The organism is Methanosarcina siciliae T4/M (genome assembly GCF_000970085.1).
GTDB classification, from domain to species: Archaea; Halobacteriota; Methanosarcinia; order Methanosarcinales; family Methanosarcinaceae; genus Methanosarcina; species Methanosarcina siciliae.
In genome coordinates this window covers 1,671,306-1,786,648 of record NZ_CP009506.1, presented here as the reverse complement: position 1 = coordinate 1,786,648, position 115,343 = coordinate 1,671,306, and the positions used below count along the sequence as shown (strand labels likewise).

At 43.9% G+C, this 115,343-nt stretch carries 97 protein-coding genes, 2 tRNA genes and 1 pseudogene (1 of these 100 only partly in view); 47 read left to right on the top strand and 53 right to left on the bottom strand.

All coding sequences use genetic code 11. From position 1 onward, the window contains the following. Window positions 1–655, top strand: partial view of a type III PLP-dependent enzyme gene (locus tag MSSIT_RS07645; RefSeq protein ID WP_048171362.1) — the 3' portion only. 518 nt of this gene lie to the left of the window's left edge; the window shows 655 of its 1,173 coding nt (coding positions 519–1,173); its start codon lies off the left edge, out of view; its stop codon occupies window positions 653–655. 2,225 nt (window positions 656–2,880) lie between these two features. On the opposite strand, the gene MSSIT_RS07640 is transcribed toward MSSIT_RS07645, so the two are convergent. The 5 genes from MSSIT_RS07640 to MSSIT_RS07620 form a co-directional block, all read right to left on the bottom strand. Next, the gene (locus MSSIT_RS07640) at window positions 2,881–4,326 is read right to left on the bottom strand and encodes a 2-oxoacid:acceptor oxidoreductase family protein (RefSeq protein ID WP_048171361.1); all 1,446 of its coding nucleotides are present in this window, start codon (window positions 4,324–4,326) and stop codon (window positions 2,881–2,883) included. A 2-nt stretch (window positions 4,327–4,328) separates the two neighbouring features. After that, window positions 4,329–5,384 carry a 3-methyl-2-oxobutanoate dehydrogenase subunit VorB gene (locus MSSIT_RS07635; RefSeq protein WP_048171359.1) on the bottom strand — a complete coding sequence of 352 codons (1,056 nt, stop codon included), beginning with the start codon at window positions 5,382–5,384 and terminating at the stop codon, window positions 4,329–4,331. A gap of 22 nt (window positions 5,385–5,406) precedes the next feature. After that, window positions 5,407–5,655: a 4Fe-4S dicluster domain-containing protein gene (locus tag MSSIT_RS07630; RefSeq protein ID WP_048171357.1), complete on the bottom strand. Its 249-nt coding sequence runs from the start codon at window positions 5,653–5,655 to the stop codon at window positions 5,407–5,409. A gap of 360 nt (window positions 5,656–6,015) precedes the next feature. Then, on the bottom strand, window positions 6,016–7,689 hold the full coding sequence (locus MSSIT_RS07625; protein WP_048171355.1) for an AMP-binding protein: 1,674 nt from the start codon (window positions 7,687–7,689) through the stop codon (window positions 6,016–6,018). A gap of 227 nt (window positions 7,690–7,916) precedes the next feature. Next, window positions 7,917–8,471, bottom strand: a complete 555-nt coding sequence (locus MSSIT_RS07620) for a helix-turn-helix domain-containing protein (RefSeq protein WP_048171352.1) — start codon at window positions 8,469–8,471, stop codon at window positions 7,917–7,919. 924 nt (window positions 8,472–9,395) lie between these two features. Here MSSIT_RS07620 and MSSIT_RS07615 point away from each other — a divergent pair. Continuing rightward, window positions 9,396–11,171 carry a PKD domain-containing protein gene (locus tag MSSIT_RS07615; protein ID WP_048171350.1) on the top strand — a complete coding sequence of 592 codons (1,776 nt, stop codon included), beginning with the start codon at window positions 9,396–9,398 and terminating at the stop codon, window positions 11,169–11,171. A gap of 43 nt (window positions 11,172–11,214) precedes the next feature. Here the strand turns inward: MSSIT_RS07615 and MSSIT_RS07610 are convergent, their stop codons facing one another. Then, window positions 11,215–12,030, bottom strand: a complete 816-nt coding sequence (locus MSSIT_RS07610; RefSeq protein ID WP_048171348.1) for an alkaline phosphatase family protein — start codon at window positions 12,028–12,030, stop codon at window positions 11,215–11,217. A gap of 93 nt (window positions 12,031–12,123) precedes the next feature. Between MSSIT_RS07610 and MSSIT_RS07605 the strand changes: the two genes are divergently transcribed. From MSSIT_RS07605 to MSSIT_RS07590, 4 genes are all read left to right on the top strand, one after another. After that, on the top strand, window positions 12,124–12,807 hold the full coding sequence (locus tag MSSIT_RS07605) for a hypothetical protein (protein WP_048171346.1): 684 nt from the start codon (window positions 12,124–12,126) through the stop codon (window positions 12,805–12,807). 152 nt (window positions 12,808–12,959) lie between these two features. Further along, on the top strand, window positions 12,960–13,442 hold the full coding sequence (locus tag MSSIT_RS07600; protein ID WP_048171344.1) for a PepSY domain-containing protein: 483 nt from the start codon (window positions 12,960–12,962) through the stop codon (window positions 13,440–13,442). A gap of 226 nt (window positions 13,443–13,668) precedes the next feature. Then, entirely contained in the window at window positions 13,669–13,884 is a 216-nt protein-coding gene (locus MSSIT_RS07595) for a hypothetical protein (protein ID WP_048171342.1), read from the top strand. 69 nt (window positions 13,885–13,953) lie between these two features. Continuing rightward, the gene (locus tag MSSIT_RS07590) at window positions 13,954–14,247 is read left to right on the top strand and encodes an ArsR/SmtB family transcription factor (RefSeq protein ID WP_048171340.1); all 294 of its coding nucleotides are present in this window, start codon (window positions 13,954–13,956) and stop codon (window positions 14,245–14,247) included. A 170-nt stretch (window positions 14,248–14,417) separates the two neighbouring features. Here the strand turns inward: MSSIT_RS07590 and MSSIT_RS07585 are convergent, their stop codons facing one another. Continuing rightward, window positions 14,418–15,368, bottom strand: coding sequence for a cache domain-containing protein (locus MSSIT_RS07585; RefSeq protein ID WP_048171338.1), 951 nt, complete (start codon window positions 15,366–15,368; stop codon window positions 14,418–14,420). Window positions 15,369–15,599: 231 nt separating this feature from the next. Here MSSIT_RS07585 and MSSIT_RS07580 point away from each other — a divergent pair, with 231 nt between their 5' ends. After that, the gene (locus tag MSSIT_RS07580; protein WP_048171335.1) at window positions 15,600–16,457 is read left to right on the top strand and encodes a nicotianamine synthase family protein; all 858 of its coding nucleotides are present in this window, start codon (window positions 15,600–15,602) and stop codon (window positions 16,455–16,457) included. Between the two features lie 355 nt (window positions 16,458–16,812). After that, window positions 16,813–18,018: a cytochrome-c peroxidase gene (locus MSSIT_RS07575; protein WP_231590469.1), complete on the top strand. Its 1,206-nt coding sequence runs from the start codon at window positions 16,813–16,815 to the stop codon at window positions 18,016–18,018. A 222-nt stretch (window positions 18,019–18,240) separates the two neighbouring features. On the opposite strand, the gene MSSIT_RS21155 is transcribed toward MSSIT_RS07575, so the two are convergent. Continuing rightward, the gene (locus tag MSSIT_RS21155; protein WP_052721570.1) at window positions 18,241–20,226 is read right to left on the bottom strand and encodes a YVTN family beta-propeller repeat protein; all 1,986 of its coding nucleotides are present in this window, start codon (window positions 20,224–20,226) and stop codon (window positions 18,241–18,243) included. A gap of 875 nt (window positions 20,227–21,101) precedes the next feature. On the opposite strand from MSSIT_RS21155, the gene MSSIT_RS07565 reads away from it, so the two are divergent. The 4 genes from MSSIT_RS07565 (at window position 21,102) to MSSIT_RS23030 (ending at window position 22,655) form a co-directional block, all read left to right on the top strand. Further along, entirely contained in the window at window positions 21,102–21,254 is a 153-nt protein-coding gene (locus tag MSSIT_RS07565; RefSeq protein WP_156158818.1) for a hypothetical protein, read from the top strand. A 73-nt stretch (window positions 21,255–21,327) separates the two neighbouring features. Continuing rightward, window positions 21,328–21,492, top strand: a complete 165-nt coding sequence (locus tag MSSIT_RS23035) for a hypothetical protein (RefSeq protein WP_156158817.1) — start codon at window positions 21,328–21,330, stop codon at window positions 21,490–21,492. A gap of 161 nt (window positions 21,493–21,653) precedes the next feature. Beyond that, window positions 21,654–21,983 carry a hypothetical protein gene (locus MSSIT_RS07560; RefSeq protein ID WP_156158816.1) on the top strand — a complete coding sequence of 110 codons (330 nt, stop codon included), beginning with the start codon at window positions 21,654–21,656 and terminating at the stop codon, window positions 21,981–21,983. Between the two features lie 201 nt (window positions 21,984–22,184). Continuing rightward, on the top strand, window positions 22,185–22,655 hold the full coding sequence (locus tag MSSIT_RS23030) for a hypothetical protein (RefSeq protein WP_148705154.1): 471 nt from the start codon (window positions 22,185–22,187) through the stop codon (window positions 22,653–22,655). Window positions 22,656–23,047: 392 nt separating this feature from the next. Here the strand turns inward: MSSIT_RS23030 and MSSIT_RS07550 are convergent, their stop codons facing one another. The 12 genes from MSSIT_RS07550 to atpD form a co-directional block, all read right to left on the bottom strand. Next, window positions 23,048–23,347, bottom strand: coding sequence for a hypothetical protein (locus tag MSSIT_RS07550; RefSeq protein ID WP_048171328.1), 300 nt, complete (start codon window positions 23,345–23,347; stop codon window positions 23,048–23,050). A gap of 227 nt (window positions 23,348–23,574) precedes the next feature. Beyond that, window positions 23,575–24,969: an alpha/beta hydrolase family protein gene (locus MSSIT_RS07545; protein ID WP_048171326.1), complete on the bottom strand. Its 1,395-nt coding sequence runs from the start codon at window positions 24,967–24,969 to the stop codon at window positions 23,575–23,577. A 376-nt stretch (window positions 24,970–25,345) separates the two neighbouring features. Continuing rightward, window positions 25,346–26,548: a DUF7544 domain-containing protein gene (locus MSSIT_RS07540; RefSeq protein ID WP_048171325.1), complete on the bottom strand. Its 1,203-nt coding sequence runs from the start codon at window positions 26,546–26,548 to the stop codon at window positions 25,346–25,348. 113 nt (window positions 26,549–26,661) lie between these two features. After that, on the bottom strand, window positions 26,662–27,558 hold the full coding sequence (locus tag MSSIT_RS07535; RefSeq protein ID WP_048171323.1) for a F0F1 ATP synthase subunit gamma: 897 nt from the start codon (window positions 27,556–27,558) through the stop codon (window positions 26,662–26,664). Next, a complete protein-coding gene (locus tag MSSIT_RS07530) occupies window positions 27,555–29,150 on the bottom strand; it encodes an alternate F1F0 ATPase, F1 subunit alpha (protein WP_048171322.1) in 1,596 nt (531 codons plus the stop codon). Before MSSIT_RS07530 ends, MSSIT_RS07535 begins: the two co-directional genes overlap by 4 nt. 13 nt (window positions 29,151–29,163) lie before the next feature. Continuing rightward, window positions 29,164–30,135: a F0F1 ATP synthase subunit B family protein gene (locus MSSIT_RS07525; protein ID WP_048171320.1), complete on the bottom strand. Its 972-nt coding sequence runs from the start codon at window positions 30,133–30,135 to the stop codon at window positions 29,164–29,166. Between the two features lie 20 nt (window positions 30,136–30,155). Further along, window positions 30,156–30,431 (bottom strand): F0F1 ATP synthase subunit C, encoded by a 276-nt coding sequence (locus MSSIT_RS07520; protein ID WP_048171318.1) that lies wholly within the window; start codon window positions 30,429–30,431, stop codon window positions 30,156–30,158. A gap of 24 nt (window positions 30,432–30,455) precedes the next feature. Next, window positions 30,456–31,160: a F0F1 ATP synthase subunit A gene (locus MSSIT_RS07515; protein WP_048171316.1), complete on the bottom strand. Its 705-nt coding sequence runs from the start codon at window positions 31,158–31,160 to the stop codon at window positions 30,456–30,458. Further along, the gene (locus MSSIT_RS07510; RefSeq protein ID WP_048171314.1) at window positions 31,150–31,464 is read right to left on the bottom strand and encodes an N-ATPase subunit AtpR; all 315 of its coding nucleotides are present in this window, start codon (window positions 31,462–31,464) and stop codon (window positions 31,150–31,152) included. The genes MSSIT_RS07515 and MSSIT_RS07510 overlap by 11 nt, the downstream gene beginning before the upstream one ends. Continuing rightward, on the bottom strand, window positions 31,457–31,795 hold the full coding sequence (locus tag MSSIT_RS07505; protein WP_048171311.1) for an AtpZ/AtpI family protein: 339 nt from the start codon (window positions 31,793–31,795) through the stop codon (window positions 31,457–31,459). Before MSSIT_RS07505 ends, MSSIT_RS07510 begins: the two co-directional genes overlap by 8 nt. Further along, on the bottom strand, window positions 31,788–32,192 hold the full coding sequence (locus MSSIT_RS07500) for a F0F1 ATP synthase subunit epsilon (RefSeq protein WP_048171309.1): 405 nt from the start codon (window positions 32,190–32,192) through the stop codon (window positions 31,788–31,790). Before MSSIT_RS07500 ends, MSSIT_RS07505 begins: the two co-directional genes overlap by 8 nt. Beyond that, entirely contained in the window at window positions 32,189–33,643 is a 1,455-nt protein-coding gene (atpD, locus tag MSSIT_RS07495; RefSeq protein ID WP_269430813.1) for a F0F1 ATP synthase subunit beta, read from the bottom strand. Before atpD ends, MSSIT_RS07500 begins: the two co-directional genes overlap by 4 nt. Window positions 33,644–34,464: 821 nt before the next feature. Here atpD and MSSIT_RS07490 point away from each other — a divergent pair. After that, window positions 34,465–34,953, top strand: a complete 489-nt coding sequence (locus tag MSSIT_RS07490; RefSeq protein WP_048171307.1) for a DUF1269 domain-containing protein — start codon at window positions 34,465–34,467, stop codon at window positions 34,951–34,953. Between the two features lie 161 nt (window positions 34,954–35,114). Here the strand turns inward: MSSIT_RS07490 and MSSIT_RS07485 are convergent, their stop codons facing one another. Together MSSIT_RS07485 and MSSIT_RS07480 are read right to left on the bottom strand one after the other, a co-directional pair. Continuing rightward, a complete protein-coding gene (locus MSSIT_RS07485) occupies window positions 35,115–35,624 on the bottom strand; it encodes a GNAT family N-acetyltransferase (RefSeq protein WP_048171306.1) in 510 nt (169 codons plus the stop codon). 183 nt (window positions 35,625–35,807) lie between these two features. Then, a tRNA-Arg gene (locus tag MSSIT_RS07480) sits at window positions 35,808–35,901 on the bottom strand. Window positions 35,902–36,344: 443 nt separating this feature from the next. Between MSSIT_RS07480 and MSSIT_RS07475 the strand changes: the two genes are divergently transcribed. Together MSSIT_RS07475 and MSSIT_RS07470 are read left to right on the top strand one after the other, a co-directional pair. Beyond that, complete coding sequence (locus MSSIT_RS07475) at window positions 36,345–37,067, top strand: ATPase domain-containing protein (RefSeq protein ID WP_048171304.1); 723 nt, start codon at window positions 36,345–36,347, stop codon at window positions 37,065–37,067. Beyond that, window positions 37,060–37,914, top strand: coding sequence for a response regulator (locus tag MSSIT_RS07470; protein WP_390175971.1), 855 nt, complete (start codon window positions 37,060–37,062; stop codon window positions 37,912–37,914). Before MSSIT_RS07475 ends, MSSIT_RS07470 begins: the two co-directional genes overlap by 8 nt. Window positions 37,915–38,187: 273 nt before the next feature. On the opposite strand, the gene MSSIT_RS07465 is transcribed toward MSSIT_RS07470, so the two are convergent. The 4 genes from MSSIT_RS07465 to MSSIT_RS07450 all read right to left on the bottom strand — a co-directional run bounded on the left by MSSIT_RS07465 (window position 38,188) and on the right by MSSIT_RS07450 (window position 43,714). After that, entirely contained in the window at window positions 38,188–38,910 is a 723-nt protein-coding gene (locus MSSIT_RS07465) for an RAD55 family ATPase (protein ID WP_048171300.1), read from the bottom strand. 286 nt (window positions 38,911–39,196) lie between these two features. After that, a complete protein-coding gene (locus MSSIT_RS07460) occupies window positions 39,197–39,874 on the bottom strand; it encodes a potassium channel family protein (protein WP_048171298.1) in 678 nt (225 codons plus the stop codon). A gap of 87 nt (window positions 39,875–39,961) precedes the next feature. After that, on the bottom strand, window positions 39,962–40,951 hold the full coding sequence (locus MSSIT_RS07455; RefSeq protein ID WP_231590467.1) for a potassium channel family protein: 990 nt from the start codon (window positions 40,949–40,951) through the stop codon (window positions 39,962–39,964). Between the two features lie 945 nt (window positions 40,952–41,896). Next, window positions 41,897–43,714, bottom strand: coding sequence for a site-2 protease family protein (locus tag MSSIT_RS07450; protein WP_048171293.1), 1,818 nt, complete (start codon window positions 43,712–43,714; stop codon window positions 41,897–41,899). 693 nt (window positions 43,715–44,407) lie between these two features. Here MSSIT_RS07450 and cutA point away from each other — a divergent pair. The 11 genes and pseudogenes from cutA to MSSIT_RS07395 all read left to right on the top strand — a co-directional run. Next, entirely contained in the window at window positions 44,408–44,713 is a 306-nt protein-coding gene (gene cutA / locus MSSIT_RS07445) for a divalent-cation tolerance protein CutA (protein ID WP_048171291.1), read from the top strand. Window positions 44,714–44,875: 162 nt separating this feature from the next. Further along, window positions 44,876–44,958 (top strand) — tRNA-Leu (locus MSSIT_RS07440). 361 nt (window positions 44,959–45,319) lie between these two features. After that, complete coding sequence (locus MSSIT_RS07435) at window positions 45,320–45,892, top strand: DUF1788 domain-containing protein (RefSeq protein WP_048171289.1); 573 nt, start codon at window positions 45,320–45,322, stop codon at window positions 45,890–45,892. Window positions 45,893–46,025: 133 nt separating this feature from the next. Next, window positions 46,026–49,688, top strand: coding sequence for a BREX system P-loop protein BrxC (gene brxC, locus MSSIT_RS07430; protein WP_048171288.1), 3,663 nt, complete (start codon window positions 46,026–46,028; stop codon window positions 49,686–49,688). A gap of 18 nt (window positions 49,689–49,706) precedes the next feature. After that, window positions 49,707–53,216 (top strand): BREX-1 system adenine-specific DNA-methyltransferase PglX, encoded by a 3,510-nt coding sequence (pglX, locus tag MSSIT_RS07425; protein ID WP_048171286.1) that lies wholly within the window; start codon window positions 49,707–49,709, stop codon window positions 53,214–53,216. Window positions 53,217–53,267: 51 nt separating this feature from the next. Then, window positions 53,268–53,795, top strand: a complete 528-nt coding sequence (locus MSSIT_RS07420) for an SLATT domain-containing protein (RefSeq protein ID WP_048171284.1) — start codon at window positions 53,268–53,270, stop codon at window positions 53,793–53,795. Between the two features lie 11 nt (window positions 53,796–53,806). Further along, window positions 53,807–54,796 carry a hypothetical protein gene (locus MSSIT_RS07415; RefSeq protein WP_048174589.1) on the top strand — a complete coding sequence of 330 codons (990 nt, stop codon included), beginning with the start codon at window positions 53,807–53,809 and terminating at the stop codon, window positions 54,794–54,796. A 53-nt stretch (window positions 54,797–54,849) separates the two neighbouring features. Next, a complete protein-coding gene (locus MSSIT_RS07410) occupies window positions 54,850–56,214 on the top strand; it encodes an AlbA family DNA-binding domain-containing protein (RefSeq protein ID WP_048171282.1) in 1,365 nt (454 codons plus the stop codon). A gap of 132 nt (window positions 56,215–56,346) precedes the next feature. Continuing rightward, window positions 56,347–56,508 (top strand): AlbA family DNA-binding domain-containing protein, encoded by a 162-nt coding sequence (locus MSSIT_RS07405; protein WP_048171280.1) that lies wholly within the window; start codon window positions 56,347–56,349, stop codon window positions 56,506–56,508. Next, on the top strand, window positions 56,505–58,013 hold the full coding sequence (locus tag MSSIT_RS07400; RefSeq protein WP_048171278.1) for an AlbA family DNA-binding domain-containing protein: 1,509 nt from the start codon (window positions 56,505–56,507) through the stop codon (window positions 58,011–58,013). Before MSSIT_RS07405 ends, MSSIT_RS07400 begins: the two co-directional genes overlap by 4 nt. 91 nt (window positions 58,014–58,104) lie before the next feature. Next, window positions 58,105–58,518 (top strand): annotated as a pseudogene (locus tag MSSIT_RS07395) (ATP-binding protein); the annotation flags it as partial. Between the two features lie 132 nt (window positions 58,519–58,650). On the opposite strand, the gene MSSIT_RS07390 reads toward MSSIT_RS07395, so the two are convergent. Continuing rightward, entirely contained in the window at window positions 58,651–58,878 is a 228-nt protein-coding gene (locus tag MSSIT_RS07390) for a type II toxin-antitoxin system HicA family toxin (RefSeq protein WP_048171276.1), read from the bottom strand. Then, window positions 58,847–59,092 carry a type II toxin-antitoxin system HicB family antitoxin gene (locus tag MSSIT_RS07385; protein WP_011022341.1) on the bottom strand — a complete coding sequence of 82 codons (246 nt, stop codon included), beginning with the start codon at window positions 59,090–59,092 and terminating at the stop codon, window positions 58,847–58,849. The genes MSSIT_RS07390 and MSSIT_RS07385 overlap by 32 nt, the downstream gene beginning before the upstream one ends. 259 nt (window positions 59,093–59,351) lie before the next feature. Here MSSIT_RS07385 and MSSIT_RS07380 point away from each other — a divergent pair, with 259 nt between their 5' ends. The 6 genes from MSSIT_RS07380 to MSSIT_RS07360 all read left to right on the top strand — a co-directional run bounded on the left by MSSIT_RS07380 (window position 59,352) and on the right by MSSIT_RS07360 (window position 71,476). After that, window positions 59,352–60,758, top strand: a complete 1,407-nt coding sequence (locus MSSIT_RS07380) for an ATP-binding protein (protein WP_231590466.1) — start codon at window positions 59,352–59,354, stop codon at window positions 60,756–60,758. Between the two features lie 88 nt (window positions 60,759–60,846). Continuing rightward, the gene (locus MSSIT_RS23025; protein WP_156158813.1) at window positions 60,847–60,993 is read left to right on the top strand and encodes a hypothetical protein; all 147 of its coding nucleotides are present in this window, start codon (window positions 60,847–60,849) and stop codon (window positions 60,991–60,993) included. A 286-nt stretch (window positions 60,994–61,279) separates the two neighbouring features. Then, the gene (gene pglZ, locus MSSIT_RS07375; protein ID WP_048171271.1) at window positions 61,280–63,979 is read left to right on the top strand and encodes a BREX-1 system phosphatase PglZ type A; all 2,700 of its coding nucleotides are present in this window, start codon (window positions 61,280–61,282) and stop codon (window positions 63,977–63,979) included. Window positions 63,980–64,052: 73 nt separating this feature from the next. Beyond that, a complete protein-coding gene (brxL, locus tag MSSIT_RS07370; protein WP_048171269.1) occupies window positions 64,053–66,101 on the top strand; it encodes a protease Lon-related BREX system protein BrxL in 2,049 nt (682 codons plus the stop codon). A 196-nt stretch (window positions 66,102–66,297) separates the two neighbouring features. Further along, the gene (locus MSSIT_RS07365; RefSeq protein ID WP_048171268.1) at window positions 66,298–67,611 is read left to right on the top strand and encodes a metallophosphoesterase family protein; all 1,314 of its coding nucleotides are present in this window, start codon (window positions 66,298–66,300) and stop codon (window positions 67,609–67,611) included. Beyond that, entirely contained in the window at window positions 67,601–71,476 is a 3,876-nt protein-coding gene (locus tag MSSIT_RS07360; protein ID WP_048171266.1) for an AAA family ATPase, read from the top strand. The genes MSSIT_RS07365 and MSSIT_RS07360 overlap by 11 nt, the downstream gene beginning before the upstream one ends. 422 nt (window positions 71,477–71,898) lie before the next feature. Here the strand turns inward: MSSIT_RS07360 and MSSIT_RS07355 are convergent, their stop codons facing one another. Together MSSIT_RS07355 and MSSIT_RS07350 are read right to left on the bottom strand one after the other, a co-directional pair. After that, window positions 71,899–72,567 (bottom strand): UvrD-helicase domain-containing protein, encoded by a 669-nt coding sequence (locus MSSIT_RS07355; protein ID WP_048171264.1) that lies wholly within the window; start codon window positions 72,565–72,567, stop codon window positions 71,899–71,901. A gap of 528 nt (window positions 72,568–73,095) precedes the next feature. Next, window positions 73,096–73,380 carry a type I restriction endonuclease gene (locus tag MSSIT_RS07350; RefSeq protein WP_048171262.1) on the bottom strand — a complete coding sequence of 95 codons (285 nt, stop codon included), beginning with the start codon at window positions 73,378–73,380 and terminating at the stop codon, window positions 73,096–73,098. 421 nt (window positions 73,381–73,801) lie between these two features. On the opposite strand from MSSIT_RS07350, the gene MSSIT_RS07345 reads away from it, so the two are divergent. Next, complete coding sequence (locus MSSIT_RS07345; RefSeq protein WP_048171259.1) at window positions 73,802–74,041, top strand: hypothetical protein; 240 nt, start codon at window positions 73,802–73,804, stop codon at window positions 74,039–74,041. 322 nt (window positions 74,042–74,363) lie between these two features. Here the strand turns inward: MSSIT_RS07345 and MSSIT_RS07340 are convergent, their stop codons facing one another. The 5 genes from MSSIT_RS07340 to MSSIT_RS07325 form a co-directional block, all read right to left on the bottom strand. Then, window positions 74,364–75,026, bottom strand: coding sequence for a hypothetical protein (locus MSSIT_RS07340; protein WP_048171257.1), 663 nt, complete (start codon window positions 75,024–75,026; stop codon window positions 74,364–74,366). Continuing rightward, a complete protein-coding gene (locus MSSIT_RS07335; RefSeq protein WP_048171255.1) occupies window positions 75,019–75,438 on the bottom strand; it encodes a DUF6884 domain-containing protein in 420 nt (139 codons plus the stop codon). The genes MSSIT_RS07340 and MSSIT_RS07335 overlap by 8 nt, the downstream gene beginning before the upstream one ends. 1 nt (window position 75,439) lies before the next feature. Continuing rightward, a complete protein-coding gene (locus MSSIT_RS21755) occupies window positions 75,440–75,937 on the bottom strand; it encodes a restriction endonuclease subunit S (protein ID WP_082088907.1) in 498 nt (165 codons plus the stop codon). Window positions 75,938–76,001: 64 nt separating this feature from the next. Next, entirely contained in the window at window positions 76,002–76,148 is a 147-nt protein-coding gene (locus tag MSSIT_RS23020; protein ID WP_156158812.1) for a hypothetical protein, read from the bottom strand. Window positions 76,149–76,424: 276 nt separating this feature from the next. Further along, the gene (locus tag MSSIT_RS07325; protein WP_048171253.1) at window positions 76,425–77,522 is read right to left on the bottom strand and encodes a hypothetical protein; all 1,098 of its coding nucleotides are present in this window, start codon (window positions 77,520–77,522) and stop codon (window positions 76,425–76,427) included. 467 nt (window positions 77,523–77,989) lie between these two features. On the opposite strand from MSSIT_RS07325, the gene MSSIT_RS25245 reads away from it, so the two are divergent. The 4 genes from MSSIT_RS25245 to MSSIT_RS07310 are packed head-to-tail and all read left to right on the top strand — an operon-like array spanning window position 77,990 to window position 81,714. Beyond that, complete coding sequence (locus tag MSSIT_RS25245; protein WP_156157336.1) at window positions 77,990–78,160, top strand: DegT/DnrJ/EryC1/StrS family aminotransferase; 171 nt, start codon at window positions 77,990–77,992, stop codon at window positions 78,158–78,160. Then, window positions 78,142–78,885 (top strand): hypothetical protein, encoded by a 744-nt coding sequence (locus tag MSSIT_RS07320; protein ID WP_048171251.1) that lies wholly within the window; start codon window positions 78,142–78,144, stop codon window positions 78,883–78,885. Before MSSIT_RS25245 ends, MSSIT_RS07320 begins: the two co-directional genes overlap by 19 nt. Before the next feature lie 16 nt (window positions 78,886–78,901). After that, window positions 78,902–80,557, top strand: coding sequence for a vWA domain-containing protein (locus MSSIT_RS07315; RefSeq protein ID WP_048171249.1), 1,656 nt, complete (start codon window positions 78,902–78,904; stop codon window positions 80,555–80,557). Between the two features lie 17 nt (window positions 80,558–80,574). Next, a complete protein-coding gene (locus MSSIT_RS07310) occupies window positions 80,575–81,714 on the top strand; it encodes a toxic anion resistance protein (RefSeq protein WP_048171248.1) in 1,140 nt (379 codons plus the stop codon). A gap of 227 nt (window positions 81,715–81,941) precedes the next feature. Here the strand turns inward: MSSIT_RS07310 and MSSIT_RS07305 are convergent, their stop codons facing one another. From MSSIT_RS07305 to MSSIT_RS07255, 10 genes are all read right to left on the bottom strand, one after another. Then, entirely contained in the window at window positions 81,942–82,202 is a 261-nt protein-coding gene (locus MSSIT_RS07305) for a hypothetical protein (protein WP_231590465.1), read from the bottom strand. A gap of 478 nt (window positions 82,203–82,680) precedes the next feature. Next, entirely contained in the window at window positions 82,681–84,132 is a 1,452-nt protein-coding gene (locus MSSIT_RS07295; RefSeq protein WP_231590464.1) for a NosD domain-containing protein, read from the bottom strand. Window positions 84,133–84,488: 356 nt separating this feature from the next. Beyond that, window positions 84,489–87,242: a phosphoenolpyruvate synthase gene (locus MSSIT_RS07290; RefSeq protein WP_048171246.1), complete on the bottom strand. Its 2,754-nt coding sequence runs from the start codon at window positions 87,240–87,242 to the stop codon at window positions 84,489–84,491. A 360-nt stretch (window positions 87,243–87,602) separates the two neighbouring features. Then, complete coding sequence (locus tag MSSIT_RS07285) at window positions 87,603–88,301, bottom strand: methyltransferase family protein (RefSeq protein WP_231590463.1); 699 nt, start codon at window positions 88,299–88,301, stop codon at window positions 87,603–87,605. Window positions 88,302–88,428: 127 nt separating this feature from the next. After that, window positions 88,429–89,319, bottom strand: a complete 891-nt coding sequence (locus tag MSSIT_RS07280) for a class I SAM-dependent methyltransferase (protein ID WP_048171243.1) — start codon at window positions 89,317–89,319, stop codon at window positions 88,429–88,431. A 550-nt stretch (window positions 89,320–89,869) separates the two neighbouring features. Next, window positions 89,870–90,121 carry a hypothetical protein gene (locus MSSIT_RS07275; protein ID WP_048171241.1) on the bottom strand — a complete coding sequence of 84 codons (252 nt, stop codon included), beginning with the start codon at window positions 90,119–90,121 and terminating at the stop codon, window positions 89,870–89,872. Between the two features lie 123 nt (window positions 90,122–90,244). Further along, the gene (locus MSSIT_RS07270) at window positions 90,245–90,763 is read right to left on the bottom strand and encodes an IS1096 element passenger TnpR family protein (protein ID WP_052721566.1); all 519 of its coding nucleotides are present in this window, start codon (window positions 90,761–90,763) and stop codon (window positions 90,245–90,247) included. A gap of 88 nt (window positions 90,764–90,851) precedes the next feature. Next, window positions 90,852–93,161, bottom strand: coding sequence for an EcoAI/FtnUII family type I restriction enzme subunit R (gene hsdR, locus MSSIT_RS07265; RefSeq protein ID WP_048171239.1), 2,310 nt, complete (start codon window positions 93,159–93,161; stop codon window positions 90,852–90,854). 2 nt (window positions 93,162–93,163) lie between these two features. Next, a complete protein-coding gene (locus MSSIT_RS21145; RefSeq protein WP_269430828.1) occupies window positions 93,164–94,183 on the bottom strand; it encodes a restriction endonuclease subunit S in 1,020 nt (339 codons plus the stop codon). Window positions 94,184–94,338: 155 nt separating this feature from the next. After that, on the bottom strand, window positions 94,339–95,793 hold the full coding sequence (locus tag MSSIT_RS07255; protein ID WP_048171237.1) for a class I SAM-dependent DNA methyltransferase: 1,455 nt from the start codon (window positions 95,791–95,793) through the stop codon (window positions 94,339–94,341). A 420-nt stretch (window positions 95,794–96,213) separates the two neighbouring features. On the opposite strand from MSSIT_RS07255, the gene MSSIT_RS07250 reads away from it, so the two are divergent. The 5 genes from MSSIT_RS07250 to MSSIT_RS07230 all read left to right on the top strand — a co-directional run bounded on the left by MSSIT_RS07250 (window position 96,214) and on the right by MSSIT_RS07230 (window position 100,422). After that, window positions 96,214–96,759, top strand: coding sequence for a hypothetical protein (locus MSSIT_RS07250; protein ID WP_148705117.1), 546 nt, complete (start codon window positions 96,214–96,216; stop codon window positions 96,757–96,759). A 467-nt stretch (window positions 96,760–97,226) separates the two neighbouring features. Further along, the gene (locus MSSIT_RS07245; protein WP_048171233.1) at window positions 97,227–97,898 is read left to right on the top strand and encodes a flavodoxin family protein; all 672 of its coding nucleotides are present in this window, start codon (window positions 97,227–97,229) and stop codon (window positions 97,896–97,898) included. A 94-nt stretch (window positions 97,899–97,992) separates the two neighbouring features. Beyond that, window positions 97,993–98,784 carry a DUF169 domain-containing protein gene (locus MSSIT_RS07240; RefSeq protein ID WP_048171231.1) on the top strand — a complete coding sequence of 264 codons (792 nt, stop codon included), beginning with the start codon at window positions 97,993–97,995 and terminating at the stop codon, window positions 98,782–98,784. A 205-nt stretch (window positions 98,785–98,989) separates the two neighbouring features. Beyond that, window positions 98,990–99,832 (top strand): fumarate hydratase, encoded by an 843-nt coding sequence (locus MSSIT_RS07235; RefSeq protein ID WP_048171229.1) that lies wholly within the window; start codon window positions 98,990–98,992, stop codon window positions 99,830–99,832. Then, on the top strand, window positions 99,832–100,422 hold the full coding sequence (locus MSSIT_RS07230) for a FumA C-terminus/TtdB family hydratase beta subunit (protein WP_048171228.1): 591 nt from the start codon (window positions 99,832–99,834) through the stop codon (window positions 100,420–100,422). Before MSSIT_RS07235 ends, MSSIT_RS07230 begins: the two co-directional genes overlap by 1 nt. A 433-nt stretch (window positions 100,423–100,855) precedes the next feature. Here MSSIT_RS07230 and MSSIT_RS07225 read toward each other — a convergent pair whose 3' ends face one another. The 8 genes from MSSIT_RS07225 to MSSIT_RS07190 form a co-directional block, all read right to left on the bottom strand. Beyond that, on the bottom strand, window positions 100,856–101,722 hold the full coding sequence (locus MSSIT_RS07225) for a helix-turn-helix transcriptional regulator (RefSeq protein WP_048171226.1): 867 nt from the start codon (window positions 101,720–101,722) through the stop codon (window positions 100,856–100,858). Between the two features lie 297 nt (window positions 101,723–102,019). Further along, entirely contained in the window at window positions 102,020–102,583 is a 564-nt protein-coding gene (locus MSSIT_RS07220; RefSeq protein WP_048171224.1) for a rhodanese-like domain-containing protein, read from the bottom strand. A 127-nt stretch (window positions 102,584–102,710) separates the two neighbouring features. Further along, complete coding sequence (locus MSSIT_RS07215) at window positions 102,711–105,554, bottom strand: cation-translocating P-type ATPase (RefSeq protein ID WP_052721564.1); 2,844 nt, start codon at window positions 105,552–105,554, stop codon at window positions 102,711–102,713. A 79-nt stretch (window positions 105,555–105,633) separates the two neighbouring features. Then, window positions 105,634–106,686, bottom strand: coding sequence for a polyphosphate kinase 2 family protein (locus tag MSSIT_RS07210; protein WP_231590461.1), 1,053 nt, complete (start codon window positions 106,684–106,686; stop codon window positions 105,634–105,636). An 81-nt stretch (window positions 106,687–106,767) separates the two neighbouring features. Next, window positions 106,768–108,369: an MFS transporter gene (locus MSSIT_RS07205; RefSeq protein ID WP_048171222.1), complete on the bottom strand. Its 1,602-nt coding sequence runs from the start codon at window positions 108,367–108,369 to the stop codon at window positions 106,768–106,770. Between the two features lie 255 nt (window positions 108,370–108,624). Continuing rightward, window positions 108,625–109,005, bottom strand: a complete 381-nt coding sequence (locus tag MSSIT_RS07200; protein ID WP_048171220.1) for a hypothetical protein — start codon at window positions 109,003–109,005, stop codon at window positions 108,625–108,627. A gap of 196 nt (window positions 109,006–109,201) precedes the next feature. Continuing rightward, a complete protein-coding gene (locus MSSIT_RS07195) occupies window positions 109,202–109,582 on the bottom strand; it encodes a hypothetical protein (RefSeq protein ID WP_048171217.1) in 381 nt (126 codons plus the stop codon). A 54-nt stretch (window positions 109,583–109,636) separates the two neighbouring features. Next, a complete protein-coding gene (locus tag MSSIT_RS07190; protein WP_231590460.1) occupies window positions 109,637–110,206 on the bottom strand; it encodes a DUF308 domain-containing protein in 570 nt (189 codons plus the stop codon). 279 nt (window positions 110,207–110,485) lie between these two features. Here MSSIT_RS07190 and MSSIT_RS07185 point away from each other — a divergent pair, with 279 nt between their 5' ends. The 5 genes from MSSIT_RS07185 (at window position 110,486) to MSSIT_RS23005 (ending at window position 115,210) form a co-directional block, all read left to right on the top strand. Further along, window positions 110,486–110,686, top strand: a complete 201-nt coding sequence (locus MSSIT_RS07185; RefSeq protein ID WP_048171215.1) for a hypothetical protein — start codon at window positions 110,486–110,488, stop codon at window positions 110,684–110,686. A 464-nt stretch (window positions 110,687–111,150) separates the two neighbouring features. Then, window positions 111,151–111,672, top strand: a complete 522-nt coding sequence (locus tag MSSIT_RS07180; RefSeq protein WP_048171213.1) for a DUF367 family protein — start codon at window positions 111,151–111,153, stop codon at window positions 111,670–111,672. 61 nt (window positions 111,673–111,733) lie between these two features. Continuing rightward, the gene (locus MSSIT_RS07175) at window positions 111,734–112,231 is read left to right on the top strand and encodes a TIGR00725 family protein (protein WP_048171210.1); all 498 of its coding nucleotides are present in this window, start codon (window positions 111,734–111,736) and stop codon (window positions 112,229–112,231) included. A 287-nt stretch (window positions 112,232–112,518) separates the two neighbouring features. Further along, complete coding sequence (locus MSSIT_RS07170) at window positions 112,519–114,777, top strand: DNA topoisomerase I (RefSeq protein WP_048171208.1); 2,259 nt, start codon at window positions 112,519–112,521, stop codon at window positions 114,775–114,777. A 136-nt stretch (window positions 114,778–114,913) separates the two neighbouring features. Next, window positions 114,914–115,210 (top strand): hypothetical protein, encoded by a 297-nt coding sequence (locus tag MSSIT_RS23005; protein ID WP_156158810.1) that lies wholly within the window; start codon window positions 114,914–114,916, stop codon window positions 115,208–115,210. Window positions 115,211–115,343 lie beyond the last annotated feature (133 nt).

The window sequence follows — 115,343 nt, the reverse complement described above, 5'->3', positions numbered from 1 at the left end:
GATTCTGAAAGCTGAAAAACTCGGGCTTGAACCCTACGGACTCTCTTTCCATGTAGGTTCCCAGCAAAGAGATATCGGACAGTGGGATAATGCAATCTCCAAGTGCAAATACCTTTTTGAAGCAGTAGCCGAAAAAGGGATTCAGCTGAAAATGATTAACCTCGGGGGAGGCTTCCCCGCAAAATACCAGGCTCAGGCAAATGACCTTGAGACCTATGCCAGGGAAATCCGCCGCTTTTTACACGACGACTTCGGAGAAGAGCTTCCCGAAATCCTTATCGAACCCGGAAGATCTCTGGTTGCCGATGCCGGCATAATTGTAAGTGAAGTCGTTATGATCTCTAAAAAAGCCAGGTTCAACCAGTACAAATGGGTTTATCTTGATATCGGAAAGTTTGGCGGCCTTATTGAGACCCTTGACGAATGCATCAAATACCCGATTTTTTGTGACAAAAAAGGTTGTGCAGAAGAGGTCATCCTTGCAGGTCCAACCTGCGATAGCATGGACATCCTCTATGAGCAACATAAATATTCCTTTCCCCATACTATGAGAGAAGGAAACCGCGTCTACATATTCACAACAGGAGCCTATACCCAGAGTTACTCTTCTATAAATTTTAACGGCTTTCCCCCTCTCGAAGCTCATCTTATCTGAAGGGCAGCCGCCCTCATATTTTAAGCAACCTGCTGTGCTCCTGATTAAGCAAAGGAAAATTGTAAGTCAGAAAAGTCCCGATATCTTTTAAAAAATCCTCTTATTCAAGAGATTGCAAAAGGTTTATCAAGTGAGTAATACTATATAATTAATCGTTATAATAGATCGTAGATTGAGAGTAATAGGGTTTCCTCTCAATCCAGGGTTGGATCGCAGGAAAGGACATCGAGGATAGGGACTCGAATCCTACCTGCGCTAAACTAAGAATTAATTATAACTAAGATTTTTTTAGGCTATTATAATTAAATTACGGATTTTCAAGCAAAATTCCCAGATGAAATATACTTCTAAATTAAATTTTATACTGGCTTACTCTTTTTTAGGATGTATTTATTTTAAATAAACCTTATAACCGTTCCTAAATTTCTAAATTTATTATGTCTTTAATTTAGCTGACATAGACAAGAGAAACATAAATAATTTTTTAGAAGTTATTAAAAATCACTTTTTTGATGTATACAATATTTACTTTTATCCATCAGAATTGAAAAATCAGCTAGCTCTAACAGGCTGTGAGACCAACAAGATAAATTTCTACACTCAATTATTGTAGTTATTGTTAGAGTAGGAATAAATCAATATGATAGAATAAGTATCAATAAGATAGAATATTGTATCTTTAGCATGAGATTCTTATCCATATTTAGTGGCATTGAAAATTTGTTTGCTGTAATAATTTTTAATAGCCTCAAAAAAAAAGATATTCATTGGTTTTTTTAAGCGGTTATGATATATATGTCCACATGATTATAAAATAGATGTAGATTGAGGGTTAAAGGGTTTCCTCTCAATCTAGGGTTGGATCGCAGGTAGGGACCCCGAGAATAGGGACTCGGCCCCTACCATCTACTTCTAAGCTAATAGCCATCTTTTAAATCTTTATACTGAAGCTTATTTTAAATGAGATCCATGCAAGCAAATATAATTACTTTCAATTACTTTCATATTATTTTTTACAGTACTTTTTTCTTTTTCATAATGTTGTTACCATAAATAAGCTTTATGATTGTTCTCATTATTATTGATCCTTATTATTTAATTAGTGAGAGGAAATACGACTGGAAAAATGAAAAATAATTAGATAGTTTAAAATAATTAGATAGTTTAGACAGTAGATAGTTTAGACAGCTGGATTAATAAGATTATTATAATTATATTAAAACTTTCATAAAACTTTCAATGGCATTAAAAGTTCAAGTCAGACAAAAAAATATATCCAATTTAAAAATTTGAATTAAAAAAAGTTTTTTGGAGCGGTTATGATATATATTACAGGATCGTTATAAAATATAGGAGATTGAGAGTAAGGGTTTCCTCTCAATCCAGGGTTGGATCGCAGGTAGGGACCCCGAGAATAGGGACTCGGCCCCTACCATCTACTTCTAAACTACTATTTAATGGTACTACGATTTCTATGATAGCTAATTTTCAGTCAAATTCCTGGTTTCAACTTAGTTTATTAAATTCATTTACTTTCAAAGTAATTTTTATGAACGCTTACTCTTTTTTATAATGTGTTTATTTTTAATAAACCTTATGACCGTTCCTAAATTTTTAAGATTCTTTCGTCAGTATGCCTACAGGCTGTGAACATTTCATTTCTTCAGCTACGTTCCGTTGAGTATAGACCCTAAATAAAAATCTTGAAAAAAAGTGTGCTATAATAAGGAATTTAAAGAACGGCAAAATAAAGCTGGAGAGGTGATGAATTTGGTTTTGCCGTTCTATATTAACTACGACTTCCCTCAACTATTTTAATGTTTCCTTTAGTCCTGTTGCCGCGAGGAAGATTAAAAGCAAAAGAGAAAATCGAAATTTTCAATTTTAATGACCAAACCTCTTTATAAGGACAAACAGGAAATACAGGGGGTAACAGAGAAAATTAAACAACAATGTATTTTAAATCAACAAGGCTTTTTTCCTGTTAGATGTATTTTGCCTGAAAGTGCTTCAATTACTTTCAAAGAGAAATGATAAAGAGTCACCGTGAGTGAAACTCTCCACCTCACTAGCAAATTAGAGACCCGAGATTAATAAAAATAAGAATTAGCCTAAAAAGAGTGTTTACAGGCGGATCTGGCTCTTTTCTCCGCCTGCTTGGTTGTAAGACATTTTCTTATATCAACGTATTTTACCTTCACATACACCTGAACCTTATACTTTTTTTATACTTTAACAGACTCTCTTACCCATGCTGCACCGGCTTCGAGCATCTGCTGGTTAAACTCGATAACTTTGGGTTTGCCTGCGAAGTTTTCGGCAAGGGCTTCTTTGAAGGCATCTTCTTCAAGGCCGGTTGCGTTCAGGCCCATAAGGACTCCGAGCATGAAGGAGTTTGCAGCTCTCTCATCGCCTGCTCCCTTAGCTTTTTCGGTTGCAGGGACTGCAATTGCTTTTACGCCTGTAGGGGTCGCGGCTTCCCCGATTGTTGAGTCATAGAGGATAAAGCCTCCTTCTTTTACTGCCCCTTCGAATCTCTCGAGGGAGGGACGGTTCATGGCTATAAGGATATCAGGGGTGTAGACCGTAGGCGAGCCTATATCCTGGCCAGAAATCACGACCGAGCAGTTTGAGGTTCCTCCGCGCTGTTCAGGGCCATAAGAAGGGAACCAGGAAGCATTGAGATTCGCTTTGACTCCTGCCTGGGCAAGGATAAGTCCCATGCTAAGGACACCCTGTCCTCCGAAACCTGCAATCTTGGTCTGGATCGGGGAAAAGTCAGCCCTTGAGGGTTTTTCTCCGGCTTCCGCTTCAATTCCGTAAAGCTTCTCAAGGGACTCTGTTGTAAAATCGCTGATCCCGCGGTGAAGGGGTTCGGCAGATTCGAAATTGTCCCTGAAGTTCCTGAGCGGGAATTCCTTTTCCATCTGCTCATTAATGAACTGGATAGCCTGCTCCGCATCCATCCTAAGATTGGTCGGGCAGGCTGCAAGGACTTCCACAAAAGCATAGCCTTTGCCATCACGCTGAACTTCAAGCGCCTTTCGAACGGCTTTTCGGGCCTTCCGGATATGAGAAATATCGGAAACCGAGACTCTTTCGATAAAGACCGGAGCCTTCAGGTTGTCCAGGAGCTCACACATATGAAGCGGGTAGCCTGCAAAGCGGGGATCGCGGCCCTGAGGAGTTGTAGTTGTCTTTTCCCCGATAAGGGTTGTTGGAGCCATCTGTCCGCCAGTCATGCCATACACGGTGTTGTTTACGAAAAAGACTGCAAGCTTTTCCCCTCTGTTTGCCGCTTGCAGTGTCTCGTTAAGACCGATCGAAGCAAGGTCTCCGTCACCCTGGTAGGAGACAACCACCGCATTTTCTTCAGCCCTTGAGACGCCTGTCCCAACAGCAGGAGCCCGGCCGTGGGCAACCTGGATATTGCCTGTGTCAAAGTAATAGTAAGCAAAAACTGCACAGCCCACAGGGCTGATCATAACTGTCCGGTCCTGGATTCCCAGGTCATCAATTGCCTCGGCGATGAGTTTATGCAAAACCCCATGTCCGCATCCAGGGCAATAGTGAGTGGCTGTCGGAGCTGCTCCTCCCTTGCGGGGATATTCCGCGTACAGAGCTTTCGGCTTTCTAATAACCTTTTCTCCATCAATGATTTCTGCTGCCATATTCATGCCTCCCCTGCAACCTTTCTTATTTTATCCATAATCTGGTCCAGGGTCATCAGGTTTCCTCCCATGCGGTTTACCAGCTCCACAGGCTGCGAGCAGCCGATTGCAAGTCTGATATCGTCTATCATCTGCCCATTGCTCATTTCCACTGAGATGAAAGAAGCTCCCTTATCTGCAAGGGCTTTTAACTGCGCTTCCGGGAACGGGAAGAGGGTTTTTGGCCTGAAAAGCCCTACTTTTATTCCTTCCTTTCTGGCAAGGTCTACGGCAGACCTGCAGATCCTGCTGCTTATGCCGTAAGAAACGAGTACGATTGAGGCGTTTTCGGTCATGTATTCATCGTAGTCAACCTCATTCTGTTTAATCAGCTCGTACTTTGCCTGCAGCTTCTCGTTGAACTGCCCGAGTTCATTGAAGTCAAGGAAGATAGAGGTTATCAGGTTAGGCCTGGTTTCGGCTGTGCCGTTGACTGCCCAGCTTGTATTGATTTCAGGAGCAAGCGCTTTTTTCGGAAACTCAAGGGACTCAATCATCTGCCCGAGCACTCCGTCAGCAAGTACGACTGCAGGGTTCCCGTATTTGAACGCCAGCTCAAAAGCTTTCATGGTAAAGTCACACATCTCCTGCACGGAGTTGGGAGCAAGTACGATATTCTTGTAGTTCCCGTGCCCCCCGCCTTTTACTACCTGGTTGTAATCTCCCTGTTCAGGTCCGATGTTCCCGAGTCCGGGGCCTGCCCTCATGATGTCGACAATCACACAGGGAAGTTCTGCGCCTGCAAGATAAGAAATTCCTTCCTGCATCAGGCTGATTCCGGGGCCTGACGAGGATGTCATTACCCTGTGTCCGGCTGATGCTCCCCCGAAGACCATGTTAATTGCAGCTTCTTCGGACTCGGCCTGCACGAATTTCCTTCCTATCATGGGTAAGTATTTGGAGGCATCATGCAGAATTTCACTTGCCGGAGTAATGGGATATCCGAAGAAACAGTCACATCCGGCATAAAGTGCACCAATGACTATTGCGGAGTTGCCTTTTACGAGTTGTGTTGCCATCTTTTTCCCTCCTGACCCTGCCTTATTCGGCTTCCTCCTTTTTAAGGGGAATATGGATTTCCAGTGCAAGGGGTTCAGGGCAGGTATAATAGCAGCTCGCACAGCCTGAACAGCCTTCTCCTTTATACTCTACGTAGTGGTAACCCCGGGCGTTCAGGTTATCACTCATGAAAAGCACGTTCTTCGGGCAGGCAAGAAGGCAGCGCCCACAGGCCTTGCACTCCAGAATGTTGATAACAGGGTACGGTTCTTTTTCATCATTTTTTGCCATATAGAATCCTCACGCTATTCTTCCAGTCCCTGTTTTTCTCCAGCCGGTATTATGGCAGACAGGAGAGGCTATCATTTTTAAGGGGCTTTCTGAATTCTAATCTTCTTGAATCTCTTTTATTCGTAAATTATAATCCTATTGAATTACAGCATCTATTAAAAAGTAAATCCGAATTATCTCTTCCTTGAGCAAACTTTTCAGGAAAAGTTTAAAGTACTTATTTCTTTTCTTTCTTTTCCTTTTTCTGATTTGATCAGGATTCCCTCCTTATACGAAGGAAAAAGAAAAACTGTAGCTTTGTTATTCACTTTTCAACAAAGCTCACGGCCATAACTGCAAATTAGCCCTTCTGCACGGAGCTCATAGGCTCTGGTCCTTATCACGGATTTCAACCCTGCGGATTTTTCCGCTGATGGTCTTCGGGAGTTCGGGGACGAATTCCACAATCCGGGGATACTTATAAGGAGCCGTGACATTTTTTACGTGATTCTGAAGCTCTTTCTTAAGAGCATCACTCGGAGTGTAATCCTTTGTAAGCACAATAGTCGCCTTGATGACCTGACCTCTGATAAGGTCCGGAACTCCCGTGATTGCACACTCGAGTACAGCCGGGTGCTGGATAAGAGCACTTTCTACTTCAAAGGGCCCGACTTTATATCCCGAGGTCTTGATTATGTCGTCGGCCCTTCCCACAAACCACAGGTATCCGTCTTCATCCATCCAGGCCATATCTCCGGTATGGTAGTAGCCGTCATGCCAGGCTTCCGCTGTCCTTTTAGGATCCTTTCCATAGTGGGCAAAGAGCCCTATCGGTTTTCTTTTTGTCGTGTTGATGACGATTTCCCCTTCTTCTCCAACCTCGCAGAGCCTTCCGTCCCTGTCCATAAGCTCAATCTTATATCCGGGAGTGGGCTTTCCGATAGACCCGGGTTTTGGTTCCATCCACGGGAAGGTCGCAATCGTGACAACGGTTTCAGTCTGCCCGAAACCTTCCATGAGTTTGATTCCGGTGAACTCAAGGAAGCGGTTAAATACTTCAGGGTTGAGGGGTTCACCTGCAACGACTGCATATTTCAGCGTACTGAAGTTGTAGTGGGACAGGTCTTCTTTAATCAGAAAACGATAGATCGTGGGCGGAGCGCAGAAGGTGGTGACCCCATATTTTGTGGCTTTCTCAAGCATGTTTCTGGCTTCGAACCGATCATAATCATAGACAAAAACCGCACAGCCGGCTATCCACTGCCCGTAGAGCTTGCCCCAGACACATTTACCCCAGCCGCTGTCCGCAACGGTATAGTGCAGCCCGTCTTCCTCCACGTTCTGCCAGTATTTTGCGGTCAGGATATGGCCAAGGGGATAGGTGTTGTCATGTTCTACCATTTTCGGGAAACCGGCGGTTCCGGAAGAGAAGTAGACAAGGCAGATGTCTTCGTTCTTTGTCGCAGCCTCACCTGCAGGACGTTCGAAGACCGGAGAACTTTCCTCAAGTTCTTTTCTGAAATCAATCCAGCCTTCCCGGGCTTCTCCTCCTACCTTGGCTTTTTTAAGAGGCACATCCCCACATTCGGCATGGGCTTCGTCTACCTGTTCCGGGACATCATCTTCGGCGATGCAGACGATCATTTTCAGCCCGGCTCTTTCGATTCTGTATACAATATCCCTGGTTTTTAGCATGTGGGTTGCAGGCACGGCTATTGCTCCGAGCTTGTGAAGCCCCAGGATGCAGAACCAGAAATCGTAGCGGCTCTTTAAGGTAAGCATTACATAGTCGCCTTTGCCTATGCCGTGCTTTACAAAGAAATTTGCAGCTTTGTCACTGTAATACTTCAGGTCTTTGAAAGTAAAAATTCTCTCATTTCCGAAATCGTCACACCAGATCATGGCAAGCTTCTCAGGAAAATTTCTTGCATAGGCATCGACCACATCATAGGCAAAGTTGAAGTTTTCAGGAACCAGTATTTTGAAGTTTTCCTGGAAATCCTCATAGGATTCGAAATCGGTTTTGGAAACAAATTGGCTCAGCAAGGAAGTCATTCTGGACACCCGTTTTAATTGATATTCTCTACAAATTTTATAGTTATCAGGCTTCTGGAGGCTGTATTTATATTTCAAAAAAACTCCAGGACTTTTCCCTTTATCTTGAAATTCTGCAGATCTTATAAAGTATTTATAAAGTATTCAGAGCTTTGAAACATGGTTACATTATGAGTAAGGTTATATTGTGAGTACAGTCCCCTTTTAAATGAAGTTACATTATACGGTTACATTATAACGGCCAGGAACCTGGCGGGTTCTCCTCCGATAGCTTCCATAGCGTGTTCAAAGTTGGAATCGAAATAAATAGAGTCCCCTTCATTAAGAATTATCTCATTATGGTGGATGTAGACCTTCAGGCTTCCCTCAAGCACATAATTGAATTCCTGTCCCGGATGGGAATTGGTTTCAGGTTTTGTTCCCTGGGGTTTGGGCTCGACCGTCACAATGAAGAACTCCGCTTTTTTGTGGATGAATTTTTCAGCCAGGTTCTGATATTTGTACTGTTTTCTCCTCTCGACACTTACCCCTTTTCCGTTCCTTGTGACGGTAAAAATATTCATGCGAGGCTCTTCTCCTGTCAGAAGAGTAGCCATGTCCACCTGCAACCTGTGTGCAATTTCAAAAAGTATGCTTGCCGGAATGTCCTCTGTTCCGCTTTCGTATTTCTCGTAGGTCTCAACTGAGACCTGAAGATACTCTGCCATTTTTTCGACAGAAATTTCAGACAGTTCCCGCAGTTCACGGACTCGAGCTGCAATTTCTTTTATTTTTTCCTGCATAGTGAAATCTTCTCCGGCTGGATTTTTTAAGAAACCTAACTTGAATATTTACATAAAAACCTTTGCGCTCTACCCAGGTTTACCTGAACCTTTCGGAAAAAATTCTTCCAGAACCATTGAAAATTATCATTAATATACATTACCATTTGTGATTGCAGTTCAAGAACTTTGAATTATTTTTGCCTGGAAAAGAAAAAAAAGTTTATAACGGAAACGGGGATGCGTACAAAGAATTAGGGAAGAGTTGAAAATAAAACGATGCGAGTGAGCTGCTGAGTAGACAGTGGATCTAAGTAGATAGTGGATAACTGACCATTTAGTTGATAGTGGGTTACTTAGCGGACGAATGCTCTGCCCAATAAATAAAACAATAAATAAAACCATCAACCACGTGTGGAACTATTAACCACCAAGGAAACTTTGATCCCGGGAAGATAAGAACCAATAGTCTACGAAGCCATATACATACAGTTTGCAGCCCATGACACATTTGTATAAAACACAATAGCCTAACAAATATATAATTAACAAATATATAATATATAACCTGCAACCCTAACAAATTTATGCATATACAATCTGTAACCTAACAAATCTATGCTTATACAACCGTAGTCAAATAATCAATTAACCTGTCCAATCATTTAATCAATAGAGTTTTCCAGCCCAATAACTCCGCAACTTATACAACCAGTAGTCTGAATAACCCTGCAACCTGTACAACAGCATAGTCAAAAAACAGGTTATTCTTTTCATACTTTATTGATTACTATTTTTCACCCTATTTAATTTTTAATTCTGTTTAATTTTTTATTAATTTAAATTTTAATATCTTTTTATTAATATTTATTTAAACCAACAATTTTATATCCTTTCCTTATAAAAACTTGTTAAGTAAATTTCCGGATATTTGTGGGGGCTAAAATGGCACAAACACAAACTTTCAGACGAACCTGCTTTTTAATGGCAATTTTTATTTTGATTTCAGTTTCAGAGATTGGAACGGCGTCAGAATTTCGTGTTTGGCCTGGAGAATCTATTCAGGATGCAGTAGATTCAGCATCTCCTGGGGATATCATCTTCATAGAGTCCGGAAAATATAACGAAAGTGTCCACGTTAACAAGAAAAATTTAACTATTGAGTCAGCTTCCGGAAATCCCGATGATACCTTTATTGCGGGAGATACTCCCGTAAGTTACGTTTTTGAAGTTGTTGCCAATGATGTAAAGATAAACTTTTTTTCAATAACTGATGGTCGCTGTGGAATTTTCCTGAACAATGTTGAAAACTGTGTAATAAACGGCAACAAAATTTCAAATCAGGAAGCGGGGATTTATCTGCTCAATTCCAGAAATAATCTGTTAACCAATAATATGGTATATGCAAACGAGGACTGTGGGCTCAAACTGCTGGCTTCTTCTGAGAACATCATATACGGCAACTACTTCGACAACGCAGAAAATGCCAGGGATAATAAGTTCAATATCTGGAATAAGAGCAAAGGCAACTACTGGAGTGATTATGGAAGTAAGGATGAAAACGAAGACGGGATAGGAGATACTCCATATGCTATTAACCCTAAAGACGGAAGTATGGACTACAGACCTTTAATAGAATATAGTCAGGAAACTCCGGTACTTCCCAAAGCCCTTTTCACATCAGATGTGACCGAAGGTTATACCCCCCTCGTAGTCAGGTTCAAGGATTTTTCGGAAAATGCTGCCTCACGGCTTTGGGACTTTGGAGACGGAAATTCCTCAAGTTATCCGAATCCTCAGCACACTTATTTAAGCGAAGGAACTTATAGTGTCACCCTTAACGCCAGCAATGAGAACGGGAGTGACTCGGCATCTGTAACGATAAATGTTCGAGATGCTTCCGAACTGGAAGGTCCCATACTTCCGAAAGCACAATTCATATATAACACCACAAGCGGACATATCCCTCTTGTTATAAAATTTGTTGATATTTCCGAGAATGCAGACTGCATTATCTGGTACTTCGGGGATGGCAAGACTTCCTGCTGCCCGGTACCCATGCATACTTTCTGCTCCCCCGGGAGTTATACGGTTTCCATTGCAGCTACAAATGAAAACGGAACATCTTCGGCATCTATAGTCGTAAACGCCCTGCCTGCCGAGAGTATAGAAAGTTCGGATGATGCTGCAAACAAGGGCAACTCTGATGAAAACGACGGATGTAGCGTCGTTAATGAAACTGGTAAGGATGCATTAGAAGACGCAGGGAACCCCGAACCTATCACAAGGTCAGAAAACACAGATAACCCGAGAAATTCTATTGCAGAATATGCCAGCGATACTGTAGATAAACTCGCCGATGCTGAGAAAATAATTAATGAAGAAGTAACTGAAAACTCCGAATCAGATTCTAACGGCGGAGGCGAGGAAACGGGAATTGCCAGAATTATCCACAGGGAAGAATTCGAAGCTATAAAAGATTCGGTTATCTCTACTGCCAGCTCGAACACTCTTACGGAAACTAAACTGGCTCTGGAAAATGAAACACTCAAAGTTCGGAAAAACGTCGAAGATTTTGTTGACGATTCCTTACCAGAATCCATAGGGGATTCCTTACCCGAGGTGGAGCAGAGAATCTCCCCCTGGATCCCTTCCTTCCTCGGGCTTGCAGGAGTAGTTTTCATTGTTTCGTTAATGAAAAGAGGCAAAAGAAGAAAGTGATATCACCGCAAAAGTGATATCATCCGGGAAAAGGATAACATTTTTAGTAACAGCCCACAATCAGGGCAACATAATTATCCTCATGGTTTTTGATTTCTTCATGCGTGGCATTTTTTAACCATTTTTTTCCCCCGTGAACAGCATGATCCCCGCAGATGAAGAAAATGGTTCCTTTTTCGGCTTTCCGAAAGATTGCTTCAAGATTTCCATCTATGGCCTTTGCGGCTTTTTTCATTTCCTTCCAGGTCTCTGCCCTGTGGGAGTAACGGTCAAGAGTCCTGAGATGGACAGCCAGGATATCGGGGTTTTCCCTGAGGGACTGCAATGCATATTCCGTTATTCGGCTGTCATAGTCAAGGATATCTTCGGAGTTAGGGACCCCGTAAAAATCCTTAATTCTGCCCCTGAAACTCTCGGCTCCTTCGGTCTCGATCACGGTTGCAACCTTCATCCCCGCCCTGTAAGCCCATTCCATGATGCTTCTAAGCTTCGGATTGTCGGAATTTTTTGCAGTCTCAGTGTAAATGTCCGCGGTCGAGTAGATGTGATGCTCCTCAGGAAGGTACCCTGTGAAGATTGAGGCGATTGCAGGAGATGTGATGTTTGCCGGGGACCTGCACCTAAACAGGAGTCCATTTACGGCAAACTCATTCAAGTTTTTCATTACAGGAGAGAGGTACCTGTAAAGGGAATATCCAAGGCTGTCAATTACGATAATTACTGCCCTCTTGCAATCTCTCTTGCTCGCATAATTTTCAACTTCAGGAATCGGTCTTCCCGAAGGAGGAACCATAGGAATTTTCAGCAATCTCGAGATTGTAGGTGCAATGTCAATGGTACTGCATTCCAGAACGTTCATGTATCTTCTCTATATGATATGACATGACATTTATATTCATTTTCCGAACTAACACTCCGAATAGAAGGAAAAGAAGTTTGAGATGGGGATTAAATGGGCGCAACAACGGAAGAGTTATCTGAAGAATCGACTAAGAAAGGACTTTCTGCTGAAGAATATCCCGAAGAGGAATTGAATGGAGAAGAATTCTCCGAACTGATAAAATATACAGTTCCGGGCTATATTTTAGGGCTTCTTGCAGGAATTTTCCTGGATTTTCAGGGTTACCAGCGGAGCGCTGCAGGGCAGTGGCTTGTCAGGACTCTTGCAGGTGAAGGAGAAAGCATTTTTGAGGGAATCTTTTCCATCCGCCAGAGGCTCAGAAAAGCTGAAGGAAGCATGGCAGAAGCCTACGGCTGGGGGAAATTATTCGGGATTTCGATCCCCTGGATAATTGACTTTGGGAGCAGGCTTGCAGGAGTGGATGTTTACGGAATCGAAGGCTTTTATATTCCGTATTTCTATGCCCTCAGCGACCAGATAGGAGCCAATATTTCAGGCATTCTCTTCCTCAAACGTACCGAAGGGTCATGGAGGGCTGGCTTTTCCAGATATATCCGTCATCCGGTAATGCTTGCAAGTCTTTTTGTAATCATAATTGTCCCCGTAGGGCTGCTTGGAGCAAGAATTACGGGATTCAGCCCGACAACCCAGACCTTCACAGCCCTTGAGACCATTGCTGCAAATCTCTGCTGGGTCCCACCCCTTGTTGGGTGGTTGAACGAACGGTACCGCTGAATTTTGAGCAAAAACAGCAGTAGTGACCAGAAGGTATATATCGCATTACCCCCACATATGTAGTATAACCACTACATATGGTGTGAAGAATTATCCATAGGAAAAAAGCAAACAAAACGTAGACAAAAAAGCAAAAATCGAAGGTGAAAAAAATGAAGAAAGGTATAACCACAATTCTCCTGGCCATACTGCTGATAGGAGCTTTCGGAGCAGCAGTTGTCAGTGCGGTTGCTTCGGATGATACAGGAGCAAACTACGGGTCCGGCTTAATGAACAGATGGGCTGCCAGAAATACGGACTCGGGATATGGTGCAGGCAATTACGCCTCCTGCCCTTACTACGATGCAGATGGGGCCGTAGAGCTTGAAGTTGAAACCATAGATGAGGCTCTTGAAATCGCCCAGGCCGAAATTGATGAAGATATCACCGAAGACGACATATATCAGATGAACCGCTGGTGGATTGTCTCCTATGAGGATGAAGACGGAGTCTACACACAGGCAAGAATCGACTCAGTCACCGGTGAAGTATATACAGGATATGATGTCCCGGCAGGATATCAGACAGGCAGCAGGTTTGGCCGAGGATCCGGATACGGGCGTGGTTCCGGATCCTGCATGGGGTATGGCAACTAATTTTGACTATAACCCATCCCCTTTTTACTTGTTTTAATTTTTCAGGTTGATTTTACAGGTTTTATTCTTATGTTTTATTCTCGTAATAGACTCCCTATACCGGGTATTTTTTATATTTATGGTTGAAATGAGTATCTAAGGAAAAATAAGAAAAAAACGGGAAAAAAACTGCAAAACAAGAAAAAAGATAAAGAAGGAAAGTCTGACTCTTTTCGAGGTGTATATTTTGAACGGTATGGGTTACAGCATGTATGGTTCGGTATGGGGTTTCTTGCTGAATATCCTCATCATCCTTATCATAGTGGGGGCTGTGGTGGTGCTTCTGAACAGGTCAGGGTACTCAGCAGCCCCGGGTAATGAAAGGCTTGTGAAAATCGAAAAGGATATTGAAGATATAAAGAAAACGGTGGAAGAAATAAAGTCCAAGCTGGAAGAAATCTAAACTTTAATACGGGAAGAGAAATTAAGGAATGTTTCAGGTCCTTACTCCTAAAATACGAAGGTATACCGGATGACAAAATCACTTCAACAGATTGTGGATATAGGCGAGGCCCTGTCCCACCCGATCCGATTAAAGCTCCTCTACCTGCTTGCCGAAAGGGAGAGGTACGTGTACGAGCTTGCCAAGGATCTGGAACTCTCAAGGCAGGTGGTTAACCTTCACCTGAAGCGCCTTGAAAAAGCCGGATTTGTTGAGAGTGATCTGCGGCTCGAAGATGATGACATGCGGGCCAAGAAATTCTATCGATTAAAAGAGTTTGAGGTCTCCCTTGGCATGGAAGACCTGGATAAGATTTTTGGATGATTGGGTTTTCCCCGGATGCCACATTTGACCTCAAGGTTACCGGCACGAAACATAGATATTTATTTCATTTTGTTGGGGAGCTGTGTCCGAAAAAAGCTGGAAGGGATTGAAACTTCCTATTCTTCACACGTGACCTCCGGCTTCAAACGAGTTCTTAAAACTCTAGCGGGTCACTCGAGGATTTCCTCGTTTTCCACTCTCCAGGCCGGCTCGTTTATTGCAAGGAAGGTAAGGTTCACGCTGCCGGTATTATGGGTAGACTGGGTTGCGTTTGCAGGGATGTATACCATCTGCCCGGGCCTGAGGTCGACAGGCAGGTCTTCAATATAGATCACTCCTTCTCCTTCAAGGAGGTAGTGGATTTCAGGGTTTTTCATCCTGTGAGGCGCAAGAGCTTCCCCAGGCGCGAGGATAGTGTGGGCGATGCTGTAATTGAGATACACATCCCTATCATACAGATCCGGGTGAAAGAGATTGGTAATGTAAATGTTTCCTTCCCGGCTGAAGTGCTCACATTCATCAAGGTTTTTTGTCAGGATGTAGTCATCGGCATAGAACCCTGAGCCTACAAGGCAGTCCTCGCCGTTCAGCGAAACACCCTTGATGAATGTGTATTTAAGGGAAAGTTCGTTTTCTCTGGGTTTTGGCCAGTAGTATGACACCCAGCCCTCTCCCTCGGCACTGAGAGCTGTCTCTATGAAGAGCTTGCCAATGGGTTTTCCCATGGAGTCCTGAAGCTCGCTCATGTTTTCTCCTTCCCCGCTCAGGTCAGGAGGATATACGAGGCGTGTGCCGTCTGTTTTCCAGACGAAAACATAAAAATCATCTATGAACCACTCACTCTCAGGTTGCCTGAATTTCGGGAAGGATTCTTCTCCCGTTTCTTCGATACGGGCAGCAGCAGCCCGGACCTTAGAAGTGATGTTTTCTTTCTGAAGCAGAACTTCACTTGGGGCATCCCGGAGGCTTCCTACCTGTTCTTCGGCAGCTTCCCCGTTTACATCCTCAGCCAGCAAGCTGTTCTCCTCATTTGCTGCAGGTTCCTCTGAAACGCATCCTGCAGATACCAGTACACAGACAAGTAAAAAAAGAACAAAAATTATTTTTTTTAGCGGATTCATGGGTACACCTCTTTAAGAACTGAAATCACTAATAGTCCAACAGTTTAATTTTTTTATATATAAACGTTAAGTGAAACGGTTTGGCTGTATATTCCAGGATCTCAAAAAAATAGGCTTTCCGAACCTCATATTATTTAACGGCCCGGGTCCCTGAAGCCTTCAAATCTCTATATATAAATAATTATTAAATAGGCATATATCATAGGATGTCCAGATATTGATGGGGTTGTTATGGTCGGTGAAGTCAGTAAGAAACTTGAGCTTTCGCCAGAGTACATTGTTAAAGAAATTCTCGGTCTGTATCGGGATATCAGGAAACTGTCCGAGGAAGAAATACTTTACGGGACCTCGGACCTGAACAGAGAACTTTTTCGGAAACTTGATTTTCTGGTTAACCTGGAAATTGAAGATGTTATTGCATGGAATATCCTTCAAAAAAAAGAACTGGAACCTGTATTTGCCGAGATCAACAGGTTCAGGAATCTCTATACCGTGAAACTCGAAACCGAGCACGCAAACGAAATCCTTGTGAGCGACTCACCCTGGGCTGTCCTGAAAAACTTTCCCTTTTACGGGAATTATCTCAAACTGGTTCGCACGGAATATGAAGGCCTCGGGCTTTCCCCGGGGGACAGGGTTTTCTTTCTCGGAAGCGGGCCGCTTCCTCTGACCCTGATCGTCTTTTTCCAGCAGCATGGAGTGAAAAGCACAGGGGTCGAACAGGACACTGTCCGGGCAAACCTGTCAAAAAAAGTGCTGGGAAAACTCAGGCTTTCCGAAGTCATCAAAATAATTAACGGAAATCATTTTTCGCTGAATGGAGAGGGCTTTGCACTGAATCCGGATGCAGAGATTAAAGCCCTGATGATAGCAGCCCAGGCTGAACCCAAGAAAGAGATTTTCGAGCACCTCCTGGAGGTCATGCCTGCAGGAAGCAGGATTTCTTGCAGGATTTACGAAAAAGGGTTACGCAGGATGCTAAATGGGGACTGCCTTTTTGACCTTCCTGAGGGTTTTGATGAACAGGCAAGAGTAGACCCCGAACCTCCGGTCTACAATACTGTTGTTTTCCTTGAGAAAGAAAGATAAAAGCTTTAGCAGCCCGCGCTTTTTACACTTTTAGTTTTTTGTATATTGTTTTCTGAACTTATTTAACAAAACCTGTGCTAAAAATGACACCAGATTTTTATATTTATATGCTCATTTTTCAATAATATTCAGAAGGCAATAACGTTTGTTTTTTCTTTGGCTAATATCTCCTATTATATATTTTAAATCATACAACAGGAATGTTTTTATTAATACAGTCCATATATAATGTACAAATTTCGCAAAAGTATCTTGTGGAATTCTTTGCCGGGGATGATGGTTGGTGGCGTCTTTACTCAACAGTTTGCATCATCTGATTTTTCCGGGATAAACCAGAATAACAAGGGGGATTTGTTTGACAAAAATAAAGTTATGGACACTTTTACTGGTTCTGATCCTGACTATTCTTGTTGAGTCAGCTTCTGCAGAATTAAATGACGAGGAACAGCTTGGGAAAGAAATATTTTTTGACAAAATTTCAGATCCTGACAGTATGGCCTGTGCCGACTGTCATGCTCCACAATACGGATATACCGGACCGATTGCCGGTATTAACGTCAAAGGTTCCGTATATCGCGGCGCTGTGCCTCAGCGCTTTGGAAACCGTAAACCGCCAAGTGCAGCCTATGCCACTTTAAGCCCTATTTTCCACTATGATGAAGCTGAAGGACTGTTCGTAGGAGGGAATTTCTGGGACGGAAGAGCCACAGGTGAAATTCTCGGCAACCCTGCCGCCGACCAGGCTATGGGTCCGTTTCTGAATCCTGTGGAACAGAACAATCCAAGTAAGGAAGCTGTCCTGGAACAGATAGCCACATCGAAATATGCCGGGCTCTGGGAAAGTGTCTGGGGTGAACCTATAAGCTATGCGACCCAGGAAGAGATAGATATGAATTATGGTAGGGCTGCTCTGGCTATTGCAGCTTATGAGAATTCGAGTGAGGTAAACCAGTTTTCCTCCAAATATGACGCCTACCTGGAAGATGAGGCCGATTTGACTGATGAGGAGCTATGGGGGCTTGAGCTGTTTAACGGTGAAGCTATGTGTAGTAACTGCCATCCAAGTGCTCCCGGGCCTAATGGGGAGTCTCCTCTGTTTACGGATTTCACCTACGATAACCTTGGTATTCCCAAGAATCCGGATAATCCTTTCTACGATATGGATACGGTCTACCTTGATGACGGTTCTCCGATCAACCCTGACGGAGCGAACTGGGTTGACCCTGGACTCGGAGGTTTCCTGGCAACAGTGCCGGAATGGGAAGAACTTGCCGATGAGAATAAGGGCAAACACAAAGTTCCAACGCTTCGGAACGTAAACCAGCAGCCTGGGAATTATTTCCCCAAAGCATACGGGCATAACGGATATTTCAAGAGCCTGGAAGACATTGTCCACTTCTATAATACGAGGGATAACGAGTCAGTGGAATGGCCAGAGCCTGAAGTTCCAGAAAATATAAATACTGAAGAAATGGGCAACCTGGGCCTGAACGATTCGGAAGAAAAGGCAATTGTTGCTTTCCTGAAAACCCTCTCGGACGGCTACTACGTCCCTGAATAAACGAAGCCTAAGTGTCGTGCTTCATAATGCATACACTTAATTTTTTGGTTTGAGGAAAAAATAATGCTGGACGGGTATTTTACCCTTCCAGCTTTCCTGTGTTCTACTCATTTTTTACTCGCACCTGAATCATCCTGAGTTCCCTCGAACCCGGAGATTGAGAATGCTGGATTCTTTTTTTACCCTGTCTTTTTTATGTTATCCTTTGTTGTTCCAATACTTTCAGGTGCAGACTTTGACTATATAAGTTTTTGAACTTGCACCGTATTTGTTGAATACTTTTAGTTTAACGGTGTATTTGCCTGCTTTTTTGTATACGTGCAGTGGGTTCTGCTTTGTTGAATATGTTCCATCTCCAAAGCTCCAGTACCATTTAGTTGCATATTTCGAGCGGTCTGTGAACTGCACAGTATAAACGACCTTGCTGGCGAAGTTTGCAACAGGGCGTGGTTTAGGTTTAATTATTGGAAGCGGACACACACATTTCCCAACCGAGACGGGGGTGCTCTCCACAGGCACCGTGTCTGTTACGATGTTTGTGGTTGTGTCAATTATGGTGACAGTATTGCTGATAACATTCGTCACATATACATTTGTTCCCACGGCTTCAATTCCAGCAGGATACTTGCCAACATCAACCGTGGATACAACGGTGTTTGTAGCTACGTTAATTATGGTGACGGTGTTGCTGATAACATTCGTCACATACACGTACTTCCCATCAGGGTGCATTGCAATTCCAGCAGGATAATCACCAACATCAACCGTGGATGCAACAGTGTTTGTAGCTGCGTTAATCACAGTGACGGTATTGCTGACAATATTAGTCACATACACGTATGTTCCAGCAGGATGCACTACAATTCCGGAAGGATTCTGGCCAACATCAACCGTGGCTGCAACAGTGTTTGTAGCTGCGTTAATCACAGTAACGGTATTGCTGACAATATTAGTCACATACACGTATGTCCCAGCAGGGTTCACGGCTATTCCGGAAGGATTCTGGCCAACATCAACCGTGGCTGCAACAGTGTTTGTAGCTGCGTTAATCACAGTGACAGTATTGCTGACAATATTAGTCACATACACGTATGTCCCAGCAGGGTTCACGGCTATTCCGGAAGGATGATCACCGACATCAACTTTGGCTTTAACTTCGTTTGTAGCTGCATCAATTACGGATACCGTGTTGTTATTAACATTCGCCACATACACATTTGTTCCCGCAGGATTTACCGCAACTCCCCCGGCATCGGGACCTACATCCACCTTGGTAGTAGTGTTTGTGGATTCATTAAGTACAGAGACCTCGTTATTGGTCCCGATTGTCGGTGATACCATGGCAACTGATATTGTTTCGTTAGTTTCGGGTTCTGTTAAATTGATTTCTGATAGCGTATTATTATCCAGTTCTGTTATGTTCTCCAGTTCTGTTATATTCTCCAGTTCTGTTATGTTGCCAAGTTCAGTTTCATTAACTTCCGGTTCAGTTTCAGCAAGTTCTGTTATGTTCTCCAGTTCTGTTCTGTTGCCAAGTTCAGTTTCATTAGCTTCCGGTGCAGTTTCAACAGCTTCTGTCTCAGTTACATCTGCTTCTGTCTCTGTTTCATCTGCTTCAGTCTCGGTTACTTCAGCTTCTGTCTCTGTTTCATCCGCTTCAGTCTCGGTTACTTCAGCTTCAGTCTCGGTCACTTCAGCTTCTGTCTCGGTTACTTCAGCTTCAGTCTCGGTCACTTCAGCTTCAGTCTCGGTCACTTCAGCTTCTGTCTCGGTTACTTCAGCTTCTGTCTCGGTTACTTCAGCTTCTGTCTCGGTTACTTCAGCTTCTGTCTCGGTTACTTCAGCTTCTGTCTCGGTTACTTCAGCTTCTGTCTCGGTTACTTCAGCTTCTGTCTCTGTTTCATCCGCTTCAGTCTCGGTTACTTCAGCTTCAGTCTCGGTTACTTCAGCTTCAGTCTCTGTTTCATCTGCTTCAGTCTCGGTTACTTCAGCTTCAGTCTCGGTCACTTCAGCTTCTGTCTCGGTTACTTCAGCTTCAGTCTCTGTTCCGTTATTTGCTGATTCAGTTAGGCTATCTGTTTCTGTTACGTTTTCACCCGGTGTATCTCCGTTAGCTGCACTTACTGCTACGGATATTGCTGAGATTACAAAAATTAATGTGAAAACACAAAGTATCTTTTGTTTTATGCCAGATGTTTGTTCTCCCATTGTATACCCCCAGACTCTTGCTTATTTCAATACGATTTAGATCTGGTTCTCGATCCATCCCGTTGACAGAGTCACTATGTAAATATTATTTTACCAATCAATCATCTGAATTAATTTTTAAAAAAGACATAATTGGCAAAATTTTGTACTCACTTTGTATGGTCAACGAAAGTGATTTCAAATTGTATCGGTAAAACACTATTATTCATACAAATATAATATTTGTAGAAATATAACTACGGATTTCATAATAATGCGAGTCTTGAATTGTATAGCCGGATTCCTGCAGATATATCTGAAATAAAAATATTCTTTACAGGCTTTCCCTCTTTACGCAAAACTAAACTAAATATCAGATATCCATTCAATCAAACAGGATACTGAAGATTCACATCAACTTGGACGAAACAAATTAGACAAATAAAAAAATAGATTCTACAAATGCGCACATTTCATGGAAACCGGGCTTTTTTTCACCAATGAATATTCTCTATTCCTTAACTTAGATACTGATTTCCTTATAACTTTGATACTTACAATACATTTTAAAAATTAGACAAAAAACTGTTCCAGAAATCTGAAGCTGCATAGGAACTATGAAAATAGGTATTGTACTACAGAAGAGTTATACTATAGGAAAAATATACTTCAGAAGAATTTATACCGAAAGGGTTTATTTTTCTCTAACTGGAATTTGAACCTCTGTCATCAGCTCTTTTTCCGGGACTCTCGCAGTTAAGGGATCTCTTTGATAACAGATTCTGTAACTGACATTTTGGATACACCAGTAACTTTTTCGCTATGTTTGCAGGCGGCCGGTCATCGGCCTTTTCCCGGAACACAGAGTGGAAAACGTTGATGCGAGAAAAGAGGTGATGACGCTTGAAGGCCTTCTTACCATGAGGTCAGGCTTTGAGTGCGTCAACGATGAAGCCTCTTTGAGCCTCTTGGAATCTCCAATGTCATCTGGCCCACCGGACCCTCAGGGAAACAACCACGGATGGGGAGATCTGCGTTTGACTCCTTAACATGGAAAAACTGGACTACCTCTATCTGAATAACGGTACATGGGAAGGAAAACAGGTCGTTCCGACTGAATGAATGGCTGCATCAACTCAAAAGCACGTCTCTCTGGAAGAGAATGATGGATACGGTTACCAGTGGTGGATTTCTGATAGTGTACCGGGAATTTACGAAGCAGTAGGGCGTGGAGGTCAACGCATAACTGTCTGGCCTGAAAAAAAATATTATACTTGTGACCACTGATGGAGGTTTTGAGCCCGATGAGCTTGCTCCCCTTCTGCTCGCATCCCGAAGTTGGAAGAAGCCCTGTCGGAAAATCCGGAAGCCTATGAACAGCTTCAGGAGAAAAATAACGGCGGCTTCAAAACCCTCCTGAACCGGAACCGGTGCCCTCTCTTCCGGATATGGCAGAGAAGATCTCAGGCAAAACATATGTTTTTGAGCCGAATCCTTACAACATCAAAAGTATCTCCCTGAGTTTTTCGGGACGGGAGGAAGCAATCCTCAACCTTAGCCTGGAAGAGGAACAGCATGTGCTGCCGGTCGGGCTTGATAATATTTATCGCATATCGCCTGGGGGGGAGTTCGGATCTCTGGCCTTTAAAGGGTTCTGGAGAACAGATAATGAATTTGTTTTCTATTACAATGAAGTCTCCAATATTAACAACTACCAGAAAAGCCGCAGACAACGAAAAAGCTGCAGCAATGGACAGGTTAAAGCCCCACCCACCTAACATTAGCATCTAGGTGGGCGATAGCCTGCTTTTGAGTAAGAGCAAACAAAACTCATTGGCTCTCACAAATACATCTGTTAAGGTGGGATTGAAAAAAACGTAACAAAAACTTAGAGAGATATCCCCTGTTAAATTATAAAAATATTTACTTAGTAGATGATCCAAAAAGATTTAACTTTAGTTTAAAACTTCATTTAATCAGTGCCAGGAAAAAAAAGTAAAATTGAGGCAGATTCCGAAAAACCCCGGATTTTATCGAAAAGTTACATGCTATTTACATGCAGGATCATGCGGGGTTTTTCGGAACTTCCAATTTTATTTTCATCAGGCTTACTCAAGACAGGTTCTATCTCTAGCGGGATCTCTAACCTGATCCTGGGCTTTATCTTTGTCCTGGTCCCGATCCTGGGTCTGGTCACAGTCACCGGTACAGGTGGAAACCGCACCGGACTGACAGGATTTATCCTGATCGCAGTCCTTAAGTTGGGTCTGATTCTTATCCTGGTCCCTATCCTGAGTCTGGTCACAGTCGCCGGCGCAGGTGGAAACAGCGCTGGATTGACAGGATTCATCTTGATCGCAGTCTTTAAGTTGGGTCTGATCTCTGTCCCTCAGCTGGTCGGCTGCAGAAGCACCTGTTGCGAACAGAGCCAACAGCATCAAGACAACTAAACCGGATACTACAATTTTTTTGCTTGACTTTTTTCTAAAATCCATATATTTTCCTCCTCTTTTTTACGTTGATATGAAAATATTCGTGACCAAAAAATATAGAGTGTCTAAAAATGTAAATATACTTATAATAAGGATTTAAGATAAGGTGGAAAAAAGGATTAAAGCTTGACCAGACTTTAGTTTCTGCCATAAAACGTTATAATACTCTAAATTCAAAATTAACGTAGATTATGTTAGAGATCATGTTATATCCCCTCCAGAAACAACAGCTATTTCATCTGTCACTTCAGGGGTTATATTTTTGAAAAAAAGAATTGATCAGGTTAGAAATTCCGGAACCTAACCCCCTGACAACCAGACTTCACAATCTATGGGCGTTTTTCATCTCCTCAGGGCATTTGTTCAAGCCTGGGCTTTCCATCTTCAATCACCACGTAGGTAAGGCTATCAATCATATCCCCGCAGTCAAAGAGTTTGCCGTCATCTCCTACAGGCTCATGAGTATGTCCCATAATCAGGTAATCCAGCCTTTCTTTGTCGATGAACTCTCTTGCTTTCTCATGGATCTTTTCAATGCGAAGGTGATAATTTTTGTCCTCTATTTTTAGTTCAAAAGGTGTTTTGATGAATTTTTGATACAGGTACGGGAAGCGGTCCACGAGCCAGCCGTACAGCCAGTGCCCGAACATCTGCTGTAAATCAAATAAAGGAAAAATGAGGAAAAATGAGGAAAAATGAGGAAAAATAAGGATAAAGGAAAGGAGAAATAAGGAAAAGGAGAGGAGAAGGAAGGATACAGGGAAAAATACTGAAAGAAAATGACATTTCGTGGCAATAAAATGTCTTCATTTCCTCCTGTACACTAATACTCTCCCACCCTCCTAAAACACTCTTTTCCCGGTGGTTACCTGTCGGATCACTTTTCCTGCGTGTGCTCCGAAATCCAGTCCCCTATCACTTCCAAAGCAGTCGGAGAGATTGTTTCTTCAATAGTCGCGTACTCGGAAGGAGACCCTGTCTGAGCGGTCTGGAATAAATGATTGAGCCCTGGCAGTTCCTTTACCGTGTAGTCCTCATTCCCTCCTGCTTTGAGGGCTTCCTCGATTGCCTTCAGATTTTCTTCAGGCGGCACCTGGAGGTCTTTTTCACCGTTTATCGCAAGAACAGGGCATTTAACCTGCATCAAGGTAGGTTTTGGGTCGTATGTCAGGAAAAAGCGCATCCAGGGCGAGATGAGAGTCTGGACCTGAGCGTTAACCCGGACATCCAAGTTAGCTTCAGAGTAGCCGGATTTCTGTTTTTCTTCTTCGCTCATGTTTGCCACTTCATCCATTATAAGCTTCCGAAGTTTTTCTGCGGCAATAGTATCATTCTGTTCCTCTTTTGCCACAGAGTACACGCTTTTCATAAACGCATAATTCCGGGCTATAGTTTCATTGTCTACACCTTCTACCCTGGAAATAAGATCGCTCTGGAGGTACAGAATCTCTTCTCCGGGAATACCCGGGCCTGCCATCAGCACTATGAATGCAACATCAGGTGACTTCACAGCCACTATCGGGGCAATCAAGCCTCCTTCGCTGTGCCCGATAAGCCCGATCCGGGAAGGGTCTATTTCTTCGCGGCTTTTCAGGTACTCAATCCCGGCGAGCACATCCCCTGCAAAATCTTCGGTAGTGGCCTGCGAGAAGCTTCCGGTTGACCCTCCGACACCCCGGTCGTCGATCCGGAGGACGGCAATACCCCGACGGGTCAGATAATCCGAAAGCACAAGGAACGGGCGGTGTCCCATAATCTCTTCATCCCGGTTCTGGGCACCTGAACCTGTTATGAGAATTACTGCCGGAAACGGCTCCTCCGAACGGGGGAGGGTTAAAGTCCCTGCCAGCGTTACTCCTGCTTCTGTATTTTCATAAAAGACTTCTTCTTCATCGTAAGGATAGGGTTTAACAGGGTCCTGGGCTCTGCGAGTGTCAGGTTTTTCCTCAATACGGGAAAGTACAAGCGGAAAAGTTGACCCTAACTGTTTCCATTCTCCTTCGAGAGTTTTTCCGTCCCCTTTAAGTTTCCCTTCAAAAACGCCTCCAACAGATTTCACTCCCAGGCGCAGATTTCTATCCTTATAGTTAACCGACTCTACAGGGATGCCGCTAACTTCCTGGTCAAGGCTGTCCATGGTGGCATTAACAGAGCCATCAGACATGGTTGAAATATTAAATAAAAGCCTTAATTCCATTCCGGCCTGAACCTGAAGTGTTCCAAGCCAGAGACCTTCAATGTCTTCGATGTTTCCGGTTTCCTCTTCAGACATGTTATCGCCCTCAGAGACGCATCCGGGACCGGTGACAGTCGCAATTACAATCAACAAAAAAAAACAAATTAAGTTTTTAAGATTCATAACAGGCTCCCTTGAATAATTTCTGTAAAATTCATTGTGGAATATGTGTGCTTATCTATCATTGAGTATAATTGACTTTAGCATTTAACAGTGTTCATTTTTATATTTTCCTTATACCTAAAAGTAGCTAATATGCTTGATGAACATGATACAAGGATTTGGCGAGTCGTAATCATGTTTATCAACTCCCGGATTTTTACGCTGCGGATACAGAGAAATCCGTCAGGTTTCTACCAGATCACAGTTAGATCAGGAAGCTATATTATTACCTGAAAATCACAGGCTTTGATTAACCGGTTTCAGATATTTCAGGTTCCAATTCACCTGACTTAGATTCATCTTGCTCCGATTTACCGGATTCAAATCCACCGGATTCCAGTTCATCTGACTTTGGTTCAGATGATATCGATTCATCCGGTCCCGGCCCGATTCCTGTTTCCGGTTCTCCGGTAACTTTGTCGAAGAAAGGAATATTTGCGTCGGCAAACCAGGCTTCAAGGAAGCTAAGCAAATGGTACTTCAGGAAAACTACAAGTGGTACGCTCAGCAACATCAGAGTTACGAAGATCAGCAGCAGTTCTACAATGGCGAGGGGGATAAGGAGTATCCAGTTAAGGGGCTCTGATATGAAAGTCGAGAGGAGGAAATACAGAATTCCGTCGATAATAAGGAAAAGAATAATCAGTCCCAGTACCAGCAGTCCGAAAATGATTACTGCCAGGATGGTTACCCCGATTCCTAGAAGGATTCTGATAAACCAGTAAACCAGGACTTGCTGCCAGCTTTTTCTGAAATTCTTGTAGACCATCTTCAAAGCCGAAAGAATACCGGTTTCCCTGTAAATGGCGAGGGGAATTGCAAGACTTATGAAGGAATTTACGACTGCTCCGAGCAGGGCAAGCAGAATAACTACAACAAAAAACCAGAATAGTCCACCTATCAAAAGAGGAAAAGAAAAGTCAGAGGACTCCTTGAGGATTATCGAAATAAAAGGCAGGAAAGCCAGTGCAAAGAGTACAAAGAAAATCAGCGCAAGGGCTAAACGTACGAGTAAAAGATTGAAACCCTTACCCATGAATTTTTTTGAATAAGCCCAGAAAAATACCTCGTTCTTTACCAGTGATTCCACAAAAACAAACTCCATGACACTGGAAATATAGGAAAAAATCAGAGCTAAAAGAAGAAAAAAAGCTATTATTGCAGCTATAATTCCCAGGAAAGAGGTTGACTCAGTATAATTAAGGCCAAGCCAGGATATGCCGGAAGGAAAGTCAACGATCCTTCCCGGATCAATGTTCAAGATATCGTTTCTGACATCTTCGGAGCTCAGCTGATAGTTGGTGCCCGAACCTCCGTAATTGTATCCCATCCCGCCAACAAAAAAGATGATGATTGCAAGCTTTACCCATTTCCAGAAATCGAAAGGCTCGAAAAGGGCTGTTCTTGTTCTTGAAACAGCCTTATCCACCGCATCTATCCCATACCAGCTCATAATATAAAGTTTATTTCGGAAAATAAATAATTATCCGAAGAGTAAAATCTGCTATTTCTCACTTTCTGCACAGATCATGTATAGATAAGGTTGTGATACCTGAAAGTTTCCCTTCAGTCGGAACTATGAGATCGGGACAGCGCTTCAAAGCCGGCGATGACTTCAAACAGTTCTTCGTCAATTCCACTCTGGCGCAGGCGGTAAAATGACCCTCTGAAATCTTCCAGTAATTCATCGATATTTTTTTCAGCGCGCTGCATCGCAGCCAGACGGCTTGCATTTTCACTCGTAAGAGACTCGGCACATGCCCGGAAAAGAGAAACGAAAAGATATTCCCGGATGAGTGCCCTCAAAGTCTCCGTGCGATCTCCCATTATCTCAGGCAGGTTCTTTGTTGGCCAGGGACTTTTAACCAGATCGCGCCGCCAGGTCTCGTCCAGGGGCAGCAGGCGCTGACTAACAGGCTCATAGGTAGCTCGGGTTTTGTGGCGGTTGTAAAACAGGTGAAGTTCAGCGTTTTCATCCTTGTTGCGGAATTTTTCGTTTTCCACAAGAATCTGTCCTATGAGCGGAGTAATACCTTTGACGGAATTCGGGACTGTAAAGAGTCCGATCAGGGGCAAACCCGCATCTGTCAACCGCGAATAAACACGTTCCCCGACAGCCCAGACCCGGGGCTTGCCCGGCAAATCCGCCAGTTTCTTGACCGCATAATCGGCTATAATGTCATTGAACTGGCCCACAAGTCCCTGATCCGAACCGAACACGACCGCAGCAACACTACCGGAATTCTTCGGCTCTGGACGCCCTGCGGGAACGGAAAGTGCAATTTCCCGAAAGCACACCTCCAATCCCAGTTCCACTGTGCGATAGTAATCAGACAGCGAACTCACCGATTTCTCGTATTGCCCTATACTTGAGGCCGCCAGGGCTTTCATCGTACGGACGACGGATTGAAGCTCGTTTGCTCTATCGATCTTTTTGCGCAGACTTTCCGTGGTTTCGCTCATAAGTTTTCCATATTTTCCTGCCTGGATTTGGCTTCGGTTTTGACTTCCGGCTTAGTAACAGGTTTGGACTCAGGCTGGAAGCGTTCTACTGCTTTGCGTGCAATCTCAAAAATTATTTCACGGTCCTTGTTGCTCAATTCTGCATCGGCATTGAATCGCTCGCGTACTTCCGCCGGGATATCCACGACAGCCTCACGCAGGGAATGTTCAGCGTCTATTATCCGGTCAAGCGGCACGCTGTCAAAGAGTCTTGCATCCAGCGCAAGCAGGATGACGATTTGTTCGGGCACGGGTACAGGAGAGAATTCCGGCTGCTTGAGAAGGGCACGGATTCTTCGCCCATGCTCGATAATCTTGCGGGTGTTTTCATCAAGCCTGGCGCCAAACCGGGTAAACGCTTCGAGTTCTTCAAACTGTGAATAGGCAAGTTTCAGGGAACCGGCCACCCCGCGGTAAACAGCAAGTTGTGCTTTGCCGCCTACACGAGAAACGGATTTGCCGACATCAACTGCAGGCAGCACCCCTAGTTCGAAAAGCGAGGGTGAAAGATAGATCTGCCCGTCAGTGATAGAAATAAGGTTAGTTGGAATATAGGCGGCAATATTCTGGGCTTCGGTTTCGATAATAGGAAGTGCGGTAAGTGAACCACCCCCGAGTTCGTCGAGCAGATGGGTTGCACGTTCCAGTAACCGTGAGTGGATATAAAAGATATCGCCCGGATATGCTTCGCGCCCCGGAGGACGTCGAAGGAGGAGGGAGAGTTCGCGATAAGCGCGTGCATGATTGGTTAAATCGTCGTAAACGATCAGCACATCCCGGCCCGCTTCCATAAAATACTCCGCAATGCTGGTCGCAGCGTAAGGAGCGATATAGGTCAGACCGGACGGATCGTTGCCTTCGGTCACGACGACAACGGTATAATCCATTGCACCCTTTTCTCGCAGGGTTGCTACTGCCCTGGCAACTGCTGATGCGCGCTGACCTATGGCGCAATAAACGCACAGGACATTGTAATCGCGCTGGTTAAGGATGGTATCGATTGCAATTGCGGTCTTGCCAGTCTGGCGGTCGCCCAGGATCAACTCTCGCTGGCCGCGTCCGACCGGTATCAATGCATCGATAACTTTGATGCCGGTCTGGAGAGGCACTTTGACTGGAGCACGATCCATAATGTGCGCGCTGGGGCGTTCGATAGGCAAGCGATTGCTGGAGACTACAGATCCTTTACCATCGAGTGGCCGACCGAGAGGGTCGATAACGCGCCCGAGCAGGCCTTCACCTACGGCCACATCCATAACCCGGCCGGTGCGTTCGACTTCATCTCCCGCATGCAGATGTGAGTATTCACCCAGTAGAATGACCCCGATTTCTTTTTCGTCCACATTAAACGCAATCCCGAACACGTCGCCCGGGAACTTGACAAGCTCCTCGTAACCCACACCGGGGAGGCCGGAGACATTGGCGATGTCTGTGGAGACTGTCAGGATAGTGCCCACTTCCCGTGGAGTGAGAGTCGGAGCGGATGATTTACGCACCTGGTTTATTTCATTAAAAGCGTTGTTAAAAACATCCTTTAGACTTTCAGGTTCCATGTTAATCGACTCGTTATTCGGACTCCGGTTCGGGATTTACTATTTTAGTCTCAGATTCCGGTCCTGTCCCAGATTCCTGTTCAGGTTCAGATTTCTGTTCAGGCTCAGATTTCTGTTCAGGCTCAGATATATCAGATGTTGACTCAGACCTGGCTCTGGCCTTGGGTTCGGTTTTCGACTCAGTTTCACCCTGTTTAAGCACAGGTTCGGTCCGGGCCTCACTCCGGGGTTGCTCTTGCAGGAGCTCATCTATGCCTTCTTCCAGCGATGAGAGATAACCTGCGATGCTCCAGGCCACTTTTTGCCCGTTTGCGGTTAACTCAATACCACTGACAAGATCCGGTACGGTCTCGAAACGGGCTTGAACCTCGATGCCAAGAGTTTCTTTAATCGTCTTTTTTACCAGGTCACGCTGCGCCTGCGGAAGATCGAATGCAGTGCGAACAAGCACCGGGCTTGAAGCCGTGGCAAGCACAGAGACCAGCTGCTCTTTCTCTTTACCTCCAAGTTCGCGCAACTTTTTGGCAAACGTGTCAACTGTGCGTTCTTCCAGCTCCCTTCCAGCCAGGTCCTGCAGTGCTTTTCGAGCAATAGCAAAGACTTCCTGCTGAGCCCGCCGGCTGATTGCTCGATTTAAGTTCCGTTTGTCATTTCTCAATGTCTCCTGCTGCTTTGCCCTCAAATCGGAGGCTTCTTTCCGGACTTTTTCGAAAAGCCGCTGACTTTCGGCTTTCGCTTCATCCTTTGCCCTGTTCAGGAGTGCAGCACGCTGCCGGTCGAACTCTTCGTTCTTACGCCTGAACTCTTCTTTTTCTTTTTGCGCCTCTGCCTCTTTCGCATCGGCATCTGCAAGTTCAGCTGCGACCCTCTTCTCACGCGCATCGATAGCGTTGAGAATAGGCCTGTAAAGGAAGCGCTTCAGCAACCACACCAGTATGAGGAAGTTAAGCACCTGAGCAATAACAGTGAACCAATCGATCAGCATGGACGGTGTTCCTCTGCAGCTCAGGCAATTGCTGTATTCCAGAATGGATTGGCGAAGATCAGAATCATCGAGACCACAAAACAATAGATAGACAGGGACTCTATCATAGCCAGGCCCACGAAAAGGGTCCTGGTAATGGTTGCGGAAGCATCGGGTTGCTGTGCCAGGGAACTTAGCGCCGTTGCAACAGCCCGCCCTTCCCCAATTGCAGGCCCGAGAACTCCAATGCCTATCGTTAAGCCGGAGGTGGCAATTGATGCCACCGCGATTACAGTCGTATAAGTATCAAGAGTCATGGTGTCTCCTCCTGTCGTCAAGAGTTATTGTTTCAATTCTTGCTCTCCGGTTTCCCGTCTGGACTTGCTTGTTCGCGTAGCGGCAGTAATGTAAACCGTAGCCAGGACACTGAAAATGTAGGCCTGGACCATGCCGATGAGCAAGCCAAGAGCGGTCATTATTATCGGAAAAATGAACGGGGCTATTGTCAGCAGGATGGCGACAAGCATAGACCCGCTCATAACGTTCCCGAACAGACGGATTGCCAGAGCCAGCGTGCGGGAAAGTTCGCTGATGATATTAAATGGCAGCATGAGGATAGTCGGTTCCGTGTACGACCTGAGATAGCTCCCAAGCCCCTGCTCTTCTATACCGAAAATTGGTACGGCCACAAATACGCATAGTGCGAGCGCAGCCGTGGTAGAGAGAGAGCCTGTTGGGGGTTCATAGCCCGGAATAATGATGCAGAGATTTGCAACGGCAATAAACAGAAAGAGCGTGCCCAGAAAGCCCAGATACTTCTGCGGCCGCTCCAGCCCCACATCTTCTATTTGTTTTAAAATACCCGTGACAATGATTTCCAGCAGATCCTGCCAGCGGGAACGTTTCAGATCAGGGGAAAGTTTGTCTGTAATAATTTTTGAACCGATTACCATTATCAGCATCAGTACCCATGTATACACAATCGTAGCGTTGAGTTTGATGAAGCCGTACTGCCAGAAAATCAGCTCATCAGGACTAAGTCGCATTCCCGGCCTCCTTTGTCAATTGGTTCGACTCTTCCTCCGGAATTCTGGTGAGCCTGGTCACTATATGGCGCATAATGAAAAATCCGAGTAAGCACATGAGCAGTCTATCCCAATGTCCGCCCGAAGCAAAGTAAAACCCAGCAACAGTAATGCCCGTCCGCAGCAGTAGACTACCGAAGAACCAGAGTACAGGTTGTCCGGATGAAAGGCCCCTCCGAACAGTCCACCAGAGACCGCCGAAGAAAAAAGCCCCGAGCAAAAAGCCAGCTCCCAGTGCGAGAATCAGATTGAAAACTTCACTCATTGTTATCCTCCTCTTCTTCCCGGATTTCCTTATGCTCCCTGGCTATCCAATGCCATGCATTCAAGCAGCCTGCAAGCAGGCCTATAATAAGCAGTGTAAGCGTCCAGGAAAAGCTCTCTGGATAGTTTTTGTCCAGCCAGAGCCCAAGGACCGCCCCAAGCAGTGTGGGAATTGCCACGGACCAGCCGATAAGCCCCATCATACCCAGACCGAGCCAGACAGTCCGATTCACTTCACGCTGCGCTTTGAGTTTGCGTTTAGCTTTTGTCCCGACATGGCGGGCCAGGGGGGGCTCAGCCTTTGAGGGTTTCTCTTTCGATCTGTCAGTCATTCCGAAACTCCGCTAAGCGGCGCATAAGCCCGATTTCTAATTTTGTCATCACTGAACGCATTTTTTTCTCGCTTTCGTCCAGGGTCAAAAACTCTCTTTCCACTGCCTCCCTTAACTGGCTGAGGTCAGTCCCGACAATGGCGCTGCGCACCGAGACCAGTACTTCCTTACCTGCCTTGACCAGTATGCCTTCATCAACAGCCACATAAACTTCTCCTTCTGCCTCGGTTTCGTAGATTAAAATCCCGGGTTCCAGAGCCGCAACACAATCAAGCCGGTGTGGCAGGAGTCCGAAAGAACCTTCACGAGTCTCTGCAACTATACGGGATACCCCTTTCTTTTCGGCAAAGACCTGGAACGGCAGAAGAATCTTGAGATTCATGAGTGGAGAATTCATGTCTGGTCCCTGCTTGATTTTTTGGCTATTGCTTCGTCAATTGTCCCGATCATGTAGAGATCGCTTTCCGGGTAGTCTTCGGATTCGTCGCGCAGGATACGTTCGCAGCCGTCAAGCGCATCTGAGAGAGTAACGAATTTGCCTTTGAAACCGGTGAACTGCTCAGTGGTGAAAAACGGCTGGGTGAGGAAACGCTCCAGGCGGCGAGCGCGATCGACAACGTTCCTGTCCTCCGGCGAGAGCTGTTCCAGGCCGAGCATGGAGATGATGTCTTTGAGTTCCGCATATTGCGCGAGCGTCTGCCGGATTTCCTGGGCCAGGCGATAATGCCTTTCGCCAATGATCCCGGGCGTGGACATTTTTGAATTTGACTGCAGGGGGTCAATAGCCGGATAAAGCCCCTCACTTGCCCTTTTGCGCGAGAGGACAATTGATGCCGAAAGATGCGAAAACGTATGCACAGCTGCAGGATCTGTGAAATCATCAGCCGGCACATATACTGCCTGAATTGACATGATGGCTCCGGCATCGGTGTTGGATATGCGCTCTTCGAGCTCCGATAACTCGGTGCCCATTGTCGGCTGGTAGCCAAGCCGCGAGGGCATCTGCCCCATCAGGCCGGATACTTCCGAGCCAGCCTGGATGAACCGAAAAATGTTGTCGATAAGCAGCAGCACATCCCGGTGTTCATCATCCCGGAAATACTCTGCCATTGTAAGTGCCACATGTCCCACCCGAAAACGAGCACCAGGTGGCTCGTTCATCTGACCGAACACCATAACAGTATTCGGAAGCACACCTGCTTCTTTCATATCACGGTAAAGTTCTTCCCCTTCACGACAACGCTCCCCTATTCCGCAAAAAATACTCGCTCCCCGTTGCTGCCTGACTACATTGTGAATCATTTCGGTTAAGAGCACCGTTTTACCAACCCCCGCCCCTCCGAACAGGCCTGCTTTGCCTCCGCGTTCAAGGGGCACCAGCACATCTATGGCTTTTATTCCGGTCTCGAAGATTTCAGATCGCGTTGACCGACGTATAAGAGGAGGCGGAGCTTGATGGATTGTGCGCCACCGGACGTTTGATGGAGGATCCCTGTGGTCTATGGGATTTCCAAACACATCGAACATGCGAGAAAGAATTCCGCTGCCTACAGGTGCCTTCAATGGGCCGCCCGTATCTTCTACCAGCGTGCCCCTGGAAAGCCCCTCCGTAGGAGTCAGTGCAATCCCCCTAACGTGATGCGAATCAAGCTGGGTCAGGACTTCAATGGCAATTCTTCCATCTTTTCCTGCGCGTAGCAATGAATATATGGGAGGCAAATACTTCTCAAACCTTATATCAACGATACTGCCACGCACCGAGACGACCGAGCCGAGGTTAGAAGAGTTATTTTTATTTTCCATATGCTCCTTGAAAGCTCCCCTCATGATTGCATCGCACCTTTTCACTTCTGGAAGTGACCACTTCTTTTTACATGGATGTTACTCACTAAATCTGAAAGTTATCGTGTAATCTGAAAGTTATCGTGTAATCTGAAAGTTATCGTGTAATCTGAAAGTTATCGTGTAATCTGAAAGTTATCGTGTAATCTGAAAGTTATCGTGTAATCTGAACATATATTTCGAGAATTCACATCCAATTTAGTTCCAACAAAAATACAATAAGCGCAAAACTAAGCGCAAAACTAAGCGCAAAACTAAGCGCAAAACTAAGCGCAAAACTAAGCGCAAAACTAAGCGCAAAACTAAGCGCAAAACTAAGCGCAAAACTAAGCGCAAAACTAAGCGCAAACTAAGAGCAAAACGCTGAAGAGAAAACAGAATGTACTCATTTTTTAATTGAATGAACTTGTGGTTCAATTGAATGAACTTGTTTTTCAATTAATACTTCTGTTAATGAAATTGACCAAACTGCCCCATAACCCTGCATCCCAATAACCTTACTGCCCAAAAACCTTACTTTTCTGTAACATCATTTTTTCTTAAGAATTGTTTTTTGCTTTGTTTTCTCTTCTCCCCATAGAACAATGCATCATCAAATTATATTAACCTGGCTTTATCCTGTTTTTCATTTTAATCTTAGCAAAGAAACTGAAGTAAGAATTTTTTTATTTTTAAGAAAGCTTCTCAAAAAAACCTTGCTCACTTGCGAAAACTTAAATATCGTTTTAACCCGTTAATTATGGGGGTCTCTTTATAAAACTCGACATTTGATTATGTTAATTTCGTATTTTGAACTGAAATCGAGTAAACAAAAGGAGATTTGGAACATGAGTGAGTTAATTGTTTTTGCATTTCCGAATGAGACCGGCGCGTCTGAAATGGATGAAACTATAAACCAGCTCAAAAAGGAAGAGTTGATAGTTCTTGATGATGCTGCCACTGTTGTTCGCAAACCTGACGGGAAAGTAAAGGTTAAACAAGCAACACACCTCGTTGGTGCGGGTGCATTAGGGGGAGCATTCTGGGGTATGCTGATAGGACTTTTTTTCTGGATGCCCTGGCTCGGGCTGGCAATTGGCGCCGTTGCCGGTGCAATCTCCAGTAAACTTTACGATTATGGAATAAACGATGACTTCATCAAAGAAGTGGGTGAAACCATTAAACCGGGTGGATCTGCCCTTTTTCTTTTGATCTCAAAATGGACGGAAGACAAAGCTCTTGAAAAACTGAACAAATTCAACGCAACAATAGTGAGGACATCCCTCTCAAAAGAAGATGAACTCAAGCTTAAAGCAGCTTTTGGTGCAGGCGAATGATCGGGTAATAATATGAAAATCGTTGTCTACTATTCTGTATTTCTGCCAGAAGAATACAGAAATAAACCGGAGGCCCTCGGAGACATCGACATTATTGAAAATATGCCCTTTTCGATTTAAGATAATAATATTATTAATTCTAATATTATTAATTTTCTTTTTCAATAATTCTCTTGCTCAACAAACTTCTTGCTCAACAAACTTCTTGCAGCCTCAGCATCAAAAATTTTTATCATTGATATATGTTCTATGTTAGCTTCAAGAAAAATTTCCCCATAGGCGATAAACCCAAACTTCTCATAAAAGCTTACAGCATGGGTCTGTGCGTTAATGTGGACGGCCCCTGTCCCAAGTCCAACAGCTTTTTCCAGAAGCTTTTCCACAACGAGTTTGCCAATCTGCTTTCCCCGGAATTCCTTCAGGACGGAAATCCTTCCGATAAGCCAGGTTCTTTCATTATTACAAAGCCTGCCTGTAGCAACCGGCCTGTCAGATGCATACACAACTACATGCCAGGAGCTAAGATCAGCTTCGTCAAGTTCCTCTGGTTCGGGAACGTTTTGTTCTTTTATGAAAACCTCCCTGCGGACATAAAAGGCATCTTCCAGCTCATCAGAGTTTTTTCCATCAATCCATTTTGTTTTCAATGAAAGGTCGGGTTTCTTTTCCATCAATGGACCTCTTTTTGTAGTCCCTGGGGCCTCTTTTTTGAAAAAAATCAAAGGATTAACACCTTTACAGGTAATTCCGGGAAGATCGTAAAACACATAGACAATTTTTCGAAAGCGAGTTTAGTCAGGAAATGATAATAAGTTCATGTCAAAATTAAAGGAATCGGGTAAAAAGTAGATTAACGGGCCCGCCGCGATTCGAACACGAGTCAATGGGTATCTTCGTAAAAATCTTACTTCGAAGCCCATTAGGATATCCTGGCTACCCCACGAGCCCGCAGTGCCGCAGTAGTGATAGTAACTATCCATATTAAAGGTTTCTCTCAGAATTAAGAAAAGAGGACAGAAAAGAGGACAGAAAAGAAAAACAGGTCCAGAAGGATATTCTTGGGAAAAATGTTTATGAAGTTAAACTGTGCAAATAAAAAAATTAGATAGAATGAAAAAAATGAGAAATTTAGGACTCAAATTAAGCCAAAGTTATAGAAATATTCCCGAAACAAAAAGGAAATATACCACATACATAACTTTTATATTACAAAAGTTCTTTTAATATGTAAAAGTAATTTTCGACATCATATCAATATAAGTATTGGTATACAGAGGCAGGACATGCCATTGTCTATATCAATAAAATTAGATAGAAAATCACTACATCTCAGGCTATAAACAAATGTGAATAACAGGGTAAAATACAAAGAAGAATGAAGGTATACAAAAATGGAGAGGATTTCAACAGGCATAGAAGAGCTTGACAGAAAATTGATAGGGGGTTATCCTGTGAACAAAGCAACCCTGATAACAGGGGTAGCCGGGAGTGGAAAAACTATCTTTGGAATCCATTTCATTTACAGGAGCTGTGTTGAGGGAAGAAAATGCCTGATGATCGCAACCGAAGAAACTCCTGAAGATATACTCTACCAAGCTCAAATGCTGGGGCATGACCTTAAACCGTATTATGAAAGCGGACAGCTCACCATAGAAAACATATTTGAGAGCCGTTCGGAAAGTATAGGGCAGACAAGGTACGGGTTTAAGCCCGAAAGCCTGGACATTGAACTTCCTAACCTTATGGAATTCATACGTGAAGGAACAGAATGCCTTGTAATAGATAACCTGGGCACTTTTGCTCTGAGAGTTTCTAAAAAAAAGCTAAGAGACCAGTTTGACGGACTGGCCTATCTCGTGAGAAAGAAAGGATGTACTACCCTCTTAATTATGGATGAATCAGCATACAACCTGACTCACCAGCTTGCCGAATACTCGGTCTACGGCTCTATTCGTCTCCTGGTAAAAGAGAACGCATATCTTGGAAAAATGGAGCGGTATCTGTGCATACCCAAGATGCGCAGCACTCCTATTTCTCCGGATATGTCTATTTTTGAGATAGCATCCGAAGGAATCAAGATTCATGAACCAGAGGGAGGAAGCTTTGTTGGATGAGAAAAAAAAACCCAAAGTCCTGATCGTAGACGACAAGAAGGAAAATGTAGAACTCATGGAAGCCTACCTTGCCGTGGAACCTTATGATGTAATCACTGCCTACGGTGGAAAAGAGGCACTACAGAAAGTCAGGTATGAAAATCCGGATATTGTCCTTCTGGATGTTATGATGCCTGAAGTCAACGGTTATGAGGTCTGTAAAATTCTCAAAGAAAATCCCGAAACCCAATTCATTCCGGTCCTGATGCTTACTGCCCTTTCGGAACTTGAAGACAGGATAAAGGGGATTGAGGTAGGAGCCGATGATTTCCTTACAAAACCCATTAACAGAATCGAACTCAAGACCAGAGTAAAATCCCTCTTAAGAGTCAAGTGCCTTCACGACAGACTGGTTGCCGAGCGCGACAGCCTCGAAGTAAAGAACCGGGTACAGAGCATCCTTACAGCTGTAATTCCGATCCTGCTCCAGTTTGTCTCAAACGAAGAAAAAAAGGTCATAATAAATCAGATGACAGGCATGGTCGAAAAAACACTTTTTGAAATGTACGATTTTAATGATCAGGAAATGGACCTGGCTTATGCAGGAAACGTCTGCGCCGAGATAATGAACCAGCTGGGAGGAAACTTTTCCGCGACTATGGGCGAAAATGAAAAATACTGGATAGTCAAAGGAACAAAATGTCCCTGGAAAGGAGAAGTAGCCCGCAAAAACCCCATTCTCTGCACGCTTACCAGAAAGATCTTTTCAAACATAACTATGAAAGTAGATTCAAGCTACAGTCTCGAAGCTCTGAAAACCATAGGAAACAGGAATGACTGCTGTGAATTTATCATAAAAGCAGCATAGATATCTTCATTTAATTCCTTTCCACCTATTCATATTCCCTCTTAATTCCATTTTTATAGGTTTTAACCTCTATTTCCAGACGTCCCTATATTTCTGACCATCATATAATGATAAGATATTAATTTTTTCTTAACTGTAAGAAATGCACTGACAAATTCCATGGTCTAAAAAAATGGAGAAAAAAGAAGAAACTCCTGCTTCCATATATCCTTATTTCCGCTGCCACAGGGTTCACTTTTCCATTTCAAAAAGCCAGTCAGAGAGTTTACCAGATCATTTGAGGAAGGGTTTCATGCCTGAAATGACTCTGAGCCCCTGGGGGGTAATGTCAAAGAGGGAATACTTGACCGGGACTGGAGTATTTCTCATCTTCTCAATGTAAAGATATTGCTTTGTCTTTCCTGAACTGTAATTTTCCTGTGTTGTGAGTCTAATCAGTCCGAAAACCATATAACCTGTAAGCCTGTGAGTCAGTTCGTAAGAGTCCTCGTCCATGACGAAAAGGCTTGTACACCCGTTTTTCAGGAGGATAATGCTTATTGAGCTGAACTCATCGGCAAACTCCCTTATATCGTGAGTTATTGCCATTACTCCGATGTTGTCAATGACCACTACATCAACTTCCGATGACATTGAGCTCAGATATTCGATAATATCCGTATCCACGGCACAGAGCCCTTTTCCGAATTTTGAGACGCTTTTGATCTTGTTCATTTTATCTTCGAAAATATTCCTTATGTGGAGCTGACCGTTTTCAAGGAAAGGCTCCAGGTTAAGCTTGAGGCTACGGGCCTGAGTGAGGATATCTGCGGTAAGTTCTCTGGTAAGAACAAGTATGCATTTTTTGCCTTCCTGGCAGCTCCTGTGGAGGAAATGAAGCCCAAGGATGGTTTTTCCCGAACCCGGAGGTCCGGTAACCAGAATACACTTTCCTTTAGGATATCCTCCCTCTGTCAGTAAATCCAATCCTTCTACTCCGGTAGACAAACTCTCCATGCTATCACATCTTTAAACGCGATAAGTTTTTAATGCGAAAATAATTTCTCATTAATTTGATTAAGTAAATCACTTACTTACTATAAAAAGTAAGCATCTATTTTAATATAGTATATTTTCTCCAATACATTTATTCCTGAAAAATTAAATTAAGTTGTCAGAAAAAATGCCTCAAAAAATTTACAGGAAAAGGTGGTTACAAAAGCAAATAGAGTTACAGGTGGTTAAAAAACAGGCCTTAGGTGGTTAAAAAACAGGCCTTTTAGTTGTGCTGATTTACCGGCAATTAATCAAGATATTTCTCCTTAAACTCCGTGATCTGCTTGCTGCTTCCTACTACCGCTACTATGTCTCCTGCCCTGAGTACGGTCTGTTTGTTTATAGCCGTGCTGACAAGCCCTCCGCGCTCAATACCTATTACAGTGCACCCGATTCTTCTTTCGAGGTCCAGTTCTTCTATTGATTTTTTGTCAAGGTAAGAGCCTTTCTCAATGTGGTGCTTTTCGATTTCTATGCCCTCGTAAAGCATTATATCCTCATCGATCCTGCAGACCTTCCCGATACAGTTTGCACTCATTTTTGCCAGCATCTGGCCTGCAACTATGGAAAGAGACCCGACATAGTCCGCCCCTGCCTTGTAAATCTTATCGATGGATTTTACAGAGTTTGCCCTCGCCACGATGGTAGCTTCAGGGTTAAGCCCCCTGCAAATAAGGGTTGCGAAAATAACATTGGTATCATCATTCAGGGCCACAAATACAAAGGATGAGGTCTTTACTCCGGCTGCGACTATGACCTCCTCATCCGCCCCGTTGCCCACGAGATGTTCGAATTCCACATTCTCAAAAACCTTCTCGTTAGAGTCCACTACTACGAAGCGAAACGGTCCCCCGGAGAGTTCGCTCACAATGCTCTTTCCAACGTCTCCGTACCCGAGTACTACAAGATGCCCTTTTGACTCCATCGTTAATCCCTGAGAGTTTTTGAATAATCCCTTAGAGTTTTTGAATAAATTTGGATTAGTATGCCATAAAAGAATATGTCATAAAATTCAATGTGTAAGTTTCTTCAGTTTTGCAAGCTCTTCCGGCGTTCCCACAGCCAGCAGAACGGAGTTGCCCCGGATGACGTCGTCTTCTTTAGGATTAAAAGAAAGAGCTCCACTTTTCCAGATTCCAACAATTCTTGCGCCAGTCAGCCGCTGACTGGATACTTCCTTAAGGGTTTTGCCTATCAGCGGGCTCTTGATGTAAATCGGAAATTCCGTGACGTGTACCCCTTTGAAAATCTCAGTCGTCCCTGTCACCCGGCTTACAAGCCTATCCATAGCCTTTCTGCCTATAAACTGCCCGAACATTGATTTGGGAGACACAACCATGTCTGCACCGGCGTATTTCAGGTATTTTGAGTTTAACCTATCCTCAACGATGGCAACAATATTAAGATGCTGGAACTCCCGGGCAGTCAGCACGATATTTGCATTTCTCTCATCAGACTTGTTGGCAATAAGGATCCTGGCTTTTTCAATACTCCCGTTCAGCAGGGTCTGCTTATCACTCGGAGTCCCGAAAATGCAGGGGATATCCCTGTAAACAAGTTCTTTAATTACGTCTTCCTCGTCCTCGATTATTATGAAAGTTATCTCCTGCTCTGCCAGTTCGTCAATCAGAGTCTCAACCAGCTGGTTGTACCCGCAGATGATGATATGCCCTTTCATACTGGAAGGGACTTTCCTGGGCAGCCTGAATTTGATAATTCTGTCCATCCAGGGAGTGATAACATAAGTTGCAAGAAAACCTGAAATCAGAATAATTCCCGTGACCTGGACGGCTATGGAAAAGACTCTTCCCGGCAACGATGTAAAGACCACATCACCGTACCCTACCGTTGCAATGGTAGTTGTAGCCCAGTAAATAGCTGTGACAGCGTTTGCATTTTCCGGCTGGTGTTCAAAAATCATAATATATTTAAAAAGTAGAATATAAATAATGAGCAGGAGCAAGGCTGCAAGCTTGTATGCCAGATTGGGCCTTTTGCGCATGATTTTTCGAAATTTTGATCTGCGACTCGGCTTTTTTTTCTCAAAAGAAAACATTTTTCGCGCCCTGCCTTATTTATTCTGCTGAACCAGGTCAAAATACCTAAGGTCAAAATACCTGTAATCTTTATTAATATCTCTATACTCTTTATTAATATCTTATGTTTTGGCCGAGTTGTGCCAGCAGAGTTGTGCCAGCAGAGTTGTGCCAGCAGAGTTGTGCCAGCAGAGTTGTGCCAGCAGAGTTGTGCCAGCAGAGTTGCGACTCTGCAGTGCGCTGTCTGTTTCGCTACGCTCAAGCAGACTACTTGATGGGTTAAGAAATAAGCTGAGCTCAAGCAGACTATTTATGGGTTAAGAAGTGAGCTGCGCTCAAGAGGACTAGCTAAAAACAATGGCAAAATAAAGAGATGCAGGAGAGCAGTCTTGCCAAAAAAAGAAGAGAAAGGTAAATGTAATTTACGTCTGCTCTTTACTGCATTTTCAAACATTCTCTACTTTCCGCCTACCCATCTCTTTTTTTTGAGAAAGCTACCAGACAGGTTGGTAGAGGTGTTTTATACTTACACATTTCAGGAACGGCTTTCAGGATATGGGATGAATTCTTTCAGCCCTGGAATGTTTTTCCAATTGCTTTGTTTCTCTTAGTCGCCAGGTCTCTCTGTAGGCCGCTTTTTATCCTGCTGGTGGCCCGGCACAGGCACAGTGCGGCGCAGGAAAGGAAAACTGAGGGATTCGATCGCTGGATATCCTGAATTAAAAGTAACTGATTGATCAAAAAACACCGGAATTAAAAAAAGAAGCGAAAAAACGGGAAAAAGACTTTAAATTCCCGATTTTCGGATTTCGGAATTACTCAACTTAATCTGCTGCCGAATTTCCTGCCGTTTTCATTCGGATTTTGTTCATTTTGACCTGTCCCGTTTTCACTGTTCCCGGTTAGACTATTCACATCCACTGCCCGATGAAAGGCCCGAATATCATGAAGAGGAACGAGAACAGGATCAGCATGGAGAAGCTTGCTGCAATGGAGTTTGAAACCCTTTCCGAAACATCTTCATTCCTGGTAAACCTGTAGATAAGGGAGTAAGTATAGTCCCTGAACACATGGCCACCGTCGAGAGGGACGGCAGGCAGGCAGTTGAACAGGCCTACGTAAAAGTTCAGCCAGCCAATCCAGAGCAGGGAGTTTGCAATCCAGAAAATTCCGACTCCCAGAGGCTCTGCCCAGCCAACGGGCTGATAGAACTGAGCGATTGTGCCTGAAAAACCGCGGAAGCCTTCCCCTGCAAACCCGTAGATAGGAAGCCCGAACAGGATGATCCAGCCCACGGCATGGTTAAGGATGGAAGGGATCTTCTTCAGTGCTTCAAGATAGTATCCGGACTGGGGCATCCAGATAGAAATCCCGAGCATCCGGCAATCAAGCACTCCGTTACTTCCGTAAATCACTCCAAGAAAACCGCTTTCACTCTCCTCCGGATTGGAAATTAGCCTGACCTCAAAGACAGCAGTGCCGTTTTCAGTAAGTTCTCCCGTATAATTTGCAGAGGGGAGCATCTCTACTTCTATGGTCTGGTTTGCCTCTGTTCCTTCCATAAAATCAACGAAGCTCGCAATGCTTCGCATTCTTGTATTGTTAATCCGGAGCATTGTCATTCCGGGCTCGATTCCTGCAGCTTCTGCAGGGCTTCCTTCCACAACCCCTCCTATAGGCACTCCACTGTAACATTTCTCCGATGATGAAGGCACCTTCAGGTCATAAACTGAAACGACTCGGTCTTTTGAGGCATGGACTTGCAGGGTGTCTCCGGGTTCGACAGTCTCGAGATAAGAGAGAAAGTCCATGCCTGTTGAGACGGGCGTGTCATCGACCTGTGTAATTATCATATCTTCCTGAAGCCCTGCAAGCTGAGCTGGAGAACTTTCGTTTATGCTTACGATCATGGCATCACTGAGCGGAGCAATCGCCCCAAGCACGGGCCCGAAGAAGAGCAGGAAAGCTATGAAAGCAACGGAGAAATTGGCCATAACACCGGCAGCAAGGATACGGGCTCTCTGGGTCCTTGTGGCAGTTACTACCGGCTCAGGTTTTGTTTCTTTGGGGGAAAGATCGGGGGATTCATTGATTATTTCTTTTAACTGTTTTTCTTCTTTTTGCTGCTGTTCCCAGGCTTCTATTTCCTCAATTGTTGCCGTTAGAGGCAGCTCTCTTTTTACTTCTTCTTTTTTGCCGAAGAGCTGCTCATCATCGGGTTCCGCAAAACCTCCTATTGGGACAAGGGCAAGCAGGATACCCATGGATTTGACCCTGATGTTTTCAACCCGGCAGAGGATTGCATGGGAAAACTCGTGCACTACAAGCGTAACTATGAGAGCTATCACACCCCAGGTAAATGGAATAAACTCGTTTACTCCGGGGATCAAAAAGATATTTCTGGCTGAATTATACTTTCCGGGCTCTGGCACGTTGTCGTTTAGAAATGAGGTATAGAGTGCAAGGTCCGAAATAGCAATGACCAGGAACATGGCAATCATGCCGACAAACATCATCAGGATCCCGATGTTTGCAAATACCCTCCAGTAACGTTTCGGGCGAGCAAGTACATCCAGTAGCTTAAGCCCCTTTGTTGTCCTGATCATAAGGATAGGAAGAGGCCCGAAAGTGCTTATGTCATACTTTTCCAGAATTCCTTTTCTGTCAAGAACAGAAATAAGGAACCAGTACATTAAAAAAATACCCAGTACAATGCTTGTGCCACTCAAGGAAATTCTCCGAAATAATTAAGCTGAACCAATTATAGGGTTTGGATTATGAGAGATTGAATGTGAGATATTAATGTGGATATATATAGAGATTAAAGGTAGGGATTTAAAGGTAGGGATTCTACCATAGACAGTAGGGATTCTACCATAGGCAGTAGGGATTCTACCATAGGCAATAGGGATTTTTACCGTCGGCATAACTGTTGATCAATTGATCGATTAAACTGTTAAGCAATTACAACTGTATATAGAAAATGCCTCCCATAAAGAGTTGGTGCCAGCAACCTTTGGACGCCATTTACAAGCTTCAAGTTGTTGTTTTAAACAGTGTATACGGGAAAGCAGGTATGCATTCAATTAATGAAAGCAGGTATGCATTCAATTAATTAATGCTGTTAATTCCGTAGTCGATCTTATTATAAAAGCATTTTAGTTCTTCTTTAGATAGCATGAGATCCAGTTTTGAATTATTTCTTTTTCGAAAACCTTTTTCTCGAAAAAGGCATTATATAATACATCATAATTATATAAAAGTTTATATGGAATTCAAGATTTCGGTTAGTCCGAAAGGCGCGGGTCTAAATGTGTATTTTTAAGAATCAAAGGCAATAGATAATAATTATGCGAATTATAATATTATGTATTATTGTGGTATATTGTTGTTATAATAACTTTGTGTGAGGTGCCTGTTTCATGCTTGGAATCGTCTACATTACAACCGGAGATACAAAAAACGCATCCGAAATCGCAAGAGAACTGGTTTCAAGAAAGCTTGCAGCCTGCGTAAACAGTTTTCCGATTTCTTCAATCTTTCGATGGAACGACCATATCGAGGAGCAAAAAGAGATAGCCCTGCTTGTTAAAACTGACTCCTCCCGCCTTGACGAAATTATCAAAGTTGTGAAATCTCTTCATACGTACGATCTGCCTGCAATTGAATTCTGGAAAATCGAGGGCGAGCCGGAGTACCTCCACTGGGTCCATGTAAACAGCTCGTGAGAAAAACTGAAGAGCCTCTACATGAGCCTGCAAATCTGAATCGGAAAAAGGGACAAAAATCCCGGCGTTCATCTCCTAACTCAAATATTAACAGGAAGAGCTTTATTTCAGGATTAGCTTTATATGCTAGTTATAACTTTACCTAATTGGATTTCAAAAGGCGCGGGAGTAACCAAGCGGTCAACGGTGGCAGACTCAAGATCTGTTCGTGCAGACGTTCAGGGGTTCGAATCCCTTCTCCCGCATTAAAATATAATAATCTTTTCTATTATTGCTATTTTACTTTTTTGTTCAATATCTTAAATCTTATTTGCGGTTTTTTCTGAGTTACGACACTTGAAGAGGCAGATTATAAGGGAAAATCAACCAATTGGGATCTGATTGACTCGTATTTAGGAATTTTGAGCATAATACAACCTTTGTTACGATTTTTCCCAAGAAACTGGCCCGATTCCAGCGATGACAACTAAGTCTTGGACCAAAGAGATTTAGCTAACAGACAAAAAATGTTTGACTTAAAAAAGCTTTGAGATTAAAGCAACCAATGATAGGCTTTACTGGCTGAAAATAATAACCGATTTATAGATAGTGCTGTATTCTAAAATTATGAAACTTGAAGAGCGTCTGGAACTCTTTAAAGAAAAAATAAAAACAAAGGATTTTCTGGAATGTAAGGGGCTGGGAAACGAGATCCCATACTGGATATTTGATTATGAGCCTGAAAAAGAACTTTTAGTCAGGGACACAATTGAAAAGATGGTCACAAACTTTGAATCCAAATATTCTGTCAAAATAATTGAGATTAACCTGTACGATCTGTGTCTCAAAATACTAAGTCAGAAGCTTAGCGATGAAAAAATAACCCAGTTTGAAATGAAAAAAGGTTCGGATGCCTTATTGGAGAAAATAAGACTAATTCTTAACCAGGAAGCCACAAAAAAAGAAATCTCCGAGAGACTTCAAGGAGACTATAACATTATTTTCCTGACAGGAGTGGGAAATGCATGGCCTATGGTCAGAGCTCATTCCGTCCTTAATAACCTTCATTCCATTACAGGCAAAAAGCCTCTTGTGATGTTTTATCCTGGGAAATTCAGTGGACTTGACCTGAGCTTATTTGGAGAATTCAAAAGCAAGAACTACTACAGAGCTTTCCGCTTAATGCCAGAGGCAATGTAAATTTTAGAAATTTGCTCGGGATTACCCTATGGGGAGTTTTAGGTTTTAAGATAACATCCAGAATATTAAATTTAATTCACACGGATTCACACAAAAACTCAATTCAAACTAATATTTATTCAGAGTGCTACACATGACAGCCACAGAAATAAAAATAGAAGATTTATTTGAAAAAGATATCAGAAGGGATATCAACGGGGTAATAAAGGTTGATCAGGAAGACGAAAGGAGCGTCTATACCGAACTTGATGAGTATGTGGTTACAGGGGAATCCCGAAAGCATTTTGATACATTTTTCAGAAATTATGCTGCAGCAATTGATGAACCCACAGACAAAATAGGGGTCTGGATCTCAGGGTTCTTCGGCTCAGGAAAATCACATTTCCTCAAAATCCTTTCATATTTACTGGCGAATAGAGAAGTCCATGGAAAGAAAGCACTCGAGTTTTTCAGAGAAAAAATAACAGACCCTGCTATTTTTGCCAATATCGAAAAAGCCGTTACTACAGGCACTAAAGATGTTATTCTTTTTAATATTGATTCCAAAGCAAACACTGCAAACAAGGGCGATGAACAGATTGTAAACATTTTCATGAGGGCTTTCAATGATATGAGAGGGTATCTGGGAGATGTTTTCTGGATCGCAGACCTTGAAGAAGACCTTGAAGAAAAAGGGCTTTATGAAGCATTTAAAACCGAATTCGAGCGCGTAAACGGAGAGCCGTGGGAAGAAAGAAGAGTCACCTATGGTTTTGAGCAGGACGATATCATAGAGGCCCTTGAAAACTGCGGCCACATGAGCAAGGAAGCTGCTACCAGGCTGTTTGAAAACGACGGAGCAGGCTATACTTTTAGTGTTGAGAAATTTGCAAAGAAACTCGATAAGTACTGCAAATCAAAGGGGAAAGACCATCAGGTTATTTTCCTGGTGGACGAAGTGGGGCAGTATATAGGAGAAAACAGCGAGCTAATGCTCAACCTCCAGACCATTGTGGAAGAACTCGGGACCAAACTCAGGGGAAAAGCCTGGGTTGCGGTCACTTCACAGGCAGATATCGATACTGTTACAAAGGAACATGTGAAAGGTTACGATTTTTCCAAGATCCAGGGACGTTTTAACACCAGGCTTGGACTTACCAGCGCTAACGTGGACGAGGTTATCAAGAAAAGGATCCTGAGTAAAAAGGAGGAATACAGGGAAGTTCTGTCTTCATACTATGCTGAAAAGCAGACAATACTCAGGAACCTGCTCGCTTTTTCAAACCGGGCTGAAATAAAGGTATACAAAAACGAAGATGACTTTGTAAACGTGTATCCTTTTATCCCCTACCAGTTCAACCTTGTGCAGAAGGTCTTTGACAGGATCAGAGAAACAGGGTTTACGGGCAAGCACCTGGCAAAAGGAGAAAGGTCGATGCTCAGCGCTTTTAAGGAGTCGACCGAGAACTACTGCGAGAATAATGTAGGGATGCTGATTCCTTTCCACGCCTTCTACGAGACTATTGAAGGCTTCCTTGACCCGATTATCGCAAGAACAATTTCCCATGCCCGAAAAAATGATTTTCTTAATGACAACGACTGCGAACTTCTGGAAATCCTGTTTATGATCAGGAGCATTCCGGAAATTGAGCCGAACCTCGACAACCTGATAGTGCTTTCCATTTCCTCGGTTGACGAAGACAAGATCAAACTGAAAGAGAGAATCGTTGAGTCCCTGCGAAAACTCGAAGACCAGACCCTGATAAACAAGTCCGAAGACAAGTACTATTTCCTGACAAATGAGGAACAAGAGATCAATAAGGATATTAAAAGGGTAGAAATCGAAGAACACCAGATCCTTGAAGAAATCCATACGATGCTTTATGAGCAGAAACAGGGGATCTGCCCGGCTTCCCATAAGGACTACAGGTTTAACAAAGCGATTGATGACAGGGCGAAGATCGTTTCGAGCGCAGACCTTACAATCAAATTCCTGACCCCTCTTTCAGACCAGTATAATAGTAAAAAAGGCAACCAGCAGTCCCTGAGTGGCGATACTTTAAGCAATATCGATTCAACGGACACCCTGCTTTTCATTCTTCCGGAAGACGAATTAATCGACCAGATCAGGTCCTACCTGAAAATAGAGAAGTATCTCAAGCAGAACTCCTCAAACAGGAACAATGTGGAAATCCAGAATATTCTTTCCACAAAGCAGCAGAATGCTAACAGCGCAAGAGCAAAAGCCCTGGAACTGATCCAGAAAGGAGTTTCGGATTCAAGGGTTTTTGTTGACAATAAGGAAGTAATCCCTGAGAAATCCAGCCCGAAAGAGCGCATAAAGGAAGGGCTCGACCTCCTTATACAGAATGTCTATAACAAAGCCGGATATGTTACAAAGGACTATGAAAACGATAGCGAAGTGCTCAGAGTCCTGCGCTCGGACGATCTTGAGAAGTTCGGAGTTGAAGGCAGCGATATAAACAGGCTTGCTTTAAAGGAAATGCTTGACTACATCCGGTTGAAGCACGGGAGAAGCGGCAGGGTTCTGTTAAGCGATTTAAAGGAACGTTTCACGAAAAAACCCTACGGCTGGAAAGAGATGACGATTTCAGGGCTTGTGGCAGTTCTTTACATTAGAGAAGAAATCAAACTCCGCTACCAGTCCGAATACCTGTTTAACGATGCGAATGCTACGGCAAAGCACCTGACAAGAAGAGATGAAGCTGACAAGCTGGTCATGGAAATCAGGGAAAAGACCGGAGAAGAAGACCTCAGAGCCGTAAAGAAGATCCTTTCCGACCTTTTTGAGAAACTGAGCCTACCGGAAAAAGAAGGCGAACTCTACGAGAAAGTAAGAGGCACATTCACGGATGAACTTTCAGTTCTACAAAAAATCGAAGGCAGATATGAAGAAGAGGCGAGCTTCCCTGGGAGAAAACAGATAGAAGCTTATAGGAAATTCCTGAAAGAACTGACAGAAAACTCTGACCCATCAGCCTTTTTCAGAACCGTTGCTTCCCGAAAAACCGAGTTTGAAGAGCTTCACTATGATGCAGAGCCTGTGAAAAACTTCTTTAGCGGCTCTCAGGTTGAGATATTCAGAAGGCTTGCCCACAAGTACAGAGATTACTCCAGAAATATCCAGTTCCTCAGTGAAGAAACAAGAGCAGATATTGAGGAAGTAAACAGAATTTTGAACCTGGAAGAACCCTACTCTCAGATCCGCCAGCTTCCCATGCTGGAAAAGAAAATAGAAGCTTCAATTCAGGAGGCCCTTTCTTCCCGGAAAAAAGAGATCAGAGAAAACCTTGATGCGGTTACGAAAGAGCTTGAGAGGGAACTTTCAGACGGAATCTTTTCTGACGACTTCAAGGAAACAGTGCTTAGACTCTTCAATGTGATCGAAAGGACGATAGAAGACGCTGAGGACTGTGCTCTTGTCCAGAGCCAGGTTCAGATTATAAATTCCCAGAGGGTAGAAGCTTACAGGCAGATAGACCTGGAAAGGCAGACTATCCGGGAAGAGAAAAAGAGGAAAGAGAGCTGGATCTCCCGGGAAGGACAGGAAAATCCCTATAAAACTAATACTGAGTCTCCAGATAATCCGGGAACAAAACATGTGGACCGGGAAAAAGAAATAGAAACGAAACCGGTTCCTCCGGCAGTCCCTTCGAGAACTACGGAAGTTATCAACAATATGTCATTTTTCAGGTCTAGAAAAACGCTGGAAAACGAGGCAGATATCGAGGAGTACGTTACAGAACTCAGAGAGAAATTATTGGAAATTCTCAAGGAAAAGAATATAAGGGTCTAAGAAAGGGTCGGATAAAAAATGGATAAATCAGCAATAATAGAATTCTCAAACAAGGTTCGCAACAAGTTAAATGAAGAAGTAAAAAGCCAGGCAGGCCACTATGGAATATTTCCCAAAGAAATCCACTCCGTAGAAGAGCACCCGGACTCAGTTGTCATCAACGGCAGCGTCTTTAATTCAAAAATCAAAAACCAGCGCTCCCAGCTTGTTAAGCAGATTAAGGAAAAAGGCTACGAGCAGGTCATGGAAGAAGTTACCTATACCTGGTTCAATCGTCTTGTAGCCCTCAAGTTCATGGAGATGAACGGCTGCCTTCCGGACCAGATCAAAGTTTTTACCTCAACAGATCCGAATAAACCCGAACCCGACCTTCTCACAAACGTTCTGAAACTTGATTTTCTCGACCTCAACCGGGATTTAGTGCTTGATCTCAAAGCCGAAAACAAAGATGAAGAGCTTTACAAATACCTGATCCTCAAACTCTGCAATTACCTGAACAAAATAATGCCTTTCCTCTTTGAGAAAATCGAAGACTATACCGAACTCCTTTTCCCTGACAAGCTTCTCCATACAGGCTCTGTCCTGCACGACCTGAATTCAATCATCCCTGAAGAGGACTGGAAAGAAGTTGAAATCATTGGCTGGATCTACCAAGATTATATTGCTCCAAAGAAGGACAAAGTCTTTGCCGACCTGAAGAAGAATATCAAAATCAGCAAGGAAAACATCCCTGCTGTTACTCAGCTTTTTACCCCTCACTGGATTGTCCGTTATCTTGTGGAAAATTCCCTGGGCCGCCTTTGGATGCTAAACCGTCCGGGATCCTGCCTTGTTGACCGGATGGATTATTACGTAAAACCGGAACAGCAGGAAACCGATTTTTTGAAAATCAATTCTCCTGAAGAGATCAAGATTTGCGACCCTGCCTGCGGTTCAGGACACATGCTTGTTTATGCTTTTGATTTACTGTATGCTATTTACGAAGAAGAAGGATACACTCCTTCCGAGATCCCGGAAATGATCCTGACCCACAACCTTTATGGGATCGAGATCGATAAGCGAGCAGGAGAACTTGCAGGCTTTGCGCTGACCATGAAGGCAAGGGGAAAAGACCGCCACTTTTTCAGAAAGCAGGTTCAGCCCAATATCTGTATGCTGGAAAATGTCGCTTTTGAGGAAGGAGAACTCAATGCTTACATAGATGCAGTCGGACGTGACCTTTTTACCAGCGCCCATAGAGCAACTCTACTCCAATTTGCTGAGGCTGGCAATTTCGGTTCACTTATCCACCCAACTTCAAAGGATGTATCAGATCTTTTGCACCTGCTGGGGGCTAAAAACCTTTCAGGTAACCTCTCCCAACTTTCAACTCATCAGAAAGTTATGCAGACTCTGAATCAGGCTGATTATCTCAACCCGAAATATCATGCGGTTATAGCCAACCCGCCTTATATGGGGAACAAGGGAATTAATTCCGATCTAAAAAATTTCCTTCAGAAATATTATACTGATACGAAATCGGATCTATTTTCAGCTTTTATTGAACGGATTATGGAAATGGCGCAAAAAGGCGGTTTCATAGGTATGATGACCCCTTTCAATTGGATGTTCCTCAGTTCGTTTGAAAAGCTTCGCCATAATATTTTTGCAAAATGTACCCTTACGACTCTAGTACGCCCTGAATTTCATGCTTTTTTCGATTCAGCCTATGTAACAATCTGTGGTTTTACTCTCTTTACAAGAGATTTAAGTAATTTTAAAGGTTCATTTATAGACCTACAGAAATTTTATGGTGCAGATTTACAGCCCTTAAAAGCATTAGAAGCCATTCAAGATCCTGACTGTGGCTGGTTCTTCCGCGCCTCCGCCGCCGACTTCCTGAAAATCCCTGGTTCGCCGATTGCTTATTGGACGAGCAAAAGTATGAGGAATGCTTTTTCGAATTTACCGCCATTAAGTGAAACCTTTTTCTCCGATGGAGCTAACAAAACAGGTGACAATGAGAAATACATGAGATTCTTATGGGAAGTATCCAAAAACACCACATTTATAGAAAATAGAGAGGATTTCAAGTGGCTCCCCTGTGCAAAGGGGGGAGAATTCCGCAGATGGTACGGAAATATTATACATCTAATTAACTGGTTGCCTGAAACACGTAATCACTATTCAAAAGACAAGGTAGCAAGGCTTTTAAATAAAAAATATTGGTACAAAGAAGGAATTACTTGGAGTAGAATCACTTCAAGTGAAAATGTTGGTTTTAGACTTTTACCTTCATCAGCAACTTATGAAACTGCTGGAACTTCGATATTTCCCAAACAAAACGACGAGAATGACATTTATTATGTATTGGGAATGTTGTCCTCCAAGATATCAAAAGAAGTATATAAAATCCTTAATCCAACCTTAGTTTTACAGGTTGGAGATGTTATCAATGTGCCTAGGGCACAAATAAAAAATGAAACTATTACAAACAATGTGAGCTATCTTGTTGATTTTAGTAAGCAAGATTGGGACTCCTACGAAATCTCCTGTGGCTTCACCACCTTTCCATTATTAAAATCGGAATACCACCAACCAACCTTGAAGGAAACTTACACCAACCTCTGCACCCACTGGCAAGAAATGACTCTTGAAATGCAGCGACTGGAAGAAGAAAATAACCGTATTTTCATCGAGGCCTATGGATTGCAGGGCGAATTAACCCCCGAGATTCCACTTTCTGAAATCACTCTAACCTGCAATCCATATTATCGATATGGCAACAACAAAACAGAAAAGGAACTTGAAGCTCTGCTACTGACAGATACAATCAAAGAATTAATTTCTTATGCTGTCGGCTGCATGTTCGGAAGATACTCACCAGAAAAAGAAGGACTGATTCTTGCAAATCAGGGAGAAAAGCTGGCTGATTTTAAAGAAAAAGTACCTGAGGCTTCTTTCCTGCCGGACGAAGACAATATCATTCCGATCCTCGATGACGAATATTACACGGACGACATCGTAGGCAGGTTCAAAGAGTTCTTGAAGTTAACTTTCGGGGCGGAGACGCTTTCAGAAAATCTTGACTTTATTGCAGGGGCACTTTCAAAGAAGGCTGAAACTCCTGAAAAAGTTATCCGAAACTATTTCCTGAAGGATTTCTACAGCGATCACCTGAAGATGTATAAGAAAAGGCCTATTTACTGGCTCTTTACTTCTTCAGAAAAAGGAAAAGTGTTCAATGCGCTCGTTTACATGCACAGGTACGAAAAAACTACCCTGGCGAAGATGAGGATCGATTATCTGCTGGACTTTGAGTCGAAGCTGGATGCTCAGAGGTCGCTTCTGGAAAAAGAAATTACTGAGAATTCCAAGAATAGTGGAAAAGCCGAGTCAGAACTTGCTAAACTTAATAAAAAGATCAATGAGCTCGTTAAGTATGATGAACTTCTAAAGAATAAAGCGGATCAGATGATTGAGATTGATCTGGATGATGGGGTTAAGGTGAATTATGAGAAATTTAAGGGATTAGTTGCAAAGATATAAACTTCAACATCTTCCGTTTTTGACCTATTAAGAAAAAATTAAGAGGAATCTATGTCACTTGAGCACACAGTAAAACAAATAAAAAAAATAAGAGTTGATGCTTTACTTGGCAAGAAAAAGCATTTTAATGCAGCAGATAGAAAAGAAAAAGTCAATAACATAGTCGGTGCCATTATAGTTATACTGAATATTTTTACTGGTTCAGTATTTTTTTATCTAATTTTTGAAAATGATACGGATTTTGCGAAATATATTGGGGCGTTTATAGCATTTACCGGAGCTTTACTTGTTGCAGTTAGAGAATATTTTAATTTATGTCCTCAAATAGACGGTCATAGAACTGTTGCTAGTAGCTATCTTGACTTGGCTAAAAAATGTGATCGAATTAACTCATACATATTGGATGGAGTGCTAAGTGAGAATCAGATAATTGAAAAAATAGAGGAATTATCTTTAGAGATTGCTGAAATCAACCTTGCTGCAAATTCTTTTCCTACAAATAAAAGCGATTATGTTAAATCTCTAAAAGGTTTCCAAGCTGGAGAGGAATTATACACTGAGGAAGAGCTAAACACTTAATGGGGAATTTTATGGCGGACATGAATAAACTTATTAATAAATTCATTAAGGATGAAATTTCATTAAGTCGGACAGATATTTCTGAATCCGCAAAGAGCAGAGATTGGTTTCTTGATAGAATCAAAAGTAAAATTGAACAAAGAGTAAATGAACCTGTTCTTTATGGACCTCAGCCATTCTTATATTTTGGAAGTTACTTCAAAGGAACAAAAGTTTCAAACGTTGATGAGTATGATGTTCTTGTTGTGATTGATTCCTATGGAGGCCAATTTACTCAAAATGGGCAAATAGTAGGAAATGGGGTAGGGAAAAATAATCCAAACCATAAATATGATGAAAAATACAAGAAATCAGATGGGAGCGGAGTTAGTCCTGCAAAAACGTTGAATTGGCTTAAAGGAATTGTGACTGAAGTTGTAGAAAGTTATGGAGGAACAGCGCCAGAGAGGAACGGTCAGGCAATAACCGCACGGATTGAAAGTAAAGATATAAACATTGACTTGGTTCCAGCTGGTATATTTGAAAGTACTTTACAGCCAGGAGTGTTTTTTTATGATATTCCAAAGGGAGACCTTAATAACGGATGGATACTTACAAATCCACAACAAGATATAAAATTAATTAATGAATTAGCACAAAAAAATTATAATTTCAAAAATATTGTAAGGATTTTGAAGTATATAAAAAAACAGTATAACTTTTCAGTTTCTTCTTTTGCGATTGAATGCTGCGCAATATCTTATGCAAACGCTAATTATTGGTATTCTTATAGTGACTACGAGAATTTAAAAGGCATGCTCAGTTATTTTGCTGCATGCCTAAAAAATAAAAACATCCAAGACACTTTTGATACTGATAATAACTTACTTTCTGATGTAGGATCCTCTGAATGGTATTCAGAACGTGTCGAAAAAATAATTAACGTATTATGTGCCCAAACGCATGAAACTGATGAGGAAAAAGCATACGGAAGAGTTCATAGTATATTAAGTAATTGTTAATTGTTTGATTTTCAATACATACATCTAATGTGTTTTAACGTGAGAAGTATAAAATGAATCTCCAAAACCTCATTAAATCCGGCGAATCCGAAACCCTCGAATTCAAAGAGAAATTCGATGACAGAACCGTAGAATCAGCTGTAGCTTTTGCCAATGCGAAAGGCGGAATGATCCTTATTGGGGTTTCTGACAAAGGAAATATCACTGGAGTAGATATTGGGAAAGAGACCCTGGCAAAATGGGCAAACCAGGTATCAGACAAAACCGAGCCACAGCTAATCTCTGAGATAGAGGTACTTGAATTTGAGGGAAAGAAGGTTGTAGCGGTAAAAATCCCAGAATATCCCATAAAACCTGTATCTGTCCGGGGCAGGTGCTTCAAACGGGTAAATAACAGCAATCGGAGTATGAATTCGCAGGAAATTGCAGAGATGCACCTGCAATCTACCGGAATGAGCTGGGATAGGTTTCCAGCGGCTGGAAAGTCTCTTGAAGATCTTGACCTTGGAAAAGTCAGCAGATATATCCGAAAGGCAAGAGTTTCCGGAAGGAAAGGATTCGGAGAAGAGGAAGACCCTGTCCAGGTGCTCGAAAAAATGGAGCTTGTAAAAGATGGGAAACCTACCTGGGCTGCAGGATTATTGTTTTGCAAGGATGGGAGGCGTTTTCTCTCCCAGGCTGTAATCCATTGTGGACGGTTCAAGGACCAGACTCTTGTAATTGATGACCGGCTGATTGAGGGTACGCTCTTTGATCAGATCGAAGAGGCAATGGGTTTTGTCAGAAAAAATACCAGCGTTAAATTCGTAATGACTGGAAAGCCAGAGAGAGAAGAGGTCTGGGACTACCCGTTAGAAGCTATCAGAGAAGCTGTTGTAAATGCGATTTGTCACAGGGACTATACAGCTCTGGCTCATATTGAGATCCGGATCTATGAAAATGAACTGATAGTATGGAGTCCTGGAGGGCTGCCTCTCGGCCTTACAATGGAAGACCTTTTCAAGCCTCATGCCTCGAAACTGAGGAACAAAGGAATAGCAGAAGTATTCTTTGACACCAGAATAATAGAGCAGTGGGGCAGCGGCATTGAAAAAATGATAAGTTACTGTAAGGAAGCAGGGGTTCAGGAGCCAGTTTTTGAAGAGTATCAGGGTTTTCGTGTGATCTTCAAAAAAGGGATTTTAAATGAAGAATATCTTAGGAATATCGGTCTTAATGAAAGGCAAATTAAGGCTGTACTCCATGTAAAAGAGAAGGGAAAGATTACCAATAAGGAATATCAGGAAATATGTGAAGTTAAAGAACGGCTTGCGACAATGGAACTCAAAGACCTCGTTGAGAAAGGAATCTTTGAAAAGATAGGGAGCAGGGGAAGGGGAACCCACTACACTATAAATCCTGAGCTCAAGCCACAATGATACCGCATTAATACCGCAAAAACCGCATTAATACCGCATTAATACCGCAAAAACCGCACTAAAGACGCACCAAAGACGCACCAAAGACGCGCAAGCCGCACTAAATTACAGAAAAATAAGGAATAGGGTGCAATGAACCTTCAATCCCCTATCAATTCCGGCGAATCCGAAACCCTTGAATTCAAAGAAAAATTCGATGACAGAACCGCAAAATCAGCTGTAGCTTTTGCCAACGCAAAAGGAGGTATGATCCTTATAAGAGTTAGTAGAGCTGACCGGATGGAGAAGAAATGACTCACTCAATTGCTCAACTGCTCTCCAGGCCCGAAGGCAAAACGCTGGAGTTCAAGCAGGACCTGTCCTCGCCCAGAAATATACTTAAAACGCTGGTAGCTTTTGCCAATACCGCAGGAGGACGCTTGTTTATAGGGGTGGAGGACGATTCAAGAGAAGTTTTGGGCGTTGAGAACCCGCTGGACGAAGAAGAGCGGGTATGCAGCCTGATTGCTGACAATATCGAGCCTCGCCTGGTGCCTAACGTGGAGCTGATCTCTTTTGAAGATAAAACATTTCTTGGGGTGGAGGTCTATCCAAGCGGCTCCAGGCCTCACTGGCTGAAAAAAGAAGGGCCGGATAATGGAGTTTATGTCCGGCTGGGTTCCACTAACAGAAAGGCGGACAGGGAACTCATTGCAGAGCTTAAGCGCACTGCTGAGGGTAAGTCTTTTGACGAACAGGTTCTTCCTGACAGGACGGTAGACGACCTTGATTTTGACGCTGCAGCGGCTTGCTTTGAACGGAAACGTAAGCTTGCGGAAAAGGACCTGGAGTCCCTGCGCCTAGTAACCAAACACCAGGGACACCTTGTCCCTACTGTGGGCGGGATGCTGCTGTTCGGCAAGGATAGGGAGCTGATCTTTCCCGATGCATGGATCCAATGCGGGCGGTTTATAGGAAAGGACAAGGCGGATATTTTCGATCATATTGAAATCCATGAGCATCTGCCAATAGCAGTTGAAAGGGTAATGGAATTTCTCAAAAAGCATGCCATGCGAGGAGCGGATTTTTCCGAACTCAGGCGCAAAGATATCTGGAGCATTCCCCTGACAATCCTGCGGGAAGCCGTGGTCAATGCCGTTGTTCACGCGGATTATTCACAAAGGGGAGCTCCTATCAGGATTGCTTTTTTTGATGACCGCATCGAAATAGAGAACCCTGGAATCCTGCTTCCGGGAATGACGGTTGAGGACATGCTGCAGGGCGTATCAAAGATACGAAACCATGTAATAGCTCGCGTTTTCCGGGAACTGAGCCTGATAGAGCAATGGGGCAGCGGGGTTAGCCGTATGTTCAAAGAAGCAGAGGCTCTCGGTCTTCCTGAACCGGAGATAATTGAAGTGGGAATGCGGGTAAGGTTCATTGTCCATCTGAAAGAATCCATTGTACTACCCAAAGAAAGCTATTCAGGTAAGGTCGAAGTCAGTGTCCGGTTACCGACTCAGTCACCGACCCAGTCACCGATCCAGTCATCGACCCAGTTACCGACCCAGTCATATGACCAAGTTCAAAGATTGTTATTGGCACTTAAAGACGGAGAAAAATCCCCCTCTGACCTCCGCAGTACTTTGAATATTAAGCATCGACCTACATTCAGAGATAATTATCTCCACCCTGCCCTCAATGCAGAATTAATTGAAATGACGATTCCGGAAAAACCCACAAGCAACAGGCAGAAATACCGCCTGACGACTAAAGGGAAGGCACTTTTAGATAAAGAAGCACTTGAAGACGCAGAATGAAACCAGATCAAAATACTGGAAAAGGTGCATTGGATGAAAACCAGCTAATTCATCACAAGCCATGTGATGAATTTGACAGCCTCACGCTTCGAAATTGAGGAACAAGGGGACAGCAGAAGTTTTCTTCGATACGAAGATAATCGAGCAGTGGGGCAGCGGAATCGAGAAAATTCAAAATTACTGTAGAGAAGCAGGGCTTCCTGAGCCGGTTTTTGAAGAGTCTCAGGGTTTCAGGGTAATTTTCAGGAAAGGGATTTTCAATGAAGAATATCTCAGAGGACTCGGAATAAACGAGAGACAGATCAAGGCTGTACTTTATGTAAAAGAGAAGGAAAAAATAACGAATAAAGAATATCAGGAAATATCAAACACAATTAAGAGAACGGCTTCTCGAGACATGGCAGAATTAGTTTCTTTAAAAATATTTGAACAAATCGGCACTACAGGGAAAGGAACAGAATATTTTTTATCGGGGGCCGTAAGTGAAAAAAGAGACCTCATCTAAAGGGGACAAAGAGGACATAAAGGGGACATAAAGGGGACAAAGACGGCATAATCACGCAAAAGACTTCACAATAAATCCGATGAAGAGGTAATTGAATTCTTAACACAAAAGTTCTAACCCTTCATTTTTTGATTACAGAAGCTTGATGAACTCGTCATCGGTCATCCCGGCTTGCCGGATTATCGATTTCAATGTCCCTGCCGCAATTTCTGGATGGTTCGGGACAATAACAACGAACGTTTTATCCGGAGCCTTCTTTTTCATTTTTATGTGGCTGCCCTTCTGAGATATGACCTGAAAACCCTGGTTGTTGAGAACCTTGATGACCTCAAGAGCTGACGGGGTGGGAAGTTTTGGCATGGGAAGAGACCTCTACCGTTGTGGTAAAAACCTGTCTGGCTGCAGGAATTTTGACATCCTCGTCTTCGAGATAGAGTTCAATTGCTTCCTTCAGGTTCTCAATGGCTTCTTCAATTGTTTCACCCTGGCTTGCGATGTCAAGTTCCGGACACCAGGAGACATACCATTTTCCTTCATTATGGACAACAGCTGAAAACCTGTACGTTTCTTCCATGATTAAGAGATTTCCTCTGTGCTATAAAAAATCTCTCTTTGGAAGATGTCCCAGTTTAAGGTTTCTGGTCGAGTGGGTACTTTTCACCACACGGATCAGTATCTAATATGAAATATAATTAATTAATAATGTAATTGAATCGTATATTCAGAAACGGACAAGGAAACCTGCAAGTACAGTCAGATTATAAACGTGCCGCATAAACGTTTTTTGTGCTTTAAACAAACCCAAAGTTCCCGCAAGAATGATTATAAATATAATGATTACAAAAGTAATCATTATGCAATTCTACAACCGGCAGAAAGAGCTTGAACTTATGGAACTGCTCGATCAGGGGAAACCATCTTTTCTCGTCATAACCGGGAAGAGAAGGGTAGGGAAAACCGAGCTGATCAAGCAGTTCACAGGGAACAGGAAAGCACTTTACCTTTTTGTTGACAGCAACAAGAGCATTGACATCCTGATGGACGAGTTCGACCGACTTTTAAAGGAGAAACTGGACCTGCCGGATTACATAAAAGTCGATGAACCGGAGAATTTCCTCAAATTCGTCACTTCTTATGACAGGGACCTGATAATAGCGATTGACGAATTCCAGAGGTTCCGGAAAGTGTACCCTTCTTTCATTACTCAACTGCAGCGGTACTGGGACATGAAGCCGGATAATTGCAGGGTCTTTCTTATCGTATCCGGGTCTTCGATTGGCATGATAAGAAAAATCTTCATTGAAGAACAGGCTCCACTCTTCAAACGTGCCGATAATATACTGACTATAAAGCCCTTTACGGTCCCTGAGACATTTGAGATGCTCGATGACATGGGCATAAAAGATCCGGAAGAAAAACTGAATCTGTACTTCCTTTTCGGAGGGACGATCTATTACTATCGCCTGTTTGAAAAGTATCAGTGCACAGGATTTGACGATGCCCTTGAGAAGCTGATATTCAGCGAGTTTGCACCCCTTAAAAATGAAGTGAGGGACATTCTGATTGAAGAATTTGGAAAGGAGCACTCCACATATTACGAGATAATTTCAGCAATATCACAGGGAAAATGCTCGATGAGCGAGATCTCGGATCTGACACATGTCTCTTCTAGCTCATTGTCATCATATTTTTACGACCTCATAGACCTGCTGGGAGTAGTGGAACACCGGATACCTGTCATGGACAGGCCTGAAAAAAGCAAGAGAGGACGGTATTTCCTGAAGGATAATTTCTTCAGGTTCTATGGCCGCTTCGTATATCCTGTGTACAGCCAGTATATGGCAGGCAATTATTCTCCCATGCTGGAAAAGGTCCGGAAGGAATGGCAGAGTTATACGGGCAAGATATTCGAAGATATTGTTCGTGAACTGCTGGTTGAAAAGCTGATAAACGATTATCCGGATATTGGGAGCTGGTGGAACCGAAAGGGGGATGAGATTGATATTCTTGGAATAGACCACGAGGGGAAAAAAGTCCTGGCAATTGAAGTCAAGAATAAAGAACTGGATGAGAGCGAGGCAAGAGAGATTCTGGAGTTAACACTCGATAAAACAAAATTAGTAAGAGGAATATCGGGTCAAAAATTGAAAGTAGGGATAGTAGCCAGAAAGGTCAAAGGCAGAAAACACCTGGAAGGTGATGGATTTCTTGTATGGGAACTGGAAGAGCTTATTCCATAATTAATAGAGTAAGGGGTAGCGGAATAGAGAAGATTCAAAATTACTGTATAATATACCCAACACAATTAAGAGAACGGCTTCCCGGGATTTGGGAAAATTAGCCTCATTAAAAATATTTAAACAGATTGGCACTATCGGAAAAGAAATAGAATATGATCTATCAGGAGTTGTAGGTAAAAAAGGAGAGATTTCCTGGGGACAAAAGGGACGTAAAAGGGATATAAAAAGAACATAAAAAGGACAAAGAATAAGCAAAACTGCCCATCTTTTATGGCCAATTAAGAAATAAATCATATGGTACTGAATTTCAAACAGTGATATAAAAAACTGGTCTCATAATTTTATTCCTTAAAACTAACAGATTATGAGAAAAGGATATATCTGAAAAGGATATTAAGCGTCCTTTCATCCATAAAATTAGCAAAATTTTTTAAAAATCAAAGAGTATTTCAGGGATAAAGTCTCTAAATCTGTAGTTCTCAATTGAGCCCTTCCAGACTAACAGCAGGATATGGATTTTCATGGTCAACGTAGAAAAAACCAGCAGTAGTATACTCAAAAAATTTTCTCCTTCAGAACTCAAAGACTATGAGAAAAGAAAAATAGTCTTCTGGTACGACAGAGACAAAACCGCCTGGGACCAGGAGAAGCAGGCTCCTGGAGAGGAGCTTGAAGAAATAATCCAGTTCCTGAAAGAAAAAGACATCAAATTCCATATCCTTGACAATAACTATTTTGAGACTAAAAAACTCCTTGAAATCAAAGACCCGGAGTCAAATTACCTTATCTATTGCCCGGACAAAGAAAGAGTACACGAAGCAAACTGGCTTTTTGATATCCAGCTTTACTCATCCAGATTCGAAAACAGCCGGATTTCAGACATCAAGAGCGAGTTTGAGATTGACGGGCATGAACTGGACGAATTCTTCACTAAATATGAGAAATTCTTTGGAAACCAGAAAGAAAGAGTCCAGCCTTTAAAGAAGCTCTATCAGAAAGACTGGCGTGAAAAAGAGTTTATTCTGGGCATGCTGGCTGTTTTTTCAAAAACGCAGGCTCCTGAATTCAAACAGATTATAAGAGACATCATGCTCAGGTCCCTGGATGAAGCTGAAAACCCGGTATGGGAGAACATCTCAAAGTTCGGACTGGAGGAGAACTTCTGGGAACTTACAGAAGAGGACTTTGGATTTTCGGCAAAAAATCCTACCCTGAAGAAACTTTTCCTTAGCTTCATGATCACACACATAAAGCGGTATTCCGGAATTTCCCTTTCAGGTTATGACCAGTATCTGAATCGAAAAGAAAATGAGTGCCAGATCTTCCTCAAGCACTGGATGGACAGCTCACGGGATTCCAAAACATTTGAGAAATATACAAGGGACATCCTTGAAGAAAACGGCCAAGACCTGGAAAAGAATCTGCAGGCAGCACTTGATAAAAGAGATGTACAGACATATCTTGAAGCCGAAGCTGTTGAGACCTTTGATAAAGCTCTAATAGTTCACATACTCAAATCCCTGAACAGTCCTGTAGATTCGACAGAAGAGGACTTCAAAAACTATCTTTCCTGGATAGATACCCGCCGGACGAAGCACTGGTTTTCTGAGTATGAGAATATATACAATGCGCTTGAGTATGCCGTTAAGCTCTTCCAGTTTGCCCAAGAACATTACGATAATCCAAAAGCAGCTGACGCACTTGAAAACATTCCCAGCTTGTATGAATTGTTCAAAGCGTATGCTAAGACTTACTATCAAATCGATTATCTCTACAGGAAATTCTACTATTACTATGATAAAGAGCAGGAAAAGGATATCCTAAAGAAAAGCCTCAGGCCCCAGGTCGAAGATCTTTACACCAACAAGCTGCTCGGAAGACTGTTATTGAAATGGAGCAGCCTTATTGATTCCAAGCTCGATGGACAGTGGAAAATTGAGCTTGCAGAAAGCCAGAAGGATTTCTACAAACATCATGTAAATAAGATCTTGCAAAAAGATGACAGGAACAGGGTTGCAGTTATTATTTCTGATGCACTTCGCTACGAAGCAGCCGCCGAACTTTTTGAAACCATTAACAAAGATACATGGGGAATTCCCGAACTCAGCTACATGGCAGGAGTTTTACCCTCATACACGAAGCTCGGAATGGCAAGTTTACTTCCCCACAATGCTCTGGAATATAGAGGAAGAGAAATTTTTGTAGACGGCATAAGTTCTGAAGGGCTTGAAAATAGGAACAAAATCCTGCAGAGTAAATACAAAGATTCGCTTGCATTTAATTATGAAGATTTCATGAGGTACAGCCGGGAAGAGGCAAGAGAACTCATCAAGGGAAAAAGAGTCCTTTACATATATCACAATAAAATAGATTCAACGGGGGATAAACAGTCTTCGGAAAATAGCGTTTTCAGTGCAGTTGAAGAAACAATTCTAGATGTCAAGAAACTTGTCAAGCATTTGAGTGATACTTTAAACACCACAAACATAATTATCACAGCAGATCACGGTTTCCTGTACAGAAGAGATGATATGGAAAATGCAGATAAAGTGGATACCTCTTTATTTGACAAATCTCGCATAATTGACACAACAAAAAGATTTATCCTGAGCGACCAGGAATTTGCAACGGATAATTCACTGGATAACATACACGGATTTGATATGCGCCATATGCTCGGGAAGGACCATACTCCCCTTTTTGCCTATGTCCCTAAAGCAGACCTCAGGTTCAAACTTCAGGGAGGTGGACTCAATTTCGTGCATGGTGGAGCCTCCCCCCAGGAGATTGTCGTTCCTGTTCTGACATATAACCATAGGCGGAATGAAAAGACTATTGATAAGAAAGGTATCAAACACGGTAAGGTCAATGTCTCAGTAATAAACGATCGGAAAAAGATTACAAGCAGCAAATTTAAAGTAAAGATTTTCCAGACCGAAAAAGTAACCGATAAAATGAAACCCCGCACCATCAAAATTTCTCTATGGGATATTGATGGTGGGCAGGAAAAAATGGTCAGCGATGAAAAAATCATTATTGCCAATAACGAATCCGATGAGCCCGAAGAAAGACAGTATAATATCATGCTCACCCTCGGAAACAATCTTGAAAACAAAACATATTACCTCAGGCTGATTGATGAAGACCCGGCTGAAATAAAAGATATTGCACTGATTCCATTCGAACTTGACCTTCTGATTGGCGATTTTGATGATTTTTAAGTTGAAAAGTAAATTATGCACAAAAATTAGGGATAAAAAAGAGTGTAAGGATATTTAATTGGGACAGGATAAAATGACCGAAGAAGCTCTTGAGACAGCAAGCCTCGAAACCGACAGAAAATTAATCCAGCATTTTCCTGGCAGAGTCGTACGAAAAGACCTAACAAAACTGCTGAAGGTCGGGCATAATGTCCCTGTCTACGTGCTGGAATACCTGCTCGGCTCTTACTGTGCTGATGAGGACGAAGAAGTAATCCAGGAAGGCATCCAGATAGTAAAAAATATCCTGTCCCAGAACTATGTCCGGCCTGATGAAGCCGAAAAGATCAAGTCGAGGATTCGTGAGACGGGCTACTATACGGTTATTGACAAAATCACGGTTATGCTCAATGAAAGGAGAGACATATACGAAGCCACATTTTCCAATCTCGGGCTCAAAAGCATTGAGATCGACTCTGATTATGTCATAAAATACGACAAGCTTCTCGGTGGCGGGATCTGGTGCATGATCAAGATGGAGTATTCAACAGAATCAGCTTCTTCACCATTCATTATATCCAGTTTAAAGCCCATCCAGATCCCGAATGTGAACATCCAGGAGATCCTGGTTGAAAGGAAGAACTTCACCAAAGATGAGTGGATCGATGTCCTTATGAGGAGCATCGGGATGGAACCAACCCAGCTCGAAGCTTCCACAAAATGGCATATGCTCGAAAGGCTCGTCCCTCTTGTAGAAAATAACTATAACCTCTGTGAGCTCGGTCCGAAAAGTACAGGAAAATCTCATGTTTACAAGGAAATATCCCCGAATACCATCCTGATGTCCGGAGGACAGACCACAGTTGCAAATCTTTTCTACAACATGGCCACCCGACAGATAGGACTTGTTGGGTACTGGGATGTTGTGGCATTTGATGAAGTCGCAGGAATCCGTTTCAAAGACAAGGACGGAATACAGATCCTCAAAGATTACATGGCCTCCGGCTCTTTTGCCAGAGGAAAAGAGCAAAAGAATGCGAATGCTTCCATTGTTTTTGTTGGAAATGTCAACCAGAGTATTGAGTCCTTATTAAAGACCTCACACCTGTTCTCTCCCTTCCCTGAAGCCATGAACAGTGATACCGCCTTTTTCGACAGGATGCACTATTACATCCCTGGTTGGGAAATCCCTAAATTCAGGCCTGAACACTTCACGGACAGGTACGGGTTCATAGTTGACTATATTGCAGAATTCTTCAGGGAAATGCGAAAGCGCTCTTACGCCGACACCATAAACAGGTTTTTTAAGCTAGGGAACAACCTGAACCAGCGGGATGTAATTGCTGTTAAAAAAACCTTCTCGGGCCTAATGAAACTTATTTATCCGGATGAAAATATCACCAGAGAACAGGCACAGGAGATTCTTGAGTACGCCCTCACAGGAAGAAGGCGTGTAAAAGAACAACTCAAGAAAATTGGGGGGATCGAGTTCTTTGATGTCAACTTCTCTTACATTGACAATGAAAACCTGAAAGAAGCTTTCGTGTCCGTTCCAGAAAGCGGTGGGAACAAAATAATCCCTTCAGGCATTACAAAACCCGGAGAAACCTATGCTGTTGCAGCTACCGACTCCGGCAAGATAGGGATTTACAAGTTTGAAGTTCAGGTAATTGCTGGTTCGGGAAAATACGAAAAATCAGGCACAGGATCAAATTCTCAGACCAAGGAATCCATAAAAACAGCTTTCAATTACTTCAAAGCCAATGCAAAATCCATAAGCCAGAGCATCTCTGTAAAAGAAAAAGATTATTTTTTGCATGTCCAGGACCTCTACGGAGTTGGCATGTCAGAAGAACTTGCTCTTCCAGCCTTCATAAGCCTTTGCTCAGGAGCATTGGAAAGATCTCTTCAGGAACAGACCGCAATTCTAGGAAGCATGACAATCGGAGGCTCTGTAGGTGTACTTGAAAACCTTGCCGGTCTTTTGCAGGTCTGCCTTGATGCAGGAGCAAAAAGAGTAATGATCCCGATTTCTTCTGCAGGCAAGATTGCTACAGTGCCGCCGGATCTTTTCAGTAAGTTCCAGATTTCGTTTTATGAGGACCCTATTGATGCTGTTTACAAATCTATGGCATTGATTTAATTTTATATCAAATCGAGACAAATTTGAGGTCATAGTAAACTCATATAGTTGAAGGTTTAAAGTTTTACAAGATAGTTGTAAAATTGATTATTAATTTTAAATATCTGCTTTAAAACCTTCAAACCAAAATATTTAATTTGTTTTAAAATATACAGCTGGAGGTATAAATTTTGTATGTATGTTAGGGGTACCTCCAATGAAAAAAAGAGAACTGTCGGCTGATACTGATAGGAATGGGACTTTGAGTTTTGTCCATACGGCTGATTTGCACCTTGACAGTCCATTTGTAGGAATTTCCGGGATTGATCAAGGGCTGGGAGAAAGGCTTGCAAAAGCTACTTTTCAGGCTTATGAAGCTATTATTGAGCTATGTATGGAAGAAGAAGTTGACTTCCTGCTCATTGCAGGGGACGTGTATGATAGTGCCGACAAGAGCCTTTATGCCCAGGTCAGATTTATAGAGGGACTCCGAAAGCTTGAAACCGCCGGAATTCAGGTTTTTATCTGCCATGGGAACCATGATCCTCTTGACGGATGGTCGGCAAGCCTGAAGTGGCCCGCAAACGTGCACACCATGGGGGGAGATAAAGCCGAAGTTGTGGAATTCAAAAAAGAAGGGGAAACGGCTGCCTTTGTTGTTGGAATGAGCTACCCGACCCGGCACATCATGAAAAACCTTGTGAAAGACTTCCCGAAAAAAGAAGATCACTGGCCGTTTACCATAGGGCTTCTCCACTGCAGCGTGGGAAGTTATCCTGAGCATGACCCTTACGCACCCTGTACCCTGCAGGATCTCAGGGAGCCTGGCTACGATTACTGGGCTCTTGGACACATCCATACTCCTTCCGTGGTTTGCAAGGAAGCTCCTGTTGTGATATATCCGGGCAACCCGCAGGGCAGGCATCCCGGTGAAACCGGAGCCAGGGGGTGCTGTCTTGTGAACGTTTCTTCCGGAGGGGCTATTTCTACAAAATTCGTCGAGACCGACTCTGTCCGCTGGCATATCAGGGAAGTTTCCATAGAAGGCCTGGAAAAAGAAGGGGAACTGGTAGAAAACCTTCAAAGCCAGCTTGACGAGATCAGGGAAAATTCAGGGGGAAGGTCTGCGATTTGCAGGCTGGTTCTCAGCGGAAGAGGACCTTTGCACCGCACTCTCAGGGAAGAGGGTTTTCTTGAAGACCTCCTCCATACTCTCAGGGAAGACGAAATCCGGAGCCGGCAGTTTGCCTGGGTAGAACGCATTGAAAATGAAACACTCTTTCCAATAGGAAGAGAACTGCTTTTGAAAAGGGAGGACTTTGTGGGAGACCTGGTTAAAATCGTGGAGGGCTTGAAGACCGATGAAGAGGCCCTGGACGAGTTTCATGAAGTTCTTGCCCCTCTCTTTAAACCCGGTAGTGGGGGAAAACAGATCTGCAAAATTGATGATGAAGAGATGAAATCCCTGCTCCAGTGCGCTGAAAATATCCTGCTTGACGCCCTGCTCACGGAGGAAGACCATGAAAATTGATGCCATTCATATCGACGGATTTGGCAAGTTTTCCAGGTTATCGGTGGAAGACCTGCCTTCCGGCATGGTCATATTAACAGGAGCAAATGAGGCAGGAAAATCAACATTATTCACTTTTATCCGGAGGATGTTTTTTGGCATCCCCAACACAAGGTGCAACCTCTATCCCCCACTTGAAGGAGGGCAGCATGGGGGAAGACTTGTTGTAATCGATTCCGAAGAGGAGCGCTGGGTCATAGAAAGGAACACAAGCCGAAAAGACGATGTAAAAGTCGTGCTTCCCGATGGGAATACCGGGAGCAAAACTGAACTTCTTAAACTCCTGGGCCATGCAGACAGGAACGTTTTTGAAAACATCTATGCTTTCGGCCTTGAAGAGCTGCAGAGTTTTGAGACCCTGAACGACCGGAGCATCAACAGCAAACTCTACAGTGCAGGCACAGGGGTCGGAGTTTCCATTCCGGAACTTGTGAAGTCCATCAACAACATGGAAAGCGACCTGTATAAACCCAGGGGCAGGAAACCCCTTATTAATGAGCTACTAAGGAAAATCAGGAAGAACAGTGAAGAAATTGCCGAATTTGAAGAGTCCCAGAAAAAATACGATACCCTTCATTTCGAACTTGAACAGAGAACCCTGGAAATTGATCAGTTAAAAGAAAAGTCCCGGAACATACGGAAAAAATTAAACCACATCCAGAACCTGCTTTCCGTCTGGGACGACTGGAGAGCCCTGCAGGAGTCAAAAACTGACCTTGGAACTTTGCCCGGGCTTGGGAGTTTCCCTGAAAAAGGGGAAGAAAAGCTTGAAAGGCTCCTGGAAAAAATTGAGGGGATAAGAGAGAACGTTTCACGGCTGGAGCAGGAACTGGATATAAATGCCGTTAACGAACGGAGCCTTTCTCCGGACGAAAGCCTGCTCGGACAGAAAGATGCGGTGCTGGAACTGGAAAGCGGGCTTGGGAAGTACAGGTCCGAAGTAAAAGCGCTCCCTTCCCTGGAAGCAAAGCTCAAGCAGGAAGAAGCCGGGCTTTCCGAGCTCCTCCTGGAACTGGGTCCGGACTGGGATGAAGAGGCTCTGGACCGCTTTGACCGTTCCATCCCTGCAAGGGAAAACGTCATCCGAATGCGAAGGGCAGTAGAAGAAATTGAGGCTAAAATAAAGGAGACTCAAAACGAGCTCAATCAGGTCCTCACCGGCATCGAGCGGGTCCTTCAGGAAAAAGACGTCTTTGAAGAAAGCCTGCTGGTGCACAGGGACCAGGTAATCGAACTTGGAAACGGAATCGAGAAATACCGGGCTGATAAGGACTCCCTCCTTTCCGAAACCCAGGAAGTCCGGGCCAGAAAAGCCGAGCTGGAGGAAAACCTTTCAGGGCTTGGGAAGGGCTGGGACGAAACTACTCTTGCCCGTTTCGAGCGTTCAACCCCTTCAAAGGAAACCGTACCTGGAAAGCGAAGGGAAATGGAAGAGGCTGAAAAAACAATCGAGAGGTGCCGCGACAGGCTCGAACTTGCCCTTGGGGAAATCGAAGAAGTCCGCGGGGAAATCGAAGCCCTGGAAGAGAAACTCGGGGCATACTCAAGGCTTCCCGACCCTGAAGAGGTAAAGCAGGGGCTTGAAGCTGTAAGCTACCTCAGGGTGAAGCAGCCTCTCCTCAGGGAAAAGGAAAGTGAACTCAAAAACCTGGAAAAAGACCTGGAAAAAGAAGAGATGCTTTTTGCAGCCTTCAGGCCCCGGGAAACCGAGCATGAGGAAGGGCTTCCCCTCTGGCCTGCAGGAATGCTCCTGCTTGCAGGTGGCATAGGCCTTGCCTACGAGTACATAAACGACGCCCTGCTCCCCGGACTTGGCATATTTTTCCTCCTTTTTGCTACTTCTGCCATATACTTCCTGAAAGCCAGGAAAAAACCGTCGAGTCAGCCTTCAAGTCCTCCTGCCGGGGAGGAGCACCTGAAAGGAACCGAAGCCCGGAAACAGAAAGCACAGGACTCAAAGGAAAAGCTGTCCGGAGAGATTGCTGTCCTGACAGCAGACATGAAAAAACGGGCAAGAAAGTGCGGCTTTGAAGACATCCCCGATCCCTCGGTACGGGAGCAGAAAGCCGATGAACTGCAGAGGGTCCTGCTTGATTTGAAAACTGCCGGGGAACTGCGCCAGGGAAAGGACAAGCTCCGGAAGAAGCTGGATAAGTTAGATGCAGCTTACAAGGAACTTGAAGGTAAGCTGAAAGCCGGAGAGGAAAGGCAGGAAGAGGTTCGCCAGGAATGGAAAGAATGGCTTCTTTCTTCAGGACTCGACCCGGAACTTTCTCCCGAGCATGTACTTGACCTCCTTTCAGCGATCAAAGCCTGTCTGGAAAAGCAAAAAAATATCAAAGAACTGGAAAAACAGGTAAAGTTCAGGGAAGCTGCTGTTAAAAAGTACGAAGAAGAAGCCCTTGGCGTTCTGGAAGCCTGCGAAAGGCCTGTTTCGGGAATCGCATTTGACAGTGAAATAGCAAAGCTCAGGGAGGACGTAAGTTTTGCATTTAACCAGGCCGAAAGGATGAGGACTCTTGAACTTGAATCCGAAAGCCTTGAGCGTAAAAAAGAAGAGCTCGAAGCCCGGCTCCTTGAGGAAAGAACGCAAAGGGACGCCCTCTCCGAAAAGTGGACCGGCTGGCTTGGAACTTACGGGCTTGATCCCTCGCTTTCCGTGGAAAGCGTGCTTGAAATATTTTCAATAATCGGAAGATGTTTTGACAGGCAGCGGACGATCCGGAACCTTGAGGAACAGATAGTTTCCGGCAAAACTTCGATAGAAGCCTATGAAGTAAAGGTGAGCGGGGTCCTGCAGGAATGCAGACGTCCGTTTTCCGGGCTTTCTTTCGATACCCAGGTTGAAAAACTCCGTTCGGACCTTGTAGAGGCATCCGATGAAGCAAGGAAACTGGAGCAGCTGAAAACAAGGTCAAAAGAACTCGAGATCGAACTTCAGGCAGCCCGGGAAAAGTCTGAAGCAGCTGAAAAAGACCTTGCAGCCCTTCTTGAGTCCGGCTCCGCAGCAACGGAAGAAAAATTCCGTGAAAATGCACGGCACTGGGCTCGGCGAACCGAGCTCGAAAACAGGATAAGGGAAGCTGAACAGCAGATCAGGAGGGTTTCCGGGGACGGGGAAAAGTATGAGCTTTTCATAGAAGAACTGCAAGCTTCCGATCCCCTGGGCCTGGAAGAAGAAAACCGCAAGCTGGAAGAATGCCTGGAAACCCTTGAACAGGAAACCTCCGAGATCATGGACAGGCGCGGAGCGATAGGAAACCAGATTGAACAGCTCGAACACGGGAGTGAAGGTTCCCTGGCAAGGGTAATGCAGGAAAGCCTGCTTGAAGACCTTCACGAAAAGTCAAGGAAATGGGCATCCCTGGTCCTTGCCCAAAAAGTCCTTGCCAGAGCCGTCGAAGTCTATGAAAAGGAAAGGCAGCCCGCAGTCATCGTGGAAGCCCAGTCCTTTTTCTCAAAGATCACCGGAGGCAGGTACACGCGGATTTATTCCCCGCTCAACTCTTCCGAAATCTACGTTGAAGACCGGGAAGGCCGCCAGAAGAGCGTCCAGGAACTCAGCCGGGGAACAGCCGAACAGCTTTATCTCTCTCTGCGTTTCGGTTTTATCAGGGAATTCGGGAGGCATTCGGAATCTCTTCCCATCGTATTTGATGACGTACTGGTAAACTTTGACCCCGAACGCTGCAAAAGTACCTGTGAAGCCATAAAGGACCTTGTCCCGGGCAACCAGCTCTTTTATTTCACCTGCCACCCCGAAACCGTACAGATGCTTGCAGGAAGGTTCCCGGAAGCCCGGGTTGTAGACCTTGATGCGGTGTAAAAAGAGCCGAAGATCAGAGAGATTAAATGGAAAAAAGTTGGACAAGAATAATTGAAACAAAAATGCTTTGCATAAATTACTGTGAAAATATTTCACAAAGGAACCGGATTCTTCCCCGGCTCCTGAATACTATCTTTTTTATTTGACAAAGAACTTCGAGAATTATACATTACGCCAGAATTTCAGGATCGTCTGTATCTGGATTGTTTTTTGCGGTTTCGAGCAGCTTTTCAATAATTTTACTTTTCAAATCAGCTGTTCCCTGAATCTGTTCAAGTGGATATGCAAATGTTTTTATTGACTTTGAGTTGTTGTACTCTCCTTTTTTGAAATAGGAAACTCTGAGTTTCGAAATATCCTCGTTCAGAACATTCTTTTTTTCGGATTCTTCAACCCAGAACCACTTTTTTGTTACCCAGCCTTCAAATCTGAATGACTTGGGATTCGCTGGGATTATTGTTCCAGCTACGAAAGGTCTGCCAGTCTTTCTTTTCAGCTTTCAGGGTTTTTTGCTCGTCCTTGTTTTTCAAATGGAAGGTGTTCAGTTTGATCCTGAATTCCGTGTAAAACTGCTCCCAGGCTTCTTCCCCAACAAACTCAAACAGCCCTGCTTTCCTTGTTTCCAGGTATTCCTTGAACTGGTCAATTGAGATATTCAGGTCCTTTGCCTTTGCAATCGTATTTGCATACAGGGCGGCAGTTCTTGAGGTGGTATTCAGCTCCTTATAAATCAGGATAGCTGCATCAATCTCTTCAAAAATAGTAAAGTGATCTGAAACCCCGCAGATCTCAGCGTTTTCCCGGATAAGTTCTGCACAGAAGGCATGAAAGGTGCTAACTTTTACGTCAACACCCTGTCCAAGGAGGTCCCGGACTTTCCGTTCCATGTTTATGGCAGCTTCCCTCGAGAATGTGAGAGCAAGAATTTTGTCAGGAGCGATTCCCTGCTTTTCGATCATGCAGGCAATTTTTGCTGTGATCGTTGTGCTCTTGCCTGTGCCTGCCCCTGCAAGGATTAAGAGGGGGCCTAAGCTGTGGGATACGGCTTCTTGTTGTCTGGGGGTGAGAGTTGTGAGAAGTTCTTCTAACATGCGGATGCCCTGAAACTATTTTGATTATCTTTTAGTACAAGGATTCCAACATATATAAAAAAACTATCTACTTTTGATACGGTAAAACTTCAAAATATGGACATATCAGACTTCAAATCCGATTATCTCAAATATGATTGGAGTTTTACAGTTATGTCTTATTACAAATATTCAATATATAAATAATAAAAATATTATTGAGATATTCATGAGTGTAAAAATATTTTGAATCTCATACGTACACTTAGAAACTAAATTCACAAAGTGTCTAGATGTACAGGCAGAAATCGCAGAAGCGTGATTTTCTACGTTAGATCAGCTCGTACAGAGGAAAAAAGAAGAAAAACGAAATTTATTCGTAGTAGCAGGAGACCTTTTTGATAAGTTCTGGCTTTTTGATTTTTCGGAGCCTCTAAAAAACGAGTTTCTTGCGGTTAACCAGTTTACCATTGTAGAGGACGAGAACCATCGACCCCGTTTACCAGCATACTGTGAAAAGCCCGGTTGTTGTGCACAAGGTCCTGACTTTCAGCCCTGAGCACCTTTTTTATTGCTTCTTCTCTTGGCTCCTGCCGGAATTTTCGGGTTCAGTCTGTCAACCGCAGTCCTGAGCCTGCGCAGCAGGATGACAATCCCGAAATCTTCCCTTTCAGCATCTTCCGTTTCGGGAGCGATGTCCGGACCATAAAGGTAATCGTATCCGAGCTCGGAGAGGATTTCAAGGGATGCGGCTTCTACTTCGGATTCGGGGATGATGGCAGGGATGGGGATTTCTCCTTTCTTTTTTGTCTGGTTTTTAATTTTTAAGGGCAAGCTCTCGCTCAAAAAAGAGCTTTAGCTATTGAAACAAGAGCATAAAATTAGAATTGTGTATTTCAGTAAATTTATTTAAGTGTAGCTATTTTGTTGTTTTTCTTTTGAGAAAACGAAAGTCATGAACTACTGTCAGTTGTGCCTGTTCCGGGTGGATAATTGGATTTTTTTCTTATTGAAATCCACAGAAGATGTCCTTTGATATTGAATTTTCAAAATACTAATCTAAAATAGTACTAATCGTGATAAGTACAGGCGACTGATAGTCCAATGCTACGTTTTTAGTGTATCTTTGATCGAGCTTCCGGTATGGCTATTGTCTATTCCTACCATTACCTATTTCTAACTTCTATTTCATGTAAGTCCAATTATCGCCTTCCTCATATCGAATATCATAAAACAAAATTTAGGGGAGCTGTTTATGAAAGATGAAGAACTTCTCAATCTTATCCGGTCGAACCCGAAGGCTGTTGTTTCCTACATCGAGGAACTCGAAGCCAAAAAAAAGAAGCTTGAAGCCAAAAAAGAGAAGCTTGAAGCCAGAAAAGAGAAGCTTGAAGCTAAAAATAGAAATCTCTTGATCGAAAAAGAAGTCCTTAAAGCTAAAAATTGGAAACTTGATCCCATAACTATAGAACTTCGGAAACGAATATTGCGATGATCTCTCCACCTCCTCCTCCAGCTTTAGATAGGGATATTGAATGAAAAGTGCGTATAGCTGTTTTAATATATTATTTCTGTCCGCGGTGCAATCTACCGCTTTCAAAAACTCATTAAATAAATCGGAGCCGGCAAAAGAACTGATTTGAATTCAAATCCGGTAGGCGGTTTTGAAGAAACGATTTTTGGAAAAACGGGGAAACCGTATTAGCTGTCTTTAACGTGTCTTGTCCGGCTCGACGAAGGAGAGCGGTCAGTCCTTGAAATTACAAAGAGAAATAGTCACGAAAATAGTCACAAGATAAAATAAGAGATTGAAATCTTCACTCTATAAATTTCTCGATTCCAGCGGCGTGTGATACTAAATTTTCGATTAGTCGCATATCCTCATCAGACAAAGGTTCTTTGAATAACTCATTTACCAACCAAAGTCCACTTTTGCGTATTTTTTCTTTTGGGGAAAACAAACCCAGCCAGTCAGATGAAGGCCCACATTCATCACACAGAGAAATTGTAGAGATTATTTTTGATTCGAGTTCAAGCCTTTTTTCCTGAGCTTCGACTTCAATTACAACAAAACTGAAATTTTTCTGGATATACTGGCTTACTCTCTTTTCCGTTTCTTCCTGCTTCTCAGAGTCAATCAAACCAGCGTTTTCTTTTTTTGCTTTCCTGCTGGTCAAATCTATTTCCCACTGATCAAGAAAAGGGTCTTTATCTCTGTTCAGTAAAGCTCGCCCTATATTTTTCCTGAAAATGCTTCGATCCTTGTTTTCTTTAATGAAATGCTGTTTTAACCTTGATCTTAACTGGTTTTTACCTGTATGAGTCCCTATGCGAACGACTCTGTCCATGCCGTGAGCAGTTTCTCCTTTTTCAAACAAAATATAGATTCCATTGCGAGGAATTTTTCTCTCATCAAACGGAAAACTTATCCTTTCCAGATTATTGAACCATTGGTGCAGTTGCTTGCATTTTTCACTCATTTGAACATCTCATTTTGAGGTACTGTAGCTGTTCCCCGATTTTCATTCCCTCAAGAGGGATTTGATATTTTGAAATATGAGGCAGCAGATATTTTCTGTATTTCTCACCTGCAAGGAAAATGAATTCATCCTCTTCCGGATTTGCTTCCTTTTTTAATTGGCCTATTACGCAATCCGCCCATTTTTTGATCTCTTCAGATGGCATATTGTTCAAAGTTTTATCATAAGGCTCAATTTCTCTTTCCAGATCGATCAAGCCATATTTTGCAGAAAGAATGAAAACTTTGTCAGGGTTCAAAGATTTCGCATATTTAAGGTTGTATTTGAAAAGAGAACTAATGTACAGATCTTTTGCCTTTGCTTTATAGGGCAATTTTTTACTCACGCAAGATATCAAAACAACTTTTGACATTTTAACATTCAACCCTAATTTTTCCTGACATGAGTTTTGGAAGAAGAGCATCACGAACTGAGCCGATATTCTCAGACTCTTCAAGATTGAACAATACTTTCCCCATAATATTATTGATAATATTCTCAAAAGACTCTATAACTGATCTTAATGGTAAAATAATCTTTATCTGTTTAAATGTTTTTGTTGTAATCGTATCAAAGACAGTACCATATGCGTTTTGTTTCATGTCCTGAATAAGATTCAAAATAGTCAAGAATAAGAAAAAGTCACCGTAATCGGATTTGCTTTTTAGCCCATAATTTGTCTGGTTAATCGCCATTTTCTGAAAAAGAATACAAACGTTGCCTACGGTTCCTCTGACAGTAACGACAGTTGTAAATTTGGGAAGCAACTTTGCATTACTTTTCTCAATTCCTTTTTGGGTGATTGTTTTCTCGGTAATTAATACAAAAGTACCATTTGAACTTGTTACATCCTTTGCTGAAACCCAAGGAATTCCACCATCTCAGTATTCACTGACTGATGTCTTAGGAGTTCCACCACTTAAAAGGTTCGCAAAATCAAGAATATTTCCTACTTCCCACCCCTCCGAAATCTTCCCCAAGTTCCACCTCGATGATTTCAACAACATTATTAAGAATGTAAACATTCCATTCTTCAGGAATCGTCCCGATCTCTGTTTCTTTGAATTTAGTTTCAGAGGCCAATTGCTCTCCTCCATATCATTTATTATTACTGTTGTGGGATTAGAATTAATCTTATTATTCAGGGTAAATCTTTACACATCGGTTTTGGCAGGCTGGCGTTTAGTTCTGTTTCTTCTTCTTTTGTGATATTATCGGCAAGGCCGCTCGCAGGCGAGCGGGAAAGAACGACCTGGTAAGGTGAATATGGTTGTATGGGTCATAGATATTAGTGATTCAGTCCTCTTGAGCGCAGCGAATCTTCTCTGCGGCAACTGTATCTTCTTATACATATGCTTTTTAAGAATTAGCTTTGTTCTCAGATTTCTTCTTTGAAGCTTTTTTTCTAGTTTTTTGTTTCATTTCGCCTTTTCTGTCTTCACTTGCTTTTTCCTCTACTTTTTCAGTAGATTCTTCAAGGAGGAGGCTTGTAAGAAGGTCCATATTTGTTTTCAGTTCCTCTAGCATTTCCGGGGGGAATTCTTCGGAATTTTCGGTGGCTTTCAGGGTTTTCTCAAAATAGGATATTGCTTGAGCAGGGTCACTGTTGAGGTAGGCAGATCCCACAATAAAATGCATGGGGAAGAAGTTTTCATGTTTTTCATTGAACTTTTTGTAAAAATCCTGGATTTTTTCAAATTCTTCTTTTTCCGCAAGTTCCATTATATAATCCTGGACAAGTTCAACATAATCCGGGCCTTTATCCAGCAGAAAATCAAATTTTTCAGCGTCGGTCATTAAAAAGAAACCGGTTTCAAGGTCATCTGCTACCCTGTCCTCTTCAAGAATATCTTCTAACGCCAGGTCTTCGAATAAGCTTCCCTCTCCAAAAGTATCGTCTTCATCAAAGAAATTTTCAGCTTCTTTTTTCATGAGGAGCATATCAACCTGAGCCCCGGATACGCCCATCTTGGATGCAAATTTTTTGAACTTGCGTTCGTATTTTTTCTCTTCTTCCTCTGAATAAAAGCCAAGCACATACGTGATCCACTTTACATAGGCCTGTTTTCCCTCCATCCAGGACCTGTTGTCAATGGACCACAAAACATAGTTAATGACAAGGGTGAATTCATGGTCATAAAGCAAGTTTTCCTCAAGAGGCTCAACCAGACTTTTTACGATTTCTTTTTCAAGGGGCTTTTCAAAGAAACTGATTGGTTTGTCGCGGTTCTCCTTTATATTCTTCAATGCCCTTATGACATCTTTGTCCGTTACTTTTCGGTTCGCGTTGTAGTAATAGTCGGCAATTGAAAACTCGATTTCACTCAGATAATCACTGTACTCGTATTCTTTCTCGTAAATGCTTTTAATTTCCTTTATCTCCGGCGTATCCGGCACGAGAAACTCGGACAGGGATAAATCTTCTTCAATCAATTCATTGTTTTCATCAGGATTCATAAATACTGTTCTCTGATTATTGGTTTATATGGATTTCTAATGGCTGGTCTGGAAATAAATTATTTTATGTGGTTAACTGGTTATTTTTTTCCCTTTAGCAAGGGCTTTTTCAACTCTGTTTTATCCCATTTAGATTTCTTTTGAGTTACAGCAGTTATAAGGAAATTTAATACCTTCAAATTTGTGAAGCAGATTGAAGGTAGTAGAAAAATAGGGATGGCTATCTTGCCCTTTCAGATTTTTATTTCATTCATCAAAGAATTAGTTTATATTTTTAAGATTTTATTCATAAATTTTTAAATTAACGACAATATTTTGTCCGATCATAGTAAAAAAGAAATAGTTATTTTATTTGTCAACTATAATTAGTATATTGAAAGTTATCTGCATTAATTTATATGTTTATTGAATTTGGTTTATGAACAACTTAGCTTGTCATGTTGAGACACAGTTGATCCGATAATGGCATGGTTTACAGGAACTCTGAAACTGCAGCCCTTCATATTGCACTTCTTGCACATAACATTGGAAAGGAAGCTGAAGGAATTACACGTTCTTTCACATTTATTGTCACCTCAAACAGTATTATATACACAGAAAAATCCGGGGGTAAGAGGACATGGAAAGAGAAAAGCTGATTAAACTATCGGGCCTGAATTTAGGCATTGCCGCAGCCAACATAATTACCTTTTCTCCAAGATTGGTCGGACTGGGGTTGTTAGGGACCAGTGCACTGGAAACAGCCCTTGGCACCACATTCATCTTCTTAAGCGGCGCCGGGTTAATCTACGGCAATTATGAGCTCCTTACCAGACCGGAGAAAGAAACTCAAACCAATAAAATCAGGACGGTGGAAGATTATATTGAAGCACTGAATATTCACAGGGGGCTCAAAACATTCGAAAAAACCGTTGATTTGCTGCTGGATCAGATTGAACGGCTGCAAAAAAAGAATAAAACTATCCGGGATATCCTTCTGAAGATCTTCAGTGCCTCAGAGATGAGCTACAAGAAATTTGATGCGGTCATCGCCGAGGTGGAGAAAATATTCCTTATGAATATCGGCAGCATCCTCAATAAATTGGATGCATTCGATGAAAAAGACTACAATTTCGTTAGAAAGGAATACAAAGAAGGGGCCTTTCCGGAGGAACTTGTGAAAGAAAAATTTAAAGTTTATAATGAATATATTAAGTTTGTGAAAGCTGCCACTGAAGATAATGAGCAGATCCTGCTAAAGCTTGATAAGCTGCTGCTGGAAATCTCAGGCTTAAACAGCATAGAGAGTGGCCAACTGGAGCAAATGGCCGGCATGATCGAGATCGATAATCTGATCAAACAGGCAAAATACTATAAGAATTGAAGAGGGGAGCATCGGCATGCTGAACGAAAGCAACAATAAAGTAATTTTGAAGATAATCGGAGCAGCAGTTGTAGTATTTGTCTTAGTTTATCTGGCGATTACTATAATCGGACCCAGTGAGGGATCACTTGATGACATCATTGAAGACATCAATGTGAATACAGTTTCGCATCCTATGGGCCATGTTGTTATCTCCCCGAACCTGGATGACTCCTTGACTGAAAACTTGCCTGAAATCTCCAATTACCCGCCGCAGGTTAATAACAGCACCCCCACCTACATCGAAATATTCTCCTCAACGGAAAAAGCTGGCAGCGGTGCTGATGGCTGGCTGACAGAAGTGGCCAGAGACTTCAATAGCGCGGCAATAACGATTGACGGAAAACAGGTATCTGTAAGGCTTAGAGGAATCCCCTCCGGGGAAGCCGCCGATTATATTACTTCCGGGAAGTATTTGCCGGATGCATATACGCCGTCCAATGAGCTCTGGGGGGAGATGCTCATCTCCAAAGGGGTTAAAGCCGAGTTAGTGCAAGAAAGGCTTGTCGGCAATGTTGCCGGGATCCTGCTCACCAAATCCAAGAAAGACGAGCTGGTAGACAAACACGGGGCAATCAATACCAAGACGATTACCGATGCTGTCGCGAACAAGGAACTGGCGATGGGCTACACCAATCCTTTTGCCAGTTCAACCGGGCTGAACTTCCTGATCTCATCTTTATACACCTTTGACAGCAGCAACTTATTGAGCGACAAAGCAAAATCAGGATTTGAGAGCTTCCAGATCAATATTCCCCTGGTTGCCTATACTACTCTGCAAATGAGGGAATCTGCCAAATCAGGTGTTCTGGACGGTTTTGTCCTGGAATACCAGACCTATGCGAATACACCGGATATCAGGTACTACGAATTTACTCCCTTTGGGTTCAGACATGACAACCCGATGTATGCGATCGGCGAATTATCGGGAGAGAAAAGGAAAACCCTGAACGAATTCGTTGAATTTTCCCAGCAGGAAAAGTACCAGACCCTGGCTACTGAGTATGGTTTTAACGGCTTTAACGAATACCAGTCCGAAACTGAACCCGTCAGCGGCGATGTGATCTTCCAGGCCCAAAAGCTCTGGAAAGAAAAGAAAAAACCTATTTGTGCAGTATTTGTTGCCGATGTCTCCGGCAGCATGATGGGCGAGCCGCTGAACAATTTGAAAGATTCATTGCTCAGAGGTCAATATTACATCGGCGAGGACAATATGATTGGCCTGGTATCATATTCCAATGATGTCAATATCGATCTGCCGATTGCCAAATTCGATCTGAACCAGAGAGCCTCGTTTGCCGGAGCGGTTAATGATTTGCAGGCTGGCGGCGGCACGGCAACCTTCGATGGGATTGCTGTCGCCATGAAGATGATTCAGGAACAGCGGGCTGCAGATCCCAATATTAGACCTGTTATCTTCGTTCTCAGCGACGGCGAGACCAATAAAGGCCATCCGCTGAATGATATTAAAGGCATCGTGGAGGATGCTGGAATACCTATATACACAATTGGCTATAATGCGAATATCCCGGCCCTGCAGGCTATCTCCAGCATCAATGAGGCTGCCAGCATTAACGCCGATACCGATGACGTTGTTTATAAGCTGGGCAATCTGTTCAATGCTGAAATGTAAATACAGGAGGGGTTAAGATGGCTTTTACTATGGAAGTGCCCGATGAAGCGGCGATTAAGAGTGAAGTAGATGAGCAAGTTAAACCGGTATCGGAGGAAATAGCCCAGCTTCAGGCTGTGGCAGAGAGAAATGTTGCGGAAATTCTGACCCTGGATATCGATGAATTTGCCAAAAAGAAGGATATCCTCCAGTCAATCGAGTCTTTTGGGGCTGCCTCGATGAAAAGCTCGGCCGCTAAAAATTCTTTGCTGCAGGTGACAGTCGGGAACCTGTCCAGAGACGGCGACGAAGGCGGTGTTGTGGCAAAAGGCTTAATGAATTTGAACCGAGAACTAAAAGACCTGGACCCCAGCCTGGTTGATTTCACCAGGACCAGGATCTTAGGCAAGCTGTTCGACCCGGTCAGGGACTATTTTGCCAGATACCAGAAAGCAGATTCGGCAATTGCGGATATCATTGTCTCTCTGGACAAAGGGAAAACAATTCTGAAAAACGATAATACTACTCTGGAGCTCGAACAGCAGGCATTGCGCAATTTGACTAAAAAGTTAATGAAAGAGGTCCAGCTCGGTACCCTGATGGACAAATCGATTGAAACGCAGATCGGAGCGGCTAAAGCCAGGAACGAAGACCCGGAAAACGTTAAATTTGTCACTGAAGAAGTCCTATTTCCCCTGCGGCAGCGGATTATGGATATGCAGCAGATGATTGTCGTCAATCAGCAGGGTGTAATGGCGACAGAGCTGGTGATAAGAAATAATAAGGAACTGATGCGCGGGGTAGAAAGGGCCAAAAATGTGACGATTACCGCCTTGCGGACCTCAGTGATGGTTGCCGGGGCCCTCTATAACCAGAAGATTGTCCTGAAGAAGATTCAAATGCTCAATGAGACCACGAATATTATCATCAGCAGCACCTCCCAAATGCTGAAGGAAAATGGGGTGGAAATCCAGAAACAATCAATGGAAAGCAATATCTCTGTCGAGACGCTGAAGACTGCCTTTGCCGATGTCATGGAAGCGCTGGATTCCATCAGCACCTATAAACAGGAAGCTCTGCCCAAAATGCGGGATACTATCAATCAGTTCAAGGAACTGGCCGCCAAAAGCGAAGAACAGATTCAGCAGCTGGAGAAGGGTCATAAACTGGAGTTATAGCTGAAGAAAGCCGATGCCTGCAGGGCTGTTCAGGCTGGGATGGGTAGATATTCAATATGTAAACTCCTTGAGGCGAGTGGAACAACTGCGAGAAAGCAAAATTTGGTACACATATTCTCTTGTTGGAGCAATAATCATGGGTGCTTAAGGTTTCCAGGTCAGTTTTTTCCATGGGGTAGTATTAACCGCCGGATAAATTCCTACCTGAGTCACCCGCTTCATAAAACTTAAACAAACTCCTTGTAATAATCGCATCTCATACAATCGGCACAATGTTCTATATTCCTGTTTCTGCGGAGTTCGGCTGCAGCCTGCACCATCTCAGAGCGGGTTTTGTCGTGAAGGTCTTCCAGTACTTTAAACCGCCTCACCTTAAGTTCATAGCAGTTCGGATTTTTAGCAATTTCAAGATCGAGATTGCGTAGTTTCAAAGCGACATCCACAATGTATTTGCTCTGGTCAATAATATGTTCGTCTATAACACTCATATAATTCATCCCTTCCTAAAACGATTCTTTGAAAAAGGGGCTCAGGAACTGGCAGTTCTTCCTTTTTTCTGTCGCTGCTCCCGGGGGTCTCAAGCTCTTTCCTACCTTCGCCTATATTTTTGCCGTGTTAGTTCTCCCATAGATAATAAATTATTCTATGAATAAAATATATAATAGTTTCGTGTCCGGGAAAGTAGGGATATTTGACGGTCTTTAGTCAGGAGAAAGAGTAAATAAAAATCCCGTATTGAATTAATATTCCTCTTCATAGCACGCCTTTTCTATTTGTTTTCTAAATCCCGGATTTAGCCAGGTGAACCCCAGAAAAAAAATGGTCCCGGAAAAAAATGGTCCCGGAAAAAAATGGTCCCGGAAACATGAGAGTCGGGAATCTCCTCCTCACCAGTCGGACTGCTTCCGGATTATTCTCCGACAAGACCGGATTTAAAAGACCGGATTTAGGGCATCCACAAGTTCATTACCCGGATTTGACTTGCCTTTCATGGAGAAGGGCGAGGTCCAGAACTTTTTCAAGCACTTCTTTATCCATTATTCCGACTAACCTGGCCTGGTCTCTGTTCTTACTGACATTCCCGTCGCTTTTCATATAAACATATTCTCCGTTTTCGACGCCCACAATTACGGAGAAATCAGGAATATGGCCTACTCCGAAATAGGTTTTAAGGTCAGGGTTTCGATCCGCATCTATTAATATGATTGTTGCTGTTTCCCCGTACTCTGACGCCAGTTCATTAACGGTAGAACTCATAGCCCTGCATAAAGAGCACCATTCGGCTCCGATTCTCAAAAAAACCGGACCTTCCTGAAGGGATGTGTTTATCTGCTCCAGCCGGGTTATTTCTACAACAGCACCTTTTTCCTGATTCCTGGAGCTTATGGAGTAACCTTTATTTAACAGAGATATTAAGGCATTAATTTTCTCGCTAGTGTTTTCAGAATTGTTGTTTGATAAAGTCTCGTTTACCTCAGGCATGTAATCCATGCTTCCGGTTGTCCGGTTGATCAGATACGGAGTATCTGCTATGCCATTTCCATCAGTGTCTTTTCCGCTATGGTCATTCCAGAAATTACCTTCCGAACTGCTGTTCCATAGGTTATTTCCTTTGTCAACTGCATTAAGAAGGTTAATAAATTCATTTCTGTAGAGTGCGTTGTCAGATGACTCGTTAAAGCATACTCCGATACCGTTCAGGTACAGGCCGTTATCGACCAGAGTATTGTGCTCTGCCGCCTGACCAAAAATCCCGTATTCGTTATTCAAAATGTGGTTATAGGCAAGCTTATTCCCGTGAGCCATTCCCAGGAAAAATCCTATCGTGTTTGAGTCTGCGGTGTTATTAACAAGGGTGTTATTAACGGAATTGTGCAGCGAAATTCCCTGCTTATTTGTTACCACAATGTTATTCGAAAGTATATTATCTTCAGAGCCGCCAAGAGTGATTCCGCAATCTCCAAGGTTTATAAAATTGCTGTCAAGATAGTTACCCTGGGAATCGTTGAGTAAAATGCCTTGGCCATTGAATATCAGTGTATTGTTACTTAACGAACAGTCCTGCACTCCTTCAAGGTGAATCCCGGCTCCTGACCCATCCGTTCCCGACTGATACCCTAAGATATGGAAACCGTCTATTGTCACACTGTTGGAGTTAACAGAAAAAACGTCATTATTCGGGACAGTACCTATGATAAGGATACGATTTGTCTGATCTCCCGAGAGAGTGGAATGCGAAATAATTGTGAGCTCTTTATCCACTATTATATTTTCTTGATATACTCCAGGGCTTACAAGGATCGTATCCCCATTTTGTGCATTATCGACAGCTTTTTGGATCGAACTATAATTTCCTCCTCCACTATCGTCTACGATGATAACTGCAGCACCTGCTTGAGTAACGGCTGGCCCAAGCATAAAAACGAAAAATATGGAAATGATTTGAATTGAGCTCCCTTTCATGAACCAATGCTCCCCTTAATCAATACCTCAGCAAAAAAGAAGCCTGCTATTATAATTTATAAGAATAATAATTCGATACGATAAAATGATTTTGAAATAAATGTTCTGAAAATAAATCTGAACCTCTGGCTCTCTTTAATTTTTTCTCGCTAATGTTTTCTCCTAATGTTTTCTCCTAATGTTTTCTCCTAATGTTTTCTCCTAATGTTTTCTCCTAATGTTTTTATTCATACTCATGGAGTTTTTTATTGAGTTTTCAGATTGCCTTCATAAGCTGGAACTCGATTTTGAATCCCGTCCAGGCCTTCGATTTAGATATCTCTCTCCAGAACCTGTACAAAGCCCCTTGTACCGTCAACACGGACATACTGGCCGTCTTTTAATATTTTGGTTACGTTTTCTATGCCGACAACGGCAGGAATACCATACTCCCGCGCGACGACCGAGCCGTGTGTCATCATACCGCCGATTTCAACTACCAGGGCTTGAGCGGAATAAAACAGGGGAGTCCAGCCCGGATCGGTAAATGGCGCAACCAAAATATCTCCTTTGTTCAGCTTCGCTTCTTCGGGTTTGAAAACAACCTTTACATATCCTTCCGCAACGCCGGTAGAGACAGGAGTACCGATTAAAGCGCCTTTCGGAGCCTCAACATCACTCCTCATCCCCGTAATAACTTCCCCTTCACTGGTCATAACACGGGGAGGAGCCATCTTCTGATATTGTTCGTGGGCCCTCTTACGGGAATCTGTAAGGTGGCTCACATTTTCACCAAAACGGTTTTCCATCAATGCAATCAGCTCATCCAGATAGAGATAAAATACATCTTCATCCCTCTCCAGGATCCCTCTTTCATGCAAAGGTCGCGCCTCTGCCAGGATAGCCTGCCGATAGATGTCAAAAAATCGAATAATGACATACTTGGGAAACTCTCGTAAGCCTATGGAATTTCGGTAAATGGAAAGGAGTCTTGACATAAGACCTGTTTTGAGCCTTCCGGCAGGAGTATTGCGAATGCGTTCCAGAAGTTTGTGCACATATTCCTGAGCTTCTTTCTGGCCCTGGATGAACCGTTCCCGGTGTTCACCCGGAGCGTTGCTTTTCATGTGGTTTATAATTGAGGGAACAAGCAATGTAGGGGCTTCTCGCCATCTAATGTTTGAGATATCGATTTCGCCCGGGCAGCGCATGCCGTACAGTTCCATGAACCTTTTCAGTTCGGTCCCGAATGCATCTCCTCCCTCTACTTTACTTAGCCCCTGATAGAAAGTGCTGTCCTCCGATCTTTCCAGATAATCTGCCACTTCAGGATATCCCCGTGCCGTATCGGCCAGATCCCCGATCATTAACCCCATCTCACCGGTTACGTTGCCAGGCTGGGATTTACTCAGCGTATCAACGTCCAGGTCCTCACCCAACCACCTTCCGGTCAGGCGGCTGGCCACGAGCAGGACGATGAATGGCATGGGTACGTACATCATGTTGTCATTTAGTTCTTGCAGTAAGTTCTCCATACTTTCCCGGACCCTTTTGACCCGTTCTGCCCCTGACACCTGCATAATGTTGTTCCTGTACTTATTAATGGTCTGTTCCGTAGGAGCTTGGGCCCGCTCAATAATACCTGAAGGGTCCAGGAAAAACAAATTGCTAATAATGATCGGGATACCCTTTAGATAAAGCGGAAGCATTGGTTTGAATAATTTAAACAGCTGCTTTGTTGTGCCTTTGTTTGCTTTAGCTTCCTGTTGAAAGGTCTCACTTGCCACTATTTTTGCCAGGGCATTTCCCATCAATTCGTCCAGAATGGTAATTTTCCAGGTAAAATATCGCCGAAGAAACTTACTGTACAAAAGAAGGGTGACATTGAAAAAAAGCCTGTCTCCGGCCTCCACTATTACTGAATAGGGAAAGGCCGTCGTATCCTTCCCTAAGGGAAATACTCCCTGAAAAACAGAAATCCCCATGGGTTTCATGGCATCCATCATCATCTGCAGGTGGGCAAAAGAAAAAAAGATGTGAAGTTTATTGTCATGGATTTCGGGGACGGGATAAAGAGAGGTAATAGGACGGCTTTGTAAGATATAGAACTTATCACCTGCCAGACACCATTCGATATCCTGTTCCAGACACTGTTCAATACCACGTCCCGGACACATTTCAGGACCACGTTCAGGAAGCTGTTCAATACCACGTTCAGGACAGTAGTGTTTTTCTATCTTTTGACCGAGCCGGGCCAGCTCCAGAATTTTTTCATCAGAGAGAGCCTGTTTGTTTTGCAGTTCGGGAGCAAGTTCCTTAATCTTCGTCCCCCCTTCTGCAGCCGGGTAAATAGCTTTCTTCTTTTCTGCAATTTGCTTTTTAACAATCCGACCCTTGAGGACCTGATAAGAGTCAGCGGAAACAATTCCTGAGACCAGCGCTTCCCCCAAACCGAAGCTGGCATCAATAGAAATAATATTCCTGTGCCCTGTAACGGGATCCGCGGTAAACATAAGCCCGGAAACATCCGGAAATACCATTTGTTGCACCACTATGGACAAATACACCGAACGGTGATCGAATCCGTTTTTCATGCGGTAAAGAATTGCCCTGTCGGTAAACAGCGAAATCCAGCACTTCCGCACGGCCTGCAGCAATTGATCCGCTCCCCTTACATTCAAATAGGTCTCCTGCTGACCGGCAAAAGAAGCAGTAGGTAAATCTTCGGCTGTGGCGCTTGACCGAACGGCATATGCCTGTTCTTCTCCCGCCATTTTCCATGCATCAATGATTGACGATTTGATTGTACGGGGTATGGGGACGGTTAGCAAGTGGTCCCTGATCCGCTGTCCCAGCCTGTTAATTTCATCCGTTTGGTTCGGTTTCAACCGGGCAAGCAAGTCCAGCAATTCGTCCATCTCACCGCTTTCTGCGATAAAGTCACGGTAGCCCGATGTTGTAACGCAAAATCCCGGAGAAACAGGAAAACCTGCCTTGCTCATTTCTCCCAGATTGGCACCTTTTCCCCCTACTTCAGGCAAATTCCTTCTATCGACTTCATTAAAGTGCATCACATAAACGTTCATGCTAAATACACCTTTGAAAAAGATGAAGTGTTTTAAAAAATATGAAATGTTTTAAAAAATGTTAAATGTTTGAGTTTTATGTTTGAATATTATTTTATATTTTATATATTATATAATATCTGACTGATTTATGGCTCTTCACTGTTTCTAATGGGTTGGAAATAATTGCTTGATTATAAAATTGCCAGACCAAAAGAGAAACTTCAAGCTTGAATGTGACTTTCAACAACAAATCTTTCTAAATAGCCGGATAAAATCACAGAACCTTCCGGTACGTGATATCCATCCTGAAAGCACTCTGGCTGGCATTCTGCCTTTTCCGCCTGTAAGAGTTTCTACTCAGGAGGCAATTTTAAAACCCTACCACAATAACGGAATCAGTCTGTAACGAACTTTTTGACAGTATTCTTTATAACCCGGCAGATTTTCGGATAGAAACTTTTCTTCCTCAAGAAGTCTCCAGATGATAACCAGCATAATGGGTACGAGTATAAGCAGTCCCCACCACGAACCAAGCGCAGGAGGAGTACCTGAAAACATGATGAGACCAGCTGCATACATAGGATGGCGGACTATGCTATAAGGCCCTGTGGTTATTACTTTCTGGTCTGCAGATACTTGAATGGTAGCAGCAGCAAAGGGGTTTTCTCTGAAAACCAGAAAAATGAGAAAATATCCCAGGACTACAAGCATATCTCCTGCAATAACAATATAAACCGGAACATCCGACCACCCGAAACGGTGGTCAAATGAGGGAATAATGAGAATAGCACAAAACAAAATTAAAAGAAATAGTTGTATAATCTTCTGAGTCTTTTCTTTCTCTGCCCCTGGCCCCCTTTCAACCCGGCGTTCCAGAAGTTTCGGGTCTTTTTTCCACAAATAAATAGTTATCATCACTACTGACCCGTAGAAAACAATCAAATAAACCCATGCCTGCCAGAAATCAAATGACCACGCAGGGCCAAAAAGACATATCCCTAACATGACAATAAGCCGCACGAAGCCAAATAGAGTTTTCATTTTCAGAGCGGAAGTACTTTTGTTAGTGATATTCATGAAATTGTTCCTCATGAAATTACTCCTCTATTTATCGTAATGGGAATAAAACATATCCGAAAAAACATGTCTCTGACATAACAACAAGCCGCACGAAACCAGACCGAATTTTTATTGTAATCCGTATTTATGCGACAGGAACAGGATCATGAGGGCATGAATTAATCTCGGTTTTACCAGTCCTTGCCGACGCAATGGCAACACCCGTGGAAATCGGGCGTCCGGCATTCGGACCGGTAAAATAGAGCCGTTTTAGCTCTCCGGTTGTTGCGTTGTGGATCTTACGGGAGCCACGCCGGATAAGGAACGGCTCTATCTGGCCTTCATCAATCCCGAAAATCAACCTCTCACCGATCACCCTTGTTATCCACCTCACGGTCTTCATGTCGTACAGAGTTTCGTTGTAAAAATAGTCAAAGATCACTGCGCTGCCCGGCCCTGAATGGTTGGCGATAAAAGCCAGCGTGCTGTCAATTCCTTCCGGAGTAAGGTACATGGTCACGCCCTGCCAGATAAACAGCGTTTTGCCCTGTTCGTCGTAGCCGCTTGCGGGCAGGCGCTCACCGAGCATCTGGGTATCGAAATCCACCTGGACGAAGGTGACATGATCAGGCAGGGGGTTGATTACCTTCTTCAACCGCTTCAGCTTGACTTCCTGCGTTGCCGGGTGATCGACTTCGAATACCTGCGTCTTCTCGATTCCCGCGATGCGGTATGCGCGCGTATCGAACCCGGCTCCAAGAATGACTACCTGATCGAGACTTTCACTCAGGCATGCCTTGAGGAAATCATCTATATACCGCTCCCTGGCTGTGATAAATTCTATCGCTCCCCCGAACATCAGGCCGTAAATACCGGAACCAATCACCAGTTTGCTGAGGACAAACCTGATACGGTTTACCAATGAAAGGGCAACGGGATCATAGCAAATCCGCACGTCTTCCGGTTTCTGCGCCTCGATTGCGCGCACAAGGGCCATTCCTTCGGCTGTTTTAATGGATTGCTGTTTACCTCTCATACACAAGCCCTTCGTTGGAGTAAGATTTCTCGTTCAGGTAATGAATAGATTTCCTAAAGTCGAGAGCAAATCACCCGTTCTCGAGCAATATTTTCTGGCCCTAAGGGAGGTGGAATTTGTAAGAACCAATGACAATTTTCTGGAACAGGTTCATTAATAAAAGTGCCTCCAAAACATGATATCTAAGCATAACTATTGCAGTTTTTGATATTCTCGGTCATGGTCGCCAATGATCATCTACCACCCTGGCTTGATGACCAGGCCGTTGAAGCGCTGCTTCTGGAAATGGAGGAGGATCTCCTGCGTATACAACAAATAAAACATAAGGAGAAGGGCAATTAACAAAATAATCCTTACATATGGGGGTATAGCCGGGTTAGCGCTGGAATTTTCGCCCAAATAATGGTTTTGAAAGTATTTTATCGTTCAACATCTAAACTACGCGATCTGCGACCTTTGATTTAGTAGCTATCCAAAAAATCATAAGGAATTAGAAAATTGCAATGGTTACAACACTTTTGAATTACTCAAATCACCTTACATGCTTCCGTTATTTATTCCTTAACTTATCCCATACATCAGAGCCCGGTGTATCGCCAGTCAGGTAAATAATAATCTGAAAGACTATCAGGATTGCAGCAAGAATGGCATAACGAGTTGCCGTTTTCTCAAAATAATCAATGCTAACAAAAATCGCAACTAAAAATACTACAGTTACCAACCAACCCTCTAAGCTGATTGGACGATAACCCCATCCAATAATTCTCTTGCCAAACCATGCTTTTTTAGTAATTCTTGTCATATTTCACATCTCTGTGTAAATTTTGGTCTTATAACCAATCTCATGAGAATCGCCGAAAATAGCGTAAATATAATCCAGCCAATAACAATCCCACATTAAAAGTTAATTCTAAGAAACCATTCCTTATTCATCGTCCTGATCAGGGTACTGTGGAGGACTTTTTCCCACTTTCGTCTCAATCTTCGGATATTTTCCTTTTCCAGAATAATCTTCAATTGCTATGACGTCTATCTGATGAAGCCAGTCATCTCCGAAATCGAAACGGTAGCCGAAAGCCAGGCCCACTTCCAGGCCCAGCGAATCAATAGTTGTGGTGCGGACGTCTCCTGCAATTTTCTCTTCCAGGTCCGGGAACCCAAAGTCCGCTGGCAGGGAGTAAACAGCAGACCTGTCATCAGGCCCCACACCAAGCAAAAATTCATAGAGATGTTCATCAAAGCGGTCGAAAGCCTTGAAAATGGCTTCGTGAAGAGCCTCTAAAGTCTGATTCCCCCGGATCTGGATGGTGCGGGAAATAGTTTTTCCGTCAAACTCGCTACCCATAGGTCCCTGAATCAGGTAAACGATGAAGGTATACAGTTTAGAAGGAGTTTTGCCTCTGGCGCCTTCATCTGGAGCCTTATTTTTCTTTCCTGAAGGCATATTCTTTGATATTCGCCGCGCGCTAGATATGTTTTACTAAGAAACCAATTTTCCTTGCAGTTAATTTTGCATTTACCCTGCCATCAGATTATGCAACAATCGGCGCGTAAAGGTATTCTTGAAATCCAACGAATAGTTCTCTTGTTTTGGTAATCCCGCCCAATACTGTCATAGCATCGCTTATTGAATGATATTTGAGTTCAAGAAGTCCTGGCAATTTATCCTGGCTGAGTTCTCCAACACCTGTTTCTATATGTTTAGAAAGGACAAAATCCAGAAACTCTTTTTGCTTCTCATTTAATCCTTCATAAATTCTTGATTGAGCCCTGTTTACCCGCATTTCTCTTGTCACTGGTTGCAAGGCAAAAGAGACGTATTCCAGTACATCAAACAAATCGCTTTTTTCAGCATCTATAAGTTTTTGTAACGTTGTAAGTTCATCCATACCGTAACCTGCTTCGGCAAGTTTTTCAAGGAATGTGCTGCGCGTCATCGGACTAGACCAGATTGTACGAAGCTCCTTTTCATCCTTAAAAAATTCAGGTAAAATGCCGAACAGGTTTTGTAAAAACTCCTGTGCTGAAATCGGTTTGCCGTCTGCACTCCAGAAAGAGGTGGAAATCATGTGTTGAATCTCGCGCTCTTTGCCGTCACGCAGCTTTATTTTCAGTTTTTTCTTTGCCTCTTTTTCGTCTTCTTTTGACGAAATGTAGGGTTCTTTCGGGTCTTTTACTTTTTTCGGCAGCTCAGGTTTAGATTCTGGTTCCAGCGGCTCGCCATCCCATTCGGGATCGGCAAAATGGTGGTATGCATCTACAAAATCGTAAATTGTGAAGTACTCTTTTCCATCGAACAGCCGCGTGCCACGTCCAACTATCTGCTTAAACTCGATGATGGAGTTTATTGGCCGCATGAGAATGATATTTCGGATATTTCGGGCATCAACACCAGTGGAAAGTTTTTGCGAAGTGGTGAGAATCGTTGGAATAGTATTTTCGTTATCCCGAAACTTGCGCAAGTACTCTTCTCCAAGGGAACCGTCATTAGCAGTAACACGGACACAGTAATTCGGCTCGTTGCTATCCTTATATTGATTGATTAGATCCCTGACTACCGCTGCGTGAGTTTGAGTGGCACAGAAAACAATACCTTTTTCCTTCTGGTCAATTTCAGAAAGAAATATCTTTACCCGCTTTGCCTCACGTTCTTTAATTTCGATGATTTTATTGAAATCGACTTCTGTATAGATCTTACCTTCCTCGACCTCACCCTCAATTACCTGGTCATCAGGAGTATAAATATAGTCGTCTAATGTGGTTTTTATACGTTTTACTTTAAAAGGAGTAAGAAAGCCATCGTTAATGCCTTCTTTAAGTGAGTAGATGTATACCGGCTCACCGAAGTATTTGTAGGTATCTACATTGTCATTGCGTTTGGGCGTTGCAGTTAAACCAAGCTGGACCGCAGGAGAGAAGTATTCCATAATGCTTCGCCAATTGCTTTCATCATTTGCACCGCCTCGATGACATTCATCAATGATAATAAAATCAAAGTAATCTGCAGGATATTCACCAAAATAAGGCGTGTTTTCCGGGCCGCTCATGAAGGTCTGAAAGATAGTAAAGAAAATGCTCCCATTAGTCGGCACACTTCCTTTTTTTGCTATCTCTTTTGGGCTGATACGCACCAGCGCGTCTTCCGGAAAGGCTGAAAAATCGTTAAAAGCCTGGTCAGCTAATATGTTTCTATCTGCTAAGAACAGAATCCTTGGCCTGCGTCGACCATCACGATTCAGGTTCCATCGCGTATGGAAAAGTTTCCATGCTATCTGAAAAGCGATGAAGGTCTTACCTGTACCGGTTGCCAGGGTGAGCAGGATACGCTGTTTTTCCTCGGCAATGGCAGCCATTGTATTGTTGACTGCAATTTCCTGATAATATCGAATGTTTTTTGTGCCGCCCAAATTTTCAAATGGGACACGAGAAAAAGTGTCCCTCCAGTGATCTTGAGTGGAAAATGTCTTGTTCCACAATTCATCAGGCGTTGGAAACCTATCTATTAATCCTTCTGCACCAGTTTTCATGCAGATCTGATAAATTTCTTTGCCGTTAGAAGAAAAAGTCGTTTCAATGTGCAGTTTTTCGGCATAATTTTTGGCCTGTGCCACGCCTTCGCCCACTTCAAGTTCGTCACTTTTGGCTTCGATAACTGCAATTTTGCGGTCTTTATACACAAGTACATAATCAGCTATGAGAGGTTTGGCGCGTTTTCCACCGGTCTGAATCCTACCTAAAGTTAGATGGTATTCCCGAAGGATTTTTGAACCTTCGACTACACCCCAACCGCTCTTAATAAGCTTCGGGTCTATGAGTTCTGCCCGGGTTTGCGCCTCATTCATAGTTATGCACCTGTAAGTTCGCCGTTGAAAGCTTTCTGTAGGACTGATTTTTTCAGTTCATCCAGTGCAGCCAGTTTTTGCTGGTAGATTGCTTCGAGTCTTTTAGTTTCAGAGGAAAGAGCGTCTAGTTTGGCGATGATGGAGCGTTGTTGTTCTTTTGGTGGAATTGGTATGAGGAGGTTGCTAAGTGTGGAAGATGAAACATTGGGAAAAGTTGCACCAGTCCCTAGTTTATATATTGTGTCTCTATTGAAATTGATATATTGGTTTATCCAGTCTTGGTACTCTGCAGAGCTTATTGATGCCACACCTCTACCTATACAGGAATCAAAACCTGCAATGTTCATTCTTCCTGTCGTTGAGCCACGAACACACAAAACTAAATCTCCTTGTTTGCACATCTTTGTTGGTTCAGTCGTAAATTTTGTCTTTAGAGTTTTTGAAAAAGGGTCATCTCCACCAAATTCAACTGGACCATTAATTAAAGGTACACCATCACCAGTTGTATTATAAGAAGACCCTTTCGGGCTCTGTCCCATATTTACAACGCTAATTTTCCCCAGCTTCTTCCTTTCCCATCCATTCCCTGTGTTTGCAAAAACACTTTTCAGATACGAATCAAAAAGCTCGCGGGCATTTTGCAGATTCCTTTCGGCGTTTTCTTTTGCCTTGTCGATGGCGGCAAAAGTTTCATCCAGAATAGAAACGATGAGCTGTTGTTCTCGGAGCGAGGGGAGAGGGATTGAAATATCTGCTAATTTTGTAGCATTGAAGCCACCTTGTGCACTGCCAGATAAGCCAGTTTCAATTTTGTCCCAATAAGTTTTTGTTTGAAAGAATAAAAACAAAAATTCCGGTGCTAGTTTATCTAAATCTAAGATTTTTAACCTTATTAAATACGAAGCAAATACTGCTAAAGGTGGATTTTTAACAAGAAAACTTTTGCCAGTAGTAGCGCCTGTTCTTGCAAATACAATGTCGCCTTCATTTAAGATATATTTAGATAATTGGTCTTTTTCTATTTTACAAAATGGTACTGTTTCCCAATCAACATTATTCTCTTAAATATCTGTTATTCTAAGAAATCTTGGTCCTATTTCTTCAAATGATGATTTTTCAGTGTAACCATAATTAATTTTGGAAATTTCCCCCAGTTTCTTTACTTCCCAATTCTCCTTCATACCAACCCTCGGATTACATTCAATATTTCTGCACTTTCCTCATCCAGTGCCTGAATTTCATCCAGAATCTCCTGTGGTTCACGCAATACTGTTTCATCCTTTTTATGAGGGTTCTTTACCGACAGTTCATAGGTGATTTTGTCCACATCAGCAATATTTACCGACCAGGAGTTTTCGGAATCAGCTTTTGTTTTCTGCAACTCCACAAACTCTGCCAGATCGTTTTCGTTCAGAGGGTTGGTTTTGCCGAGATTTCTATCAAGGTTGAGCTGGTAAAACCAGACATTTCTTGTAGGTACGCCTTTTTCAAAAAATAGGACAACTGTTTTAACTCCTGCACCCGTGAAAGTGCCGCCTGGCAAATCCAGCACGGTATGCAGATTGCAGCTTTCCAGCAACATCTTACGCAGGCTTATAGATGCGTTATCGGTATTTGATAGAAAAGTGTTCTTAATTACTATGCCAGCTCTGCCGCCTGCTTTGAGAATTTTGATGAAATGCTGGAGGAATAGAAACGCGGTTTCACTGGTTTTGATAGGAAAGTTCTGCTGCACCTCTGCTCGTTCTTTGCCACCAAACGGAGGATTGGCAACAATGATCTCGTAGCGGTCTTTTTCCTGAATATCGGAAATATTCTCTGCAAGGGTGTTGGTATGCACAATATTGGGAGCTTCGATGCCGTGCAAAATCATATTCATGATTCCGATGATGTAGGCGAGCGACTTCTTTTCTTTACCGTAGAATGTTTCCTTCTGGAGGATCTCCAAGTCTCTGGTGTTCAGATCCTTGCTCTGCCTCATATATTCAAATGATTCCACCAGAAAACCGGCTGAACCCGCAGCCCCATCATAGACTTTGTTGCCGATTGATGGTGCAACTACTTTTACGATTGTTTTAATCAGAGGACGAGGAGTGTAGTATTCGCCGCCGTTTCGGCCAGCATTGCCCATATTTTTAATTTTGTCTTCGTACAGAAACGACATTTCATGTTTTTCAGCCTGGGAACGGAAATGAAGTTCGTCTACCAGATTCAGGACTTCACGAAGAGTATATCCACTCTGAATCTTGTTTTGTAGCTCGCTGAAGATCTCCCCTATCTTGTACTCGATAGTATCTGCACTTTCAGCATCGACTTTGAATTTTTTCAGGTAGGGAAATAGCTTGAGGTTGACAAAATCTCTCAGATCATCGCCGGTAAGGGCTTTGTTATAATCAATATTTTTATCTTCACCTTTAGGAACAGCCCAGGATTCCCACTTATACTCCGAGCTGATAATGTCAGTATAAACCTTACCCTTCAGCCCTGCCTTATCCTTATTAATCTCTTCAAGGTCGTCCAAATATTTCAAGAAAAGAATCCACGAAGTCTGCTCCACATAGTCAAGTTCGCTACTGCAACCGGCATCTTTACGAAGGGCATTATCAATATTTTTAAAAGTTTGCTCAAACATCTATTATCGTTCCGTTATCTATTTTTCTGCTTAGCCGACGCTCTTGGCTTTGTTAGGAAGAATATCTTCAGTGTGTTAGGGGTCAGAGTTAATAAGCAGTTCGCTTTCTTTACATTTTCAATTATTTTGGGGCTCTGATAAATAGTTGATTAACTAACGGTCTATGAATGTAATTTTGTACATTACAACCTTTTTTACTCTTGATAAACTACGCTATTAAAATCCATCCAAAGTTTCCGGTACATAAGGAAGATAGAACACCTTTAGAATTGATTATTGAGACGAAATCGAAATATATATCAAGAGAAAATTTTGAATAAATTATACAGTTAAATTACTATGCAGGAGACGGTATAAACGAAAAAATTGGTTTTGGGTTTGTTTATTGTCCTTATGGTTCTTGTGAGTGGATGCATTACTATGTCTTTTGAATCAAAGGTAAACAGAGATGGAGAGATTGTTCAATATAATATGATAATAGATACAAATTCCTTTGTATATGGTATGCTAAATTCCCAAGATTCCGAAGACGGAGAATCTTTGCGAGAGAGTGTGACCTCAAAAGGTGGGAATTATAAGGAAGAATGGGATGGAGACAACGTCAGGATAATTATAACAGGTCTTTCTCCGGAAAAAGCATACACAGAAATAAGCGGAGATTATCTAATATATAAAGACCCTATTGGGGACCTAGCCTCAGATTATGAAAATGACGAAGAAGATCTTTTCGGCATGAATGAAGCTATGGATTCCGCCATAAAAATACATTATTATTTAGAGATGCCAAATGAGATAATTGATTCCAATGCTGACTTTATCGATGGAAATAAAGCTGAGTGGCATATGGTTAACGCAAATTCAATAAGGGATATATATGCAAAATGTGAAGTTCCTTTGTTGCCTGGAATCAGTTTATTCAGTATCCTCTGCATATTCTTTATTATTGCAACACTTATGAAAAGGTAACTACCTACTATTTTATAAATTTGGTTGGGTTTAAGGTATTGAAACGTTCAAGCTCAATCAAATTAATATTTTGAGCTTTTAATAAAATTATCTATTTTTATGTTGTATCCTGAAATGATTTCGCAAATTCAAAACCATTTGAAAGTTCAATACAAGATACAAATGCAGGAGACGTAAAAGGTTAAACTTTGCATAAATTCCAATCCCATTTTGGTACTATGGAATGATCATGTAAAATGAAACGAATTCGAAGTTGAAGTAAAATGGCGGGTCATCTGTATACAATATGTAACTGTAATAAAAGAAATTGGAAAAGTGAAATAATTTTGGGATAAAACACTGTAAAAGATCTATCTTGAAATTTCTGTAATTCCTAATTCCCCAAACCAGAGAGTACAATAAAGTTTTAATTAAATACAATACTCTGTTATTTTGCAAAAGAATTGTAAAATTCAAAGAGGGTAACCATGAAAATAGTCGGAATATCATCAAGCCCGAGAGGCAAGAACAGCAATACCTTAAAACTGCTGGATGCAGCCCTGGAAGGGGCTGAAAAAGCAGGAGCAGAAGTTGAATCTATCGACGTTGCAAAACTGAAGATCAAATACTGCACAGCATGTAACAAATGCCAGGAAACAGGCACCTGCTCAATAAAAGATGACTATAACGGTATGATGGAAAAGCTGCTGGATGCTGATGGTATAATCTGGAGCAGCCCTAACTACATAACAAACGTGACAGCCCAGCTCAAGACAGTCTTTGACAGAAGTCCGCTTGTCATTCACGAACAGCTCTTTGATGGAAAATACGGCCTTTCCTTAACAACTGCTGGCAGCGATGAACTCGATTTTGTCCTTGGCATTATGGATAATTTTATGATACACTGCGGTGGGAACTCTATCGGAGGAGTGGGCTGTTCAGTAGCCCTGGGTCCCGAAGCAATGGAAACAGCCATTGAAAAATCGCGTGATAAGGGAAAAGACATTGTTGAAGCGATAAAAGAGAAGAGAAAATACCCTGAACAGGAAGCTGTGCATGAAGCCTGGAAAGCACACTTCAAGTATGTTATCCTTGCAAACAAAGACCAATGGACACACAATTGTGATTACTGGATTGAAAAGGGCTGGCTCAAAGAATGAAATTTTCGAAGCGGCCGTATTGATCAAAAAACAGGGTTTTCAAGGTAAGATTCCAAAGCTGAGATTCTAAAGGTTATACCTGGGGGAAGCTGCTATGTTAAGCGTTGAAAAACTGAGAAAAAAGCTTACCGAAGCCGGCAGGCTGAAACTGCGCCCTCTCTGTGTTTATGCCACAAATGAGGTTCCGAATGGCGCAGTGCCATCACACACTGTAGACCGCTGTATTGCAAAGGCGGTTTATACTTCTGCCCTTTTTAAAGAAACACCTGCCCTTTATATAGAGGCAGGCCACGAACAGTGCTGTGCTGGTGGGCTGGTATGGATGGGACTTGCTGAACCGCACCCGAAGCTGAAGTACTTCGTAACCGTAGGCACACCGGACTTCCGGGGTGGAGCTGCTGAACATTTAAAAGCAACCCCGGAACTTTTCGATGAGCAGAAAGAACGTGCCGGGAAAATTACTCCTCACAGCAAATATATAGTCATCGCGCCGTGTACTGATGAGATTGCACCTGAGACTGTCAGAGCCTTTATCCTGTTCGCAGGCAGTGAACAGATCAGAAACCTCTGCGGGCTGGCGCAGTTCAGTAACTCCGACCCCTTTTTCAGGACAATAATACCCGGAGGACCTGTCTGTGCTATGATGATCGCTTTTCCTGCGGGCATGGCAGAAAAAGCACCAAAAGACTCGGCCTTTGTCGGGCCTGCCGACCCAACTGGGAATCCCTGGCTTCCACCCGAGTTAATGATTATGGGCATCCCTGCAGGGCTCGCGCAACAAATGGCAGCCGACCTGGAAGATTCCTTTATCTGCAAACGAAGCAGGATCGCGTATCCTGAGAAGCGTATCAGCATAATGCTCCCTGTTACGGATCTGCCAAAATGAGAATAAAGCCTGTCTCGAAAGAAAGTATCCTGGTATATGCGGAGGAGAAGAAATTATTTAATTAAAGAACCCAATTCTCAGAAAGCCAGGGATCTATCCGTCAGGCGTTTGGGACTAAAATTCCTTCTCCTGCAATTATTTTCCGTTTATCTTACGTCCATCTTCTAACTATAATCAATCCATTTTAGCCATTGTGGTGGTCTTTTTGTCTTTAAAACTAAACCGTGAAACCTTTATCCGGTCTATTTCAGACCTGCTCAGAAAAGCGGAAATAGAGCTTCCCGACGATGTGGTTGAAGCCCTCAGGAAAGCCGAATCACGGGAAGAAAGCCCGGTTGCAAAGTTCCAGCTCCAGGCAATCCTTAAAAACATCGAGCTTGCAAAAAAGCATGGAGTTCCCATGTGCCAGGATACGGGCATAATGATCTTTTATGTTGAGCTCGGAACGGAGTTTCAGCCGGGCTTTGACCTTGAAGCCGCAATCCGGGATGCTGCCGTCCTTGCGACTCGGGAAATTCCGCTCCGCCCCAATGCCGTGGACCCCCTGACCCGAAAAAACAGCGGGGATAATACCGGTGCAGGAATCCCGGATATTCACTGGGAACTCGTGCCCGGAAAGCAGCTAAGAATCACGGTTGCCCCGAAAGGTGCGGGCTCGGAAAACATGAGCACCCTTCTGATGCTGAACCCGACCGAAGTAGGAAGCATCAAAAACTTCGTGCTCGAAACGGTGATTAACGCAGGTGGGATGCCCTGTCCCCCCCTGACTCTCGGCATCGGGATAGGAGGTTCCTTTGACAAAGCCGCCAGGCTTGCAAAAGAAGCCCTACTCGAACCCCTTGACACCCCCATGAACGAGTTTGAAAAGGAAATCCTGGAAGCAGTAAACGCCCTTGGGATCGGATGTATGGGGCTTGGGGGCAGCACAACCGCCCTTGCCGTGCACGTGAAAACCGCACATTGCCATACGGCTTCCCTGCCTGTTGCCATAAACATCCAGTGCTGGGCGAACAGGCATGCTTCAGTCGTTTTCGGGGGTGAAGAATAATGGAGTACCACCTGCAGACCCCGCTGAAGATTGAGGAAATCAAGAAACTCAATGCCGGAGACATTGTTTATATCTCAGGAGAGATCCTGACAGCCCGGGACGAAGCCCATGCAAGAATTCTTGAAATGAAAGAAAAAGGAGAAGAACTCCCGTTCTCCCTTACAGGGGCAGTAATCTACCACTGCGGCCCCCTTATGCAGCAGACAGGAAAAGGCGAGAAGGGGGAATGGAAAGTCGTCTCCGCAGGCCCCACAACCAGCGGCAGGATGTCAAAAATGACTCATCCTCTCCTGAAAGCCCATGAAGTTAGGGCTATTATCGGAAAAGGTGGGATGAAAGGGGTCTCAGATGCATTAAAAAATAAATGCGTCTACCTTGCATATACGGGAGGCTGTGCAGCCCTTGCCGCCGAACTTATAAAAGAGGTAAAGACCGTACACTGGCTTGACCTTGGTATGCCCGAAGCTGTCTGGGTACTCAGGGTGCAGGATTTCGGGCCTCTCATTGTAGGAATTGATGCAAAAGGGAAAGATATTTTTGCAGAGGTCAGGGAAAAAGCTGAGAAAGTGTATGAAGGGATGCAGAAGTAAAACCAGCTCTTTATGGTGGTGCAGTCCTCAGATGAAGCAATCGGTAGTACAGTCCTGGAGGTAGTGCAATTTTTCCGGCCTGCACCAGTTATCTGAAATCTTCTCAGTTTGTACTTACACTCCCTGTTTGTACTTGCACTCCCTGCTAGTACCTGAAAAATAATTTCTCTACCTGAAAACCATTTGTTAATCAAAGTTAAATATCAGACGTATCCGCCAGCTTGCCTGGCGGCCCTTCCCAAAATTCATAAAAAGAAGAAATGATAGGAAAATAAAGACCGAAATTTCTTACTGTTTGCCTTTCAGGTTCTCTTACTTCCTCACAAGCGTATTCGGTAGCTGTAACTTTTTTGTTTTTCTCCTTTCCTACTTTTATGTTCTTTTGTCTCTCTTTTTGCCTTTTTGAGACAGACCTATGCTGCCGAAAATAAACTCAGGCGGGGTAGGTGCGTTTAGAAAGGCTTTTGTCCTCTGAACTTTCGCCCCTGCTGGCTTCAAGATATAATTGCTTTGATGGATCAGGCCCCAGAGGTTCAGCCAGCACCCTGAAGTGCTCAAAAAGTTCTTTTCCCCACTGCACGGCTTTATCTCCGAAAACTACCATACTATTGTCCTCACTGTCATCCATTTTTTCGGATGAAAAGCATGTAAGGACCATTGTATCGGTTACAGCAACCGTAGGAGGATTAAAATCATTACCCAGTATATACATCTCTGAGTTTTCAAGAAGAAGGAGGGCATCAAGGTCTTCTTTAAACTCTTCTGTGAGTTTTTCAAAGATTAGCCGAGTAAGTATCACTGAGACCTTCAGTCCTTTTTTTGCGTGCTCCGCACAGATACCCGAGTAGCTCATGTGGGGGCATGAGATGATGAGGAGAAGCTGTTTTGAGCTGCAAAAAGCTTCGGTCACTTCCCTGTACATTGAAGAAACATCATCACCGTGACAGAGCGCCGGGAAACAGACTATAAGTTCTTCCATTAGCTTGAAAAAAACAGGAGGGATTCCTCCGGGTTTAACGCCAGGGCAGTAATCGTAATCGTCTTCAAGCAGCCTGAAAGCTTTAACAAGCGATTCCATTCTTCGGACAAGAATTTTTCCTGTAAGGGAAAGGCTGTATATATTGCCCTGTTGAACCACAAGCCCGTTTTCTTCCAGCCTTTTGAGCCGGGAAAGGATTGCATCCGGACCGATTCCAAGTTCGGAGTTTATTTCTTCGACTGTCCCGGGTTTTTCCTTTAAAAACAAGAACAGATCTGTCCTCCTGGAAGGCAGAAAGACTGTTACCAGAGAAGAGCTCATCAATTTTACTGCAGGAACTACGGATATATATCTTTTACCACAACCAAAATGCGAAAACCAAGCTGAGGAGTTGGATAACAGGGTATCCTCATACCTGAAGGGATCGTGAACGTAAAGCCGGAGAAAACCGGAAGCTGGAAAGCATCTCAAGTATAACCTCACGTTCATACTCTGTTTCACCTTTGGAACGAGGGGCAGAGCCTGTATGACTCGTCAACATTGGTTGGGAGGATGACTCGGGAAGCCGCTGAATCTTTAGTTTAACGGTAGTTCACCAACTTACATACCTTCTTTGCGTCATAGATTTGAAGGATAACTAGCTGTCCATTCTGCAGGGTCAAATACAATTGGACACCCTCCACTTACCCATGAATCGATACCACCCTGAATGTTATACACATTTTTGTAACCCGCATCTGCTATCAACTGGCTTGCAGCAGCGCCTCTGTTTCCTGCTTTACAATAAACGAATACTTTTATATCTTTATTTTTTGGTAATTCATCCATTCTATTCGGCAATAGCTGGCTATCGGATAAATTAACAGGATCATATGCTGGCACATTTTTTAATGGGATCAGTTTTGCTCCTCCGATATGCCCGTGTTTGTGTTCAGCAGGGGTACGCACGTCCAGAATGAACACACATTTTTGTTCGAGTGTCTCACTGGCAACACAGGGCGTAATATTTTGGTACCCAACTGAAATAGTATAATCAGTCTCAGTATAATCAGCCTCAGTATAATCAGTCTCAGTATAATCAATCTCGGTATAATCAGTCTCAGATACTGCTTCTGCAATGCCCGGGACAATTATGAGAAGCGCAATAAGAATTGTAAAACCTGACAAGTATTGTTTATTCAACGAATTCCTCCACTCAAATTCACTCAAATTGATTCATTCTCACATTCCAACTACATCCTGAAGATTCATCCCGTTAATTGTGGGCGTATCACGATGGTTTCGGATGTTTTCGCCTGGATGTTTCCGCTTATGCATGGGCTGGTGCTGCGGCAACAGGAGTTGATGTATCATGCTTGTGGCTTCTGCGCATGAAGAACTTTATGACCTCATCGACGAGTAGTAGGGCGATGGCAGCGGCGATGCAGATCCGCCAATGGTGCCCGCTCAGCGAGGTCAGGCCAAGGAGGCGCTGCAGGAAGCCGAGTTCGGTTGCCAGGATGGTTATCAACAACGCCATGCCATAGAGTTGCAGCTGGTTTCGATCACGGATAATGTCCCGGTCAAAGGCGGTCCCGGTCTCGCTGCGAACGCTGAGTCCCCTGGAGATACTGAGTAAGGCGAAAGCCACAAAACCCATAGTAGCCGCCGTGACCGCGCCGGCTGTTTCGAAGATCGCCTCCAGATAGACCGTGAAGATCGCCATAAGGATGCCGAGGAAGGCGATGCGCACCCATTGTGAGGTTGACAGGAGGGGTTGTTTCAGCGGCCGTGGTTTCTTCTCCATCAGGCCTGAAGCCGGCTTGTCGAACCCCAGCGCCATAGCTACCGGGACCGAGATCAGGAAGTTAAGAAACAGGACGACAAGCGCTGCAAACGGGGTTCCCCCGAGTACAAAGAAGAACGCAGCCAGCAGGTAGCATGTGATGTACGCCACCAGCTGTCCCATCTGGAAGCGGACAAAGTTAAACAGGTTGTTGTAGATATGCCGGCCATACTCCACCGCCTTGACGATGGTGGCGAAGTTGTCGTCGGTCAGGATCATCACCGCTGCATCCTTAGAAACTTCGGTGCCGGTTATGCCCATCGCCACGCCGATGTCGGCTTTCTTCAGCGCAGGGGCATCGTTAACCCCATCGCCTGTCATCGCCACGATGTTGTCCTTCTGCTGGAGAAGGGTCACCAGCCGGATTTTGTCCTCCGGGGTCACGCGGGCCACCACACCGATCTGATCCAGCTGTGGCTTCAACTGTTCATCAGGAATGGCGGCAAATTCTGCCCCTGTCAAAGCCTGACCTTTAATTCCCAGTTCGTTGCCTATGGCGGCGGCTGTCACCGCATGATCGCCTGTGATCATACGCACCTGGATGCCGGCACTGTGGCAGCTGGCAATCGCATCCCTTGCCTCGCCTCGCGGAGGATCGACTATCCCAACCATCGCTAGAAGGGTCAGGTCCTGCACCAGGTCAAGCAGGTTACTTTTCGGATCGAAGGCGGCCGGATCGAAGTCCCGGCGTGCCACGACCATGACCCGTTCCCCGGCGGCCGCCATGCGGTCGTTTTCGGCCAGTGCCAGATGACGATTTTCGTCGGTTACTGCAAATGGCTCTCCCCCCGGAATCCAGTAGTAGCCACCACGAGCGATCAACACGTCAGGCGCTCCCTTGACGCAGCAACGCACAACCGGCCTTCCCTGCTCGTCGTTCATGTTATGAAAGGTCGCCATGAACTTATATTCGGCATCGAACGGCACCTCAGCAACACGCGGGAACATCTCTCTCGCGCTGTCCACATGGATGCCCCCCTTCTCAGCCAGCACGATCAGAGCACCTTCGGTGGGGTCGCCAATCAGGGTTTCACCGTCCAGCCGCGCGTCGGCGCACAGGGCCATAGGCAGCAAGACCTGATCAAGGTCGATCCTTTTCCCCCCTGCACTCTGGATCTTACCCTCCGTGCTGTAAGGCGCCGTATTTTTCTGCCACGGCTGGCCGGGAGAAATGCCCCTGGTCAGTTTCAGCTCTCCCGTGATGCCGTAGCCTTCACCCGTAACATGGTAACGGTTCTGGCCGGGGATAGTGAACTCTACCGCTGTCATCTTGTTAAGCGTCAGCGTGCCGGTCTTGTCCGTGCAGATGGCCGAGACCGAACCAAGCGTCTCCACCGATGGCAGCCGTTTAACGATGGCGTTCTGGGCAGCCAGCTCCCGCGTGCCCATGGAATACATGGTGATGACCACAGCCGGCAGGCCGGTGGGGATGGCTGCGATAGCCAGAGCCACACCGGCGATGAAGATGGAGTCCAGGGGCTGCCCGTTGCGGAATCCCATTATGACCATCAGGATGAAAGCAAGACCTGCCAGCCCTGCAATGATCATTGTCAGCCGGTCAAGCTGCTTCTGCAAGGGCGTCTTATCCGCCTTGGTCTTGTTGAGTAGGTCGGCTATGTGGCCCATCTCGGTGCCCATGCCGGTGGTAGTAACTATCATCTCTCCGCGACCACGGGTGACTGAAGTGTTCATGTAAGCCATATTATGGCGGTCCCCCAGGGGCACTTCGGCCCCGTCTATGACTTCGCTATTTTTGGCTGAAGCAACGCTTTCGCCGGTCAGAGCCGCTTCTTCGATTTCCAGTGTTGCCGTCACAAACAGGCGTCCGTCAGCAGGGACGACATCGCCGGCCTCCATTAACACGACATCGCCCGGCACCACCTGTGTGATATCTACTTCCTGTGTCACACCATCCCGTCGCACATGAGTGATGCTTTTCATCGTTCCGGCTAGCTCCGCCAGGCTGGCAGAGGCCTTGGATTCTCCGCGCAGGCCCAGTATCGCATTGAAGACAGTCAGACCCACCAGAACCAGCGTGGTTCCCCACTTTTCTGTGAATATCAGGTTGATAAACGCTGCCACCAGCAGGACGATCTGCATCAGATCCTTATACTGCCGCAGAAACGCCTGCCAGCCGGGTTCTTTATTCATTTCCACCAGGTGATTCGGGCCATACTTCTGCAAGCGCTGCTGAGCCTCAACCGCACTCAGGCCCCTGTCCGTATCGACCTGAAGCCGGCTGGCGATTTCTGCGGGCGTAAGTGCATACCATTCGACATCTGACGCCATCTGGGCCGGACCAGGCGATTCTGTTTGATTGGATGACATGTTCCTTCTCCTTGAATTCGAAAAGTGTGGAGGTTTTGAAGCCTTAAGGTTTTGAGTTGTCCTGCTTTAGGGCGTGGTTTTACCTGTTCTTCTTGCCTTTCTTTTTGGATTCGTTCCTGGTTCCCTCTCTGCCTGAAGCCGGAACTTTTTTATTTGCGGCTGCCTTCGCTTTGGCCTTTACGACAGCTTTATCCTTCTTACCTCCGTCCTCGTTTTCGAGCTCTTCCTTAGCCACAAGAAGAGCCTGTTTTTTCTGCTCACTGACTGTCGGATAGGCAAGGTTGAGTTTCTTCATAGTGCTGTATAGTACGGCTGCAACGGCCAGCCGCGTAAACCACTTATGATCGGCCGGCACGATATACCAGGGTGCCCATTCAGTACTTGTATGGTTGAACATGTCTTCGTAGGCATCGAGATAATCGTCCCAATGGGCCCGCTCTTTTATGTCAGCTGCAGAGAACTTCCAGTTTTTCTCAGGCAACATGGTCCTTTTCAGGAAACGCTTCTTCTGGGCTTCTTTGGACACGTAGAGAAAGAACTTGACGACAATTATGCCATTGTCGACCAGATACTTCTCGAAGTTGTTGATCTCTTCGAAGCGCCGCTTCCAGATACCCTCGTCCTTCAGTGCGGGAGGGAGCTGCTGGCCGGCAAGTATCTCGGGATGCACGCGCACAACCAGGACTTCTTCATAGTAGGAACGGTTGAAAATCCCGATGTCCCCGCGAGCAGGCAGGGCCCTGAAGTTCCGCCACAGATAATCGTGGTCCCGTTCCTCACCGGAAGGCGCCTTGAAACTGTAGACATCGACTCCCTGCGGATTGACCCCTGACATGACGTGCTTGATAGTACCATCCTTGCCGGCTGCATCGAGAGCCTGAAGGACCATAAGCAGAGCATACTGGTTCTGGGCCCAGAGCTTGTCCTGCATCTCAGCAAGCATCTGGATGCCTCTTGCAAGGGTCTCTTTTGCCTCTGCCTTCTTCAGCCACCTGCCGGTGAAACCGGGATCATAGTCCTTCCTCAGGTTGATCTTCCTGCCGGGCGGGACCCTCATGAATTCCATCAATGCTTCAATTCTGGCTTCCACATCTTCAATTCTGGTTTCCATATCTTCAGTTCTGTTTGCCATAGTTTGATTCCCTGTATATTCCTTGTATTGAATGTTCAGGACCTGTCGAACTTCCGAAGCTTACTGGGTGTGTTTGAGGATTCATTCTTTTTTAGAGACCAGGATTTCAGGCGGCAGGAAGACCGAGACAATTATGCCGAATATTGTAATGATCACCAGTCCCAGGAGGGAAGTTCTTATCCCCTTAATACGGGCGATTTCGTTGATCTTCAGGATTTCCTCTGTAAGGTCGGGAGGGACACCCTCCAGAGCGGCCTGAAGTTCCTCATCGCTCAAGAATTGTACATTCTCTTCTACTGCAGATATCAGGTCAGGTTTGAGGTCCTCCGGAATTGTAGTACTGTCATCGATCAAGGTAATGGCTCCTACTGCCAGGCCTGCAACCAGGAGAGAGCCCATAAGCGCAGTCCCGATGGCCATGCCAAGGTTCTGGGAAGTGCCCATCAGGGCAGCCGTCTCGCTTGTTCTTTCGGGAGTTACCTGGGAAAGCACAAGGTTCATCACCTGGGATGCTATAAGCCCCCCGCCTATACCTATCAGGGCGAAGCCGGTCATAAGGCCAAGTCCCCTTACCTCTACGTCAATGGTTGCGATAGCCAGGAAAAGCCCTGCAAGAAGTATGACCAGTCCTGCCTGGATGATGCGCTTCGAAGCAATGAAGATGGAGAGCCGGGATGCCGTTAGCGAGGCGATCAAAAGCGGTATGGAAAGAGGCAGGTAGACAAAGCCGGTCTGCATCGCATTTAAGCCCAGGACAATCTGAAGGAAGAGAGCCATGCTGAACAGGAAACCTCCGAAAAGGAGGGTCTGGACCATCTGGGTGAGAATTCCCGATGTGACCCTGCTGTCTCTGAGTACGTCGAGCCTTACCAGCGGCATTCCTCCGCTGCTAATGAGATGGCGTTCCCAGGCGGCAAAACCCAGCAGGATAATGGCTCCTGCTGCAATGAAAACGGGAGTAGGGGAAAGACCGAACGGGGAAATTTCAATCCCTGCGATTGAGAAAGTCTGGCGTGCAGTCCACCAGCCGTAGGTCCCTGCCATCAATATCCCAAAAACTATAAGCCCCATTCCCAGCGCGGAAAGAATGGACCCGATTACATCCAGCTTCGGTTCTTCTCCGGCCTTGAGAGGTGCATCCAGGATAAAGCGGCTTAACGCCAGGACAATGATCACTATCACCACCTCTCCGGCAAAGGCAAGCCGCCATGTGTATGCAGTAGTGAGCCAGCCTCCTATTATAGGCCCGAGAGCGATTCCGCTTGCAACGACTCCCCCAATAATCCCGTAAGCAATGGCACGATCCTCCCCTTCATAGTTTGAAGTCACGAGAGTCTGGATGGCAGGCATGACCAGGGTTGCCCCAAGCCCTTCAAGGATTGACCAGCCCACAAACAGTACACCTATTGTCGGGCTGATCGCCGTCAGGAGCGAACCCACCCCATATATTACCAGTCCGAGCCTGAATGCCCGTTTTCTCCCAACAATATCTCCGATCTTTCCCCCTGTAATCATAAAGGATGCCATAACAAGTGCATACAGGGTAATAGCGCCCTGGACGGTGGTCACGTTCGTATTGAAGTCGCTGATAAGTGCTGAAATCGAGACGTTCATGATTGTGGTATCAATAACAAGCACAAACATTGCAAGCACGAGCGCAACAAGTACGGTCTTTCTCTCCATGTTACCACCTCCTATGAGTTAGGGTAAAAGTAAACACCTGCGGCATAGAAGCTCCCCTCCTGCTTACAGGTCAGTTGTTTCTCCGGACAATAAAGTGGGAGCAGAAAAGGTCAGGAACCTTTTTTAATCTCCTGCCTTCATCTCCACTCCTACCTTCTCTCCACTCCTGTCTTCATCTCCACTCCTGCTTTCATCTCCACTCCTACCTTCTCTCCACTCCTACCTTCTCTCCACTCCTGCCTTCATCTCCACTCCTTAATCTCTTCCGAATGCTCCTCTCACCCCGGGTAGCATTATGTAGATAAGAACAAGGGCGTTAACAATGACTGACAGGTTAACGTCATACCATGAACCTCCGGTAACCAGCACCACAAAAGCCAGACACAGATTGAAAACTGAAATGACAGCCAGGAAGAGCCATGCTTGCGGGTCCACCTGCCAGAGCATCTGAGCTACCCATGCCCAGATATAGGCGAGCAGGCCGTACAATAGGGCATACCAGAGGTTAAAAGTACGGATGTCCAGAGACCCGAGAAAGGGAAGAAATCCAAGAAAACGAAGCATTGCAATACCGTTTATAAACGCCAGCAGTACAGCTACAAAGGTCAGAATAGTAACACCAATAGGTCTGTCCATATTTTTGTCTCCTTATTTTTGTCTCGAAAAACTCCTTCATCAGGTTCGCATATCTAGACCTCCGATGGCTATCCCGATTCCGAGAATAAGGAACGGTGCAGATACCAAGGGAAGAAAAAGGCTCCTGCTAGAGAGTTGCCTGGCAGGAACAAAAATGAATTATCGGATCACATTAGTTCCCAATCCCTATCCTGGTTTAATCTGTCCCGAATGCCTCTCTCACCCCAGGCAGCATAACATAGATGAGGATAAGGGCGTTAACAATTACCGAAAGGTTAACGTCATACCATGAACCGCCTGTAACCAGCACCACAAAAGCCAGGCACAGATTAAATACCGCGATAATAGCCATAAACATCCAGCCCTGCGGATTTACCTCCCAGAGCATTTTGGCCACCCACGCCCAGATATAGGTCAGCAAACCGTACAAAAGGGCATACCAGAGGTTGAAAGTGCGGATGTCCAGAGGCCCGATAAAGGGAAGAAATCCAAGAAAACGAAGCGTTGCAATACCGTTTAAAATTGCCAGTAGTACAGCCAGAAGGCCCAGAATAGTAACACCAATAGGTCTGTCCATATTTTTATCTCCTTATTTTTGTTTTCATATTATTATCTCGAAAAAAACTCTTCTTCAGGTTCGCATTTTCAGTCCTCCGATGACTCCCCCGATTCCCCCGATAATAAGGAAAAAGCCGAATACCCACGGAAGAAGCAAGGCTCCTGCAAGAGAATTGGTCAGCAGGAGTATACCGAGGATTATGGTAAGAACCCCAAGGATTCCCATCCCCCACCCCCCTCCTTTAAGTCCCCAGATAAGTTTCATAGCTCCGGTGACAATAGCCCATGCCCCTATGAAAATAATAAAGAGTGTGAGAACTATGAAAGGGCTGATAAGAGGGTACATCAGTATAACGATTCCTGCAATAATACTCAAAATACCTGAAAGCAGTTTCCATAACCTGTTTCCCGAGAAAATCAATGCGCTTATAACGGAAAGAATTCCCCCCGCCACCCAGAAAATACCCAGGATCTGTAAGAGAAAGACAGTGGTTACTGCAGGTCTGTATACCAAAAATAAGCCAATAATAATAGCTATAACGCCTTCCAGAAGAACCGCCCACCAGGGGGCTCCCAGAATTTCATACTCTGCCTTACTTTTAGCATCAACTGGTTGTTTGATAACTTCAGCTGGTTGTTCCATATAATCCATCTCCCTGATTTTTTAGTGCTCAACCAGGACTTTTCCATTAACGGAATACAGGTATAAGCACAGCTAAAGAGACATCATAATCCTGAGCAGAGTTTTCCAGTTTCCGGAGAATTTTTGGCACACTCAGGAATCAGCCAGGACCAAAGAGAAGATAGCCTTCCCCCTCTAGCCTTCCCCCTCCACAAAGAAGAGCGTTTCTTCTTTCCGGGCAGTTCATTGATGAGATTCACGCCTGTACAGCTTACCCTCAATTAATCCGAGGACCTAATTGTGAAGGTTCTGATCAAGTGCATCTTTTCAATCATTGAAAGCCCCGACATGATGCAGGCTGAAATAAATTATTATCTATCACTGCAGCATATGGAGACAGGCTTCTGCCGGGATCTTAATTTCAGTGTTAATTTCAAGATCAATTTCAGCATCAAGATTTACCCTCCTCCATATTCCCCTGATAATGAAGCAATGATATAATTGTTTATATACAAATTATAAGATATAAAATAACTTATTATTAATTCTCAAAAGAGATTCTTTTATCTGAAATTCTGTCAGCTTGCAGGGAAGTCCTTCAAAAAAGGAAAAATGGAAGACTTAGAGAGAAAGAAAAAGAGATGGAAGAAACCTGAAAAACGGCGTGGTTTAACGAATGGTTTAACGAATAAGTTGTACAGATAAGAGAATTCATAAAAAAAGGCTCAGGCGTTTAAGAAAAAAACAATTAGACCTGGATTCCGGGATGATACCCGCACATACCGGCTTGAAACCTGTTTGGAATATAAGGAAACACGAAAATTGTACTTCACAGCCAAAAATATATAATATTTAGTTTAAGTAAGGAAGTAAAACAGTGAGAGGTGTGAACTACCCCTCAGCTAAAGGAAAAATCAAAAATAAAGACGTAAAACATATAAGTCCCTCATCCCAGAGGATCAATGATGAATCCGACAAAGAGCCGTGACGTCCCCCTTTATATCTATCACGCCGGGCAATGCGACCCGAAGAAGTGCACAGGAAGAAAAATGGCGCGTTTTGAGCTTGCCCGCCTTTACGATAAGATTTCAAGGCTGCCCAGATCCGCGATTTTGCTTGACCCGATGGCAGAACAGGCTCTTTCGCCAGCTGATGACCCGAAGAAGGGAATTATAGTGCTTGACTGCTCCTGGGAAGAAGTGGAAAGGGTATTTCCGGAACTGGAAAAGCTGAACCTGGAACATAGGGCTCTACCTTACATGCTTGCAGGCAATCCGGTGAACTTCGGAAGGCCCTTCAAACTTAACTCTGCAGAGGCTTTTGCAGCAGCTCTGTATATTTTAGGTTACAAGGAGCAGGGCGAAAAAATCATGTCCAAGTTTAACTGGGGGCACAGTTTTCTAGAGTTGAACAAAGAGCCCCTTGACGAATACGCAACTGCAAAAAACAGCGCCGAGATTGTGGAAATCCAGAGCCACTATATCTGAATCTGAAAGCAGCTCTATTTGGAGAAAAGAGAAAGTACAGTAAAACAGGAGGGAGTACACAGTGAAAACGCCAGTAAGGACTCAAATCGGGGTAATAGGAGCCGGTACCTGCAGCAGGGAGACCGGAGCGCTTGCGGAAGCTGTGGGACGAGAGATTGCAAAAAAAAGAGCTGGCCTGCTCTGCGGAGGCCTGGGGGGAGTAATGGAAGCAGCAGCGAAGGGAGCAAAACTCGCAGGTGGGATAACCATAGGTATTCTGCCAGGAACCCTGCGAGAGGAGGCAAATCCCTGGATAGATGTAGCCGTGCTCAGCGGAATGGGACATGCCAGAAACGCTCTTATAGCCCAGTCCTCAGATGCTCTGATCGCGGTTGACGGGGAGTATGGGACCCTTTCGGAAATAGCTCTCGGCCTTAAGATGGGAAAGCCTGTGGTGTTGCTGGAGTCAAAATGGAAAATAGAAGGTACGGAGAGAGCAAAAAACCCGTTGGAGGCTGTGGAACTCGTTTTCAGGCTTATTGAAGAAAGGAAAAATAAAAAAAATAGGGAGAAAAATTGAGAGAAAAAATAGAGAGATACGGGAAAACATTATGAAAAAATCACGAAAAATTGTGAATGACGCGGAGTCTGGAAAAAGGGAAAAATAGGTAAATAAAGAAAAATCAGGAATATCCGAACCGATTAAAGTTCAGGATAGCAGAATATTCTGGGATTTGATCCATAAATTTATATCAGAAAAGGAAACTTCAAGAATTAGGAGGCAGGCTTCGATACAGACTGGCAGGAGTTTAGGGGTACGCCAGTATTCCTCCATAAAATGTAAGAAAAGTTATACCGGAGTTTTAAATGCACCTTATCGTAACGGAAAAAAATATAGCAGCAAGGAGGATAGCTGCGATTCTGGCTCCAAAAAGTCCTAAGAAGGAAAGAGTCAGCGGAGTAGACGTCTACCGGTACGAGCTTGGAAAAGGCAAAAGCAGACAGGAAACTGCAGTTGTAGGGCTTTCCGGGCATATTGTTGGGATTGATTTCCCAAAAGAATATAACAACTGGCAAAAAGTTGATTCAAGAACTCTGATCGACGCCGAGATTACAACAACTCCAATCAACCGGAAAATAGTGACTGCTTTAAGGGCCCTTGGGAAAGAAGCAGACAGAGTCACGATTGCAACTGACTACGACCGGGAAGGAGAACTGATAGGAGTCGAAGCTCTGAATATCATAAAGAAAGTGAACCCTGAGGTACCTTTTGACAGGGTTCGCTACAGTGCAATCACCCCAAAAGCAATTGATGCAGCATTTACAAACCCCACAAGTGTTGATTTTAACCTTGCCGATGCCGGTCACTCCAGGCAGGTTATTGATCTGGTCTGGGGAGCTGCCCTTACCCGATATATTTCCCTTGCAGCAGGCAGGCTCGGGAAAATGTTCCTTTCTGTGGGGAGGGTGCAATCCCCAACCCTATCACTTATAGTCGACAGGGAAAAAGAGAGAAATATCTTTGTCCCGACTCCTTACTGGGAAATACATGTCGAACTTGAAACAAAATCAAGTGAGACTTTTTCAGCCCAGCACTCAACCCGCCGTTTCCTGGACAAAAAGGAAGCTTCCGAGGTCTTTAATAAACTGGGGAAAAAAGCCGAATTAAAAGAGATGGAAAAAGGCACAAAAAGTGACCAGCCCCCAACCCCGTTTAATACTACAGGCTTTATCAGCGCGGCAAACTCAATCGGGCTCAGCCCTGCAAACGCCATGCGCATAGCCGAATCTCTCTATACTAACGGGTACATATCCTATCCCAGGACCGACAATACGGTTTATCCCGAAACCCTCGACCTCAGGGCTCAAATTGAGATTTTTAAGGAAGGGCCTTTTAAGGAATATGCAGAAGCCCTGCTTGAGAAGAAAGAACTTATCCCCACCCGCGGGAAAAAAGAAACAACAGACCATCCTCCTATCTATCCGGCGTCCCTTGCAAAGGAATCCGAGTTAAAAGAAGATGAATGGAAGGTCTACGAGCTTGTGGCCAGGCGCTTTTTTGCAACCTTTGCAGGACCCAGCACCTGGGAGACCATGCGCCTGAGACTCGAAATCAATGCCGAAGAGTTCAGGTCAAACGGGGCAAGAATGCTTGAATCCGGCTGGCGCTGGTATTACCCCTACAATGCCCCTGAAGACAGGCTGTTTCCGGAACTCAGCGAAGGAGAAATCCTGAAAGTGATAAAGAAAGAGATGCTGGACAAGGAAACCCAACCCCCGGGACGCTACGGACAGGGCAGGTTGATCAACATAATGGAAGAGCTGGGCCTGGGCACGAAAGCCACCCGCCACGAGATTATCAGCAAGCTCTATTCCAGGGCATATATCCACGGAAATCCGGTACAGCCTACAAATACCTCTTTTGCCGTAGTGGAAACTCTTGAAAGATACTCGCCCACGATTACAAAACCGGACATGACAAAGCTGCTTGAAGAAAATATGGACCTGATCGCAGAAGGTAAAATCAAAGAGGAGTCCGTCCTTGAAGAGTCCAGAGAAATGCTCCAGCAGGTCTTTTCGGAACTTGACAAAAACCGGGACAAAATCATAGAGTCCCTGCAGGCAGGCCTCAGGGAAGACAAAATTATAGGCAAATGCCCCTTATGCGGAAACGAACTCATGATCCGACGATCGAAAAGAGGAAGCCGTTTCATAGGCTGCAGCAATTACCCTAACTGCACCTTCTCCCTCCCCCTGCCAAAGAGCGGCCAGATCGTGGTTACCGATAAGCAATGCGAGACCCACGGCCTGCACCACATCCGCATAATTAATGCCGGTAAACGCCCCTGGGACCTCGGCTGTCCCCAGTGCAACTTTATTGAATGGCAAAAAACCCAGAAGGAAGAGCAGGCCCAGCAGCCGAAAAAAGAAAAGCCCAAAACCATTACGGATATCGAAGGCGTAGGAAAAGCCACCGCCGGAAAACTGGAAGAAGCCGGGATCACAAGCGTGGAAGCCCTTGCCGAAGCCGACCCCATAGAACTTGCAAAAACAATAAAGACAAGCGTAAAAAAGGTTAAAACATGGCAGATTTCATGTAACGGCGGCATAGTTGAGGACTTATAAGTTGAGAACTTCTTGATGATTAGGAGTTGTGAATTGAGGAGTTAACGGGAAATCAGCCAGGTTCTTCATGCTACCCGGGCGAGTAGGAAGAGCTTCGATTTCCGAGCCTGGAAGACCATGACCTTTGTGAGTTGGAATGAAACGCATCGGCCCCGGTACGGCAGTCAGCATCTTTTCAAGAGTGCCGGCTTCGGGCTGGACGATGTCACTTGCATCAGAAACTTCTGCCGCCGAACCGATGACGGCAAAATGCGGGCTGAAACTCTCATTGAGATGTGAATCCGTCGGCCACCAGGTTAAGAGGTCAGTACCTAATTCTGACCCGTGCAACATTAATAACTATATTCAACCGTCCAAGTCCCGCTCGCTTGCGTGCGGTCTTTCCCGTAATAATAACAGAAAAACTAAAGAAAAGTTATTGAGAGAACCGTGAATTAAACAATCAAAAAGCTCTCAAATGCAATAAACCAAATTATTCTACCTGCAAAACTGTTCTCTTATCTTTTCATTAGTCCAGTTTTCTTTCTTTGTTTAGGGAGCGGCCTCCAGGCAAGCTGGCGGAGATG

Excerpts from the sequence above, each read along its gene's own strand:
- MSSIT_RS07410 (WP_048171282.1), top strand. The coding sequence starts at position 54,850 with ATGAATCTCCAAAACCTCATTAAATCCGGCGAATCCGAAACCCTCGAA.
- MSSIT_RS21155 (WP_052721570.1), bottom strand. The coding sequence starts at position 20,226 with ATGGGAGAACAAACATCTGGCATAAAACAAAAGATACTTTGTGTTTTC.
- MSSIT_RS07560 (WP_156158816.1), top strand. The coding sequence starts at position 21,654 with ATGGCAGAGAAGATCTCAGGCAAAACATATGTTTTTGAGCCGAATCCT.
- MSSIT_RS07630 (WP_048171357.1), bottom strand. The coding sequence starts at position 5,655 with ATGGCAAAAAATGATGAAAAAGAACCGTACCCTGTTATCAACATTCTG.
- MSSIT_RS07515 (WP_048171316.1), bottom strand. The coding sequence starts at position 31,160 with ATGCGACTTAGTCCTGATGAGCTGATTTTCTGGCAGTACGGCTTCATC.
- MSSIT_RS07600 (WP_048171344.1), top strand. The coding sequence starts at position 12,960 with ATGAAGAAAGGTATAACCACAATTCTCCTGGCCATACTGCTGATAGGA.
- MSSIT_RS07355 (WP_048171264.1), bottom strand. The coding sequence starts at position 72,567 with ATGTTAGAAGAACTTCTCACAACTCTCACCCCCAGACAACAAGAAGCC.
- pglX (WP_048171286.1), top strand. The coding sequence starts at position 49,707 with ATGGATAAATCAGCAATAATAGAATTCTCAAACAAGGTTCGCAACAAG.
- MSSIT_RS07225 (WP_048171226.1), bottom strand. The coding sequence starts at position 101,722 with ATGAGCTCTTCTCTGGTAACAGTCTTTCTGCCTTCCAGGAGGACAGAT.
- MSSIT_RS07635 (WP_048171359.1), bottom strand. The coding sequence starts at position 5,384 with ATGGCAACACAACTCGTAAAAGGCAACTCCGCAATAGTCATTGGTGCA.
- MSSIT_RS07615 (WP_048171350.1), top strand. The coding sequence starts at position 9,396 with ATGGCACAAACACAAACTTTCAGACGAACCTGCTTTTTAATGGCAATT.
- MSSIT_RS07505 (WP_048171311.1), bottom strand. The coding sequence starts at position 31,795 with ATGACTGACAGATCGAAAGAGAAACCCTCAAAGGCTGAGCCCCCCCTG.
- MSSIT_RS07290 (WP_048171246.1), bottom strand. The coding sequence starts at position 87,242 with ATGAACGTTTATGTGATGCACTTTAATGAAGTCGATAGAAGGAATTTG.
- MSSIT_RS07605 (WP_048171346.1), top strand. The coding sequence starts at position 12,124 with ATGGGCGCAACAACGGAAGAGTTATCTGAAGAATCGACTAAGAAAGGA.
- MSSIT_RS07210 (WP_231590461.1), bottom strand. The coding sequence starts at position 106,686 with ATGGCAAACAGAACTGAAGATATGGAAACCAGAATTGAAGATGTGGAA.
- MSSIT_RS07215 (WP_052721564.1), bottom strand. The coding sequence starts at position 105,554 with ATGTCATCCAATCAAACAGAATCGCCTGGTCCGGCCCAGATGGCGTCA.
- MSSIT_RS07345 (WP_048171259.1), top strand. The coding sequence starts at position 73,802 with ATGAAAGATGAAGAACTTCTCAATCTTATCCGGTCGAACCCGAAGGCT.
- MSSIT_RS07385 (WP_011022341.1), bottom strand. The coding sequence starts at position 59,092 with ATGGAAGAAACGTACAGGTTTTCAGCTGTTGTCCATAATGAAGGAAAA.
- MSSIT_RS07640 (WP_048171361.1), bottom strand. The coding sequence starts at position 4,326 with ATGGCAGCAGAAATCATTGATGGAGAAAAGGTTATTAGAAAGCCGAAA.
- MSSIT_RS07315 (WP_048171249.1), top strand. The coding sequence starts at position 78,902 with ATGCTGAACGAAAGCAACAATAAAGTAATTTTGAAGATAATCGGAGCA.
- MSSIT_RS07255 (WP_048171237.1), bottom strand. The coding sequence starts at position 95,793 with ATGTTTGAGCAAACTTTTAAAAATATTGATAATGCCCTTCGTAAAGAT.
- MSSIT_RS07610 (WP_048171348.1), bottom strand. The coding sequence starts at position 12,030 with ATGAACGTTCTGGAATGCAGTACCATTGACATTGCACCTACAATCTCG.
- MSSIT_RS07435 (WP_048171289.1), top strand. The coding sequence starts at position 45,320 with ATGAAACTTGAAGAGCGTCTGGAACTCTTTAAAGAAAAAATAAAAACA.
- MSSIT_RS07180 (WP_048171213.1), top strand. The coding sequence starts at position 111,151 with ATGAATCCGACAAAGAGCCGTGACGTCCCCCTTTATATCTATCACGCC.
- MSSIT_RS23005 (WP_156158810.1), top strand. The coding sequence starts at position 114,914 with ATGAAACGCATCGGCCCCGGTACGGCAGTCAGCATCTTTTCAAGAGTG.
- MSSIT_RS07510 (WP_048171314.1), bottom strand. The coding sequence starts at position 31,464 with ATGAGTGAAGTTTTCAATCTGATTCTCGCACTGGGAGCTGGCTTTTTG.
- MSSIT_RS07365 (WP_048171268.1), top strand. The coding sequence starts at position 66,298 with ATGAAAAAAAGAGAACTGTCGGCTGATACTGATAGGAATGGGACTTTG.
- MSSIT_RS07590 (WP_048171340.1), top strand. The coding sequence starts at position 13,954 with ATGACAAAATCACTTCAACAGATTGTGGATATAGGCGAGGCCCTGTCC.
- MSSIT_RS07340 (WP_048171257.1), bottom strand. The coding sequence starts at position 75,026 with ATGAGTGAAAAATGCAAGCAACTGCACCAATGGTTCAATAATCTGGAA.
- MSSIT_RS07540 (WP_048171325.1), bottom strand. The coding sequence starts at position 26,548 with ATGAGCTGGTATGGGATAGATGCGGTGGATAAGGCTGTTTCAAGAACA.
- MSSIT_RS07525 (WP_048171320.1), bottom strand. The coding sequence starts at position 30,135 with ATGCTGATCGATTGGTTCACTGTTATTGCTCAGGTGCTTAACTTCCTC.
- MSSIT_RS07360 (WP_048171266.1), top strand. The coding sequence starts at position 67,601 with ATGAAAATTGATGCCATTCATATCGACGGATTTGGCAAGTTTTCCAGG.
- MSSIT_RS07250 (WP_148705117.1), top strand. The coding sequence starts at position 96,214 with ATGTCTTTTGAATCAAAGGTAAACAGAGATGGAGAGATTGTTCAATAT.
- MSSIT_RS23035 (WP_156158817.1), top strand. The coding sequence starts at position 21,328 with ATGGCTGCATCAACTCAAAAGCACGTCTCTCTGGAAGAGAATGATGGA.
- MSSIT_RS07530 (WP_048171322.1), bottom strand. The coding sequence starts at position 29,150 with ATGGAACCTGAAAGTCTAAAGGATGTTTTTAACAACGCTTTTAATGAA.
- MSSIT_RS07565 (WP_156158818.1), top strand. The coding sequence starts at position 21,102 with ATGACGCTTGAAGGCCTTCTTACCATGAGGTCAGGCTTTGAGTGCGTC.
- MSSIT_RS07485 (WP_048171306.1), bottom strand. The coding sequence starts at position 35,624 with ATGGAAAAGAAACCCGACCTTTCATTGAAAACAAAATGGATTGATGGA.
- hsdR (WP_048171239.1), bottom strand. The coding sequence starts at position 93,161 with ATGAATGAGGCGCAAACCCGGGCAGAACTCATAGACCCGAAGCTTATT.
- MSSIT_RS07325 (WP_048171253.1), bottom strand. The coding sequence starts at position 77,522 with ATGAATCCTGATGAAAACAATGAATTGATTGAAGAAGATTTATCCCTG.
- MSSIT_RS07270 (WP_052721566.1), bottom strand. The coding sequence starts at position 90,763 with ATGCCTTCAGGAAAGAAAAATAAGGCTCCAGATGAAGGCGCCAGAGGC.
- MSSIT_RS07390 (WP_048171276.1), bottom strand. The coding sequence starts at position 58,878 with ATGCCAAAACTTCCCACCCCGTCAGCTCTTGAGGTCATCAAGGTTCTC.
- cutA (WP_048171291.1), top strand. The coding sequence starts at position 44,408 with ATGCTTGGAATCGTCTACATTACAACCGGAGATACAAAAAACGCATCC.
- MSSIT_RS07580 (WP_048171335.1), top strand. The coding sequence starts at position 15,600 with ATGGTCGGTGAAGTCAGTAAGAAACTTGAGCTTTCGCCAGAGTACATT.
- MSSIT_RS07420 (WP_048171284.1), top strand. The coding sequence starts at position 53,268 with ATGTCACTTGAGCACACAGTAAAACAAATAAAAAAAATAAGAGTTGAT.
- MSSIT_RS07305 (WP_231590465.1), bottom strand. The coding sequence starts at position 82,202 with ATGAGTGTTATAGACGAACATATTATTGACCAGAGCAAATACATTGTG.
- MSSIT_RS07520 (WP_048171318.1), bottom strand. The coding sequence starts at position 30,431 with ATGACTCTTGATACTTATACGACTGTAATCGCGGTGGCATCAATTGCC.
- MSSIT_RS07475 (WP_048171304.1), top strand. The coding sequence starts at position 36,345 with ATGGAGAGGATTTCAACAGGCATAGAAGAGCTTGACAGAAAATTGATA.
- MSSIT_RS07275 (WP_048171241.1), bottom strand. The coding sequence starts at position 90,121 with ATGACAAGAATTACTAAAAAAGCATGGTTTGGCAAGAGAATTATTGGA.
- brxL (WP_048171269.1), top strand. The coding sequence starts at position 64,053 with ATGACCGAAGAAGCTCTTGAGACAGCAAGCCTCGAAACCGACAGAAAA.
- MSSIT_RS07310 (WP_048171248.1), top strand. The coding sequence starts at position 80,575 with ATGGCTTTTACTATGGAAGTGCCCGATGAAGCGGCGATTAAGAGTGAA.
- MSSIT_RS07460 (WP_048171298.1), bottom strand. The coding sequence starts at position 39,874 with ATGGAGTCAAAAGGGCATCTTGTAGTACTCGGGTACGGAGACGTTGGA.
- MSSIT_RS07545 (WP_048171326.1), bottom strand. The coding sequence starts at position 24,969 with ATGTCTGAAGAGGAAACCGGAAACATCGAAGACATTGAAGGTCTCTGG.
- MSSIT_RS07280 (WP_048171243.1), bottom strand. The coding sequence starts at position 89,319 with ATGAGAGGTAAACAGCAATCCATTAAAACAGCCGAAGGAATGGCCCTT.
- MSSIT_RS07240 (WP_048171231.1), top strand. The coding sequence starts at position 97,993 with ATGTTAAGCGTTGAAAAACTGAGAAAAAAGCTTACCGAAGCCGGCAGG.
- brxC (WP_048171288.1), top strand. The coding sequence starts at position 46,026 with ATGACAGCCACAGAAATAAAAATAGAAGATTTATTTGAAAAAGATATC.
- pglZ (WP_048171271.1), top strand. The coding sequence starts at position 61,280 with ATGGTCAACGTAGAAAAAACCAGCAGTAGTATACTCAAAAAATTTTCT.
- MSSIT_RS07245 (WP_048171233.1), top strand. The coding sequence starts at position 97,227 with ATGAAAATAGTCGGAATATCATCAAGCCCGAGAGGCAAGAACAGCAAT.
- MSSIT_RS07625 (WP_048171355.1), bottom strand. The coding sequence starts at position 7,689 with ATGACTTCCTTGCTGAGCCAATTTGTTTCCAAAACCGATTTCGAATCC.
- MSSIT_RS07550 (WP_048171328.1), bottom strand. The coding sequence starts at position 23,347 with ATGTTCGGGCACTGGCTGTACGGCTGGCTCGTGGACCGCTTCCCGTAC.
- MSSIT_RS25245 (WP_156157336.1), top strand. The coding sequence starts at position 77,990 with ATGGTTTACAGGAACTCTGAAACTGCAGCCCTTCATATTGCACTTCTT.
- MSSIT_RS07200 (WP_048171220.1), bottom strand. The coding sequence starts at position 109,005 with ATGGACAGACCTATTGGTGTTACTATTCTGACCTTTGTAGCTGTACTG.
- MSSIT_RS07405 (WP_048171280.1), top strand. The coding sequence starts at position 56,347 with ATGAACCTTCAATCCCCTATCAATTCCGGCGAATCCGAAACCCTTGAA.
- MSSIT_RS07205 (WP_048171222.1), bottom strand. The coding sequence starts at position 108,369 with ATGGAGAGAAAGACCGTACTTGTTGCGCTCGTGCTTGCAATGTTTGTG.
- MSSIT_RS07380 (WP_231590466.1), top strand. The coding sequence starts at position 59,352 with ATGATTACAAAAGTAATCATTATGCAATTCTACAACCGGCAGAAAGAG.
- MSSIT_RS07490 (WP_048171307.1), top strand. The coding sequence starts at position 34,465 with ATGAGTGAGTTAATTGTTTTTGCATTTCCGAATGAGACCGGCGCGTCT.
- MSSIT_RS07335 (WP_048171255.1), bottom strand. The coding sequence starts at position 75,438 with ATGTCAAAAGTTGTTTTGATATCTTGCGTGAGTAAAAAATTGCCCTAT.
- MSSIT_RS07285 (WP_231590463.1), bottom strand. The coding sequence starts at position 88,301 with ATGAATATCACTAACAAAAGTACTTCCGCTCTGAAAATGAAAACTCTA.
- MSSIT_RS07535 (WP_048171323.1), bottom strand. The coding sequence starts at position 27,558 with ATGAGCGAAACCACGGAAAGTCTGCGCAAAAAGATCGATAGAGCAAAC.
- MSSIT_RS07230 (WP_048171228.1), top strand. The coding sequence starts at position 99,832 with ATGGAGTACCACCTGCAGACCCCGCTGAAGATTGAGGAAATCAAGAAA.
- MSSIT_RS07295 (WP_231590464.1), bottom strand. The coding sequence starts at position 84,132 with ATGCTTGGGCCAGCCGTTACTCAAGCAGGTGCTGCAGTTATCATCGTA.
- MSSIT_RS07195 (WP_048171217.1), bottom strand. The coding sequence starts at position 109,582 with ATGGACAGACCTATTGGTGTTACTATTCTGGGCCTTCTGGCTGTACTA.
- MSSIT_RS07465 (WP_048171300.1), bottom strand. The coding sequence starts at position 38,910 with ATGGAGAGTTTGTCTACCGGAGTAGAAGGATTGGATTTACTGACAGAG.
- MSSIT_RS07170 (WP_048171208.1), top strand. The coding sequence starts at position 112,519 with ATGCACCTTATCGTAACGGAAAAAAATATAGCAGCAAGGAGGATAGCT.
- MSSIT_RS07500 (WP_048171309.1), bottom strand. The coding sequence starts at position 32,192 with ATGAATTCTCCACTCATGAATCTCAAGATTCTTCTGCCGTTCCAGGTC.
- MSSIT_RS07190 (WP_231590460.1), bottom strand. The coding sequence starts at position 110,206 with ATGGAACAACCAGCTGAAGTTATCAAACAACCAGTTGATGCTAAAAGT.
- MSSIT_RS07455 (WP_231590467.1), bottom strand. The coding sequence starts at position 40,951 with ATGCGCAAAAGGCCCAATCTGGCATACAAGCTTGCAGCCTTGCTCCTG.
- MSSIT_RS07585 (WP_048171338.1), bottom strand. The coding sequence starts at position 15,368 with ATGAATCCGCTAAAAAAAATAATTTTTGTTCTTTTTTTACTTGTCTGT.
- MSSIT_RS07415 (WP_048174589.1), top strand. The coding sequence starts at position 53,807 with ATGGCGGACATGAATAAACTTATTAATAAATTCATTAAGGATGAAATT.
- MSSIT_RS07620 (WP_048171352.1), bottom strand. The coding sequence starts at position 8,471 with ATGCAGGAAAAAATAAAAGAAATTGCAGCTCGAGTCCGTGAACTGCGG.
- MSSIT_RS07400 (WP_048171278.1), top strand. The coding sequence starts at position 56,505 with ATGACTCACTCAATTGCTCAACTGCTCTCCAGGCCCGAAGGCAAAACG.
- MSSIT_RS07320 (WP_048171251.1), top strand. The coding sequence starts at position 78,142 with ATGGAAAGAGAAAAGCTGATTAAACTATCGGGCCTGAATTTAGGCATT.